The sequence below is a fragment of the Shewanella psychropiezotolerans genome (assembly GCF_007197555.1).
Classification (GTDB): Bacteria; Pseudomonadota; Gammaproteobacteria; order Enterobacterales; family Shewanellaceae; genus Shewanella; species Shewanella psychropiezotolerans.
Genome location: NZ_CP041614.1, coordinates 5,356,489 through 5,471,831, shown reverse-complemented (window position 1 = coordinate 5,471,831; position 115,343 = coordinate 5,356,489). Strand labels below are relative to the sequence as shown.

Annotated in this window: 83 protein-coding genes, 5 pseudogenes and 3 riboswitches (2 of these 91 only partly in view); of the genes and pseudogenes, 39 read left to right on the top strand and 49 right to left on the bottom strand. The window is 46.1% G+C overall.

Annotated features, from left to right (window positions below; all coding sequences use genetic code 11):
* The 6 genes from FM037_RS23935 to FM037_RS23920 form a co-directional block, all read right to left on the bottom strand.
* Positions 1-131 carry the beginning of a hypothetical protein gene (locus FM037_RS23935; protein ID WP_229381003.1) on the bottom strand. Its footprint begins 301 nt before the window's first position, so only the first 131 of its 432 coding nucleotides appear in the window; it begins with the start codon at positions 129-131; the stop codon falls past the left edge of the window.
* A gap of 235 nt (positions 132-366) precedes the next feature.
* Entirely contained in the window at positions 367-1,014 is a 648-nt protein-coding gene (locus tag FM037_RS29810; RefSeq protein ID WP_229381002.1) for an amidohydrolase, read from the bottom strand.
* Positions 1,015-1,045: 31 nt separating this feature from the next.
* Entirely contained in the window at positions 1,046-1,249 is a 204-nt protein-coding gene (locus FM037_RS29805; protein ID WP_227992767.1) for a hypothetical protein, read from the bottom strand.
* Positions 1,250-1,265: 16 nt separating this feature from the next.
* The gene (locus tag FM037_RS29800) at positions 1,266-2,069 is read right to left on the bottom strand and encodes an amidohydrolase family protein (RefSeq protein ID WP_229381001.1); all 804 of its coding nucleotides are present in this window, start codon (positions 2,067-2,069) and stop codon (positions 1,266-1,268) included.
* 247 nt (positions 2,070-2,316) lie between these two features.
* Positions 2,317-2,724 carry a GFA family protein gene (locus tag FM037_RS23925; RefSeq protein ID WP_144048071.1) on the bottom strand — a complete coding sequence of 136 codons (408 nt, stop codon included), beginning with the start codon at positions 2,722-2,724 and terminating at the stop codon, positions 2,317-2,319.
* A 183-nt stretch (positions 2,725-2,907) separates the two neighbouring features.
* Positions 2,908-4,362, bottom strand: a complete 1,455-nt coding sequence (locus FM037_RS23920; protein WP_407695615.1) for a DEAD/DEAH box helicase — start codon at positions 4,360-4,362, stop codon at positions 2,908-2,910.
* A gap of 221 nt (positions 4,363-4,583) precedes the next feature.
* Between FM037_RS23920 and FM037_RS23915 the strand changes: the two genes are divergently transcribed.
* The 4 genes from FM037_RS23915 to cydC all read left to right on the top strand — a co-directional run bounded on the left by FM037_RS23915 (position 4,584) and on the right by cydC (position 9,157).
* Complete coding sequence (locus FM037_RS23915) at positions 4,584-4,793, top strand: DUF3565 domain-containing protein (RefSeq protein WP_144048069.1); 210 nt, start codon at positions 4,584-4,586, stop codon at positions 4,791-4,793.
* 79 nt (positions 4,794-4,872) lie between these two features.
* Positions 4,873-5,226, top strand: coding sequence for a DUF3622 domain-containing protein (locus tag FM037_RS23910; protein WP_144048068.1), 354 nt, complete (start codon positions 4,873-4,875; stop codon positions 5,224-5,226).
* Between the two features lie 335 nt (positions 5,227-5,561).
* Positions 5,562-7,367 carry a heme ABC transporter permease/ATP-binding protein CydD gene (gene cydD / locus FM037_RS23905; RefSeq protein ID WP_144048067.1) on the top strand — a complete coding sequence of 602 codons (1,806 nt, stop codon included), beginning with the start codon at positions 5,562-5,564 and terminating at the stop codon, positions 7,365-7,367.
* On the top strand, positions 7,364-9,157 hold the full coding sequence (cydC, locus tag FM037_RS23900) for a heme ABC transporter ATP-binding protein/permease CydC (protein ID WP_144048066.1): 1,794 nt from the start codon (positions 7,364-7,366) through the stop codon (positions 9,155-9,157). Before cydD ends, cydC begins: the two co-directional genes overlap by 4 nt.
* 74 nt (positions 9,158-9,231) lie before the next feature.
* Here cydC and FM037_RS23895 read toward each other — a convergent pair whose 3' ends face one another.
* The 5 genes from FM037_RS23895 to FM037_RS23875 form a co-directional block, all read right to left on the bottom strand.
* Complete coding sequence (locus FM037_RS23895; protein ID WP_144048065.1) at positions 9,232-9,408, bottom strand: helix-turn-helix domain-containing protein; 177 nt, start codon at positions 9,406-9,408, stop codon at positions 9,232-9,234.
* A 209-nt stretch (positions 9,409-9,617) separates the two neighbouring features.
* Positions 9,618-12,812: a bifunctional proline dehydrogenase/L-glutamate gamma-semialdehyde dehydrogenase PutA gene (putA, locus tag FM037_RS23890; RefSeq protein WP_185976895.1), complete on the bottom strand. Its 3,195-nt coding sequence runs from the start codon at positions 12,810-12,812 to the stop codon at positions 9,618-9,620.
* Between the two features lie 305 nt (positions 12,813-13,117).
* Positions 13,118-13,693 carry a TIGR04211 family SH3 domain-containing protein gene (locus FM037_RS23885; RefSeq protein WP_144048063.1) on the bottom strand — a complete coding sequence of 192 codons (576 nt, stop codon included), beginning with the start codon at positions 13,691-13,693 and terminating at the stop codon, positions 13,118-13,120.
* A 257-nt stretch (positions 13,694-13,950) separates the two neighbouring features.
* Positions 13,951-15,219, bottom strand: a complete 1,269-nt coding sequence (locus FM037_RS23880; protein ID WP_144048062.1) for an inorganic phosphate transporter — start codon at positions 15,217-15,219, stop codon at positions 13,951-13,953.
* 24 nt (positions 15,220-15,243) lie between these two features.
* The gene (locus tag FM037_RS23875) at positions 15,244-15,924 is read right to left on the bottom strand and encodes a TIGR00153 family protein (protein WP_144048061.1); all 681 of its coding nucleotides are present in this window, start codon (positions 15,922-15,924) and stop codon (positions 15,244-15,246) included.
* Between the two features lie 285 nt (positions 15,925-16,209).
* Here FM037_RS23875 and FM037_RS23870 point away from each other — a divergent pair, with 285 nt between their 5' ends.
* Complete coding sequence (locus FM037_RS23870) at positions 16,210-17,724, top strand: CYTH domain-containing protein (protein ID WP_144049108.1); 1,515 nt, start codon at positions 16,210-16,212, stop codon at positions 17,722-17,724.
* Positions 17,725-18,327: 603 nt separating this feature from the next.
* Here the strand turns inward: FM037_RS23870 and FM037_RS23865 are convergent.
* From FM037_RS23865 to FM037_RS23830, 8 genes are all read right to left on the bottom strand, one after another.
* The gene (locus FM037_RS23865; protein ID WP_142871329.1) at positions 18,328-19,137 is read right to left on the bottom strand and encodes an ion transporter; all 810 of its coding nucleotides are present in this window, start codon (positions 19,135-19,137) and stop codon (positions 18,328-18,330) included.
* Between the two features lie 56 nt (positions 19,138-19,193).
* Complete coding sequence (locus FM037_RS23860) at positions 19,194-19,535, bottom strand: hypothetical protein (protein ID WP_144048060.1); 342 nt, start codon at positions 19,533-19,535, stop codon at positions 19,194-19,196.
* Between the two features lie 86 nt (positions 19,536-19,621).
* Positions 19,622-20,275 (bottom strand): DUF4178 domain-containing protein, encoded by a 654-nt coding sequence (locus FM037_RS23855; protein ID WP_144049107.1) that lies wholly within the window; start codon positions 20,273-20,275, stop codon positions 19,622-19,624.
* A gap of 202 nt (positions 20,276-20,477) precedes the next feature.
* On the bottom strand, positions 20,478-21,164 hold the full coding sequence (locus FM037_RS23850; protein ID WP_144048059.1) for a PspA/IM30 family protein: 687 nt from the start codon (positions 21,162-21,164) through the stop codon (positions 20,478-20,480).
* A gap of 39 nt (positions 21,165-21,203) precedes the next feature.
* Positions 21,204-21,617 carry a YjfI family protein gene (locus FM037_RS23845; RefSeq protein WP_144048058.1) on the bottom strand — a complete coding sequence of 138 codons (414 nt, stop codon included), beginning with the start codon at positions 21,615-21,617 and terminating at the stop codon, positions 21,204-21,206.
* 201 nt (positions 21,618-21,818) lie between these two features.
* On the bottom strand, positions 21,819-23,546 hold the full coding sequence (locus FM037_RS23840) for a polyamine aminopropyltransferase (protein WP_144048057.1): 1,728 nt from the start codon (positions 23,544-23,546) through the stop codon (positions 21,819-21,821).
* Between the two features lie 74 nt (positions 23,547-23,620).
* The gene (locus FM037_RS23835; protein WP_144048056.1) at positions 23,621-24,520 is read right to left on the bottom strand and encodes a DUF350 domain-containing protein; all 900 of its coding nucleotides are present in this window, start codon (positions 24,518-24,520) and stop codon (positions 23,621-23,623) included.
* 13 nt (positions 24,521-24,533) lie between these two features.
* Positions 24,534-25,493, bottom strand: coding sequence for a hypothetical protein (locus FM037_RS23830; protein ID WP_144048055.1), 960 nt, complete (start codon positions 25,491-25,493; stop codon positions 24,534-24,536).
* Positions 25,494-25,762: 269 nt separating this feature from the next.
* Between FM037_RS23830 and glnE the strand changes: the two genes are divergently transcribed.
* From glnE to FM037_RS23805, 5 genes are all read left to right on the top strand, one after another.
* Entirely contained in the window at positions 25,763-28,624 is a 2,862-nt protein-coding gene (glnE, locus tag FM037_RS23825) for a bifunctional [glutamate--ammonia ligase]-adenylyl-L-tyrosine phosphorylase/[glutamate--ammonia-ligase] adenylyltransferase (RefSeq protein WP_152829662.1), read from the top strand.
* Positions 28,625-28,953: 329 nt separating this feature from the next.
* On the top strand, positions 28,954-37,215 hold the full coding sequence (locus tag FM037_RS23820) for an Ig-like domain-containing protein (RefSeq protein ID WP_185976894.1): 8,262 nt from the start codon (positions 28,954-28,956) through the stop codon (positions 37,213-37,215).
* A 202-nt stretch (positions 37,216-37,417) separates the two neighbouring features.
* A complete protein-coding gene (locus FM037_RS23815; protein ID WP_144048053.1) occupies positions 37,418-38,173 on the top strand; it encodes a DUF4347 domain-containing protein in 756 nt (251 codons plus the stop codon).
* Positions 38,174-38,416: 243 nt separating this feature from the next.
* The gene (locus tag FM037_RS23810; RefSeq protein ID WP_144048052.1) at positions 38,417-39,232 is read left to right on the top strand and encodes a porin family protein; all 816 of its coding nucleotides are present in this window, start codon (positions 38,417-38,419) and stop codon (positions 39,230-39,232) included.
* 109 nt (positions 39,233-39,341) lie between these two features.
* Positions 39,342-39,710 (top strand): hypothetical protein, encoded by a 369-nt coding sequence (locus FM037_RS23805; protein WP_144048051.1) that lies wholly within the window; start codon positions 39,342-39,344, stop codon positions 39,708-39,710.
* A gap of 8 nt (positions 39,711-39,718) precedes the next feature.
* Here FM037_RS23805 and FM037_RS23800 read toward each other — a convergent pair whose 3' ends face one another.
* The gene (locus FM037_RS23800; protein ID WP_144048050.1) at positions 39,719-40,606 is read right to left on the bottom strand and encodes a LysR family transcriptional regulator; all 888 of its coding nucleotides are present in this window, start codon (positions 40,604-40,606) and stop codon (positions 39,719-39,721) included.
* A 153-nt stretch (positions 40,607-40,759) separates the two neighbouring features.
* Between FM037_RS23800 and FM037_RS23795 the strand changes: the two genes are divergently transcribed.
* Together FM037_RS23795 and FM037_RS23790 are read left to right on the top strand one after the other, a co-directional pair.
* A complete protein-coding gene (locus FM037_RS23795) occupies positions 40,760-41,434 on the top strand; it encodes a pirin family protein (RefSeq protein WP_144048049.1) in 675 nt (224 codons plus the stop codon).
* A gap of 93 nt (positions 41,435-41,527) precedes the next feature.
* Positions 41,528-42,145 carry an isochorismatase family protein gene (locus FM037_RS23790; RefSeq protein ID WP_144048048.1) on the top strand — a complete coding sequence of 206 codons (618 nt, stop codon included), beginning with the start codon at positions 41,528-41,530 and terminating at the stop codon, positions 42,143-42,145.
* Between the two features lie 67 nt (positions 42,146-42,212).
* Here FM037_RS23790 and FM037_RS23785 read toward each other — a convergent pair whose 3' ends face one another.
* Positions 42,213-43,004 (bottom strand): ABC transporter permease, encoded by a 792-nt coding sequence (locus FM037_RS23785; RefSeq protein WP_144048047.1) that lies wholly within the window; start codon positions 43,002-43,004, stop codon positions 42,213-42,215.
* A gap of 201 nt (positions 43,005-43,205) precedes the next feature.
* On the opposite strand from FM037_RS23785, the gene mpl reads away from it, so the two are divergent.
* The 5 genes and pseudogenes from mpl (at position 43,206) to FM037_RS23760 (ending at position 47,913) form a co-directional block, all read left to right on the top strand.
* Positions 43,206-44,621, top strand: a complete 1,416-nt coding sequence (gene mpl, locus FM037_RS23780) for a UDP-N-acetylmuramate:L-alanyl-gamma-D-glutamyl-meso-diaminopimelate ligase (RefSeq protein ID WP_144048046.1) — start codon at positions 43,206-43,208, stop codon at positions 44,619-44,621.
* 52 nt (positions 44,622-44,673) lie between these two features.
* On the top strand, positions 44,674-45,336 hold the full coding sequence (locus FM037_RS23775; RefSeq protein WP_144048045.1) for a flavin prenyltransferase UbiX: 663 nt from the start codon (positions 44,674-44,676) through the stop codon (positions 45,334-45,336).
* A 41-nt stretch (positions 45,337-45,377) separates the two neighbouring features.
* Positions 45,378-45,908: a hypoxanthine phosphoribosyltransferase gene (gene hpt / locus FM037_RS23770; protein ID WP_144048044.1), complete on the top strand. Its 531-nt coding sequence runs from the start codon at positions 45,378-45,380 to the stop codon at positions 45,906-45,908.
* A gap of 207 nt (positions 45,909-46,115) precedes the next feature.
* Positions 46,116-47,140: pseudogene (locus FM037_RS23765) on the top strand (ABC transporter ATP-binding protein).
* Positions 47,141-47,142: 2 nt separating this feature from the next.
* Positions 47,143-47,913, top strand: coding sequence for an ABC transporter permease (locus tag FM037_RS23760; protein ID WP_144049105.1), 771 nt, complete (start codon positions 47,143-47,145; stop codon positions 47,911-47,913).
* A 92-nt stretch (positions 47,914-48,005) separates the two neighbouring features.
* On the opposite strand, the gene FM037_RS23755 is transcribed toward FM037_RS23760, so the two are convergent.
* The 9 genes from FM037_RS23755 to sfsA all read right to left on the bottom strand — a co-directional run bounded on the left by FM037_RS23755 (position 48,006) and on the right by sfsA (position 55,787).
* Complete coding sequence (locus FM037_RS23755; protein ID WP_144048043.1) at positions 48,006-48,389, bottom strand: DUF4144 family protein; 384 nt, start codon at positions 48,387-48,389, stop codon at positions 48,006-48,008.
* An 85-nt stretch (positions 48,390-48,474) separates the two neighbouring features.
* Positions 48,475-48,978 carry a DUF4124 domain-containing protein gene (locus tag FM037_RS23750; protein WP_185976893.1) on the bottom strand — a complete coding sequence of 168 codons (504 nt, stop codon included), beginning with the start codon at positions 48,976-48,978 and terminating at the stop codon, positions 48,475-48,477.
* A 514-nt stretch (positions 48,979-49,492) separates the two neighbouring features.
* Complete coding sequence (panC, locus tag FM037_RS23745) at positions 49,493-50,338, bottom strand: pantoate--beta-alanine ligase (protein ID WP_144048042.1); 846 nt, start codon at positions 50,336-50,338, stop codon at positions 49,493-49,495.
* Positions 50,339-50,491: 153 nt separating this feature from the next.
* Complete coding sequence (gene panB / locus FM037_RS23740) at positions 50,492-51,286, bottom strand: 3-methyl-2-oxobutanoate hydroxymethyltransferase (protein ID WP_144048041.1); 795 nt, start codon at positions 51,284-51,286, stop codon at positions 50,492-50,494.
* Positions 51,287-51,371: 85 nt separating this feature from the next.
* Complete coding sequence (gene folK, locus FM037_RS23735) at positions 51,372-51,863, bottom strand: 2-amino-4-hydroxy-6-hydroxymethyldihydropteridine diphosphokinase (protein WP_144048040.1); 492 nt, start codon at positions 51,861-51,863, stop codon at positions 51,372-51,374.
* Positions 51,863-53,233 (bottom strand): polynucleotide adenylyltransferase PcnB, encoded by a 1,371-nt coding sequence (locus tag FM037_RS23730; RefSeq protein ID WP_144048039.1) that lies wholly within the window; start codon positions 53,231-53,233, stop codon positions 51,863-51,865. Before FM037_RS23730 ends, folK begins: the two co-directional genes overlap by 1 nt.
* A 224-nt stretch (positions 53,234-53,457) precedes the next feature.
* A complete protein-coding gene (gene gluQRS / locus FM037_RS23725; RefSeq protein WP_144048038.1) occupies positions 53,458-54,330 on the bottom strand; it encodes a tRNA glutamyl-Q(34) synthetase GluQRS in 873 nt (290 codons plus the stop codon).
* A 137-nt stretch (positions 54,331-54,467) separates the two neighbouring features.
* Complete coding sequence (dksA, locus tag FM037_RS23720) at positions 54,468-54,911, bottom strand: RNA polymerase-binding protein DksA (protein ID WP_144048037.1); 444 nt, start codon at positions 54,909-54,911, stop codon at positions 54,468-54,470.
* 159 nt (positions 54,912-55,070) lie between these two features.
* The gene (gene sfsA, locus FM037_RS23715; RefSeq protein WP_144048036.1) at positions 55,071-55,787 is read right to left on the bottom strand and encodes a DNA/RNA nuclease SfsA; all 717 of its coding nucleotides are present in this window, start codon (positions 55,785-55,787) and stop codon (positions 55,071-55,073) included.
* Between the two features lie 124 nt (positions 55,788-55,911).
* Between sfsA and pepB the strand changes: the two genes are divergently transcribed.
* The 5 genes from pepB (at position 55,912) to FM037_RS29795 (ending at position 59,902) form a co-directional block, all read left to right on the top strand.
* Positions 55,912-57,189 carry an aminopeptidase PepB gene (pepB, locus tag FM037_RS23710; RefSeq protein WP_144048035.1) on the top strand — a complete coding sequence of 426 codons (1,278 nt, stop codon included), beginning with the start codon at positions 55,912-55,914 and terminating at the stop codon, positions 57,187-57,189.
* Between the two features lie 193 nt (positions 57,190-57,382).
* Positions 57,383-57,958, top strand: coding sequence for a response regulator (locus FM037_RS23705; protein WP_144048034.1), 576 nt, complete (start codon positions 57,383-57,385; stop codon positions 57,956-57,958).
* A 605-nt stretch (positions 57,959-58,563) separates the two neighbouring features.
* On the top strand, positions 58,564-58,875 hold the full coding sequence (locus FM037_RS23700) for an Mg2+ and Co2+ transporter (RefSeq protein ID WP_144048033.1): 312 nt from the start codon (positions 58,564-58,566) through the stop codon (positions 58,873-58,875).
* On the top strand, positions 58,872-59,744 hold the full coding sequence (locus FM037_RS23695; protein ID WP_229381000.1) for an HlyD family secretion protein: 873 nt from the start codon (positions 58,872-58,874) through the stop codon (positions 59,742-59,744). Before FM037_RS23700 ends, FM037_RS23695 begins: the two co-directional genes overlap by 4 nt.
* Positions 59,717-59,902, top strand: a complete 186-nt coding sequence (locus tag FM037_RS29795) for a hypothetical protein (RefSeq protein WP_229380999.1) — start codon at positions 59,717-59,719, stop codon at positions 59,900-59,902. Before FM037_RS23695 ends, FM037_RS29795 begins: the two co-directional genes overlap by 28 nt.
* A gap of 45 nt (positions 59,903-59,947) precedes the next feature.
* On the opposite strand, the gene FM037_RS23690 is transcribed toward FM037_RS29795, so the two are convergent.
* Positions 59,948-60,556: a 2'-5' RNA ligase family protein gene (locus FM037_RS23690; RefSeq protein WP_144048032.1), complete on the bottom strand. Its 609-nt coding sequence runs from the start codon at positions 60,554-60,556 to the stop codon at positions 59,948-59,950.
* A gap of 175 nt (positions 60,557-60,731) precedes the next feature.
* Between FM037_RS23690 and hrpB the strand changes: the two genes are divergently transcribed.
* Both hrpB and mrcB read left to right on the top strand, forming a co-directional pair.
* On the top strand, positions 60,732-63,362 hold the full coding sequence (gene hrpB, locus FM037_RS23685; protein WP_144049104.1) for an ATP-dependent helicase HrpB: 2,631 nt from the start codon (positions 60,732-60,734) through the stop codon (positions 63,360-63,362).
* 48 nt (positions 63,363-63,410) lie between these two features.
* Complete coding sequence (gene mrcB / locus FM037_RS23680; RefSeq protein ID WP_144048031.1) at positions 63,411-65,753, top strand: penicillin-binding protein 1B; 2,343 nt, start codon at positions 63,411-63,413, stop codon at positions 65,751-65,753.
* 120 nt (positions 65,754-65,873) lie between these two features.
* On the opposite strand, the gene FM037_RS23675 is transcribed toward mrcB, so the two are convergent.
* The 6 genes from FM037_RS23675 to FM037_RS23650 all read right to left on the bottom strand — a co-directional run bounded on the left by FM037_RS23675 (position 65,874) and on the right by FM037_RS23650 (position 73,798).
* Positions 65,874-67,046: a DUF2931 family protein gene (locus tag FM037_RS23675; RefSeq protein WP_185976892.1), complete on the bottom strand. Its 1,173-nt coding sequence runs from the start codon at positions 67,044-67,046 to the stop codon at positions 65,874-65,876.
* On the bottom strand, positions 67,039-68,178 hold the full coding sequence (locus FM037_RS23670; protein ID WP_144048029.1) for a DUF2931 family protein: 1,140 nt from the start codon (positions 68,176-68,178) through the stop codon (positions 67,039-67,041). Before FM037_RS23670 ends, FM037_RS23675 begins: the two co-directional genes overlap by 8 nt.
* A 1-nt stretch (position 68,179) precedes the next feature.
* Complete coding sequence (locus tag FM037_RS23665; protein WP_185976891.1) at positions 68,180-70,234, bottom strand: T6SS phospholipase effector Tle1-like catalytic domain-containing protein; 2,055 nt, start codon at positions 70,232-70,234, stop codon at positions 68,180-68,182.
* A complete protein-coding gene (locus tag FM037_RS23660) occupies positions 70,231-71,031 on the bottom strand; it encodes a DUF4123 domain-containing protein (RefSeq protein ID WP_185976890.1) in 801 nt (266 codons plus the stop codon). The genes FM037_RS23665 and FM037_RS23660 overlap by 4 nt, the downstream gene beginning before the upstream one ends.
* Positions 71,031-73,073, bottom strand: a complete 2,043-nt coding sequence (locus FM037_RS23655; RefSeq protein ID WP_144048026.1) for a type VI secretion system Vgr family protein — start codon at positions 73,071-73,073, stop codon at positions 71,031-71,033. Before FM037_RS23655 ends, FM037_RS23660 begins: the two co-directional genes overlap by 1 nt.
* Before the next feature lie 206 nt (positions 73,074-73,279).
* Positions 73,280-73,798 (bottom strand): Hcp family type VI secretion system effector, encoded by a 519-nt coding sequence (locus FM037_RS23650; RefSeq protein ID WP_144048025.1) that lies wholly within the window; start codon positions 73,796-73,798, stop codon positions 73,280-73,282.
* A gap of 319 nt (positions 73,799-74,117) precedes the next feature.
* On the opposite strand from FM037_RS23650, the gene FM037_RS23645 reads away from it, so the two are divergent.
* Positions 74,118-75,326, top strand: a complete 1,209-nt coding sequence (locus FM037_RS23645; protein WP_144048024.1) for a porin — start codon at positions 74,118-74,120, stop codon at positions 75,324-75,326.
* Between the two features lie 124 nt (positions 75,327-75,450).
* Here FM037_RS23645 and FM037_RS23640 read toward each other — a convergent pair whose 3' ends face one another.
* From FM037_RS23640 to FM037_RS23625, 4 genes are all read right to left on the bottom strand, one after another.
* Complete coding sequence (locus FM037_RS23640) at positions 75,451-76,278, bottom strand: PepSY-associated TM helix domain-containing protein (RefSeq protein WP_144048023.1); 828 nt, start codon at positions 76,276-76,278, stop codon at positions 75,451-75,453.
* A gap of 61 nt (positions 76,279-76,339) precedes the next feature.
* Positions 76,340-76,870 (bottom strand): FMN-binding protein, encoded by a 531-nt coding sequence (locus tag FM037_RS23635; protein WP_144048022.1) that lies wholly within the window; start codon positions 76,868-76,870, stop codon positions 76,340-76,342.
* 121 nt (positions 76,871-76,991) lie between these two features.
* The gene (locus FM037_RS23630) at positions 76,992-78,161 is read right to left on the bottom strand and encodes a porin (RefSeq protein WP_185977090.1); all 1,170 of its coding nucleotides are present in this window, start codon (positions 78,159-78,161) and stop codon (positions 76,992-76,994) included.
* 358 nt (positions 78,162-78,519) lie between these two features.
* On the bottom strand, positions 78,520-80,718 hold the full coding sequence (locus tag FM037_RS23625; RefSeq protein WP_144048020.1) for a TonB-dependent receptor family protein: 2,199 nt from the start codon (positions 80,716-80,718) through the stop codon (positions 78,520-78,522).
* Positions 80,719-81,012: 294 nt separating this feature from the next.
* Here FM037_RS23625 and FM037_RS23620 point away from each other — a divergent pair, with 294 nt between their 5' ends.
* From FM037_RS23620 to FM037_RS23590, 7 genes and pseudogenes are all read left to right on the top strand, one after another.
* On the top strand, positions 81,013-81,723 hold the full coding sequence (locus FM037_RS23620) for a DUF3581 domain-containing protein (RefSeq protein WP_144048019.1): 711 nt from the start codon (positions 81,013-81,015) through the stop codon (positions 81,721-81,723).
* A gap of 243 nt (positions 81,724-81,966) precedes the next feature.
* Positions 81,967-82,075, top strand: a riboswitch (glycine riboswitch).
* 8 nt (positions 82,076-82,083) lie between these two features.
* Positions 82,084-82,215: riboswitch (glycine riboswitch) on the top strand.
* A gap of 147 nt (positions 82,216-82,362) precedes the next feature.
* A complete protein-coding gene (locus FM037_RS23615; RefSeq protein ID WP_144048018.1) occupies positions 82,363-83,712 on the top strand; it encodes an alanine/glycine:cation symporter family protein in 1,350 nt (449 codons plus the stop codon).
* A gap of 676 nt (positions 83,713-84,388) precedes the next feature.
* Positions 84,389-88,063 (top strand): ATP-binding protein, encoded by a 3,675-nt coding sequence (locus tag FM037_RS23610; RefSeq protein WP_144048017.1) that lies wholly within the window; start codon positions 84,389-84,391, stop codon positions 88,061-88,063.
* A complete protein-coding gene (locus FM037_RS23605; protein ID WP_144048016.1) occupies positions 88,063-88,716 on the top strand; it encodes a hypothetical protein in 654 nt (217 codons plus the stop codon). Before FM037_RS23610 ends, FM037_RS23605 begins: the two co-directional genes overlap by 1 nt.
* Position 88,717: 1 nt before the next feature.
* On the top strand, positions 88,718-89,938 hold the full coding sequence (locus FM037_RS23600) for a phosphoenolpyruvate carboxylase (protein ID WP_144048015.1): 1,221 nt from the start codon (positions 88,718-88,720) through the stop codon (positions 89,936-89,938).
* Entirely contained in the window at positions 89,926-90,801 is an 876-nt protein-coding gene (locus tag FM037_RS23595) for a DUF7281 domain-containing protein (RefSeq protein WP_144048014.1), read from the top strand. Before FM037_RS23600 ends, FM037_RS23595 begins: the two co-directional genes overlap by 13 nt.
* A 466-nt stretch (positions 90,802-91,267) precedes the next feature.
* Positions 91,268-92,550, top strand: a pseudogene (locus tag FM037_RS23590) (dicarboxylate/amino acid:cation symporter).
* Between the two features lie 89 nt (positions 92,551-92,639).
* Here FM037_RS23590 and FM037_RS23585 read toward each other — a convergent pair.
* Positions 92,640-93,407: a substrate-binding periplasmic protein gene (locus FM037_RS23585; RefSeq protein WP_227992762.1), complete on the bottom strand. Its 768-nt coding sequence runs from the start codon at positions 93,405-93,407 to the stop codon at positions 92,640-92,642.
* A 221-nt stretch (positions 93,408-93,628) separates the two neighbouring features.
* Between FM037_RS23585 and FM037_RS23580 the strand changes: the two genes are divergently transcribed.
* Positions 93,629-93,895, top strand: a complete 267-nt coding sequence (locus FM037_RS23580; RefSeq protein WP_144048013.1) for a hypothetical protein — start codon at positions 93,629-93,631, stop codon at positions 93,893-93,895.
* A gap of 50 nt (positions 93,896-93,945) precedes the next feature.
* Here FM037_RS23580 and FM037_RS23575 read toward each other — a convergent pair whose 3' ends face one another.
* Together FM037_RS23575 and FM037_RS23570 are read right to left on the bottom strand one after the other, a co-directional pair.
* Positions 93,946-95,328 (bottom strand): sigma-54-dependent transcriptional regulator, encoded by a 1,383-nt coding sequence (locus tag FM037_RS23575; RefSeq protein WP_144048012.1) that lies wholly within the window; start codon positions 95,326-95,328, stop codon positions 93,946-93,948.
* Positions 95,325-97,331, bottom strand: coding sequence for an ATP-binding protein (locus tag FM037_RS23570; RefSeq protein ID WP_144048011.1), 2,007 nt, complete (start codon positions 97,329-97,331; stop codon positions 95,325-95,327). Before FM037_RS23570 ends, FM037_RS23575 begins: the two co-directional genes overlap by 4 nt.
* Before the next feature lie 448 nt (positions 97,332-97,779).
* On the opposite strand from FM037_RS23570, the gene FM037_RS23565 reads away from it, so the two are divergent.
* On the top strand, positions 97,780-99,570 hold the full coding sequence (locus tag FM037_RS23565) for a flavocytochrome c (RefSeq protein ID WP_144048010.1): 1,791 nt from the start codon (positions 97,780-97,782) through the stop codon (positions 99,568-99,570).
* A gap of 204 nt (positions 99,571-99,774) precedes the next feature.
* Here FM037_RS23565 and FM037_RS23560 read toward each other — a convergent pair whose 3' ends face one another.
* On the bottom strand, positions 99,775-100,764 hold the full coding sequence (locus tag FM037_RS23560; protein ID WP_144048009.1) for a class 1 fructose-bisphosphatase: 990 nt from the start codon (positions 100,762-100,764) through the stop codon (positions 99,775-99,777).
* 267 nt (positions 100,765-101,031) lie between these two features.
* Between FM037_RS23560 and FM037_RS23555 the strand changes: the two are divergent.
* Positions 101,032-103,283: pseudogene (locus FM037_RS23555) on the top strand (DPP IV N-terminal domain-containing protein).
* A gap of 323 nt (positions 103,284-103,606) precedes the next feature.
* On the opposite strand, the gene arcA reads toward FM037_RS23555, so the two are convergent.
* A complete protein-coding gene (gene arcA / locus FM037_RS23550; protein ID WP_144048008.1) occupies positions 103,607-104,326 on the bottom strand; it encodes a two-component system response regulator ArcA in 720 nt (239 codons plus the stop codon).
* Positions 104,327-104,902: 576 nt separating this feature from the next.
* Here arcA and FM037_RS23545 point away from each other — a divergent pair.
* The 3 genes and pseudogenes from FM037_RS23545 to FM037_RS23535 all read left to right on the top strand — a co-directional run bounded on the left by FM037_RS23545 (position 104,903) and on the right by FM037_RS23535 (position 108,425).
* Positions 104,903-105,346, top strand: coding sequence for a DUF3293 domain-containing protein (locus FM037_RS23545; protein ID WP_144048007.1), 444 nt, complete (start codon positions 104,903-104,905; stop codon positions 105,344-105,346).
* A gap of 244 nt (positions 105,347-105,590) precedes the next feature.
* Positions 105,591-105,765, top strand: a riboswitch (Lysine riboswitch).
* Between the two features lie 147 nt (positions 105,766-105,912).
* Positions 105,913-107,261, top strand: a pseudogene (lysC, locus tag FM037_RS23540) (lysine-sensitive aspartokinase 3).
* Positions 107,262-107,318: 57 nt separating this feature from the next.
* Positions 107,319-108,425, top strand: coding sequence for a succinylglutamate desuccinylase/aspartoacylase family protein (locus FM037_RS23535; RefSeq protein WP_144048006.1), 1,107 nt, complete (start codon positions 107,319-107,321; stop codon positions 108,423-108,425).
* Between the two features lie 99 nt (positions 108,426-108,524).
* On the opposite strand, the pseudogene FM037_RS30215 reads toward FM037_RS23535, so the two are convergent.
* The 3 genes and pseudogenes from FM037_RS30215 to rluA all read right to left on the bottom strand — a co-directional run bounded on the left by FM037_RS30215 (position 108,525) and on the right by rluA (position 113,962).
* Positions 108,525-112,378: pseudogene (locus FM037_RS30215) on the bottom strand (S8 family serine peptidase).
* Between the two features lie 213 nt (positions 112,379-112,591).
* Positions 112,592-113,053 carry a transcriptional regulator AsnC gene (asnC, locus tag FM037_RS23525; RefSeq protein WP_077754866.1) on the bottom strand — a complete coding sequence of 154 codons (462 nt, stop codon included), beginning with the start codon at positions 113,051-113,053 and terminating at the stop codon, positions 112,592-112,594.
* A 231-nt stretch (positions 113,054-113,284) separates the two neighbouring features.
* Positions 113,285-113,962, bottom strand: a complete 678-nt coding sequence (rluA, locus tag FM037_RS23520) for a bifunctional tRNA pseudouridine(32) synthase/23S rRNA pseudouridine(746) synthase RluA (protein WP_144048005.1) — start codon at positions 113,960-113,962, stop codon at positions 113,285-113,287.
* A gap of 208 nt (positions 113,963-114,170) precedes the next feature.
* Here rluA and FM037_RS23515 point away from each other — a divergent pair, with 208 nt between their 5' ends.
* Positions 114,171-115,343: the 5' portion of a winged helix-turn-helix domain-containing protein gene (locus FM037_RS23515; protein WP_229380996.1), read on the top strand. 564 nt of this gene lie beyond the right edge of the window; 1,173 of the gene's 1,737 nt are visible here — the first part of the coding sequence; its start codon is at positions 114,171-114,173; its stop codon lies off the right edge, out of view.

Here is a 115,343-nt window from a genome sequence, read left to right as displayed (position 1 = left end):
TCATGTTCACCTTTTACTTGGGTCTCGGTCGCTTGGGCTGTGGAAGATATTAACATTGTCAGTAATACCAGAGCCGCTATCGCCATAGCGTTTAGTGCATGAGTTGACCTTAAATGGTGTACTTGAGCCATAAAATTATTCCTATTCTTTTCGTTCTGTTTCTATTTTTTTGCTTTGTTAGGCAGTCGCTGTAATAAGACCCGACAATTGACAATTTAATTCGAGGAATTGAGATTAATTATAGAGCAGGATAATAGCTATCGAGATGATGACTGAAATTGGGAGCTGGCGTGGTGTCAGAACGTATGTGGACTTATCATGACCCAAAGGAGAACATTGAGCTCCTTTGGGTCGATAAAAGCCTAGTTATAGATTGTTTGTTGGTTTTGATGCTATATCAAAGACCTTAATTCCATTAATCCAGGTCTCTAACACTTGGGTCTGCCATATCGTCTGTGGATTGCCTTTAACCAGGTCTTGGTCGATAAGTATAAAGTCGGCTTTCATTCCGGGATCCAGCTGGCCGATACTCTTTTCCTGATGCGCCGAATAAGCTGCTGCAACTGTGAAGCTATTGAGCGCTTGTGTCACGGTCATTTTCTCATTGGGGTACCAACCTTTAGCGGGCTGGTTGTTGTGATCTTGGCGAGTCACAGATGCATGTAAGCCAAAGAATGGGTTAGCAGATTCCACCGGGGAGTCGGAACCGGCGGCTATAACTGCATTGGCTTTTAGTAGCTTGTGCCAGGCATAAGCGCCCTCGATACGGTCGGGACCGACTCTATCTTCTGCCATATTTTTATCACTGGTGGCATGAGTGGCTTGCATAGATGCCACAACCCCTAGTTCGGCAAAACGAGGAATATCTGCAAGACGCAATATTTGAGCGTGCTCGACTCTATGTCTGAGGGCCTTAGTATTTGTCTGTTGTATCAAGTCTTCATAGGCGTCTAATACTAACTTGTTAGCATGATCGCCAATGACTTGAGTATTGACCTGAAATCCGGCTTGCATGGCCGTTAGCATGTAATTTTTAAGTTGCTTATCAGCTATGTAGCAGCAAGCCTTTGTGGCCGTGAAGATCCGAATAGTCCTCTATGAGTTCTGCGCCGCGACTGCCTAATGCGCCGTCAGATGATATTTTGACACTGCTGAAATCCAGCATACCCGAGGTGTGGTGGTAGGGGCCTTTGGCCATTATGGCGGAGAAATGTGGGTCACCCGCGGCAACCATAGCGTAGACTCGCACTGGCATTTCATTTTTATTAGCTAAGTTCTTGTAGGCGGTAATGGTATCGCTGCCCACACCGGCGTCGTGTACGCTGGTCAGGCCGAGCCAAATCTGTCATAGCCGTCTTGAGTACGGTTTCTTGAACAGTCACACTAAGATCTGGAATCGACTTACTAATCAATGACGTGGCGTTATCGATAAATACCCCGCTTGGCTCACCTGTTTTAGTACGAATTATTTCACCGCCCTTGGGTGCTTGAGTATCATTATTAATTCCTGCGAGTTTTATTGCCGCAGTATTGGCCCAGCCAGCATGCCCATCGACGCGTCTAAGCCATACGGGGGTATTAGGGAAATGCTTGTCTAATGCCGCAGCCGTCGGGAAGGCTTTACTTGGCCATAGTACTTGATTCCATCCACGGCCCTGTATCCAGCTAAGTTCCGGGTTGAGTTTGCGAAACTCAATAGTGCGGGTTATTGCTTCATCTTCAGATTGACCGCCATGAAGATTAGTCCGCATCAAGTTCAAGCCCCAACCTAAAACATGACCATGAGCATCGATGAGTCCAGGCAGCATAGTTTTGCCAGCTGCATCGATAACACGTATATCTTTCGCTAGCTGCTCTGGGACCTTGGTGGTGAAGAGTTTATCTATTTTGTTATCGGTAAATTGAATGGCACTAAACGTTACTAATTCACCTTGACTGAACGTATAGCCATTCAGGTTCTTAATCATTGTCGTATGCCTAACTTCTCCAGTCTCTGCAGCGCTTAAAGGAGCCGATAAGCTCAATAGAATAGTCGAGATAAACAGCCAATGATGTTTAGTAAGCTTCATATAATCAGTATCTTATTTTAACTTTTTACCGAGTTTCATACTAACAGCTAGCTAACAATAAGCAATGTTGGTAACAGGAGTGAGTTAGGGGCTATAAGATAGGATTAGAACAGGGGGAGAAAGCGCTATATCTGCTTTTCAGCCAAGCTCTTCAATCGAAGATGTTCTTTCATCCACCGCCAGTGATAGGTGAACATGAAAGCACAACTTTTAAATATCAATGAGCTAAATACAAAGTAAAATGACTCTAACTACGGGATCCACTATACCTTGGTATAGAGTCCTCAATAGTCAGCCACTTCACTTGACTGTCAGTATGGATGTGATATTTAACTGCTATTAGGTTAGGATTATCCAGTGACGCAATACTCAATGTATAGTATGTCGGATGTCCGGTATCACGAAAGCTGATACTGGTGCCACAAGTAGAGCAAAAGCCACGTCTGGTGGTGTCTGATGAGGCATATTCGCTTGGTTTACCACAAAGCCAGGTGACTTGCTCGATAAGAAAATCCATCCAACTGCCTATCACGGCTCCCGTGCTTTTCTGACACATGCGACAGTGACAATGGTCTGCATCGAAGGGCATTGCCGATACACTATATCTGAGTGCGCCGCACAAACAGCCACCTTGCATTTCTGTTTCCATGGTCATTTTTAGTCTCCTCAATTAGAGCAATGCTCACTATTACCAATATTAATTCAAGCAGGGAATTAACGGTATAACATGAAGGCAAAAAAAAGCAGAGCGGCTGCTCTGCTTATTGTTCGGGACGAGTATCTGTAGACTCTTTATCACAACCTTTAATTCAAGCTGTATCTAGGAAGCCAGTATAAATTACTTTCCCCAGATACCGGTATTTGAACTTGGTTTAGATGCTGCTGAACTTGCGCTATTGCTAGAGCTGGTTTGAGAGCCAGCTCTGCGGCGACTGTGACTGGCATTGCTATCATTTGGCTGATGACCGCGAGCGGCTTCACCACTGCGTTGGCCGTCTTTATGCTCGGCCTTGCCTTGGCTGCTGCGTGAGTCGCGAGAACCTGAGCCATTACTACGTGAACTCGAATTGCCGTTACGACCATTACCGCGGCCATTGGCATTGCGTGGACCACGGTTTTGACCGTGTTTTCTGTCATTGAGATCGGTTTCGGCTACAACTTGAGTCGGCACAAAACCTTCCACTTCTTTGCGTGGAATATTTTGCTTAATTAAACGTTCTATGTCCCTGAGAAGCTTGCTCTCGTCAGCACTGACTAGTGAGACAGCTTGACCACTGGCACCGGCGCGGCCAGTACGGCCGATACGATGAACATAATCCTCAGGCACATTCGGTAGGTCGAAGTTAACCACGTTAGGCAGTTGGTCGATATCTATACCACGAGCTGCGATGTCGGTTGCGACTAATACGCGAACCGCACCACTCTTGAAGTTCGCCAGCGCCTTTGTGCGTGCGCCTTGGCTCTTGTTACCATGGATAGCGGCAGCAGTAAGATCTTTAGCTTCGAGATTCTTGGCGATGCGGTTTGCGCCATGCTTAGTGCGGCTAAAAACTAATACCTGTTGCCAGTCATTTTGCTTGATCAGATGGATCAGTGCCGCAGTCTTCTGCTTCTGATCGACCTGATAGATATATTGCTCAACGGATTTCGCCGTGGCGTTACGTGGGGTAACAGATATCTCGACTGGATTGTTCACCAGGCCTTTAGCTAGCTTACGAATATCGTCGGAGAAGGTCGCCGAGAACATCAAGTTCTGACGTTTAGCCGGCAATACTCTAAGAATTTTTTTGATGTCATGAATGAAACCCATATCTAACATGCGATCGGCTTCATCGAGGATCAGAACTTCAAGTTGGTTGAAGTTCACCGCGCCTTGGTTATATAGGTCTAGTAAACGACCGGGTGTGGCGACTAAGATATCGACGCCTTTACCTAGCTTAGAAATTTGCGGACCTATGCCTACACCACCGAAGATTACTGCGGATTTAAGTGGCAGGTACTTACCATAAGTCTCGACACTCTCGGCTACTTGAGCTGCAAGCTCACGAGTCGGTGTTAATACCAGGGCGCGTACTTTCTTAGCTTGAGCACGATTGCCTCTGCTTAACAGCTCTAATAGAGGCAGAGTGAAGCCTGCGGTTTTACCTGTGCCTGTCTGGGCTGCTGCCATTACATCCTTGCCTTCGAGCACTGCGGGGATCGCTTGAGCTTGAATTGGCGAAGGTGTCTCATAGCCTTTATTGGCTACGGCTTTTAAAATCGGAGCGGATAAACCCAGGGAGGTAAAACTCATAGATTGGTCTCTTGACGCGGCTAAAACAGCGGCTTTCATGGAGCCAGATGGTCTGGCGGGCGTGCAGCTTACAGGATCCCCACTGAAAGCGCTAATTTATAACCGATATCAGTTCACAGCATAGTCGATTAAATGATGTTGTTTAAACTCTGTACGTGTTAGTCTCGCGCCCTAAACGCTCATCTTGGCTCAGCCACTTGGGCAATTGGTCTTTAGGCTCTATGAAACAGTCGATAGTCGGTTATCTTAAAGATGATAAAAATCATTGGGTTGCTAAGCTTGCATGCGGTCATAATCAGCATGTGAGACATATGCCACCTTGGGTTGTTCGTCCTTGGGTCATCACTGCCGAAGGCAGAGCGTCTATGCTTGGTCATAGGTTAGATTGCAAAAAATGTGATCTGGGTTTGCCTGAAGACGTGAATAAGTAAGTGAACCGAAAACAAATTTTGTACTTAACGCCCGAGCCATTGGCCGGCGATAAGATTTTATCTGTAGGAAATAAGTAATATGACACAAACCAAAAAGTTCGATTTTCGCATCGTTCAAGACAAGCAAGTTTGGGCGGCCGAGATCACTCGTCGTATGACTGCGCGAAAAACCATCGTCTCAAAACGTAAAACGGGTTTTGCGACCGAAGCCGAAGCAACTGTCTGGGGTGAGAAGGAGCTTAAATCTTTCCTCGATAAGCTGATGCTGCGTAACGAGCGTAAGGCTAAGCAACGTGAAGAGCGTACCGAAGCCGCTGCGTCTAAAGAGCAAGCGGCTGATGCGTGGCGTGATGCGCGTGATGTTGCCGACGGCGAGTCTTCTGGCTCTTTCGATGAAGACAGTGACGACTACGCGTCTGACGAGTCGAAGTAACGGGTTTTAAACTTGTTCATTATCATTATTGATTAAAGAAAGGTCGGTGAAGCAGATGCTCACCGACCTTTTTTGTGTATTCAAGTTTATCTCACTCATTTTAATAAATTCATCGCCATTCAAATTTTCCTATTGGGTTTGTCAGCTAAATTTGGGCCTTATCTTGAGACACATTAGCTAAGCACAGGTTCCATCTTTTTTTGATCTAGCGCAATTTTTGTGAAGCTCTTAACATTTCTAGGCCTGCCAGTTTATTCCGCGAGCGATGCCTGCGATACTGCGTGAACTCTCACTTCCCACTATTTCATCATGAAATACTAATTTGCAGGAGCGGCATGGACAAATCGTTAGAGAAACAACTGACTTCTTGGTTGAGACAGCAGAAAAAATCCTGTGGCTTCTATCTCAATTTGACTGTGTTGTTTGGCTTATTAACCGGATTTTCATTAATCGTTCAAGCATATCTTCTGTCGACGATATTGCATGGCATTATCATTCTCGAGCTAGACAAGTCTCACTATACCAATGAGTTTTTATTCTTACTGGCGCTCATTCCCGTGCGGGCCTTGCTGGCGTTTGCCCGTGAGCGTGCGAGCTTCGAGTCGGGAAAACGACTCAGGTTACAGATCCGCAGTGCGGTTCTGGATAAACTAATCGAACTTGGCCCGGCCTTTATCAAGGGAAAGCCTGTCGGAAGTTGGGCGAGTATCGTGCTGGAGCAAGTAGAAGATCTGCACGACTTTTACGCCCGTTATCTGCCGCAAATTATCTTGGCTGGTTTCATTCCTCTGACCATACTGATAGTGGTATTTCCGTTAAATTGGGCTGCCGGACTAATCCTGTTGACCACGGCCCCCCTTATTCCCATGTTTATGATCTTAGTCGGTATGGGCGCTGCTGATGCCAACCGCAAGAATTTCAGCGCCTTGGCCAAGTTGAGTGGTCATTTTATGGACCGATTAAAGGGCTTGCCGACCCTAAAGATTTTTAATCGAGGCGACGCCGAGGTCAAGGAGATAGAAACCGCATCGGAAGAGTTCCGTGAAAGAACCATGTCCGTGCTCAGGATGGCCTTCTTAAGCTCCGCCGTGTTGGAGTTTTTTGCCGCCGTGTCTATCGCGGTTCTGGCGGTCTATTTTGGTTTTAATTATTTGGGGCACCTTAACTTCGGTGATTACGGCGGGGGGATCAGCCTGTTTGTCGGTTTGTTTGTACTCATGCTGGCACCTGAGTTTTACCAGCCACTGCGCGACATGGGCACTCACTATCATGCTAAGGCCCAAGCCATAGGCGCGGCCGAAGAGTTGATGGCATTGTTAGAATATAAGCCTGAGGCAGATGCCATTGAAAGAAAGGCTGGTGGTATTGAATTAGACTGGCGTACTGGAGTCGAGATTATTGCCACAGATTTAGCCGTGATGAGTCACGATGGGGGCCAATTAGTGGGTCCATTGAGCTTTCACCTTAAACAGGGCCAGCATGTGGCCCTGGTAGGGCCAAGTGGCTCGGGTAAAACCAGCCTGCTCAACGCTTTACTTGGCTTTCTGCCTTATCATGGATCACTCAAGGTCAATGGATTTGAGTTAAGAGAGCTGGACAAAGCTCATTACCGCAGACACCTTGCCTGGCTTGGACAAGATCCTCAGCTATTTCATGGCACAGTGCGTGACAATGTGGCAATGGCCAATCCCGATATGAGGGACGCTGAGGTGGAAGCATTATTGGCTAAAGCCAAGGTATTGGATTTCGTCCAGGAGCAGGCCTTAGGCCTACAGCACCCTATCGGTGAGCAGATGACAGGCGTCTCTGTCGGTCAGGCCCAGCGCATCGCGCTAGCCAGAGCCTTAGGACAAGAGGCGAAGCTGTTTCTGTTAGATGAACCTACAGCAAGCTTAGACAGTCATAGCGAGCAGGCGGTATTAAGTGCACTGCGTGACGCTATGTCACAATCCTCATGCTTGATGGTGACCCATAGACTTGAGCAGCTCGATGGGATGGATACTATTCTAGTGCTGGATAAAGGTGAGATCGTTCAGCGAGGAAGTTTTGATGAACTGAATCGAGAAAAAGGGCTATTTAGACAGATGCAAGATGATGTGTGTGAAGTAGAGACTTGTATCGATAAGGAGTCAAACTCATGAGAGCCCTATTACCTTTTATCAAGTTGTTTAAGCATCAGTGGCTGATGATGTTCACAGGTCTAATATTGAGTATCACGACCTTGATGGCTGGTATCGGTTTACTCTCGCTATCAGGCTGGTTTCTATCGGCTGCAGCAGTAGCCGGATTAACTGCCGCAACGGCTATGATGTTCAACTACTTTACCCCAGCGGGCGGAGTGAGGTTTCTGTCGATTGTCAGGACTGCCAGCCGTTACGGTGAGCGCTTAGCCACCCATGAAGCGACCTTTAAACTACTGACTCAGTTGCGAACTTGGGCTTGGCGGAAGTTAATGCCCCTCAGTGCCAGTAACATGCAAGGGATAAGACAGGGGGATCTGCTTAACAGACTCGTCGCCGATATCGATACCTTAGATCATCTCTATCTCAGGCTTATCACTCCCATGGCCGCCTCATTCCTGATGTTAGGGGCACTCTATCTATTCCTCTCTTGGTTCGATGCCGAACTGGCGTTGATCTTATGCGGAAGTTTACTCTTGGTGTGGCTGGTATTGCCTTGGATCTTCTATCACCTGGGGCGGAAACCGGGTGTCGAATTATTAGAGAGCAAACGAATCTACCGGGTACAAGTGCTGGAGTTTGTACAGGGACTGGCAGAGATCTCCCTCTTCGGTGCCAATGAACGCTTTCGGGCCCAGCTTGCCGAGTCTGAAGCTAGACTATTAGCTAGCCAGAGGGCGATGGCGAATGTCACGGCCCTGAGCCAAGGCGCTCTTATTTTGTGTCATGGTCTAGTCGTTATGGCGATCCTTTATATGGCATCATCTGGGGTCGGTGAGCATCTGCCACCTGGGCCTATGCTTGCCATGGTCGTGTTTATGACTTTGGCCTGCATCGAGATGTTGATGCCAATAGCCGGCGCCTTTCAGCATCTATCTTCTTGTGTCACTGCAGCCGAGCGAGTCAATGAGCTGGTGGATCAGGAACCGAGTATAGTATTCAATAACGCCAGCGACATTAGCGTCCATCATGGTGAGCTGACACTCAAAGGGATCTGTTTCTCCTATGATCAAGACGCTCAAGTTGAGACTAAAAAAGTGGTGCTTAGAGACATTAACCTGAGTATTAAGCCTGGTGAAAAAGTGGCCTTACTGGGGCAGACTGGCTGCGGAAAGTCGAGCTTGCTGTCTTTGATCACCCGAGAGTGGCAAGCTAGCTCAGGGTGTATCAGGCTCGATGGTGTCGAGATTGATCAATATAGTCAGCAAGCTTTGACCGCTGGCATCACCCTTATGAGTCAACGTATCTACCTATTTAGCGGAACATTAAGAAGTAATTTGGCCTTAGCACAGAGGACTGTTGCTGATTTACCGACACGGGCCGAGCGCAGAGTCGTACAAGCCGCTAATGATGAGATTCTGATAGGGGTATTAAATAGAGTTGGATTATCCAACCTGACCCAAGGTGATAAGCCACTGGATATTTGGATTGGTGAGGGGGGCAGGCAGCTCTCTGGCGGCGAGCAGCGTCGTATCGGAGTAGCCAGAGCCTTGCTGCGCGATGCGCCTGTATTATTACTCGATGAGCCCACCGAAGGATTGGATAAGCGCACCGAGAGAGAGATATTGGCCCTGCTGTTTGAATTTGCTAAGGACAAGACCTTGCTGATGATCAGCCACAGGCTGACAGCTATGACCCAGATGGACACTATCCATTTGATGGAGAATGGGAAGTTAAGAGTCTCTGGCTGCCATGATGATTTATTAGTGGCTGATGAATACTACGCAAGTCTCAATCATAAACTGAATTAGTGAGGTATTAGTCTTTTGGGAATGAAGGGGAGGGAGGACTAGAATGTGTTCTCCCTAATTGCACTGGAACTTGTTTAACCTAAGCGTTTTGCAAATTCAAGATAACGGTTTACTTCATCTTCTTTGAATTTGAACTCATCATCTTCGCCAATGTTGGTAAGTAAGTTCTCTCTTGCGTAACGTTTTATGGTGGCCTCTGATTTTCCTAAGATCTTACTGACCTCATCGAGATCTAGCACTTTGTCACTCATCACTGTCTCCTTTAATTGAATGGGAATGACTCAAGTATAGTCAAATACCACATCAGTGTGCTCGATAAGGACAGCCAAATAATACTATCTCACATCAAAGTGGCGTTATAGCTCAACACTCAAAAACAAAGAGCCAGACACTAAGGTCTGGCTCTTTTATTCGTTAACCTTTAGCTTACGATTAGCTAAAGAGTCATTGAAGGATTCAATTAATCGTCACTATCACCCAAGGAGAGAAGCGTGGCATTACCCCCTATGGCGGTGATGTTATTGGTACGGGTTTTCTCTGTGATGAAGCGAGTCAGATAGAGTGGTCCACCGGCCTTTGGTCCTGTGCCCGATAGGCCTTGTCCACCGAAAGGTTGTACGCCGACAACTGCGCCAATCTGGTTACGATTGATATAGACGTTGCCTACCTTGACCTTGTTGGCGACTTCAAGGGCATGGCCCTCGTTACGACTATGGATACCTAAAGTCAGACCGAAGCCCGTGCTGTTGATCTCATCGATCACCTTGTTTAGTTCGTTAGCCTTGTAGCGAATCACATGCAAGATAGGACCGAAATGTTCCTTCTTGAGCACCTTGATAGAATCAATTTCTACAGCCGTCGGTGCGACGAAGTAACCCTTCTCCGTACCAGCCGGCAGATTGAGTTGCTTAAGCAGAGTTCCTACCTGCTTGATATGGTCGATATGGGCATTAAGGTTAGCCTGAGCCGTTGCATCTATCACAGGGCCTACATCAGTCTTGATTGAGCTAGGATCACCTATGGTTAGCTCATCCATGGCACCTTTCATCACCTCAAGCACTCTGTCTGCGATATCTTCCTGAAGGAAGAGTACCCGTAGCGCCGAACAACGTTGTCCTGCACTGGTAAAAGATGAATCAATAACATCATGGACGACTTGCTCAGGCTGTGATGTCGAGTCGACAACCATGGCATTCTGACCGCCGGTTTCGGCGATAAGTGGGATAATTGCACCTTCACGGTTTGCTAGGGTGCGGTTAATCAGTTTGGCTGTTCCCGTAGAACCTGTGAAACAAACACCACCAATACGCTCATCTGAGGTGATTGCCGCACCGACTGCTGCGCCAGTTCCTGGTAGGAATTGAAGTACATCTTTAGGAATACCAGCTTCATGTGCCAGCTGAACTGCACGGAAGCCAACGATAGACGTCTGCTCTGCAGGCTTAGCGATAACTGTATTCCCCGCAGCTAGGGCAGCGGCTACTTGACCAATAAAGATAGCCAGTGGGAAGTTCCATGGACTGATACAGACGAAGATACCGCGACCTTGAAGGAACAGCTCATTGAGCTCTCCCGTTGGGCCTGGAAGCAATTCAGGCTGAGCCATCATCTTCTTGGCCTGCACGGCGTAATAGCGACAGAAATCTACGGCTTCACGAACTTCGTCGATTCCATCCTGAATGCTCTTGCCTGCTTCACGGGTACAAAGGACGATGAGTTCTTCACGGTTTTCTTCGAGTAGATCGGCAAGCTTCTGTAGCGCATTAGCACGTATTTCGACAGGTGTATTACACCAGTCGTTAAAGGCCAAATCTGCGCCGGAAAGGGCCTGCTCTATGGCCTGGTCATTAGCGAAAGCTAACTTACCCACGACTTTAGTGGTGTCGAAGGGACTGACGACGTCATTCGTTTCGCCGCTTAATAGCTCGCCATTGACTAGAGGACCCGCGTTCCAGCTTGTGTCTTTAAATTTCTCGAGAGCCGCGAAAAATGGCTCAGATTCAGAGATGATGTTCATATTGAGTCCCTTGGAATTTTTACGCTCTGCGCCAAAAATATCGGCGGGTTTAACGATCTTATTATTAGACAGGGTTCTATATTTCTGCAGTGTCTTTATCGGGTGAACGACAAGTGACTCGATGGCGACATTAGGATCGACCAGCTTATGGACAAATGAGGTGTTGGCGCCATTTTCGAGTAAGCGACGTACCAGATAGGGTAGTAGCTCTTTATGTTCACCAATAGGTGCATAGATGCGAATACGCGTTGTTGGGCTTTCGGAAATTAACGTATCGTAGAGTTCCTGTCCCATGCCGTGAAGACGTTGGAATTCATACAGGCGGTCGCCTGCCATATCCATAATAACGGCAACAGATTGGGCGTTGTGTGTTGCAAACTGAGGATAGATGGTGCCTCTAGTCGCGTCTGAAAGAAGGTAACGTGCAGATGCAAGATAAGAAACATCTGTGCCTGCTTTACGAGTAAAGAGGGAGTATCCACCTTCGCCAGCTTGCTGAGCCCACTTTAATTCACTATCCCAGTATGCGCCTTTAACGAGACGTACAGGGATTTCATCTCCTTGATCTTTCGCCAGGCGAGTTAACCAGCAAAGTACTGGGAGGCCGCGTTTGGAGTAGCTCTGTACTACTATACCTAACAAGCCCCAGCCCTTAGCTGCATCTGAGTTATAGAGTTTCTGGAACAGTTTTAGGTGAAGCTCGAGTCTGTCCATCTCTTCAGCATCAATTGAGATGCCGACATTTAACTCACGACCTTGCTTAATTAGCTTGATGAGTGTGTCATAAAGCTCGGAGAGGACACGATCTTCATTGGCTACTTCATATCTTGGGTGAAGGGCTGATAACTTGATCGAGATAGTGGGTCGGGGCGCTTGGCTCTCATCATAGCTTTGCGCGCCAAGTGCAGAGATCGCGGATGAATATTCATCAAAATACTTATCGGCGTCAGTTTTAGTGAGAGCTGCTTCGCCGAGCATGTCGTAACTATGTGTATAGCCAATCTTGCGGTTAGCTTCACTGTTCTTGAGACCATCTTTGATACTGGTACCCAGAACGAACTGCTTGCCCATGATTTTCATTGCTGCAAGCATAGCTTGGCGGATTACGGGTTCACCGACTCGATTGATCAGACGGTTTAGCAGGCTGCTGGGTTTGCCGTCGATATTCTTATCGAGTGTGACAATTTTTCCCGTTATCATTAAGCCCCAGGTGGAAGCATTGACTAACGTAGAGTCGCTTTGACTCATATGCTTATCCCATTTCGCACCCGATAGCTTATCCTGGATTAGGGCATCGGCAGTCGCTCCATCAGGGATGCGCAGTAGCGCTTCGGCAAGACACATCAAGATAATACCTTCTTGTGTCTCTAGACTGTATTGTTGCAGAAATGCATCAATACCAACCATTAAACCTTTCTTGTCATATTGACGAACTTTGGCTACCAAATCGTGAGCTCTTTTAGTAACACGCTCAATCTCTTCGTCACTAGAGGGCACGAGTTTGATCAGTTCAGATAGATATTCATCTTCATCGACAATGTAGTTATTGGTGATGGCTGTAAACAGCTCATCGAGGTTGGCTGAGTCATAAAGACCAGTCAGAACTTCACTTGCTTTGAACATAGTAATCACTTCCATCTGGGCCGGTTAAGGACAGTTTGCTTGAACAAAATCTTCTCTAATTACAGCTTTGAAGAGCCTTTTAGATAAGAGTAGTAAGATGCATCTTATTTTTTGTATACAATCTGGCATCTTTCCGCGGGATAGTATCATCAAAATGTGACGAGGAACACTATAGCGGTCGTGAATGTGAGTTTTGTTTGATCTTGTCCGGCCAGATGGTGTGCAAGGTCACTGTCTATGCGGGTTGGTCAATGTAGAAATTAAAAAGCCAGCATTTGAATGCTGGCTTTTGGGGGACGATTTTGTGGGGAATGGACTGTTTACCAGCGATTCTTCTGCTTACGTCTGGGTCTCGGCAGATAGACTAAGATGACACCTATGAGTAAACCGATAGCTGCAATGATGCCGCCCTCTTGCCACATCTGGAAGCGTTCGTTCTTCTCGATATTAGCTAGCTTGCTAGTAGCGTGATCACGCTCACTGCTTGCCTTAGCCAGGTCTCGTTGTGCACGGCTGAGATCTGACTTGAGTTGACTGAGTTGCTCAGCATTGTTATCGCTGGAACTAAGGGCTTGCTCTAACTCAGACTTGGTCTTATCTAGCTCACTCTGCACTTCGGGTAACTGTTCACGGAAACTCTTTTTGCGAGTCACCATTTTCGTTTCTACCCAGCCTTCACGGCCCTTATGGTCGATGATCTTAGTGTAGTCACCTTGGGTCTCGCCCAACAGTGAGATTGCCTGGCCCGCCTCTACACTACCCAAGATACGAAATTGGGTACCTGGTCCACCATGAAGATAGAGATAAACTTTATCGGATATGTATCCAGGTTGACCTGCGGCCAAAAGGCTTGGAGAGAGTAATAACAGTCCCACTAAAGCAAAGAATCTTAACACTTTGAATTCTCATCAACGAAATATAGCCACATGCTAGGGATTTGCAGGACGTTTTGCAAGGGCTAGATGCAAGAGATATGTCTGTGAGTGGATGAAGCTTAATTAATGTCAAAACTTAGACGAGACTAGGGGTACTGTCATGAAAATGACGGGCAAAATGAAACGTCACTTCAGTTTGGTGGTTGAGAGCTGAGGTATAAAAAAGGGAAGCATTAGCTTCCCTTAATCATTTGTGTCTACAGGCTAAGTCTAATGGCTTAGCTGAAGATGCCTTTTATGGTGAAGAAGAACAGAATCGACAGTGCAGCACCAGCTGGCAAGGTGATGACCCAGGAAACAACAATGTTTCTGACCACACCCATGTTAATCGCTGCGATACCGCGGGCCATACCTACACCTAAAACCGCACCGACTAAGGTTTGTGTCGTAGATATTGGGAGGCCGGTACCCGATGCAATCACTACAGTTGAAGCTGCAGCAAGCTCTGCGGCAAAACCACGGCTCGGGGTTAGGTGAGTAATGTTCTTACCTATGGTCTGCATCACGCGCTTACCAAAGATGGCCAGACCCATAACAATACCTACGGCACCTAGTGGAAGGATCCACCATACGATAGCGGCCTCGCTACCGATCTCACCACCACTGTTGACCACTGAAACGACAGCCGCTAGTGGACCAATTGCGTTTGCTACATCGTTAGAGCCGTGAGCAAATGCCATGCAACAAGCTGTGACGACCATCAAGATGGCGAATACCTTCTCGACGTTGCCGAACTGAGTCTGGCGATCGGCCTGAGTGTCCATCTTCAGGCGTTTAATCGCTAACATACCGCCGATACCTACAATAACGGCAATACCCAAGGCTAATGCATAGGCCTCGGCAGTGCTGAAGTGTAGGCCGATATGCTTGAGGCCTTTCTGAATGGTCACCAGAGACATCATAAAGCCTGCCAGCGCCATATAGAAAGGTACGTAACGCTTAGCATTATCCAGTGGATTATCTGTATCGAAGATAAGTTTCTGCACGCTCTGGAATATCATGAAGGCGATAAAGCCGGATATTGCCGGAGTGACTACCCAGGAGCCCACGATACCAGCAACCTTGGCCCATTCTACAGCTTCTGTGCCCACACCTACCGCGGCAAAGCCAACGATGGCACCTATGATAGAGTGAGTGGTAGAGACAGGCCAACCGAGAGCGGATGCTGCTATTAACCAGATACCAGCGGCTAACAGCGCCGAGATCATACCGTAGACCAGTAGCTCTGGTGAGTCGACGAAGTAGGCCGAATCGATGATCCCTTTACGGATCGTACTCGTTACTTCACCACCCGCTAGATAAGCACCGGCAAATTCAAAAATCATCGCTATGATGATCGCTTGTTTAATCGTAATAGCGTTAGAACCAACCGAGGTTCCCATCGCATTGGCTACATCATTTGCGCCAATACCCCATGCCATTAAAAAACCAAAAGTAGCCGCAATTGCAATCAGCAATGGGCCATTGGTGACTAATACATCAACCATGTTGTTACCTTGATAACTTTGTTGTTAGACGCGAGCTAGCATAAGCTCTAAGCGGGAACCGACACGTTCGGCAAGATCTGCCAGGTCGCCGACCCATTCAATTATCTTATAGAGGAACATCACATCGATAGGGTTCATATCATTTTCGATAGCGAACAACTGACGACGGATCTTGATTTGAAGATCATCGGTATCCTCCTCGATTTTATCGAGTTTGGCGATCATCTTTGCGACTAAGTCAACTTCACGACCACGGAAACCGGTTTCTAACAGGTCGTCGAGTTCGTTGATTGCTTGTTTGGCCAGAACGACTGCATCGAGGCAGCGGGACAAATAAGCTTTGAAGGGGACTTGAATCTCTTGAGGGACAACTAACTGACGGCCTATGATACGACCTGAGATATCTTTTGCTTTGTTGGCGATCTTATCTTGCTGGGTCAGAAGTTCCAGAAGATCGGTTCGCTCAACGGGCATAAATAGACCACCGGGAAGTGTTAGGCGGATCTCACGTTTAAGAGAATCAGCTTCACGCTCCGTAGCACTGATCTGCTTACGTAGTACTATTGCCTCATCCCAATCTCCTGCAGCTGTTGCGTCGAAAAATGGGATAAGTATCGATGCACATTGGTGCACTTTGTCTATATGCTCTTGTAGAGGCTTAATTGGCGATTTTGCAAACACGCCCAAAATAGAGTTTACTGGCATTGCCGTGTACCTATTTAGGTTATTCCACTGTTGGAAAAAGCGGGCGCATGTTAACCCAAGCGACCGCGTATTGAAACTGTGATTTACATTAAAACTATCAGTTTTTATTCTAACGAGTTATATCTGAACTGGAAAGCGCAATCCTACGGATTGTTTGTGACAGTAATATTACATTTCACCTAGCAGATGAAATATTGATTAAATATTAATGAAATTTTGATGACAGCTTTTCCAGCGTCAAAAAAATACAGATCTAAACCTGACTACAGAGCGAGCAATTGGCGAATGAATGCCGAGATAGAACTAAAATTATTTTTCCAGTTAGAACAACAACAAACCCTGATTGTTCTGCTAGATAGTCTACCAGATAGTGAGCAGAAAGCCTGCCGATTTCTGTCTAATGGCTATTTCGATACCCCAGATCTACAGCTGCGACGTTGGGACATGGGTCTCAGGATTCGTGGCTGCGATGGTAAGCGTGAACAGACGATAAAAACAGCAGGAACAGTGGTAGGCGGGATTCATTCTCGACCGGAATACAATATTGATATAGATCAAGCCGAGCCCGATTTAAATTTATTTCCTGAAAATATATGGCCAGATGCGGCGAATATTACAGCAGTGCAATCTCAACTGACCTGTTTGTTCGATACGAATTTTGAGAGGCGAACTTGGCATATCTATGTGGATGAGAGCCTGGTGGAAGTCGCCTTAGATATTGGCGAAGTGAGCGTCACAAGAGAGGGTGAAACAAAATCTGAGCCGATTTGTGAGTTAGAATTCGAGTTAATGACAGGCAAGACCGGGGCGTTAATTGACTTAGGTATTAAGGTCGCCGAAACCATTCCCGTACGTTTAGGCAAGGCGAGTAAGGCTCAACGAGGTTACCGGTTAGCGGCTCAATCGAGTCCTTTGAGTCTGGAGGTGCTGGAGTTTATCGCCTTAGAACCAAACCAAGACCTCAAGCAGACACTTATTTCTCTTTTAAGCACTGGCCTGGAACGCTGGCAGCAACTAGAAGCCATGATATTAGAAACAGATGCCTATAGCCTGAAGCAAGTACCTATGCTTTGCTATCGTCTGCGCGCTTGTGTACGACTGCTTAGATGTACCTTAGAGCAGTTTAACTTGCTTAGCGATAGTCTTATCGCTAAGTTTGAATGTATAGAGGCTCACTTGGGCTTCGTCGAGACCGGACTAAGCCTGGCCGAAATATTGAGTCAGAATTGTCAGCTTATTGCCAGACAGCCAAAGAAGGCTAAATTAGCCGAGCAGGCCTTAAGATCACTGCAGCAGTTATCTATTTCGGGTCTTATACAGACGATGCTAACCGATACTTGTTATGGCAGCTTGCAACTTAGCTTAGTCGATCTCTTGTTCGCAATACGAGCAGGAGAGAGTCGTGTCAATTTTAACATTAATGTTAAAACGGGTCTTAAGACCTTTGCCGATCAGATGCAGGAAGCCTCCTGGCAGAAGATTTTAGCCTTGATGCCATCGGAAGCCGACTTGACCAGTCGAGAGTACCAGTCCTTCGCTCGTGCCTTGGATGACAGTATTTTCGTCGGCGTGGCTTATGGTGAGCTTTATACTAAGCAGAGCCGAGATGCATTCAGAGCCCCTTGGCAAGATTTGGTTTTAGGGATCAGAACCTTGGCCGCCTATCGACAGCTGGCTCAGATTAGTGAATCGCTGGATTTAGATATCTCGGATTGGCTGCAGAATAAAGAGGAGAGTCTGGTGTTTGCCATGGAGCACTCGAGGCGATCGGCACTGAGCAATCAGCCGTATTGGAGGTAAAAAGCTAAGATGACGCTGCGCTGGTGGAGCTGAGATGTCGCTGCGCTGGTGGAGCTGAGATGTCGCTGCGCTGGTGGAGCTGAGATGTCGCTGCGCTGGTGGAGCTGAGATGTCGCTGCGCTGGTGGAGCTGAGATGTCGCTGCGCTGGTGGAGCTGAGATGTCGCTGCGCTGGTGGAGCTGAGATGTCGCTGCGCTGGTGGAGCTGAGATGTCGCTGCGCTGGTGGAGCTGAGATGTCGCTGCGCTGGTGGAGCTAAGATGGTGCTTCGCTGGTGGAGCTGAGATGGTGCTTCGCTGGTGGAGCTGAGATGGTGCTGCGCTGGTGGGGCTAAGATGGCGCTGCGCTGGTGGATCTACGTCGGTTATTGTTCCCTACATAACCGACATTCCCACCATCCATGGCGGTCAGATTACGCTTCGCTGTAGTGTAGGACCGGCTTTAGCCGGGAACGGAATAATCGTAAACCTCGGGCTAAACCCCCATCCAGCAACAAGATCTGCTGCTTCACCTTTTCAAACAGGGCCTAGCCCGTCGAATAGGCGTAGCGATAGGCCAAAGGTCGTCATCTCAGCTTTTCAACCTAGCTCCTAGTTTCTAGCGCCTAGGGTCTATCCTTATCTTCCTTAATATCTTTTATCTCCTTATGCAGCAGAGTGATCTCTTGCATGAGTTGATCCTGGTTTTTTTCCATTCTATCTAAAGCCATCTTGAGCTCACACTTTATCTCTTCACTTTGAGTTTCAAGCTTCTCGGTTTCATCGGGAGCAATAAATATTGATGCCATATAACCGGAGATCACACCAAAAAAACTGACTCCACAGATAATGACAATGGCGCCAATAACATGTCCTACAGTCGTTACGGGGTAGAAGTCACCATAACCAACGGTTGAAATAGTCACTAATGCCCACCAAATTGCATTCTCAGCGGTGTGAATATTGGCATCGGGTGCGCCACTTTCTACAATCAGCATTAATACCGAAGAGATGGTTAAGATAGTGACCATAGCCACGAGTAAGCTGGCTAACGTTGCTTGCCTTCGTTGTTTTACTAAAGGAGCGATTAACGAGTGGGTCATTCGAATAAGTCGGATTACTCTTAGGATCTGAAATAAACGCGCTAGTCTTAGTGGTTCTATGGCAGGAATACTGGCGACTAAGTCTATCCAGTTGTGTTGCAGGTAAAGAAGTTTGTTGTCGGATTTGAAAAGGTTAACAAAGAAGTAACTCAGAAAAATCATGCAGATACTAAAGTCGATCATCAAGAGTAAGCGACGAGTTTCAGGTTCGGTCTTGGCGAAAGTGAGTACGAGTACTACGATGACCGATAAAAAAGACAGTACCATCATGGCTAGCTGAAAGGGGGTCGGGTGGGTTTCTGTCTCTGGAAACCAGCGGCTTATGTTAACCATAGAAGATTGTATCCATTCATCAGCCTACTTAAATGATAGACTTTTCTATTTGTATCTCACTGAGTGTACAAGTTTTTATCGCTAAAGTGGATGAGATCGTCGAGTACCCGTTTTTTTATTTCCAACTGGGACTCTGGAGAGAGGTTATATTTCTCGGCTAGCAGCACATAATCTTCAGGACTGAGAGACACGGTCAGGCGTGGACGTTTAGGTCGCTTAGTGACTGAGAGTCCTAAGATGGTGCGGATCTGATCCGAGGGGCTGAAGCCCGAGTCTAGTGCGGCTTTACGTATGGAGTACTGAAATTTTTCATCTAAGTCGAACGCCACCTGAGTCGCTTTCGCGGCTTTCTGGTTTTGTAACCATTGATCCGGGAGCGAGCTCTTTTTCTTAGTCATTCAGTATTACCTTAAAAATTAACCTTAACAATAAAATTGTTCTTAAAACTCAGTTCCTAGGTTCTAGAACCTAGGAACTGTAGAGCTTATTTCCCGGGCCAATAATCTCGAATATCGGCAAGCGGACGGTACAAGGTTAACATGACATCGGTATCGCCATCTGCATAGACTTCCACATTGACGGCATATTTCTCATCTTCGTCAAGTAGATGATAGGACTCGAATTCATCGCCTGTGGCACCATCGGCATCCTGTGGCGGCTTCTTACCTCGGTAATCTTCTCGGTGGAAGTAACCAAATTGAGCGAAATTGACCTGGTGGTATTCTTTGCCTAGCCACTGAGAAAACTCTGAAACTAACTCACTCGGTAACTTTAATGTGCTTAATTGTGCCTGCTCATCTTCTTCGAATATGGTCCCAAACTGGTCGAGATCGAAAATATGCTCAACTATAGAACGGTTGATCTTAATGGAAAAGGCCAGATAAGTTTCATCGTCTTCATCGAGAGACAAGAAAATTGTGTCATTTCCATGACCCTTGAGTGCCCATTCAGTCAGTTGTTTACGTTGGTATTCATAGGTACTGATGGATTCGACTCTTAGCTGCTGACCTCTGAGTTGTGGCGGCAGTGCGAAGCTATCATCCAGAGAGATCATATCTCCCTTGAGGAGCTTAGAGGGATGATCTAGCTGACGCTGGGGTGTCTCTTTTTTACCAAAAAGACCTTTTAAAAAACTCATCATCACTCCTGATTTTTAATATATTTTAAGCGGCTATTTCCCTAGTAAAATTCACTGGAAAAACTGCTTTGATAGTTAGCCTGCTAAATACTATTTGCGGCTTAAGACAAAAGAGCGCCTTTCTTTATGAAAAGAAAAGCGCTGTACTTTTAGTCAAGGCATGAGAGGCTAGTATCTAGCTTCATGTGAAATCTAATCGCGATTACTTACGAGCCTTGAGGCGGTCCAATACGGCATTCGCGTTGGACTTCTGCTCACCGATACCGGCTTCAGCTAACTTGGCATGCAGTGACTTATCGCTGTTTTCATCTTCTAAAGCTTCGGATGCTTTCAGGCGATCATCGAACTGCAGTTGACGAGCCTTGATACGCTCCAGCGAATCTTTAGCATTTAACAGCTTAGAGTTGCTGCCGGCGAAAGAGTTAGTTATCGACGCCGTGGCTTTCTGTACGCTCTCAGTGGTCTTTACCATAGTGAGTTGACGCTGGTAGTCGGTTAACTGACGTTCAGTCTTACGCACCAGGTCTTTAAGACGCGCGGCGTGAGAACTGAAGCTGTCGTTAGCAGACTGTTGCTCGGCTAGCTCTTGATCGAGTTGAGCTATCTTCTCGGCAACTTCTAATGCAAGTGTTTCATTTTCCTGCTGTAGAGCTTGAGTCGCAAAACCTTCATGCTCTGTGACTGAACGCTTTAAGCGGTCGATTTCACGGCTGGCTTGCATCTCTTTTGCCATAACATCAGTCAATTCACGCTTAGCTTTGGTTAGGTGCTTCTCTGCATCACGGATCTCCTGTTCGAAGATACGGGTTGAGTTTGCGTCGACTATGGTCTGACCAACTTCGGTGGCGCCGCCACGGAAAGCGGTTAAAATCTTGTTTAGTATGCCCATGATGTGGCTCCTTTAAATTTAGTTGTAAATATATAAAAATTACTTGAGGAAATCGCTCATCTCATCGATGACTTCCAGGCAGTTATCTGACAGAACTGAAAGTTCCTGTTCGATCTCCTGCATATCCGAGTGCACCGATAGCGCACCATAAACTACATACTTATCATCCACTTTTGCGAAAGATGATAATGGCATCGGGATGTTAAGTTCCAACATGGTCTCAAACATCGCCATGCGACTTTCCTGCTTGACTTCGTCTTCACCCCAAAGGTAACTAATACAGAGAACTTGGTTTTCTGTTACCGATACGAATACGGGTATCTCTTCACGACCAACGACATTGACCTGTAATACTTCGACTTCACCATCGATTGGGTAACAATCGAACTGGAGGCCAGTGTGACTCTTGTCACCAAGATCATTGAGGTGGTTAGCAATATTGTGGATATTCATATTTGTCCTCTTTGACATATTATGTCTGGGTTAAAGATAGCATTACGACATAATATGTCAAGTGCTATTTTTTAGAAAAATTATAAGTAAAAACTGAGCTGTCTTATTTATCATTCCATAATATTGAGACAGCTCGATGTTGATCTAGATTCTTGTTTCTGTAGCTGCTTGCCTGTGATAGCTATAGCGAGTCACTGGTCATCAGAATAGTGTCACTCCCTGATTTTCTCTCCAGGCCTGCTGATGGTACTGGTATAACTGCATCGAGCCAATTCTGTTGGCTTGAATCTTGTCTATATCTTGATAGAAGTTCCCTGGAAACTCGAAAGCGCCCTTGATAAGCCCAGGCGTCAGCCAGTCATCTGTTATCGACAGCTGTTCGATGTCACTCAGTCTTGCCTTGGCATTCTTGCCCGATGCAGTGGCTATACTCCAGCCCCATTCACCGAAACTCGGCACATTGTGGTGGTACTGGCTAACATCGAAGCCTGCAAGTGCTAAGGTTTTTCCGACAGAAATAAAGGCCTTAGGCGCATGGTAGGGGGATGTTGATTGTACTGTTAGAGCACCATCTGCACTCAAGAGTTCCTTTAGTTTCTTATAAAAAAGATCTGAGTATAGCTTATTGAGATCTGGATGGCTGGGGTCTGGTAGGTCGACTATGATGACATCATATTTCTCACCTTTCCTCAGTAGTTTATCTACGCCATTAAAGGCATCGTCTACCAAGACTTCGACCCTAGGATCGTTGAGGGCATCACCATTGAGCTTAAGCAAAGTTTGGCTTAATCGCTTTGGCATATCGGCGTCGTGAGAGGTGAACAGGGCCAGCAGATCTTTATCGAGATCCATCAGGGTGACGTGTTTAGGTTGCCACTTTAATACTTGTTTTAATCCTAACCCATCGCCGCCGCCTATGATCAAGACTCTATCGTGGCGAGCCGCCGCTTCCATGGTCGGATGGACCAGAAATGCATGATAAATATGCTCATCGATACTGGAGAACTGCAATCGTCCATTGATATACAAAGAATAAACAGGAGCTATGCCACTGCCTCTCAATCTCTCGGTAAAGGTGAGCTGCTGAAAACGGGTCGACTTAGCATAGATAACATTATCTTTATAGAGCAAGTTATTGAAGTTTTGCTCCCAGCCGGGACCGTGCCAAGCCAACAAGAGTAAGATACCCGATGCGATAAAATGGCCAACCAACAAAATCTTTACGAACTTGATTCGATCCCAGAAGCGCCAGATAAAGATAAAACCTGCCAATAAATTAAAGCTGGCTGTCAATGCCGCCGCAAGCTGAATATCTATGGCTAGCATAAAGGTCACCCAGATGGCGGCTCCTATACCCGCACCTACGTAGTCGGCGCCATAGATGGTGCCGGCATTGTGCATCAGGTGCTCATCACACAGAGATTGGCGCACGCGAGCGATGAGGGGGATCTCCATGCCGATCATCAAGCCGAGCACTACGCCCCAGAAGTAGGGGAGGTATTCACTCAGGTGCTGTAACAGGCCGATGAAGCCGCCTTCGGGGAGTTGATCCGGCGGTAAGCCTAATGTGCTGGCTATGATCAGGGGCAGTTGTTGTCCGAAGCCGATAACGGCGGCAGTGACCAATATGGCTAGTGAGCCACACAGGGCTACGCTGAGTTCGAGTACGGCAAAACCTGTGTAGGCACAGCGTATCTTTCTGGCGGCGAATGCACCTATGCCCATGGAGACGATCATCAGGCCAATCATGGTATAGATGGCGGCTTCTAATGCTCCAAGGATGCGACCTGCATAATGGGAGAGTAGATATTCGTAGATTAAACCACAGCCGGCGAGTACGGCCATGATGCCTAGCAGTAAGGTATCGTCAAACCAGCTGAGTTTTCTTTCTTGGTTTGACGAGCCGGTATTAAGCGCTTTTTCAGTCACTTGTATCTCTTGGATTAAGGAAAATAAAACGGCTAATCAGATGATTAACCGTATTTGTGGAGCAGATAACTAATTTAATACATCAAGCTGGTGAGAATGAGGGCCACGGCGACACTGATGGCCAACTCTACGGTAGCGATACCGACATTGTGTTGCTGTTCCACTTCTTGGGCTAAGTTGATGTTAGAAAGTACTAACTTCTTCACTATCTTAATCAAGACAGTGAGTGCCACTAACATGATCACCGAGAAGACTAGCCAACCTATGAGATTGGCTATGTAAGCCTGCGGGTTATAGATAATGAAGTGACTCGCGGCGTTGAAGCTCAGTGCCATGGCCAGCATATAACCGCTATGACGAATCGCCACGGCTTTATGGCCTTGAACTAAGGCATCTTGCATGGAAGAGTCTTGATTACGCTTGGCATATCTGTACTCACGAAAACGGGTCAGTAGCACCAGCATTAGCTGAGAGATAGCGAAGGCACTGAATATGGCGATAAAGGTATCGACAGTCAGATCTTCGGCCCAGATGAGTACCGAGCGGATGATAATCGCCGTGGCGATCGCGGCGCTGGCATCGACAATGGCAACTGAAATATTGCCTTTAAGGATTTGCTCACCCTTGTTGAACTCATTGAGTGCAATCTTATCGTGCAGATATCGACCTAGCTTAATCAGTACCAGACCAAATAGGCCGTAGGCACTCATGCCAATAGCTTCGGCAGCATAAGAGCTGGCAGCCTCTCCCGAGATGGCTCCTGTGAGTACGATACCCAAGCCCGCTATAGCGCCAGCAGTGCTGATACCGAAGGCAAAGTTATCTCTCTCTGCCAGTTCGACACGGCTATCGACCTTAGCAGTCCAGCCTTGTAGGTAACGCATCAAGGTGAGCAGAATAATGGCGATAGTCAGATCGATTACTAAGATGATCGCGAGATCTGTAGTTATGCCGAAGTTTTGAAATAATGTCATGTGAATTCCTTACCTATTTGCCTCGGCGTACACCGCGAGTCGTGCGACTGTTAGAATTGCGGAAGTTACTGTTCTTGGAGTAATTAGAACGAAACTTACTGCTACTTTTACTGCGAGTGCCTGTGGTGCTCGCCTTAGGTGTACTTGTGCTTTGCCTCGACAGGCTGGTTGAGCCTGAGCGTGACTTGGCATAGGGGCTATCGAACTTCTTCCCTTGTGAGTTGAATTGTTTCTTGGTGCGCTCGAAGGTCTTATTTTGTGCGCTGGCCTGTTTAGGTGAGGTGTATCGATATCGACCAACATCATTGTAATAGCTGTAGTTTCTTCTGCCAGACCAACGATCGAAACCGATAGGTCCACGCATCACATTGGAGAACATGGAATACATACCGTACCAAGCCCAGAAGGACGTGCCACTAGAACCTGTCTGCCAGCTGCCATAACCTGGGTTACCCACAAGTTGACTTCCGGCACCGAAATCATCGGCTCCGTTGGCCAAGGCTGAGGCCTCGCGGCTGATGGAGTTCACTCTGGCGAGTGCGCCATTAGACATGTCGGCGACCACATTGAGTGGGTCCGAGATCATATCGTTATATAGGCTAGAGTCGGCGGCATAATAGATATTCTCGGCTTCGGCTAACTGCTGATCGAGATCAACATAGTTACTGGCACTGCTGAGATCTTGATATCGACTCACCAGAGAGGTGTACATGGGGCCCTTGGTGGTCGCATCTTTGGCGAGCTCACCAAATAGTGGTGCCATGTCCGGATTCTGCCTTCCCATAATACTCGTGTACTGCTTGAGTAACATTGCATTACGGATCTGGCCGTCATTGAGCATCTGGCCCAAGGTATCGATTCTCTTGCCGGCTAATTGCTGAAATTGAGCAATCTTGTCGGGCCTGTCATCACCACAACCGACTAAGGTTAATAGCAATGTCAGGGTGAGAATACGCATAAGCATCGCTGCCATGTTCTCTCCATTATTATGTGGTGGTACTGAATTATATATTCTCAGAGCAAGATTTCACTACCCAAGATAGTGCTTGCTTAGGTTATAGTAACCTCTCAACTGAGATAATAAATAGTCGTTTTATCTAAGATATCAGTTAGCTGTTCATCTTAATGCAAGATGATGACTAATATATATCATTCGGGACATAAGCAGATCATTTAAGACATATCTATATCACCAAAGACATAATATGTCGACAGCCAAAATTGTTAAGGATTATTATTGCAATGGAAAATATCAGTAACAAGCCCTTGTCTGCCATTATTGTTAAAGTCGCAGATCGTTACTGGCAAAGGCTGAATGAAGTCTGGCCTCAGCTCCCTAGCGAACTTAACCAGCAGCAGAGCGACGAGCTTTATCGCATCATGGGGCTCAGTGATTTTATTGCAGAGCAATTATGTCGTCATCCGGATTGGATCTCTCCTCTTTTTAATGGGCAGCTCGACAGCCTGGAGCGTCAGGTCTTCGATAGAGAATTGCATGAACTGTTAGAGACCTGCGTCAATGAAGATGGAGTTAAAACTCATCTGCGACGTTATCGTAATCGACAGATGGTGCGTTTAGCTTGGCGTGATTTCTTCGGTTATGTCAGCCTCGAAGACTCATTATTAGATCTGTCGGCCTTGTCTGAAGCCTTGGTCATTGCCGGTCGAGACTGGCTATATAAAGATATGTGCAAGCAACTCGGCACCCCCTGTGATAGTGAAGGAAATCCTCAGCCTTTAATCGTGTTAGGCATGGGTAAGTTGGGGGGGCGTGAACTTAATTTCTCTTCCGATATCGATCTTATTTTTACCTTTCCTGAGCATGGTGAGACTCAGGGAGGACGTAGAAGCTTAGCTAATCAGCAGTTCTTCATTCGCATGGGCCAACGCCTGGTCAATCTGCTACACCAGGTTACCGTCGATGGTTTCGTCTATCGCGTCGATATGCGCCTGCGCCCCTATGGCGAGAGCGGTCCGCTAGTGGTGAGTTTCAGTGGTCTTGAGGATTATTACCAGGAGCAGGGGCGGGATTGGGAAAGATATGCCATGGTCAAGGCTAGGGCACTTGGTCCCTGGACGGCATATTCAGATGAGCTCCACTCCATGTTAAGGCCTTTCGTCTACCGTCGTTATATCGATTTCTCAGCTATCGAATCCCTGCGTAAGATGAAGCAACTTATTACTCAGGAAGTGAGACGCAGACAGCTCACCGACAATATCAAGTTAGGCGCAGGTGGCATTCGAGAGGTTGAGTTTGTTATTCAGAGTTTTCAACTGATCCGTGGAGGTCGTGAGCCTTCATTGCGTCAGCAGAGTTTGTTTGCGGCGATAGATACCCTATACAGCTTAGGTCAACTCGAGTATTTGGTGGTGGATGAGCTCAAGCAGAGTTATCTGTTGTTAAGGCGTGTCGAGAACCTGCTCCAGGCTATAGGGGATAAGCAGACTCAAACCTTGCCGGATAATGGCTTGGATTGGTATCGGTTATGTCATGCTATGGGTATGGCTTCGGAAGCCGAGCTCAGGACTCATATCGAGTCGGCCATGAGTAAGATCCATCGTCATTTTAATGATACCGTTGGCGGGAATGAGCAAGATGAGATCACCGATCTTTGGACTCAAGATCTTTGGAATGTCCAGGAAGACGATCATGCTCAAAGTTTGATCAGTGAACAAGCCATAGATGATCCCGACCTCTGGCCATTGCTTAAGCAATGGCGTGAAACCATAGCAAAGCGTAGCATAGGACCCCGTGGACGAGATACCTTAGACAAGCTTATGCCTTGGCTATTGCGTGAATTTACTCATTTAGCCTCTCCATCCAAGGCCTTTGAGTCAGTGTCTAAGGTGCTGGATCAGATTTTAACTCGCACAACCTATCTCGAACTCCTCTATGAGAATCCTGGGGCCAGACAACAATTGGTGAGTCTCTGTCAGGCGAGTCCCTGGATTGCTCAGCAGTTGTCTAAGTTTCCCATGTTGCTCGATGAGCTTATCGATCCGACTCAGCTATATGACACCACTTCTCTCGATGATTATGGCAGTGAATTGAGGCAATATTTACTGCGTGTCCCTGAGGAGGATATGGAGCAGCAGATGGAGGTTCTGAGGCAATTTAAGCTATCACAGCAGTTAAAAATAGCTGCGGCTGATGTCACTGGAGTCTTACCTGTGAGCGAGGTGAGCGATCATTTGACCTTACTTGCCGAGGCTGTTATCGATCAGGTCGTTACTCAAGCCTGGCTGCAAGTAACGAGCCGTCACGGCGTTCCTAGTCACCTGGAAGGCGGCGATATGGGGTTTGCCGTCATTGGTTATGGAAAAGCGGGTGGGCTAGAGCTTGGGTATGGATCGGATCTCGATCTGGTGTTTCTACATAACTACTCCCGTGAGCGATATCCAGAGCATAGCGAGACTGATGGCGATAGACCCATAGACATTGGACATTTCTATCTCAAGCTCGCTCAGCGGATCTTGCACCTGTTCTCCACCCGCACTACATCCGGCGAACTCTATGAAGTGGACATGCGTCTACGTCCATCTGGTGCTTCTGGTTTGCTAGTAAGTGAAATTGAGAACTTTGGTCAGTATCAGAAAGAGGAAGCCTGGACCTGGGAGCATCAAGCCTTGGTTAGAGCGAGGTTTATGTTCGGTGAAAATGAGTTGTCGAGTCGTTTTAGTCAGATAAGATCTCAGGTTATCGAACAGAATCGAGATAAACATGCCTTAGCCACAGATGTGAGGGAGATGCGACTCAAGATGCGTGAACACCTTTTAAAAGTCGATACCGGGATGTTCGATCTTAAGCAGAGTGAAGGGGGGATCGCCGATATAGAATTTCTCGCTCAATACCTGGTGCTTGCCTATGCACATGAACACGATGAGCTGTCTACCTGGTCTGATAATGTGAGGATTTTTGAAACCTTAGGTGAGCTCGAACTCTTGCCTCTCATCGATGTTCAGTTACTCATTCAAGCCTACTTCTTTCTTCGTGATGAGAGTCATAGGCTGGCCTTACAGCATCTTCCTGCGCAGATACTCGACACTAAAGCTGATGAACATGCCCAAAGGGTGATGGATATCTATCGAAGGGTATTGCAATAATGCTCATTCATTTAAATTGGCTGAAATTTATCATGTTTCGACTTCGCATTTTGCCATGCAGCTTGTCTAAATTAACGTGAATTTTAATAGTCACGTGTGCTAATAGTCTGAAAAATAGGTAGTAAATAACTGGCCTGCTCTATGCATCCAAGTTGAATTGTATACTCTTCAACTTGAGGTGAACGATGAAACTTGATCTCATATATCCATGGATTCTCCTGCTAACTCGATGGGTTAGCAGATTCTTCTCACCGTTATTCTCTGACAGACATCATTTCTCTAAACTCATTTCGAAACTCTTTTTCCGAGAAGGTGACAAGGTCACTCATTTGAGTGGTTTTCTGGTGCTTATTACTTGTCTGCTGGTAGTGCAGCAGGCGAAAGCGGCGCAGCAAGAGACTGAGGATTTGTTCGCAGGTTTCCCTGAAACTGAGTTGATCATCATAGATTCAGCGGTTCATGAGCCTTACATGCTTTATCAAGCGCTAAACGCCAAATTTAAGCAGCATCTAGGTCAGAACAATAAAACTAAAATTGTCTTCCTCAAGCCAGAACTGGAGCCATTGCAACAGATAAGAAACGCGATTAAAGACACCTCTGATTTATCTCAGCTGTCTATTATCTCCCATGCATCTAATGGTGCGATTTTCCTTGCGGGTAAATGGATAGATAAGGGTTATATTAATCAGCATGAAGCTATGATGAGTGAGATAGGATCTAGCCTGAAAAAGGGAGCGGATCTTAAGTTATATGGTTGTAATCTAGCGTCGGGTGTATCGGGTAAAAGTTTCGTTAACAGGGTGGCCGAGTTAACTCAATTGGATGTGGCCGCCTCTACCGATACCACTGGTGGAGTTAAACAGGGCCATAACTGGGAGCTTGAGTATCGGGTGGGAGACATAGATTCTCGGTCGGTTTTTTTTGAAGCGCTGCCAACTTCTTACTCATCCACACTGAATCACTTTCGTTACGGCACCATGGCGGTCGAGCCTATAGCGGGGGAGAGTGGCAAGGTTCGCCTCAAGGTGCAGATTGGCTACACTTTAGATCACTACATTATGACTAAGTTGGTTAACTCCTCAGTGGGTACGGTAAATTGTCAGATGAATTATCTGGCTGGTTTTTCATGGGGAGACGGTCAAGGTCAAGCTAACATTTGTGTGCAACTGCTTTCGAAAGACAGTGCAACCAATGACGCGCTTGTCGAGGTGGTGAGTATAGGCTCGAATGGCTATGAGCCGGGTTTAGTACATAAATATCAAGCCGATGGTGATTATATTCTCTCTTGGAATTCCTACGCCAGAAGCCCTGCCATGAGCCAGAACAATTCATACTGGCGCGCAGAAGCGACGACCTCTGTCGTAAATGGTGAAATTACCAATGCCTCACCGGTAACCGCCGTATCGGCTCTGGTGTATGTCAGAGACGATCACCCATTTACCATGCAAATATCTGGGGTGGATCAAAATGGCGATAAAATTCGATATCGTTGGGGTAAGAAAAAAGAGTTTTACTCGGGTAATAGTAATGTAGAGGTTGAAAAACCTACTGGGATGCAGCTTTCTCCCGAAGGACTCATTACCTGGGATCTGGCTGGGGATCTAGCTAATGGGGATTTGATTACCTATACCGACAATGCTAATCCCAGCACTGTAACGAGTAATCGTTGGCAAGCTGCCATTGTCCTGGAAGATCTGGATATTAATGGCGTGGTAAAGTCTAAGGCGCCTCTGGATTTCGTGTTTATCATCAGTGATCCAGATAATGCTTCTCCAGGTTTCAATCCCGGCCCAGAGATCACCGCAACCCAATATATCCAGTTACATCAAACAACCACTTTTACTATCACGGCTACTGATGTCGACGAGAATGGCGATCCCGATGTCCCCACTATAAGTGTGTTAAACCCGCCCTCGACAGATCCTGCGATATGGAGCACCAGCATCATAAGCCAAGACTCTGTGACCGGGACTAGCGTGATTGAAGTGACATTCATTCCTTCCGATGACATGTTAGGTAAGGCATATGTGGTGATCTTTAGTGCCAAAGATAGCAATGGCATCACCTCCGAGGCTTCAGTTAACTTAGTTATCGTCAATGAGGCACCGATTGCACAGGATGACTCGGCCTTAACCCAACAAGGCCAGATGGTGATAGTCGATGTGTTGGCGAATGATTCAGACCCCGATGGGGATCCCTTAACCATTACCCAATTCAATGCTCCGAATGGCACAGTAGTGCTCAATGGTGATAACACCATCTCATATACGCCGGACGCGAGTTTTAGTGGTTTGGAAATCATCTCCTATGTCATTTCTGACGGTATAGGCTCTGTGGCGAGTGCCAATATCTTAGTCACGGTTAATGGCAACCCCATTGCGCAAGATGACCTTTTCACTATAAATGAAGATACAAGCTCAGTGTTCGATGTGCTGGCGAACGATAGTGAGCCTGATGGTGACGCGTTAAATATGACACTCACAACTCCAAGCCATGGACAGCTAAGCCTGGTTAATAACATAGTGACCTATACACCAAATGCGCAGTTTTATGGCACAGATTCATTCAGCTATACCATTAGTGATGGGATCGGTGGCAGCGATACAGCAAACGTGACCGTGACTGTGGTGAGCGTTAATGATCTGCCTGTCGCGAGTAATGACTCTGCTGAACTAGATGAAGATCAGAGCATTTCAATTTCAGTTCTGACAAATGATAGCGATCCTGAAAATGATCCACTTTCCGTGACGACTCATCAGTCACTACATGGGACGACGTCGGTCAATTCTAACCAGAGCCTAACCTACGCCCCAGCATTAAATTACTTTGGCCAAGATCAGATCACTTACAGTATTAGTGATGGCAATGGCGGCGAGTCAACGGCTACTGTGGCTATCACGGTCAGACCCGTCAATGATGCGCCTACTGCTAATGATGATTCTGCAGCACTTGCAGAGGATACAAGTGTGCTCTTGACGCCTCTTAGCAATGATGTGGACGTAGAGGGGGATCTTCTCTCTTATATTTCCGTTGTGGCATCGAGTGGCCAGGTGACGGTGAATCCGGATATGAGTGTACTTTACACTCCGACAGAGAATTACCAGGGCAGTGTGCAGATAAATTACCTTATTTCTGACCCTTCAGGCCTTCAATCTGCCGCTGTGATTTCGATTAGTGTTACTGAGGTTAACGATGCACCTAAGGCTAATGCAGATACGGCAACAGTAGATGAAGACGCTACGCTCACATATGCAGTGCTAGATAACGATATAGATATAGAAAATCATCCTCTAACGGTTTCAGTTGCTCAGCCTAGCCATGGTCAAGCCAGTGTCGAGGCGAATGGCAGTATCACCTATGTACCCGATCCCGATTTCAATGGCAGTGATAGCTTAATCTACACCATAGACGATGGTCATGGCGGGCAAGACTCGGCCTTGTTTAACGTGATGGTGAATGGTGTCAATGATGCGCCGATTGCGGTCGATGACAGTGCGACTCTCAATGAAGATGCGAATGTTACTGTCCCTGTGCTAGCCAATGACAGTGATATTGATGGCGATAGCCTGACGGTAACCGTGCAACCAGCGGCCAATGGTGTGGCATCCGTAACTGCGCTAGGTCTGGTGCAGTATACGCCGAACGCGCATTTCAATGGGGCCGACAGTCTCACTTACACCATTAGCGATGGTAATGGCGCCAGCGCCAGCGCCGTACTCTCTATTTTGGTGAGCAGTGTTAATGATCACCCCATTGCGATCAATGATGCGGTGAGTCTCGATGAAGACACCAGTGTGACGATCCAGGTGCTGGAAAATGACAGCGATCTGGACAAGGACCTGCTGGTGGTCACGGCTCAATCTCCTAGCCATGGTGATGTCACTGTAGGGCTAGATGGCAATATTAGTTACACGCCAGTGCAGGACTTCAATGGCATCGACAGTCTGACTTATTCAATCGATGATGGTCATGGAGGCACGGCTCAAGCTCAGTTAACCATCACCATTAATGCCATCAACGATCAACCTGTGGCGGTGGATGATTATGCCTATGTCACCGAGGATGGCTCAGTGACTTTCTCAGTGCTGAGTAATGACAGCGATGTGGATAACGATGGGTTAACAGTGACCCTAGACACCGCCAGTCACGGCAGCACAGTCAATCATAATGATGGCAGCGTCAGCTACACGCCGGATGCCAATTTCAATGGCAGCGACAGCGTGCAATATAGCGTGAGTGATGGCCAAGGCGGTGCAGCGCAGGCGGTTATTTACCTCAATGTCACAGCGGTCAACGATGCTCCCGTGGCCGAGGCCGACCTTATCAGCATGGAGGAAGATACGTCGTTTAAGTTTGACTTGCTGCTCAATGACACAGATGTCGAGTTTGCCCTCAATCCGGCGAGTACTGTGTTGGTTGACCAGCCACAGCACATGAGTGCCAGTGTGGAAAATGGTGTGGTGACCTTAACCCCTAATGCCGACTTTAACGGCAGCGATAGCCTGACTTATCGAGTATCCGATGGTGACGGTGCAGTGTCTAACACAGTTGCAGTGACTATAGTGGTGGCTGCGGTGAACGATGCACCCAGGCCTGAACCCGATTTTGCCAGTGTCGATGAAGACATCATCTTAGACATTGAAGTGTTGGCCAATGACTTAGATATCGATGATAGCGGTGATTCATCTCTGGATATTCATTCGGTGGTGATAGTACAGGCGCCGCTTCATGGTCAGCTGACCCATGTTGACGGTGTGCTAAGTTACCTGCCTGATGGTAACTATGTCGGTCCAGATAGTTTCAGCTATACCGTGGCGGATTTGATGGGGGCAGTTAGTGAAGCCACTCTGGTTACCTTAAACGTGCAAGGCATCAATGATGCACCAATTGCCGAAATGGATAGCCTGACAGCCGATGAAGACCAGAGCATAAGCTTCAATGTGACGGCGAATGACACCGACATAGACTCACAGATAGTGCCCGAGTCGGTGAGTGTATTTAGCGGCCCAACTCATGGCGTGGTGAGTATTTCAGTAACGGGAGAGGTCACTTACACGCCAAATGCCGATTATTTTGGCGATGACAGCTTCAGCTACACAGTCAAGGACAGTGAAGGTGCCGTGTCCTTGCCTGGTACTGTGAGTGTGAGCATAGCTTCTATCAACGATGCCCCCAGGTTGCAGGATGATATCGCTCAACTCATGGAAGATGGCGTCAATGACATCAATGTGATGGGTAACGACACAGATATCGACGGTGGGTTAGTTTTAGCTAGCTTGATGGTGACGGTTATGCCAGAGCACGGCGCAGTCACAATATTGCCGGGGGGATTGTTAAGATACACTCCTGACGATAACTATTATGGACCGGACAGCTTTAGTTACTCGATTAACGATAATGATGGCGTGACGAGTGAAGCTAATGTTCAGATCAGCATAGATAGCATCAACGATCATCCCTTGGCCCAAGATTATGAGGCTGTGCTGGATGAAGATAGCCAGATAACACTTTATATCTTGACCAATGACACCGACTTAGATGGAGTCTTGGATGTAAACAGTGTGGTCATCATGAGTTCGCCTGCTTCAGGAATATTGGAAGTCAATTCTGATGGCAGCGTGCTCTATATACCAGATGCTAACTTCAACGGCAGTGATAGTTTTAGCTACCAAGTCAGCGATGATGCGGGTGATAGCTCTGAAACTGCATTGGTCAGTTTAGACGTAACCCCAGTCAATGATGCACCGCAAATTTCGGGTAGTGCACCTGAAACTCTCCTCGAGGGTGACCCTTACCAATTCACTCCCACTAGCTTAGATATAGACAATGATACTTTGGCCTTCACTATCACAGGCTTACCCTCATGGGCTAGTTTCGATCCTCTCACCGGCACCTTGAGTGGCGTTCCTGCTTATGAAGATGTCGGTAGCTATGGTCCTATGGTTATTTCAGTGTCGGATGGGGTCATAGAGGTTGAGTTGGAGGCATTTTATATCCAAGTTGAAGTGCTTGATTCAGATGGTGATGGTATCCCGGATGTCATCGAAATTGAATTAGGTTTAGATCCATTCGATGCCACCGATGCCGGGCAAGATGCCGATGGCGATGGCCTAAGTAATTTGGATGAATGGCTAGCCGGAAGTAATCTCTATGTTGACGATGTCGCGCCTGAGCTTATTATTCCTGATGATATCTGGATCGATGCCACTGGCTTATTTACTGGTGTGAGCATAGGGCAAGCCCAAGCTTATGATTATGTCGATGGCGTAAGGCAGACTTGCTGTGAAGACTTAAGTCACACCATGGTAAGTGACCTGCCTCAGCTAAAGCCCGGAACTCACCAGGTGACATGGACCGCAGTCGATGCTGCCGGTAATGTCAGTGAGTTGGTTCAAAATATCTTTGTGCGTCCACTTATCTCTCTACCTCAAGATCAAATCGTTGCCCAGGGTAACCTAGTCTCAGTTTCTGTTTATCTTAACGGACTCTCTCCTGAGTATCCTCTATCGGTAGCTTACAGTGTGGCAGGCAGTGCGGTTGAGGGACTGCACCATGATCTCACTAGCACTATGGTGACATTCGAATCAGGCCAAGTCGTGGCGACGATTGAGTTTACCGCCCTGGATATGGAACAGGAGACGCTGCAGGACGAGGTGGTGTCCATTCATCTGGATGATCAATTAAATCTTGGCAGTAAGAAAGAGCACTATGTCACGATTACCTTAGATAACTTGGCACCAGAAATACAACTCTCCTCTTATCAATATGAAGAGCAGCGTACCTGGGTGGCAAAAGTTGATGGTGCCGTTGAAATTCAGGCCAATTATACCGATCCCAATAGCCTCAATAGTCATACGTTGGATTGGAGTTTGACAGACAGTGAACTTCAGGATGTTCAACTCTTTGAAGAGAAAGGTGTTATACAAAAAATATCCCCATCAGGAGTTAGTGGGATGAAGTTAGAAACTTGGTTGTTTGATCCCAGTGGCTTAGCTGAGGGGGTCTATACGGTGAGAGTCACAGTAACCGATGATGGCAAGCCTAATTTAAGTCACTTCAATGAGTTAAGGATTCGAGTGTCGGAGCTCTTACCTTTGTTGACTCAGGCTGATTCCGATGGAGATGGCATTGCTGATATTGAGGAGGGCTTAGGTGACTCAGACGGTGATGGTATCCCAGATTACTTAGATCCTATCGCGGCCGCAAACGTGCTACCCGAGAGAATCGTCAACACTGAATCTTATCTGGTGGAGTGTGAGTCAGGGGTAGGCTGCCGTTTAGGTCAATATGCTATGTCTGGTGTGTATATGGGAGCCCAAGTAGCAGGCTCAGATATTCACGCTAACCTGCAAGGCATCATGCCAGGTGATTTTGTCGATGTTGGCGGCGTATTTAACATAGAGGCACTCGATTTATCCGAGCAGAACCAGGCCGTCAATATCGTTATTCCACAGCGTAACTCAATTCCTGAACATGCAGGCTATCGTCATTTTATTCATGATAAAGGTTGGTTTACTTTTGAAACAAATGCCGATAACCAACTCATGTCGGCGCCAGGGGCCGCAGGTTATTGTCCACCGCCGGGGTCGGATGAGTATTCTGAGGGGCTTAATCAAGGGGATTGGTGTTTACAGCTGGTCATTCAGGATGGCGGTATCAATGACGCCGATGAAGTTGTGAATGGGGCGGTAAACATTACCGGCTGCTTAATTCAAGAGGAGCTAGATCAGCCAGGCAGCGAAACTGTCGAGGTGGAAATTTTAACTGAGGGAGGTGGTTCCTCATCTGGAGCGAGTATGCAAATCTTTATCTTGTCCCTATTGGCCGTTATTGCCTTCTTCAGAAATGGACCGTTGAGAAGCCGCTGGTTTAGAAACGGACTATTGAAAAATAGGCAGCTTAGGAATATAAGCCATAGACGCCAAGTTCATCGTTTATCTGTACTCCTGACTATAATTTTGCTTTCACTGACGGCCCAGGTCAAAGCCGACGTTGCTCCACAAGTGATGTCTGAAGATGTAAGCCTGACGGGCTTCTTTATTTCTGGACTCTTCGCGCGGGCTCAGAGCTCGGACAACACGGGGGACATCAATCAATCTCTGGTGGATGCAGGATTAAATGCTCAAGTGATTGAGCTTGATGAATCGACTTCTGGCTGGAAGCTCGGTGCCGGCTATGCCTTTACACCAAGTTGGTCTGTGGCTTTGGAATATATCGACTTAGGAGAGGTGAGCGTGAGGATAAAAGGAGTGACGGATGATCCAGAGACTTTTTATGCCACGGCTAGCCAGTTTTATCCGGACTCTGTCAAGGGACTAGGATTGAACCTAGGGTACCGCTATCAATTTATCGCTGATGTGAGCGCCTTACTTCATCTGGGTTTGTTTCATTGGCAAGCAGATTACACCTCTTATGATATCGATTCTCTGCAGGTAGTGACCAGCGAAGATGATGGCTACTCAGTCTATGGGGGGCTAGGTGTTGAGTATGCATTAACGAAAAATATCCGTTTCTCAGTACAGTGGAGTCATTTTAGCTTAGATGAGCAGAGTCGTGACTTGATTGGTGTCGGAGTACAGTATCTGTTTTAATTTGTGTTGAGTATTTTGAAGTCAATGACCTTCAAATTGAGATTCTGGCTGGTTCATCGCGTTTTGCGCTGCACATTGCGGAGGATTCGCAGATTAGAAAAACGTGAATAATATTAAGCTGTTGAAATTACATCACTTAATACTTGGTATGTTCTATGCAGAACTTAAGCAGTTAAATAACAACATTTAATTGGAGTTGGCTATGAAACCTTTGTTCTGTCATTTTGGCAGAGGGTGGGTTCCCTCAGATGTGCAAACTGTCATGAGTTTGTTAGGTCAATTGATTACCCAAGTTCGTAGAGGAGTGTTAGCTCCGTGCTTTCAAACTTTAAATGGTATTGGACTCTTCAATTGTGCGGTGATCTTACTAGCCTGCTCGTTAGTGAGCCAGCCTGCTAATGCTGAGCTGACAATACAATCTCAATTTAGTAGAGAGCTGATCATCATGGACCTGTCGGTGCATGACCCCAAAATGCTGGTGGAAGCGCTCAATACCAAGTTTAAACAACATGCCGGGCATGCCAATAACACTAAAATATTTTTCCTAAAACCTTATAAGGAGCCCCTGTTACAGATAAAAAACATCATACAGACGACAACCAATATTGCACATATCTCCATCATATCCCATGCATCCAATGGGGCTCTATTTCTGTCTGAAAGGTGGGTCGATAAGCAATATATTTCGGCTCGAAAAACCTTGATGCTGGAGATCGGCGACTTGCTACAACCAGGCACAGTTCTTAACTTATATGGTTGTAACCAAGGTTCTGAACGGCTTAGCAGAAGTTTTGTCGATACCTTAGCTAAATTAACTTCCTTAGATGTTGCCACTTCCATAGATATAACGGGTGAGCTGAGTGAGGGGCGTAATTGGGAGCTGGAGTATCGAGTGGGGGATATGGAACTTGCATCTAAAGTTAATGCTGGGGCGTCGAAAGCAATCCATCAGCCATAGTCAGATATAGTTTCTCTTGATGAGCCATTTTGAGTATGAATATTGAGTTAATGCTGCGGCGAGAAGCGTATCCGACTTCTTGCTCTTGCCTTTACTTGGTCTTAGGGTCGAGCATAAGCCGCGACAAGATTTTGCCTTTGTTATTTAATTCCCAAATAAGATGTTGAAAAACTTAGCTCATGAAATGAGCTGGCTCGTCTATTGCTTGGTATTTATTACTGCATATGATTTTTGAGGTGCATTATGAAATCGGCAATTTTGAGAGTTAATAGTAATTATAAGGTGGCTCGTGGCCTAGCTGTATTGAGCCTGATCAGTACCGGTGAGAAACTCAACTCTCGCGGTTTTTCTCAAAGAAAAAACACTCAGAATAAGAGAAGAAAGCCTAGAGTCAGACTTCCTTATGCCTGGTTTGGGATCCTGTGTTGTCTTTTCATCGTACAGGCGAGTGCCGCCGTAGAATCTGATTATCCTACTTTAGGAAACAATTTCTTTGATGCTTATGACTATCAATATATGGCGGAGCCAAATCGTTCAGACAAAACATTAGGAAAGAACAAAGAGAGTAAATCGAGGCTTAATCTCAACTTCAATTCCAGTGAGAATTTGTTAGTGGTGGAGTACCACTTCAGTCCGCAGTGGCAAGTGTCTTTCGAATCACTACGGATCGGTGGGAGTATGTTTTTCGCCGATAGCTTATATCAACCTACTTGGCGTTATCTGGATTCTGATCGCTATAGTGATCCGGTTAGTTCTTATGCTAGCAGTTCGTATAGCAATGGCTTATATGAAGGTTGGGGAGCGAGTGTGGTTCGTACTTTTAAGTTAACTGGTAGGCTCTCCAGTCAGATCTATTTTGGTGCCTATCATTGGCAGGAAGAGAGGCTCAATTTTTCAGGAGCAGATAAAGATGCTTCAAGGGGCATATCTCCCTACGGAGGGGGTGGGATCAAGTATCGTTTATCAGATGAAGTGAGCATTATGCTGGATTGGAATCACTTTGAGATACAGGGAGAGAATCATGATCAGCTAGGACTCAAGTTTCAATATCGGTTTTAAAATAGCGATCATCATCGCAGTGATACAAGTTGTATCTCTTAAGTGTTTTACTGTTCAACATGTTAAATAGTATTGTTGTGCTTGTACTATGATTGTCTTGGCGGTAATTATGACCATAACCAGTGTTGGAGCCCCTGTTAACGGGCTAAGTAACAATTCAGTGAACTCACCACCAAGCAACCAAGGGGGAGTTACAGCCGCTACTCAAGTAACTGAATTTTCACAAGTGCATCTATCATCTGAAGCTAGGCAGCTGAGTGCTCAGTCTACTCAAGCCAGTCAATCTATGAATGCAGATGTAGCCTCTTTGAACTCGAACCCACCTCCAGAAAAAGAGGACTCATCTTGGTTTGAGGATGCGCTAGACTCAATCTTGCCCGATGACTCAGTAACCAAAGAAGATGATTGTACCTGCACTGTGGGCAAATACTTAAAAGCAGCGGCATCCATAGGCAGTGTTATTGCCCTTTTCATCTGATATTTACGCTAATCATTTTCAAATACCTCTGCTAGAAAACTCAACATAGAACGCACTTTAGGTGTGATGCTCTTATGACTTGGATAGAGCGCATAAACTTTTGAAGGGGCACATTGCCAATCTGATAATAGCTGTATGAGTTTTCCTTCGTTAATCGCATCATCACACAGGTAAGCGGGTAGCAAAGTCACCCCGCAACCGGATATACAGAGGTGACTAAGAGAGAGAAAATCGTTTACTTCTACTTTAGGCTTTATCTGCACTTGCTCTATGACCTCGGCTTGACGTAACTGCCACTGATATTTTGGCATACTACTGGTCATAAACAGACTTGGTAGTTGTGCTAACTCACTAGGATGTGCGGGCAATATATGTCTATCTATGAGTGATGGACTTGCGCATAGTTTCCTATCTAATTGACCTAAGTATTTAGCAATAAGGCTAGAGTCCTCTAACTCTCCTATTCTAATCGCCAGATCGAATCCTTCCTCAACGAGATCGATACGCCTATTTGTCAGTTCGAGACTCACGTTCACATCTGGATACAGCTCAGTATACTCATCTAGATACTTACTGATTATCTGCTGTCCAATGGTGACAGAGGCGCAGATTTTTAGTTGGCCTCTCGGGCTTTCAACTAAATGGTCGACGCATAACTCCGCCGACTCCACTTCTTCCTGAATACGTTGGCAGTGTTGTAGGTATATTTGGCCTACTTCGGTAAGGTGAATACTGCGAGTCGTGCGTTCGATCAGCCGTACGCCCAGATGTGTTTCTAATCGGGTGAGCTTGCGACTGATGTTAGATTTTGGCAGATTCAGCACCTCGGCGGCCTTGGTAAAGCTACCCGCTTTGATCACCTCGGAAAATACCAACATATCATTGATGTTTTGCACTGCTATCACTCTCCTTTGTAAGTCAAATTCAATTGTAACCTTAAATGGAACAGTTGTTTCTATTTTGTCATGTTTATCCCATTTATTTAGATGGCTATGATTAATACATCGCCAGCCACTTAGGGCTGTATTGACAAGGTTAAGGAGTCACAAATGGAAGTTTTAACAAAATCAGAGCTACGAGAAGGTGGTTTTGCCGGATTAAAAGAACATCAGTTTGTGATGGGCAAGAAAGCCTTCGGTTCAAATCGTAATCCACAGACATGGGACGGCTTAGGAAATTTCGTTTATTTAGCCGACGCTAGGTTTATGCCCAAAGGCGAGACCTTGATGCATGGTCATAGAGAGGTGGACGTGATCTCTGTGATGGTAAAGGGCCGCATCAATCATGAAGGCTCGCTAGAACACGGCCAGATGATGAATGCTAAGCAAGCTCAAGTGCAGAGGGCTGGCGGGGAAGGTTTTTCACATAATGAGGTCAATCCAGATAGTGAAGAGAACCAGATGATCCAGCTTTGGGTTCTTCCAGAGCGTAGCGGAGAAAAAGCCGGCTACAAGTTATATAGCCCAAAAACCGGAGAGCTAACGCGGATCTACGGAGGTGAGGTTGGGCAAGATAAAACCTTCGATAGCCGTACACAGATAAGCGTCGCCAATCTGCAAGAGGGTCATCGCTTTGAACAGAATACAGCAAGTTTAGTGTATGTCAGTGAAGGTAAGGTTGAGATTGATGGATCGCTTATTGAGGCCGGCACGCTGGTGCGCAGCGATGCTTTTAAGCTGGTGGCGTTAACCAGTGCTCAAGTCATAGTGATCGATAAAGTCTAGCCAATAAGAGCCGAGCTAATATTCGGCTCAGAAACATATTCAAATGAATAAATAGCATCTATTTATAATATTTCAGATGAAAGGAAAATAAAAATGAGTAAGTTTTCAGAAGTTCTAACACCGGATAATGCCGTACTTGCCATGATAGATCATCAGACCGGCTTATTGGTTAGCTGCGCCGATGAACATCCACTTGTGGTTAAAAATAACATCCAAGGCTTGTGTAATATGGCCAAAACCTTAGGCTTACCTTCGGTGGTGACTGCGAGTCTAGCCGACGGGCCTAATGGTCCTATTATGCCAGAAATCACCGAGATCTTAGGTGATAAGGTGATCAATCGTGAGGGAGAGATTAACGCCTGGCACAGCTCAGCGTTTAAATCTGCTATCGAAGCCACGGATCGTAAGAAGATCATCATGGCGGGGATTGTGACCGATGTCTGCCTGATGTTTCCAGCCTTGAGTGCAGTTGAGGAAGGCTATGATGTCTATGCGGTTATCGATGCATCGGCTACCTGGAATAAGACGGTGCAGCAAGCTTCTATTCATAGATTGACACAGGCGGGCGTAAAAGTGACAACCTGGGCATCGGTTTTAGCGGAGATAATGTCTGATTGGCGCAGTGACAAAGGCATGGAGCTGGGGCAGGTATTAGCAGACCATACGACCTCATATAATTATGTGATGAATAGTTACTTTGCAAGAAGCTAGTCTTAGCTTAAGTCACTCAATATGTCCTGAGCCCTTGCATAAATCTGTAGGGCTCTAGTTTTATGGGTCATTTTTTCCTTATAACGACTCTAATTAATCCACTGGGTTCGATGCAAGATCTGATGGATAAGATCAATGACAATGTGACCGAGACTGTCAGCATTACAAATATGGCGACTAATATCACTAACTGATACTTAATTGCCACCATAGGATCGCTGCCACCTAAAATTTGACCTGTCATCATGCCTGGCAGCGTGACTAAGCCCGTGGTGGTCATAGAGGCGAGGATAGGAGCTAATGACTGCTTCAATGCCGACTGCATAAAGGGAAAGGCGGCCTGATAGGGGGTAACCCCCAATGCCAGCGCTCCTTCATATTGATCTTTTTGCTCCTCGAAGGCGGAAAACAGTCTCTGTAATGCGACAATATTACCACTCAAGCAATTTCCCAGTAACATGCCAGCCATAGGGATCATATATTGGGCGTTATATAGGGGTGTTGGCTTTAATAGCGCAAGCAGTAAAATAGCGATTAAAGGCGTTACTCCTACTATTAGTCCGGTAATGACGGGGAGATAGAGGCGTCGCTTAGGCAGCTTGGCACTACCGATTATGGCGCTGGCACCGATAAGTAACATTAAGCTAAGCCAAATTAAGTTGAGCGATAAACTGTTAAGTTCAAACAGGAACTGCAGATAAAGTCCGACTAGGAACAGCTGAATCGTCATGCGTAAAACGGCTGAGGTTATTTCCTTTGCGAGCGCTAACTTTAGATATCGATTGATGAAGAAGGGAATGAGCAAGATCAGCATAAACAGGGCGAGTTGAACCCAGGAGATATCAATAGTCGACTGCATATGTAAAGTTAGGCGCTTATTGGTGGTTAAGAAGATCAATATCTTCTATGTTGACCTCCCTAGCAAGGTGTTTCTTAGATTAGATCAGTTTATCTGGCGATATATTTTGACGCTATCATCCCCTTAAATCATAGTTAACTGACAATGGTCTCCCATCCCGTTAGAATATGCCTCAAATTATTCATCACCAGAGCCAACTCCATGCATGTACACATCTTAGGCATCTGCGGCACCTTCATGGGTGGCCTTGCACTCCTTGCCAGAGCCGAAGGTCACAGGGTGACCGGTAGCGATGCCAATGTTTATCCGCCCATGAGCACTCAGCTCGAAGAGCAAGGCATCGAACTCATTCAAGGTTTCGATCCTAGTCAACTTGGTAGTAACGAAGATGATGCTCCGGACTTGGTGGTGATAGGCAACGCCATGAGCCGTGGGAACCCCTGCGTGGAGGCTGTGCTTAATCGCGGAATCCCTTATACCTCAGGGCCACAATTTCTGGCCGAACATGTTCTTAAGGAACGTTGGGTGCTGGCGATATCGGGGACTCATGGCAAGACCTCTACTTCGAGTATGTTGGCATGGATCTTAGAAGATTGTGGTTATGAGCCAGGTTTCCTGATTGGAGGCGTACCGCAAAATTTCGGCGTGTCTGCGCGTCTGGGTGGTTCACCGTTTTTCGTGGTGGAAGCCGACGAGTATGACAGTGCCTTTTTCGATAAACGCTCCAAGTTCGTCCATTATCTGCCGCGCACTTTAGTGATCAATAATCTCGAGTTTGATCACGCCGATATTTTTGATGACTTAAAAGCCATTCAGCGTCAGTTTCATCATGTGATACGCACCGTACCTGGAGAGGGCAAGATCATCTGGCCTAAAGACAGCGAGGCGGTGCAGCAAGTGATCGACATGGGCTGTTGGAGTGAGCAAGAGGTTTATACTAGGAACTGCTCGGATGTTATAGCGGATAATAAAGGCTCGTCTGCTGCGGACAACCAAGGAATTTGGTCTAGTAAGCTTATTGCCGCTGACGGCCACAAGTTCGAGCTGTTCTTCGATGGCGAGTCTCAAGGCATCTTAGATTGGAGCTTGATCGGTCAGCACAATGTGGAGAATGCTACTATGGCTATCGCTGCGGCTCGACATGTGGGCGTTAAGCCTGAATCAGCTATCCAAGCCTTGACTCAATTCGAGCCCCCTAAACGTCGCATGGAGCTTATTGGTGAAGTTAATGGCGTTGAGGTTTATGATGATTTTGCTCATCATCCTACCGCTATCGCTACCACGTTGCAGGGCTGCCGTGCCAAGGTGGGAGAGGCCAAGATAACCATTATCCTGGAGCCACGCTCCAACACCATGAAGAGCGGCGTTCACAAGGATACCTTGGCAGGCTCCATGTCTCTTGCCGACCAGGCTTATCTCTACCAGGCCGACAGCATCGATTGGGATATCGAAGCTGCGATGGAAAAAGCCGAGCTACCCGTATCTGTGCTATATGACATAGATGAGATAGTGGATACTGTCGCTAGCAAGGCGAAAAGTGGCGACACCATCATTATCATGAGCAATGGCGGTTTCGGTGGCTTGCATAAGAAGCTGCTAGAGAAGTTGAAAGGTTAGCACTAAGTCCTAGAACCTAGGCTCTAGTTCCTAGGAACTTAAAGAGAGAAATATGAGTTACCCAAAAAAACAAAAGTCGATCAGTTTGGCCTGGACGGGGGCCTCGGGGGCACCTTATGGGCTCAAGTTACTCGAGTGCTTGTTAGTTGCCGATTATCAGGTTTTCTTGATGATCTCCAGCGCCGCGCGTGTGGTGCTGGCCACCGAGGAAGCTGTTCAGTTGAGTGCCAATGGCAAAAAATCCGAGCAACAGTTACTCGACTTGTTTGCCGAGAGGGCTGAGTCTTCGCTTAAAGGTTCGCTACATGTGCTGGGTAAGGATGAGTGGTTCTCACCGCCTGCATCGGGCTCGGCAGCGCCGAAACAGATGGTGATCTGCCCCTGCAGTACAGGCACTCTAGCGGCAGTAGCCACAGGAATGAGCAACAGTTTGCTCGAACGCGCCGCCGATGTAGTCATTAAAGAACGTGGTCAGCTTATCTTAGTACCCAGGGAAACTCCCTTTAGTTCCATACATTTAGAGCATATGTTGTCCCTGTCTAAGCTTGGGGTGACCATAATGCCGGCGGCACCCGGATTTTATCATGATCCCAAATCGGTGCAAGATCTGGTAAACTTCATGGTCGCCCGAATTCTTGACCATCTGGGCGTCGAGCATGATTTAACAAATCGTTGGGGTTATGATAAAAATAACGCCGAAGATAGTGATAAATAAGACACTTTATAGAGTCAGTTGAAAGCAAAGTTGAGAGAGTTATGAAACACACGATTGAAGAGATGATTTCCGCCGAGGAGATTGATCTAATACTGAATCAGTTAGCCGAGAAGATTAATACTCATTATGCTGACAGCGAGCGCCTGTTGATGGTGGGCCTGCTGAAAGGTTCTGTGGTCTTTATGGCTGATCTATGTCGTCTCATCAAGGGCCATGTGGAGATCGATTTTATGTCGGTTTCTAGTTATGGCAATGCCATGACCAGCACACGTGAAGTGAAGATCCTCAAGGATGTGCAGTCTGACATCAAGGGGCGTGATGTGCTGATCGTAGAAGATCTTATCGATTCGGGTCATACACTCAATAAGATCCGTGAAATGTTATTACTGCGTGAGCCAAAGAGCCTGGCGCTCTGTACTTTGCTCGATAAGCCCGAGGGGCGCGAGGTCGATGTACCGATAGACTTTATCGGTCTTACCATTCCTAATGAGTTCATTGTTGGCTATGGTATCGATTATGCGGAGCAGTACCGTAACTTGCCCTACATAGCTAAAGTGATCCCTTCAGAATAAGTACTCCAATCGGTTATCGAAGAGAGTTTTATTTGAAAAACCCGCACTTTGCGGGTTTTTTTTTGTACAAATGTCCCAATATAAGTTCATTCAGTCTCTGAGTATCGATGCAGCTATAATGACTAGCTTCATTTACTGATAACAATAAGTTATTCAATGGGACACATTCAGATTTTTTGCCAGTGACATACTGGAATTAGGATATACATGGTGAATACAAAGAAGTCCCCGGTTTACGCCCTCGAAATCAAAGATCTAAAGAAAACCTATAAAGGTGGTGTCGAGGCAGTAAAAGGGATCAGTTTAACGGTGGAGAAGGGAGATTTCTTCGCGCTGCTTGGCCCCAATGGGGCAGGCAAGTCCACCACCATAGGTGTGATTAGCTCACTGGTACAGAAGTCTTCGGGTAAGGTATCTGTGTTTGAACACGATATCGACAAGGAGCTGGAACTGGCCAAGTTGCGTATTGGCCTGGTACCCCAGGAATTCAACTTTAACCAGTTTGAAAAAGTGCTACAGATTGTGGTCAATCAGGCTGGCTATTATGGGGTGAAGAAAGATGTCGCCTTGGAGCGCGCCGAGAAGTACCTGACTCAGCTGGATCTTTGGGAGAAGCGTGATAGCCCGGCTAGAGCCTTGTCTGGTGGCATGAAGCGCCGATTGATGATAGCACGTGCCTTGATGCATGAACCTCAACTGTTGATCTTAGATGAACCGACTGCGGGGTGGATATTGAGTTGAGACGCTCCATGTGGACCTTCCTCACCGAGCTTAATGAGCAAGGTGTAACCATTATCTTGACCACTCATTACCTCGAAGAGGCCGAAATGTTGTGCCGTAATATCGGTATCATAGATAAGGGGATCTTGGTCGAATGCACCAGCATGAAATCTTTGCTGAGCCGATTAAATATGGAGACCTTCGTGTTGGATCTTGGGACAGACTTGAGTGTCGAGCCGAGTCTCGATGGTATCAAGTGCCGCCTGAGTGACAGCCATACTTTGGAAGTGGACGTGGCCAAGGAGCAGAGCCTCAATGCTGTGTTTTCCCAGCTCACTAAGCTGGGAATAGAGGTGTTGTCTATGCGTAACAAGGCTAACCGATTGGAGGAGCTGTTTGTGGAGCTGGTGGAGAAGGGATCCATTGAACCACAGAGGAGCTGTGAGCAGCAGGCGAGTAATGGAGCCTCAGCCAATAAAGAAGCTTCAGCCAGCAAAGGAACGTCATCATGAACATGAAAGCCCTGTATGCTACGGCATTTAAGAGTATTTTGACCAAAGAGATCAATCGTTTTACTCGTATCTGGGTACAAACCTTAGTACCGCCAGCGATCAGTATGACCTTGTACTTCCTCATCTTCGGTAACTTGGTGGGTAAGCGGATAGGAGAGATGGGCGGCGTTACTTATATGGAGTTTATCGCTCCTGGTCTGATTATGATGTCGGTGATCACCGCCTCATATTCCAACGTGGCTTCGTCATTTTTCAGCGCTAAGTTTCAGCGAAACCTGGAGGAGCTGATCGTGGCACCCGTGCCGCACTACGTGATGATTGCCGGTTATGTGGGGGGCGGCGTAGTCCGCGGTCTGTGCGTGGGCACCATCGTGACCTTAGTGGCCATGTTCTTCGTCGATATTAGCCTGCATCATGTGGGTTTAGTGGTATTGACTGTGTTGCTGACTTCTATTCTGTTCTCCCTGGGTGGTCTTATCAATGCCATATTCGCTAACAGCTACGATGATATCAGCATAGTGCCTACTTTCGTGCTGACGCCATTGACCTATCTCGGTGGCGTGTTCTATTCACTGTCGTTGTTACCCGATTTTTGGCAAGGGGTGTCTAAGCTGAATCCTGTGGTGTACATGATCAATGTATTTCGTTACGGTTTCTTGGGGTATGCGGACATGAGCGTGCCTTTCTCCATCGCTGTGATGGTGGGTTTCTGTGTTGGCTTATGGACCTTAGCTTATTATCTAATAAGCCGTGGAATAGGCTTACGTAGTTAAAGTCAGTGAGTCATAAGGTATGAGATCCTAGGTTTAAGCCTCTAGGATCTCGTTTCCTAGCGCCTAACTTCCTGTTACCTACTAGCCTTCTTCTAGCTTTCTTCTAAAAACTTCATCATATCGAATACCTGTTTGACCGTGTTTGCGCCTAGCTTAGCGGTACAACAGTGGCCTAAGGTGCTAGCGTGCAATCTGACACGGGTTAATACTTGCTTCTGTTCAAGTGACTCGGTGGCGACTAACCAGTTTAGATGTTTGTTCGGCTTCCCATTGTCTATGTGTTTTAATTTGAGACGATAGGTTATCCCCGATGAGTCGAACAACTGGCTCATTTCGTCAATGTGCCCTTGGGCTTCTATCTCCCAGTCTTGTTCATTATCAAGATAAATTAATTCATCATGATCGGCATGGATTAATATTGCGGGCCACAGGATCTTGCTATGAATTGCTGAGGTAAGCTGAGTCGTATCTTTCATTTTATCAATATCACTTATCTTGCGGCATTAGTGTTTGCTATGAATTGCTGAGGTAATCTGGGCGGTATCTTTCATTCTATCAATCTCACTTATCTTCTGGTGTCGGCTCGGCCTCTATCTGCATTTTTTGGGTTTTGAGAAGGTTTATAGTGGCTTGATTATTGTCGATAAGGTCATCGAAATAAGTATTCAGCTCTTCGATCTCGGTAAGGTATTCAGAGTCACTCTTATTTTTCTTTTCCCAATAGCGCTTACGTTCAATTTTTTGCAACTCGCTGGATTTGAGGATATCAAAATAACTGAGTTCCTGATTTAATCGGTATAGTTCGCCATTGAGTAGCTGCAGTAATTTTTCCTTTGAGATTGTTTGCTTACTCAGTAGTGCCGTTTGCATAGGGTCGAGTTTTTTCTCACGTTTATCTGAATCTGTTTCTGTGGTGATCCCAAGTTCATACTCTATCTTATGCTGACTAAACTCTTTCGGGCATATCGTCTGGCTAAAGACGACTTTATTGTCTTTGACACATTTATAAATACTATTGGCCTGAGCCGAGTTAACCAGAGTACCTGATAATAGACAAGCCGCCAAAAGGTAACCGAATCTAAATTGATAGGGGGGAATTGAGTTCTTTTAGTTTGGATCTCTCTCGCCATTGGGCTTAACTTCCTTTGTTATACCATTCCATATAAGTATCTGGTCAGTTCAGATACTTACTCGGAATGGTATTACCTGTCATTCCATGTCCCGATAAATAATGTATGGGCCAAGGTTTAGCCGACTGTTTATTGGGTAATTTCCCAAACATCCTTTAGTCGTGATCATCTTATGTCGCTATTCTAACATTTTTATTTTTATTTTTATTTCTATTGATAATATGAGTAATACTATGGCGTAAGTTTTTCGATAAAACCAGTTTTTACACTTTCAACTTGCCCGGGAAAGCTTGTGTCCATGTGTGAAGCTTGGGTTGATTTTAAGATAAATATTTCAGACTGATCAGAAGGGCTTGAGTATAGATATTGAGAAAGGGAATTAAAGGGCACCCATAGGTGCCCTGAATTGATTCTAATGGGGGAAGTTCTCTTGTGAGACTTGTGTGGGGCTAGCGCTCGAAGCAGAGGTTATCGATCAAGCGGGTTGCGCCCATATAGGCTGCGGCGACAATCACTAAAGCTTCTTGTTCATCCCTGGCTGGCGAGAGATCGGTGGAACTGCGAACCTCTAGATAGTCAGGCTTGAAACCTGCCTCTATGAGCTTAGCTTGGGCCTTGTCAATAACGCCTATAATAGCCTGACCAGATTGAATCTCTTCAGACATGGTATCCAACACCTGTTTTAGTGTCGCGGCCTGCACTTTCTGTGGCTGACTCAGGTAACCATTTCGAGAACTCATGGCCAGACCCGACTCTTCACGTATAGTTTCTACTCCTATTATTTCGATAGGCATAGAGAGATCTTCGACCATGGTCTTGATCACTAAAAGTTGTTGGAAGTCTTTTTTACCAAATAGGGCAACATCGGGTTGGACGATATTAAATAGCTTGCACACTATGGTAGCGACGCCACGAAAATGACCTGGACGGCTTGCTCCACACAGTTCATCACCGATCTTGGGGACTTCGACATAAGTCTGTTGTTCCATGCCCTTGGGATAGATAATTTTTGGAGTAGGAGTAAACAGTAGTTCAGCCCCGGCATCTGCCAGCGCCAGTTGATCGGCGGCTAACGTTCTGGGGTAAGCGTCGAGATCTTCATTCTGGCCAAACTGCATAGGGTTGACGAAAATAGAGGCGACTACATGGTCGGCTCGTTTTACCGCTTCTTTGATAAGAGTGATATGGCCTAAGTGCAAGTTACCCATAGTGGGGACGAAGGCGACGGTTTCGCCCTTGGCGTGCCAGGCACGAACTTGCTCACGTATCTGTGTAATCTCTTGGGTGGTGATCATCTTGATTGGGCCTATCACTGCTCTAAGTTAAGGGCTGCCTTATGGCAATCCTTAGCAATTTTCTTATTTTTAGTTATCAGTATCGCCGGCTAAAACCTGTGTCAGGCCGGCAACGTTTATTCATCGTTCTAGCTAAAGGGACAAGATTATTGTCTAGCTAAATGTATGGTCACTGCCCGGGAATATTCCTTTCTCGACTTCATCGATATAAGCGCGAATGGCCTCACGAATTTCACCGGTCTGCTTCAGGTAATTCTTAGAGAAGCGAGGAATATAGCCACTGGAGATCCCGAGTACGTCATGCATGACCAAGATTTGTCCATCTGTGCCAGCGCCTGCACCTATGCCTATCACAGGGATCGTCAGGGCTTCACTGATGGCCTTTGCTAATGGCGCCGGAATACACTCGACGACCAAAAGCTGAGCGCCGGCGGCTTCTATCGCTTTGGCTTCATCTAAGATGCGCTGAGCATTGTCCGCATCACGCCCCTGGATCTTAAAGCCACCGAATACATGTACCGACTGAGGGGTAAGACCCAGGTGAGCACATACTGGAATGCCACGTTCGGTGAGCTTAGTCACAGTCTCTAACAGCCAGTGGCCGCCTTCAACCTTGACCATGTTGGCACCAGCTTGCATCAGAATAGCAGCATTGGCCATTGCCTGCTCAGGGGTGGCATAGCTCATAAAGGGCATGTCGGCGATAAGTAGAGCACGCTTTACTCCGCGACGAACGCAGCGAGTGTGATAGGCGATATCTTCGACCGAGACCGGCAGAGTATCATCATGTCCTTGAAGCACCATACCCATAGAGTCGCCTACGAGTAATACATCAACTCCTTCACTGTCGAAGGCGCTGGCAAAACTTGCATCATAGGCCGTGAGTGAAGTGAACTTTTTACCTTCCTGCTTAAACTTGAGCAGGGTAGAGCTAGTTATCTTAGACATAGTGACTTTCTTAAATCTGATTAAAAAACGGTTATGAATCCTTGATAGAGAGCTGTTATAAGCTAACTCCCATCAGAGTTCAATACTATCTGACTATTTGTTCTAATTCTGCTGCCAAATCTACATCGATAAGACTATTGAGTGCTGTGCCACATGGCAGTGTCAGCTCAGGTGCTATTTCGGCAAGGGGAATAAGCACGAAGCTGCGTTGTTTCATACCATAGTGGGGAACAGTGAGTCTGGGAGTATCTATGGTCTGATTATCATAGAGTAAGAGATCGAGATCTAAGGTGCGCGGCCCCCAACGTTCTAATCTTACCCGGCCCTGTTCATTCTCTATCTGCTGTAATACATCTAATAGCTCGATGGGATCTAGGCTAGTATGGAAGCAGGCAACGGCATTAACATAATCAGGCTGCACTACATCGCCCATGGGAGCCGAGCGATAGTAAGAGGATATTGTGAGTGCGGGCTTAATATTCGAGTCAGCCAGCTCGAGCAGTGCCTTACAGGCGCTGTCGAGCTGAGATTCGGGCTCTGTCAGGTTTGCCCCGAGAGCAAGATAAACCTTGGCCATTAGCCGACTGGCTTATCCGTTGATGGGGACGCAGCTTGATTGCCTGAATTAGCGCTTTTGTTGTTTTCCGATGGCTTCTCGGTCGGTTGGCTACTTGACTGCTCGCCTGAATTAGGTGATGTCCTCTTGGCCGATGGTTTACGACGACGGCGCTGATTCGAGTTACGATTACGGCTGCCCTTGTTAACTGAGCGAGCGATGACGCTACGTTGCTCTTCGCCGCCTTCGACAAAGCTCTTCCACCAAGCGGCAGATTTAGCCACAGCGCCACCTTCTGCGCTTGCTCTAAGCAATAGCAGGTCATAGGCTGCGCGGAATTTAGGATGTTCGATAAACTTGAAGGCGCGTGTCCCTTGATTACGATCGAATCTTAGCTGCAGCTGCCAGATATCTTTCGCTGGCGTACTAAAGCGGCGTGGAATACTGATGGTACTGCACTGTTGCTCCATCACGTCGCCCATGGCGGCATAATAGGCATCATAGAGACTTAAACCACCCTCTAAAGCGATATCATCGGCGCGTTGGCTCAGAGGGTACCAGAGAATCGCGGCGTAGAAGAACGCAGGTGTGACAGTTTTTTCGGCTTTTACCCGAGAATCTGTGCTCTCCATTATGCTCTGCATCATCTTAGACGCCGGGCCTTCAGGCTCATCGACAAGCAGACTATTGACCAGAGGGAATAGCGGTTCAAACAGGCCAAAGTCACGCATCATGTTGAAGTTGTTCTGTGCTTGGCCATTGAAGAAGAGTTTAAGGATCTCTTCATACATGCGGGCCGCAGGAATATCTTTCAGCAGAGGTGCCAATTCATAGATAGGTGAAGCTGTGTCTTTCTCTATGGTCATACCAAGCTTAGTGGCGAAGCGCACGGCTCTGAGCATACGCACAGGGTCTTCACGGTAGCGGGTATTGGGATCGCCTATCATTCTGATTGTACGAGACTGAAGATCCTGAAGGCCACCGCCATAGCTGTGAATGGAGAAGTCACTGATGTCGTAATAGAGGGCATTGACGGTGAAGTCACGGCGTTCGGCATCTTCATCTATGGTGCCGTAGACGTTATCACGCAGCAGTCGACCTTCGGCATTGGTCTTGGAGATCTTCTCACCCGAGTCTACGTGATGGCCACGTAGAGTGGCGACTTCGATCACATCACGGCCGAAGACGATATGGGCCAGACGAAAACGTCGGCCAATGAGTCGACAATTACGGAACAGACCTTTGATCTCTTCCGGGGTGGCATTGGTGACCACATCAAAATCTTTAGGTTGAAACCCCAGGAGAATATCGCGCACGCCGCCACCGACCAGATACGCCTTAAAGCCAGACTTATGTAAGCGATAGAGTACCTTTATGGCATTTTCGCTCATTTGTCTCCGAGAAATATCGTGATCTTGTCTCGGGACAACCTCCAGACTTAAGCCTGAATTTATCGTTTCTTCAGTCGTCTGTTGGTTATCAAATAACTGTTTACAGAATTTGCTAATACGGCGAAAAATGGGACACCTCGGAATTGCATCAGTGCTGTGCAAAAGTACTATGGGTTACAACAAGGCGGCTATGATACCCCAAATGTAACCTAATGAGTATATTCTTACGCTTGGATGATTTCTGTTTGATTGGGGACTAAGGAAAGATCGAATTGTGCGACGGCTTGAGTGACCATCTTTTCCATTTGCTGCTCAGGTGTTATCTGGACTTGGCCTAAAAAAGCTAAAGCTGAATTGAAGCTTGCCTGGGGCTGTGCCTTATCTATGGCGGCGGCATGGTTCTGTTTCGAGAGTTTCATGCCAGGCTCTGTGCAGATCAGAGGTAAGTGGAGCCATGTTGGCGGCGTTTGCTCAAACATCTGAAACAGACTTATCTGCCTGCAAGTGGGGATGAGCAAGTCACTGCCTCTTGTCACCTCGGTAATGTTCTGCAAGCCATCGTCCATCACTACTGCCAACTGATAGGCATATAAACCGTCGCTGCGCTTGATGATGAAGTCTTCGGTGGCAAAGTCTTTATCTACCTTAATCTCTCCCATCTGTAGATCGTTAAATCTGTCAATGCCAGCACGATTGCGGATGCGAATGGCGCCGCTGTGGTATGGCTGAGTGAGCCGGCCACAACGTCCATCATAAGTACCGCCCATGGCTTTGATCTGTTTACGGCTGCATTGACAGAAATACGCCTTGTCCTGTGCAATTAATTTGTCTATCTGGCTCTGATAAGCATCGAGACGGTCACTTTGATATAAGACGTCGCCATCCCAATGCAGTCCATAAGCCTCTAAGGTACGTAAGATATCATCTGTCGCTCCCGCGATTTCTCGCGGAGGATCGATATCTTCGACGCGAACCAGCCATTGGCCGTGTTGTGAGCGGGCACGCAAGTAACTGCCCAGAGCGGCAACGAGGGAACCAAGATGTAAGGGGCCTGAAGGAGAGGGGGCAAATCGGCCAATATATTGCTGGTGACTCAAATTATTTCACCTAAGACAAGATTAACCCAGGGCTGAATTTTTAGCGGGGAAGGAATTAGAGCGGGGCTAGGCCCCGCTTTATTTACTCTTGCCTATTCTTACTTAAATATTTAAGCAAGAAAACAAGATAAGTCAGATTAACCTGCCATCTGCTTTTCTTTAATCTCGGCAAGTGTCTTACAGTCGATACATTGATCGGCTGTTGGACGGGCTTCTAAACGACGAATGCCGATTTCGATGCCACAAGAATCACAGAAACCGAAGTCATCTTCTTCTATCTTCTGAAGTGTCTTCTCGATCTTCTTGATCAATTTACGTTCTCTATCACGAGCTCTAAGTTCGAGACTGAACTCCTCTTCCTGTGCTGCACGATCTACAGGGTCTGGAAAGTTAGCTGCTTCGTCTTGCATGTGGCTTAGAGTACGGTCGACCTCTTCACGCAATTGATTACGCCAAGCATCCAGAATCTTTCTGAAGTGGCCCAACTGATCTGCGTTCATGTACTCCTCACCAGGTTTTTCCTGATAAGGTTCTACACCTGCGATAGCGAGCACGCCGAGTTTTTTAGTGCCTTCTGGCATAACGCATCTCCTGTTAATCATTTGCGTTGTAGGGCGCTTGTATTTTAAGGCCGATATCTATATCAGAAACTGATAGAGCAAGCAAACTTTTTGTGTTGCGATAATGATATTCCTTGACTATGTTCCCTATTCTTAATTAATTCAACTTTTACCGCCTATTTAGAGTTTGACAGGACAGGATTTAATCAAGGATGAGCAATTTGGCGACATTTCAGCACAATATGCCAATACTTCGACGCCGGATTGATGTGCCTTGGTGAGGAGTCGGGCATATTCCGGGTCGATATGAGCGGCCGCTTGTACCGAGTCGATTCCTGTGTGCTGCACCACAAAAAGCAGCACGCCTCTATGGCCTAAAGTGACCATCTCCATTAACTCGCGAAGATGCTTCTGTCCGCGGGTGGTGACAGCGTCGGGAAAGTAGCCTTGGCCCTCTTCTAATAAGGTGCAACTTTTTACCTCTATATAACAGTCTTGCTTAGGACTCGTTGTCGATTCGTCCCGCAATAAAATATCGATACGGCTATTTTCACTGCCGTATTTTACTTCACGCTTAAGATAACTATACCCCTGAAGCTCTGTGATGACACCGGTTCTAATGGCATCCTCTGCCAGCTGGTTGGCTCTGCCGGTATTGATGCCGATAAGGTGGCCTTGGTCGGACTCGGCCAGCTCCCAGGTTCGTGAGTATTTACGTTTAGGGTTATCCGAGATGGAAAACCAGACTCTTTTCCCCTCAAACAAGCAGTTTCTCATGGAGCCGGTATTAGGGCAGTGTATGGTGACCTGGCTGCCATCTTCGAGTTCGATATCAGTAAGGAAGCGCTTGTATCTTTTTATTAATTTCCCCTGTTGGAAAGAGGGACTGAATTCCATGACTTGAGATCCGCTATTATTGGAATAATGGCACAAGGTTATCAGCTTTTAACTGTCGGTATCTGACTCTATGAAGTAAACTGCGTGCAAAACGAAATAAGCAATAGTTCAGGAAGGAACACCCATGACAGATTTAATGAAAGTTACCCTTACCAAAGATGCACCGGCCGCTCATTGGGGCAAGGCTGATGTTACTTTTAGTAATGATCTGGCGACGATCCATCTTCAAGGTGACGATGAGTTGCGTCAGATCCAACAAGCGGCACGTAAACTTCGTAGCCAAGGTTTATCGACCATAGCCCTTGAAGGTGAATTGTGGAATGTGGACTCTCAGTGGGCCTTCTCCCTGGGTTTCACCACGGCTAAATCTGAACCTGAGATTCGTTGGACTGGTGATGATTCGGCTCAAATTGAACTCCAAAACCGCCTCGAGAGTGCTGGTTTTGCGCGTCATTTGATCAATGAAACCCCTGAAAATTTAGCGCCTGTTAAGTTAGCTATTCTGGCGGCCCATTGGTTATCTGAGATCGGCGGCGATAAGGTGACTTACCGTATCATCGAAGGCCAAGAGCTTTTAGAGCAGAAATGGGTAGGTATTCATGCTGTGGGTCGTGGCAGTGAACGTCCACCTGCCATGCTTGAACTCGATTACAACCCGCTAGGAGAAGATGCGCCTGTATCTGTGGCCTTAGTGGGTAAAGGCATTACATTCGACTCTGGCGGTTACAGCATCAAGGCCTCGGAAGGCATGCTGGGAATGAAGTGTGATATGGGCGGCGCATCTACCGTAACAGCGGCGCTCGGTCTTGCCATGAAGCAAGGCTTGAACAAGCGTGTAAAACTCTTCCTTTGCTGCGCCGAGAATCTGATCAGTGGCCATGCCTATAAGCTTGGTGATATCTTGACCTATAAGAATGGTGTTACGGTCGAAGTGGTCAATACCGATGCCGAAGGTCGCTTGGTGTTGGCCGATGGCTTACAAGCGGCATCAGCCACAGGTGCTGAGTTGATCATAGATGCAGCGACCTTAACAGGCGCGGCAGTTATGGCGGTCGGGACGAATTACAATGCTATCTTCTCTCCGTCGAGTGACGTACTCGCTATGGCACAAGCAAAAGCTGCCGAAGTGGGTGAGCGAGTTTGGCCTCTGCCGTTAGATCCTTGGCATCGTGAGATGTGTCCATCAGCCTATGCCGATACGGCGAACAGTCGCCCAATGAAAGGTGGTGGCGCCGGCGGTGCATCCAACGCTGCAGGCTTCCTTTGGCATTTTGTGTCACCGGATGTGAAATGGCTGCATATGGATCTGGCTTCTGCTTTTGCCGACTCTCCAAATGCTCTTTGGGCCGCAGGTGGTACCACACACGGTATGCTAACCATAGCGGGCTTGCTTCAGGACTAATCTTAAGCCTGATGCAGTAAAGCTTCTGAAGCCAGAGTTATAGTGACTCTGGCTTTTTTATGGGCTTTGACTGTCTAGCTGTAACCTTGTTCTTTACGTATTACCCTTACCTGATAATATCTTCCCCAAGCGATGCTATTGCTCCACCAGGTCGTTTGTTGCATTATTGTTACTCTTAAGCGCTACTCTGTAAGTGTCTAAGTTTGCGAGAACTCGGCAGAAGCTAGACAAGCTTGCCCATGATTGGCCCAGAGTGTCGATAATTTTATTTTCTATCGTTGTGAGTTTCGTCGTTTTATATGCTCTGCTTTCTACGCATTCCTTCGATCGATACTTAACTGCGAGTCATGAAGGGCATAGTGTTATCGATGAAAAGACAATTGTTTACAGTGAGGCTGCCGATGCCATTGGGCGGGTATTATGGATAGATGACCATCCGGAGAATAACTCGAGGGAGAGGGAGTATCTTAGGAGGGAAAACATAGGGGTATACAGCACTACTTCATCCCGGGAAGCCCTGCTACTTATCTCCTTATATCAATACGATGTGATTATCTCAGACATGGGCCGCGAAGAGGATGCCATCGCCGGTTTGAAATTACTCGAGAAGATGCGTAACCAAGGTACCGTGATCCCTTTTTATATCTATACCCTGAATGCGACAGATGAGTTGATCGCTAAAGTTACCTCCAGCGGCGGTCAGGGAGTCGCAGTAGATTCAAGGGACCTTTTTCGACAAGTCATGACTCATTTCGATACAGAATTATAGATCTTAGAGCTAAATGAGAGTCCTTGCCAAAAGGACTAACCTGCAACTGATAATCATTAACTGTATCTATTTATTATCTTTTTATGCCTATTAAACCCCTTAAATCTCTATTGTTGGCCAATTCAAAGGTTTTCACATCTTTTCAAATAATATCGGTCTGTTTTAAGTTTCGACTGTGATATTAATCTTAGCTCTACTGATTTTAAGCTCAGGGTAGAGCGTGAACATGGTGATTACTTTCTAATCGGAAATAGGATCTAGCTAAGGCCTGTTAGCTAGTGATTTTATAAAGTAGCTTTAACAATTAAAACTAAAATTTGTCAGCAACTACATTCTTCAATTGCTTCCTTGGAAAGGGGGCATTTTTTTATCTACGTTTTTAAAAATTCTTCTTATTTTACCTGATATAAGTCTATCACCTCTGCTATCTAGGCATGCTTCCTCACCTCGATTCAACTGTCATTCAGCCAGGTAAAGTTAGACTCTCGGCTGCTAAATTATTTTGTGCTTACTTATCTCAACGAGATGGGTTTATCCGTCCTCAGTGTTATTCCTCTTAGTGAAGATTATTGAGTGTTGACTCCAGAGTTCAGCTGAGAGAATGAATGAAAATACATGATACAAGTTTAGAATTTGAATCCCTGCCTAGTTTGATGGTCTTGCTCGATTCCGTCGCGTTTATGTGGTTTATCGCCTTAGTGACGCTATCGGTATTCTCTTGGGTTGCCCTAAAGCTATGGCACCTGCATTCATTGCCAAAATACATGGCGAAAGAGAAGGGAATGCATCAAGCAAAACTGATTTTTTGGTTATGTATGTTAGGTCTAATTTGGAAACCCTTGTGGGTCATCGCTGTAATTGCGATTGTGACGGATTGGGATAAGGCACAGTTATGGTTTAAGGGGACACGTTCATGAAAGAGATAATGCTTCCCTATATATTTATTGTTTGGTTATTGTTTAAGTTTAAAGTCATTAATCCCAGACCCAGAAATTACTTTATCAGCGTGTTGATTGGTTGTCTGCTTGCCTTTAGCCTGTTTATGGCGCATCGATTCTATTCCCCTGCCGATCTGACTAACTCGACGACAGTTAGAGCCCCTCACTCGGTGCTATCACCGGCTTTAGGCCAGCAGATTGATAAGATCTATGTCGATCATAACCAGCACGTAAACGAGGGAGAACTGCTTTATACCTTGAGGGACGATACCGTTGTTAGCGCCATTGATGAGGTGATGGCGAAGAAGATGGAAATTCAACGCACGGTGGAAGCAAAACAGGTGGAGTTTACTCAGGCCAATCGTGATTATGTTCGAAATCAAAGGATCCAGGCTCATGTGAGTGAGCGTGATCTGGAAAATTCCGGGGATCGAGTCGAGATTGTTCAGGCCGAGCTCAAGGTTCTTGAGGCACAACTGGATGTTCAGCAGGCTAAGATCCGCAGCCTAAATTATGAACTCAGCCAACTCAATGTGACCGCCCCCTTCGACGGTATGGTGACCCATGTCTACATTGCCGGTGGCTCACGTGTCGGCGCCATGCATTTTTGGCAGACAGATAAGAAGTTTGTCGAGATGCGGATCCCGGATCAGTCCTTTGCCTATATCAATAAGGGGCAATTTGCCGAGTTTTATATCGATGCTTACCCGGGGCAGATATTCAGGGCGAGAGTACACAGTAAAGTAGAGGCAACCGGAGAGGCACAGGGGATATATTTCCAAGAGAACAGTCCGTTGGCAGGCATATTTCCCTGGGTTCTATGCCGATCGGGCGTACGGTTATCTTAGAAGTCGATGAAGCGACTATGGCCATGTTGCCCATAGGTGCGACGGGATCGGCATGGATCAGCGCCGACAAGCCTCATAGCATACTCGGTTTCTTAGACATCATAGGGGCGGCGACGGTACGTTTAGTGGCGACTAAGTCTTATTTGAATGCAATTTAGTTCAGCTTTTGTTGTGATGTTTTAGAGGTTGAAAGCTTAGCGTGTTCAGACTAATGGCCAGGAATGTAAAATATGGTATTCGACACCACGTTCGCCACTGACTGATTGATATAAATGCATCTGACTTGGGGTTAGCGTGATCGAAGCTAAACCCATCTGCATCAGAGTTTGTTTGGGCAACAACTTGGCTTTCCTGAGCAAGGTGATGTGGGGAGTGAAATGCAGATGGGGTTTAGTTAGCTGCTTGGCGCCATTTTCTGTCGAACTGGTGGGTGGCGATTTTGACTGTATCGCATCAATAATCTGCTGACAACGCTCAACGGCACAGTACAACTCAGGATTGAGTGATACCTGAGTCAAGGAAGGCGCGGATAAGCACAGCACCTGAGGCTTACGCCACAAGGTTAATTTGTCTAAGGTGATGCTAAATTTAGTCCAGCCACCGGTGCAAGCCATGACATCGATAGCCTTAATTAACCGGGCAAGAGAGTCATTATCGGTTTGACCGAGAAAGGCGAGGGTCATATGAAAATTGTTTCGATTGACCGGGCGACCATAACCTTTGTGACCTGCTGCACTCAGTTGAGACTGAATATCGCTGAGTTGATTAACTTGCTGCTTTGTTGGCGAGATGCCTAAAAATAGTCGCTGCATATTACTTCCTTTAACTATGGCTAAGGGAAATAGCTCTTCTTTATATTATGGCGTGGAAATAACTGTACAGGCTAAGTTTTTATTTATACATGTATTTTTAAAGTATTTAATCATGGGTCGAGTCATAGTTCAGAGCCTGAAAGAGGCTAGGGCATATGCCATCCCACCAGCAATCATGTACACTGGGTCGCCATCAGCCATAGAGACCTCACTTCCCTTGAATCAGTTACCCATACACCAGCTGCTCTCGCCCTTAAGAGAGGCTTTTCGTGCCACAAATCAAGTTATTCTGGAAGCGCCCACCGGTGCCGGTAAATCGACGGCATTACCGCTAGCTATGCTAGATTGGAGTGAGCTGAAAGGCAAAATATTGATGCTTGAACCTAGGCGCGTGGCGGCAAGGAGTGTGGCGCATTATATTGCCAGTCAGCGAGGCACTCAGATAGGTGGGGAGGTTGGTTATAGAGTGAGGGGCGAGTCTCGTTGCGGTGATTCGACCCGGTTAGAGATCGTCACCGAAGGTATTTTGACTCGCATGATCCAGCAAGATCCCGAGTTAACTGGAATTGATCTCATTATCTTCGATGAAATTCATGAACGTCATCTCACGACCGACCTTGGCTTGGCATTGGCGCTGGAGATCCAGGGATCATTTCGAGAAGACCTTAAAATCTTGGCCATGTCAGCTACGCTTGCAGGCCTTCCACTGTCGACTCTGATGCCAGATGCTTGTTCGTTACAGAGTGAGGGCCGCAGTTTTCCCGTCGAGCTAGGTTATCGAAGCCTGGCAGAATCTAAGGGGCGGACTCAAGGGGCCAACCCTTACCAAAATCGCACCCAAATTTGGTTAGAACACATGGGGAAATGCATCGTCGACTTGCTCAATGGCGATGATAAGCATCTTGCTAGCTTAGATGCCAGTGTAGCGAGAGATATCGATTCTTCTGGTTCACTGCTCGCCTTTCTTCCCGGTCAGGGGGAGATCATGCGCTTACATGATTATTTATCTCAGCGTTTGGATCTTAATTTATTTTCTCTCTGCCCACTCTATGGCAGTCTGCCGGCTAAAGCCCAAGACAGGGCAATCGCTCCAGCCACAGATGGTAAGCGTAAAATCGTCTTGTCTACCAATGTCGCCGAGTCGAGTCTGACCATTGACGGCATCACTATGGTGGTTGATTCCGGTTATAAGCGTCATGCCAGCTTTAACCCTAAAACCGGGGTGACGCGCCTGACACTCAAACGCATCAGTCAGGCATCTGCGGCCCAGCGTGCTGGGCGCGCGGGGCGTCTTTCTGCCGGTTATTGTCTGCGGCTCTGGAGTCAAGAGGAGCAAGGGCGACTGATTAAGGCGGATGAGCCGGAAATTTTACACAGCGATCTGATTCCCATGTCACTGGATGCCGCTTGTTGGGGAGTGAAGGCGCTTAATGAATTGCCTCTGCTGACTCAGCCTTCGAAAGCCAATGAGACAGTGGCCTGGCAGTTACTGGCCTTATTAGAGCTGGTCGATGCACAGAGAAAGCTAACTCGCCATGGTAGTCAAGCTTATCAGCTGGGCTGTCATCCAAGGCTGGCGCATATGTTACTTAAGGCAAAGACGCTCTCACAGAGCCAAGGGGATGATCATCTGGTGGGCTTGGCTTGTTTACTCGCCGGGATTTTAGAGTCCCGCTCTCTGGGTCGACATGGCGTCGATATCAGTCACTACCTCAGAGAGGCAATCCAGGGGGAAGCCGGTAAACAGGTACGTACCTGGATGAAAAAACTCAAGGTTAATATCGACCTGTCTCGGCTCGTCTCATCTGTGGGTTCTGGTGATATCGCCCTGTTATTAGCGTTGGCTTTTCCGGATCGTATAGCCAAGAGCCGAGGTGTGTCTGGCTATCAGTTGGCGAATGGTACCGGGGTCACTCTTCCGGAGCATGATCCTTTAGCCCGGGCCAATTGGTTGGTGGTGGCAGATTTTCAGGAGAGTGAGGGACGCACCAGTGGCAGAGTCTATTTGGCGGCCGAGATAGATGAAGATTTGTTTAAGAAGCGATTATCTTTTCTGGTCAAGAGCCAAGATTATTGTGGTTGGGATGAGGCGAAAGGACGATTCTTTGCCGAGAGTCGACAGAGGATCGGTCAAATCGTCTTGAGTAAGGCGGCATCGAACAAGCCTGCACCTGAGCAGATAAAAGCAGCCATATTTGAACAGATACGAAGTAAGGGGTTGGAATTACTTGATTTTAACCCAAAGGCATTACAGCTTCAATGTAGAGCTAAGCTAGCGTCTGAGCTAGATACGGATACTGGCTGGCCGGATATCGGTGAACAACATCTCTTAGATACCTTGGAGGATTGGCTGGGGCCTTACATTAATGATGTAAGAAGCTTGTCACAACTGCGGGCACTTGGCTGTTATACTCAGCTGCTTAATCTGTTTGAGTGGGACAAGCAGCAGCGCCTCGACAAGCTTTTTCCCTGCCATTGGCCCATGGCAACTGGGACCCGAGCGGCCATCACCTATGATGATGCGGGCAGGGCCAGGCTCAGTGTCAGATTGCAAGAAGCATTAGGCATGGCTCAGAGTCCTATTTTAGCTAATGGCAAGCTAACGGTGACCATGGAGCTACTCTCTCCAGCGCGCAGACCTTTAGCCTTAACTGCCGATCTTGCCAGCTTCTGGCAGGGTCCATATGTTGAAGTAAAGAAAGAGATGAAAGGCAGGTATCCCAAGCATCTATGGCCAGATGATCCAGCCAATACCTTACCGACCCGTTTTACCAAGAAAAAGACATTAAGTAGAAATGATAGCTAGTTCCCAGGGCTTAGTTCCCGGGAGCCGAAACCTTTTTTCGGAATAAAGATGACAAAGAAAGCTGTATCTAAACAAGGTGCCAAGAAAGCACCGTCTAAAGCTAAGCCGCGTAAAAAATCTTCGGCTAGAAAAGTATCCTCTGGCTGGAGCCGCAAAGTCTGGTCTATTGGCTGGAAGCTTGGCGTTATTGTCATCGCAGCTGTGTCTATTTACAGCATCTATCTGGATCAAATCATAGCGCGAAAATTTGAAGGGCAGAAATGGCACCTTCCCGCTCAGGTATTCAGTCGTTCCATGGCCCTTTATCCCGGCGCCGCAGTCAGTCATGGCCAATTAATTTCAGAGCTTAAGTTACTCGGTTATCGTAAGGTCGCCAACCCCAGACAGGTCGGTGAGTTTTCTGCATCCAGAACCAGAGTCGATCTTTGGCGTAGGCCTTTTCTGCATCCTCAAGGGGATCAGGCGGAACAGAGGGTGATGATCACCTTCGATTCTCAAGGTGTGAGTGCTGTTTCCCGCTCCCAAGATCATCGTCAATTGGCTGTTTTCCATCTCGAGCCGGTATTACTGGATCGAATCATCACAGGTGATGGCGAAGATAGGGTGTTTGTGAAAGCCGATAAGATGCCGTCATCGATTATAGAGGCCCTCATTCTGGTCGAAGATAGAAGCTTCTATGAACACTATGGCGTGAATCCTTTCGCTATCGTTCGCGCCTTGATGGTCAACATCAGCGCGGGAAGAACGGTACAGGGGGGCTCGACACTGACTCAGCAGCTGGCCAAAAACTTCTTCCTGTCGAGCGAACGTTCACTGGTGCGTAAGGCCCGTGAAGCCTTGATGGCCTTGATCATTGATTTTCGTTACGGCAAAGATGAAATCCTAGAAGCGTATCTCAATGAAGTGTATATGGGTCAAGATAAGGCTCGTGGCGTACACGGTATGGGGCTGGCGTCGCAGTTCTATTTTGGTCGACCTATCGCCGAATTGACTCTGTCTCAACAAGCCTTTTTAGTCGCCGTGATTAAGGGGCCTTCTTACTACAATCCCTGGCGTTATCCCGAGCGTGCTCAGGAGCGACGTGATCTAGTGCTTAGACTCTTGATGGAAGGGGAAAAGATCTCAGTAGCCCAATACAAGGCCGCCGCCGAGTCTCCTCTGGGCTTGAGAAAGTCAGATAGACCTGTACATCAAAAGTTACCCGCCTTCTTTGCCGTGGTGAAACATGAACTGGCGAGACGCTTCGGAGATACCTTACTCAAGCAGTCGGGGATTAAGGTTTACACCACACTCGATCCTATGGCCCAGGAAGCGGCCGAAAAGTCGGTTAAGAAGGTGATGGCTCGACTGGGTAAGAATGATAAGCAGCTCCAAGTAGGCATGGTGCTGACAGATAAGGCCACTGCAGGTATTGCTGCCATGGTGGGAGATAAATCTCCGGGCTACAAGGGCTATAACCGCGCCGTTGAAATACGTCGTCCCATAGGCTCCCTGATAAAACCTTTTGTCTATGCGACTGCGCTCAAGCAAGCCGATAAGTATAATTTAGCGACGCCACTGAAAGACCAGCCCATCACCTTGAAAAATGGTCATGGTAAGACCTGGTCTCCACAGAATGTGACCAGGAAGTTTAGTGGTAAGGTGCCCCTGCTCACAGGCTTCAAGAAGTCGATGAATGTGCCCACGGTGAACTTGGGCATGGCTATCGGAGTCAGTAGTGTGGCCACGACTTTAGACAAGGCGGGCTGGAGGGAGAAAATCTCTGAGTATCCTTCTATGCTGCTGGGAGCGGTTAGTGGCTCACCCTTGATGGTGGCTCAGGTCTATCAAACCATTGCCGATAACGGACGCTATCGTCGACTATCGTCTATCACGGCCGTGTTAGACAAGGACAATAATCCACTGCCTGTATCACGTATTCCTCAGAGTCAGGCGATAGACCCTGCAACAGATTTCTTGGTGCAATATGCCATGACTCAAGTGGTTCAATCTGGCACTGCGACTCGTTTAGGTAAGGCGTTCCCTGGCATTAGCCTTGCGGGTAAGACTGGCACCAGTAACGACTCCCGTGACTCTTGGTTTGCCGGTTTCGATGAACGTAACGTCGCCGCAATCTGGGTTGGCCGCGACGATAATGGTAAGACCGGGCTCTACGGCAGTAGCGGCGCCATGGCCGTCTACCAAGACTTCCTCAACAATCGTCCTCCTATCAGCCTAAGGCGCACCCCCATCAATGGCGTGGTTAATGGCCACTTCGATCGTTTAACCGGTAAAGCGATGGAAGCGGGTTGTGAAAACACCATAGCGTTGCCAGCCTTGAGTGGTAGTTATCATCCGGCGAAAAACTGTGGCGAGCCATTATCCTGGTGGCAGAAATTCACAGGTGGTTAGTGCCGTTAGTGAAGAGTCGCTAGTGGGCTAGTGAATCCTAGCTAGTTGCTAGCGAATAGTCATGAGAAGGGCTTGTTGAATCACAAGCCCTTTAAGTATCTTCTTTGATTGGAGTTGGCTTCATTCGAGGTTAGTTTCATTCTGACTCGAACTCAATAATTTACTATCTGCGCGACAAAAATCATCGGCCCAAGTCTGTACTTGCTTCACTTCAACCGAATTGAGTTCGAGCCCCTTTGCAATCTGAGTCGCAGGCACTTGTCCTTGAGCACTCAATCTGGCAAGAACCCATAATTCTCTTTGCTGGTCATTGAATCCTTTCTCTTCGGCTTCTTGCCAGGCTAGATGAATACCCGTATCTAGGTAACGGACTTTTACCGCGAAGTCATAGGCATTATTCCAAATACGCCTTGATAACTGATGTTGCGGCGATCCTATTTCAAGTTTCACTTTGAGGTTATAGGGTTTTTCAGCCCAGCAATGTGTGAGTTTGGGAAGGGACTTTTTAGTTAATAACACTGGGGAACCGGGCGCAGTATTACTATTACGCATATGCTCTAAGCGCTCAGGAGGAATAGGAAACAGGGTGATGCCATCGGCCTCAGCGCTTTCTTTTTGGCGACGGATTAATCCTGGATATAAACGGCTTTGATATCCTTTACCAAAGTAACTCTCATTAGAAGGGCCCATCTGTGCTTTAACTCGTTCAATAAAAGTGTATTTTCCACAAGCGCCCAGCCAAACATTTGCTTCACCCCCTGGAATGAAGCCAAATAACAAAATACTGCCGCAGCCGAGGCCATCTTTGTCTTTATATAACAGATTATGCAGCATTGTTTGCCGCAACTCCGGACTTAAAAAATAGTCCAGCTGATAATATTTCCCCTCAGCTAACGACAGCCAAGCAATAAATACCTGCTCAGGCGCATTCACTTTTGGGGAAATAGTTTGTGCGCTATTCACATAATTGCCGTATAGCTCCAAACTAAAAGGGTCAAATGTCCAGTGTGAGAATTTAGCTTCCTTAATTCTCTCTGCCCGAGCATTATAAGAGCGATTGAGCCTAGTATGAGATGTTGCCCAACCTAAATTGTCGTTATATGTATTCACTTGCTCTACATAAACATCATAATAAAATGGGGCGGTGGCATAAATGCTCCAAGTATGTCCGTCTTTTAAATCAATATAAGCTTTTTCTCCAGCACAAGCCTGACAAAATACTAGCGATAGTAGAGCCATGATGACTTGCTTTAGCTTCTGCTGCCTATCCCTAAGAAAAGATGCTTTATTCAAGATTAGTTTCATTCTGACTCGAACTAGATAATTTACTATCTGCGCGACAAAAATCATCGGCCCAGCTTTGTACTTGCTTCACTTCAGCCGAATTGAGTTCTAGCCCCTTTGCAATCTGAGTCGCTGCTACTTGGCCTTGAGCACTCAATCTGGCAAGCACCCATAACTCTCTTTGCTGGGCATTGAATCCTTTCTCTTCGGCTTCTTGCCAGGCTAGATGAATACCCGTATCTAGGTAACGTACTTTTACCGCAAAGTCATAGGCATTATTCCAAATACGCCTTGATAGCTGATGTTGCGGCGAGCCTATTTCAAGCTTCACTTTGAGGTTATAGGGTTTTTCAGCCCAGCAATGTGTGAGTTTTGGAGCTGGTGTCGGCTTGGGAGGCAATTTTTTTTGTTTGGCATTGGAGTTACGCATCAAGGCCAGCTTATCTTCTGGGATAGGAAATAGCTGTACGTTTTGAGCAGCCATTTTTTCGTCATAACGCTGAACCGCCCCTTTAAAGAACTCTTCATATGCAAGATCAAAGGGAACACCGAACGGACCCGAAGTCTTAACACGATCTATGAAACGGTATTCAGATTCACAGTAACTGGATAACCAAACGCTGACTTCACCACCAGGAATCAGTCCGAATATCAACTTACTTCCACAGAAACTAGTCTGTTCGGGTATGGTCTTAGTGTTAAGGATCAACATTTGTTGTTGTAATTCATCACTCAGGCGGTAATTTAACCGATAAAACTTCCCCTCCGCCAGTGACAACCAGGCAATAAATATCTCCTCTGGGGGAGTTATTTTTCGTGCTGGTTGCTGTGCATTTGCATAAAAAACAGTTGGAGAAAGCATGTAGGGGTCCCATTCATAGCCAGCAGCTTGTGTGGACTTTCTATCTTGGTCCAAGTCACTGATATGAGTATTGGGAGGAAGAAGAATACTGGTCCAATCCTGACTGTCATTGATCCCCCAGATTCGTTCAATATCTACTTCATAATAAAGGGGAGCGGTGATCCCGATACTCCAAACAGTGCCTTCATCACGAGTAAGTTCCTTAGGGATGCTCTTGCAGGCGCTCAGCAAAAAGATAACAGTCAGAGTAACCAGCAAGCATACCTTTCTAACAGACATATCAAGTTCCTTGTTTGCAGGGGTGTTTTACACGTGTAAAATTCTCATTGGCTTTATTTGGGATAATAGGTGTTCCACTGATAAAATCACAGTCTGAGCTATAATGAACAAAATGTCGTCTCAAGCCTAAATGAAACTCTTGATTTAGCAGTTCTGGTAGTATTTTCCCTTGCTTTGCCTGAACTAAAGTGTCTTTACAAACCTGGCTAAAAGAGAGGCCATTAACATCGAAGGCAGAATTAAAATCAACAACTTTGTAATTTGGCTCTTCCCAGGTGGCTCCAGCTTCATCATCCCAAAGCACTCCCTTAAACTCGGCAAGCCCGGCCATCAAGCGTAAAGACAAACGAGATAAATCCCCCTCTATCACTCGTGACATAAATAGCTCTACGCTTATCCTGTCCCGACTCGTCCCAGCTCGTTTGCTACTGTGATGACCGCTTCTAATAACATATTTAATCGTCAACTGACTAGACGAGCACCAATTACCCTTTATGAGTCTTTGGGACTCATCAATAATCTTTTTAAACGCATTACTGTTACGTGCTGCCTCGTCGTCACTCTGGTCTCGTCTAGTACGTAAAAAACTACTGTATGCAGCCACGCGCTTAGTGTCTAGATACTGTTTATCATATTTTTGTAACGCACCACTGAAAAATTGTCGAGAAAAATAACCACCACCGATATCAGAATGAACCCCGGGCAGCGTTATTTCCACAAACTGGCTACTAGGGCTTTGACTCGCATTATTCAATTGATTAAGTGAGAAATTATAACGAAATTCATCTTTGTGATGAGCTATCAGGTGTACCGCCTGCTTCACTCGTTTGGGGTCTAACCACAACTTGACCTCACCGTTATCATCATCATGAGGATCCATGCCATCCCAGAGTGAAGCTATGGCTGCAACAGTATCAAACAAACCGGCAAAGTGAATCTCATAGTATTCACTATCTTGCCAATCAAAGAATGGATGGAGTTCAATTGAGTATTTTTCTTTTAAAAAGTTCTCGACGAAGAGGCCTTTTTGTTCCAATAATATTTCATTGATACAGTGTCGCGCGGCCGCCGCACCACGACTGAAGCCGAACACATCGAACTCAATTTTATCAATTCCATCAAAGGTAGATAAGTTTTGATCTTGTAGCTCTTTTGCGACTTGTTTGCATATTGTTTCCAATCCCTCTTCTACACGAGCTACCACCCCGCGCTCACCACGTCCGAATCCACTACCGAGAATATCATCTTCTGCTGGGCCATCTGAGCCTGGCTCCTCATTGGCTGTGCCTATGCCATTTATATAGAGACTGGTTAGGTATATAGCTTTTTCAATTCCCTTTTTGTTTGCTTTAGTAACTGCATACAACTGCTGAAGTTTATAGACATTGGTAAGCTCATTAGCGGCGCTGCCTTCTATTTCCGGGTCTACGGGTTTAGAGCAGAGCGCTTGTAAGGCCTCTGCTTCTTCCACGGTATCAGCACCACAGCTAACCAACCATTCGGCAGTATTTTTCTCGAGCACTTCCCTTGCCCACAGGGCATTGGCAGTATTATTACCCGTGCCATCAAAGAACAGTCCCATGCGCACGGTAAGCCAATTAAACGCTTTGACTTCTAATACATAAGATTTATTGGTAAAGAGTTCATATTCACCGCTGTCACCTTTACCTGTTTGGTGACGCTCGGGAAGTGGTGTTTTGGGTGGCTCGGTAACAAGATCGCCGCTGGTTAAATGTAAGTAGTTTTTTGGCGTATCACTGAAGCCATTTTTTTGATCTGAATAGCTCACAACCTGATTATCTTCGCTTTCGAGTCGTGGCTTCCTAGTCATGGATTCAGTCAGCCAAGGTTCTGTGTCTAGTGTAATGGTGACAATACCTGGAGCGAGATTGTTCAGCAGCTGTGGTCGACCTGTGAGGGTTACCTCTTGGCTATTGCCGCCACTGTCCGTGATGAATGCCTTAATGCCTTGAAAAGGATGATTATTCTCATCGCGAATATCAATTTCAATCCAGTGGTCTGACTGTTCACAAGCGATACAATGTTGATTACTCATACACTTTCCATCCATCTTGCTAGAGTCAGACTCTCTTGCTGATTTAATTTCATACCCAGTACTATCCCTTCGGGTGAGTAATTCACACTTTTCCCTAGCTGGGCAGCAGCCCACATAGGGATATCGAACTCATCCATGTTCTCTTGTTTTGCCGAGATGATTGCAGATTCAATGATCTCTTTTCTCATAGGTTGCATGCACATTAACGGATGCAACTGCTGCCATAATTGACGTTCGATGGTATATACATGCCTAGGTAGATTACTTTGGGAAGCTAATTGCTCGGGGCTGAGATACCACCAAGGGACATCGCGGGATGCATCATATGCCCTGATTTGATTATTGCTAAAGTTCAGCCAATGCTGGTCATGCTCCATGGCAAGGTGATGAATTGGCCCCATAAACTCCTCTTGTTTAACAGATGTCAACGAGGAGAGAAAAGGCGCCAATACATTGATATCGTAATAGCGGAAAAGTACCGCCTCGCCTTCATAAACAGCCAGTAATAAACTTTGTAAATGTTTGGATATTGCTTCGGGGCTATGTGAGCTGCTTAACCAAGCACCTCTTAATGAAGGATATTCTGTCAGAATATCCGGATCTTTTTTTATCAATTGTGACAAGGGTAATAACCAGGGACCTTTCTCTTTATGCTCTTCAAACTCCGCCTGTTGAAATAAAGGCTGCGCGTCCTCACCACCTAGTCGACAAAATAGCGGCAGTAATTCAGGTTGTGATAACAGGTCAACCAAAAGATAAACCGCTTGTTGCTGATTTTCAATCCACTGTTTTAACACTATTTGTCAGCCCCTAATAGAGGGCACACTTTTACCATGGGAGCAGAAAAAGTATCGGCAACAAGTAATGCGCTTAAATCAACTTTCCCCATGGGAGGGGGCAAGACTGCCGCTTCGACATTACCAGGCAGGGCAGCCAACTGGCCGCTATAATCACTTCCTGCGCTCGCGCCGCCACCTGAATTGAGATTAATGGCTGCGCCGACCAAGTGGACGCCTGCAGGGTCGATTTTGAGGAAACTGCCACCGGCTTTAAGCGTCAACTCGGCACCGGCCTCGATAACGATTTTCGTGCCGGCTTTCAGATGAACTTCGGTGCCGACTTCCAATATCGATTTTTTACCGACTTTGCTGTTTTGCTTACCTTCAACATTCACACAGGCATCTTGTTTCACTAAAGTGAGACTGTCTGCCGAGACGGTTAGGTGGTCATTATTCTTGATACGGGTAAAGCGCTCGTTCTCTATATCCAGATGGAAATCGTGTTTGATATGTTGGCTTAGGTCATTTTCAACCAGAGTGTTCATGTCCTTCTGGGCATGGAGGTATATTTCTTGCCTGTCAGCTTCATCTTCGAAGCGCAACTCGTTACTGCCTTCTCCCTTATGGGTTTGGGTTTTGAGTACGGTGCGGGTTTTGTTTGCAGGCAGGGGGTAAGGCACCTGATTGATACTATGAAAGGTACGGCCTGTGATAATAGGCTGATCGGGGTCGCCCTCTAAGAAACTGATGATGACTTCATGACCTATTCTGGGGATGGCCACCATGCCATATTGTCCACCGCACCAACCTTGGCTGACACGTACCCAACAGCTGGACTTGTCATCGCTAAAACCGTATCTGTCCCAGGGAAACTGCACTTTTACCCGGCCAAATTCATCACAGAAGATTTCTTCATCTTTGGGGCCAACCACAGTCGCACTCTGGGGACCTGTGACCAGAGGTTTAGACTTAGGTGTCGCCTGCCATGGTGCGTTGCCTGGAATGACGGTAAATTCGTTGTTATATGTGGTGACGCTCTGGGTGTTTGCCTCTTCCGCCGCAGCACCTTGCTCGCCTCTATGTTGAACCGTGACGAAAAGCCAGTCGCAATTGAGTGCGGTATCGTTATGACCCATTAAGTCAAATTTGCAGCCACTGATGCTCTGCATTATGTTACTGCGCCCTGTAGCTAACTGCGCATCACGGCGCAGGTATTCTTGGCGCACTCTCGTAATGGGAATACCTGTTTCATCGTCCTTATAACGACCGGGATAGTCGAAGTGTTCATAATCGGGCCGCTGGTACTCCAGTGATTTTCCTGTGCTGGTCTGTAGAAAGCTGTATTGAGGTTTCTTGAAGCTGTTGTCTTTGAGCGTGACACTTGCGGGTCTTATTTGGTGGCGATAGCTAAATGAGCCGATAAAGGGAGCATCCGTTGCGCCGCCACTGGTGGCGTTGTAGGGAAATGGTGTATCTAATTTTGACTGTTTATCTGTATTGTCGCTGAAGACTAAGGTATGCGCTTTTTCACTGTGCTGAAAATAATAGAATAGGCCCACTTCAGCAGCTAAACGTGAGATAAAGTTGAAATCGTTTTCTCGGTATTGGACGCAATATTCTCGCACTTCAGACTCAAATCTGGCCTCACAACTGAACGCGTAATCCTTGATACCCATCTCGGTGAGCACAGTGGCAATAATTTCAAGCACGCTTTTCTGTTGGAAGATACGGCTGTTTTGTCGCAGCGTTAATCTGGATAGGGCTGGCACTAGAGTAATGTGATATTGGGTATGATGATGGCCAGTGTTGGCTTTACTGAACTGACTGACGATGCCGTGAACCTGACGTTTCAGTTCGCCATCTTGATACCAGCTTAATAAGCCATTCTGGTCGACAATCGACACTGGGCTAAGGTTATCCAGTCGACTCAGTAGGGTTAACTTAACCTCGAATGGTGAGGATAAGCCCTCAATAAAGTCAAATGCCAATACATTAAAACTGTCATCACTCACACCTTCGGCGCTAAACCGATAACATAATCCATTTTCCACTGGTGACATCGCAATATCCTATATGCAATTTGATGGGTGCTCCCCTCCCAAAAGGACCAGTTCTGGGAGGGAAGCGTATTTACCTGTGGGTTAAACTGATTAGCAGGTAAATCTTTGCCTTGCGCCATTAAAAAGGAGTAAAAAAGCACAGGACATATCTGCCTACAGGCATAGGGTGAAGGTCTGTAGGCAAATTCTTAGTATTAAGCTAAGGCTTAAGCCTCGATCGGTTTGCGCCAATCATCGGCACCGGATGTTCCGGCGGTAACATGGTCCCAATCAATCTTGCGATAGGCCATAGAAACGGTTAGCAGCTGAGTGAAATCAGACTTCGCATTGTCTTGGCAATGGGGCATATGGCATTGGATGTCTATGATGGTGGCACCTTCAAGCTTAGTGCTGAAGAAGTGCTCTTGCTTGCCTTCCACTGAGGTGCGGTACCATTTAAGCTCAACTTCTGAGATCTTTTCACCCGAAGCCAGAGAGTTATACATCAGAGGCACCGCTTTATTCAGGGCGACGGTAAACTTGAACGGTTTGTGAATGCGTTGACCCGAAGGCTGGCCCGACTGTGGATCTGTCGGGACTGTGACTATGTGGTCGAATTCCTGAACCAGCATCTCATCTTCGTGGCCTTCAACGAAAATGTCACCGACTGAATCGGCAGTGAAAGCTCCTGCAGTAATGTGCCCTTGGGTCTGACCCTTGATGGAGATATAACATGGAGTTGGCATGGTTATTCCTTAAGTTAAAAATTATTTTTAAGTTCATTTGTTGTGGCCACGGCCTGATAAAGAGCAAACACTATGCCAATAAAGTAACCTATTGAATTAAAAAGCATAGATAGGAAATGATATTTTATCTGGGCAATATATGGCCCAGCGCTGAGCAAGATCTTGCCCAGCGGGCAATAAGTGGCCCAGCTTTTATGTTAAGTCTTATCTGGTAAACGAAGGAGGCATGTATTTAGCTGGTAAACACCTTTGAGTGATTGGTGATCTTTTGTTAATCTCTGTAACCATAGAGGAATAAACCACTAAGGTTAGGCGTTACATGAGAAAAACTTTACTAGCAACGGCGTTATCGGCCGCTATTTTTGCCCCGTCAGTAGCGGCAATCGAAATTTATAAAGATGACAAGAACGCAGTGGAGATTGGTGGATTCATTGACGCACGTGTCATCAATACTCAAGGCGCTACAGAAGTCGTTAACGGCGCGTCACGGATTAACTTTGGTTTCACTCGTGAAATGAGTGATGGTTGGAAAGCGTTTACTAAGCTGGAGTGGGGTGTTAACCCATTTGGTAACAGTGAGATTGTTTATAGCAGTGAAAGTAACTTCGAGTCTAAGAGCGGAGACTTTTTAAATAACCGTCTTGGTTATGTCGGTATTGGCCATGATACGTACGGTACTTTAAGCATAGGTAAACAGTGGGGCGCCTGGTACGACGTTGTTTATAACACTAACTATGGTTTCGTATGGGACGGTAACGCGGCGGGTGTCTATACCTATAATAAGGCCGATGGTGCGATAAATGGTACAGGCCGCGGTGATAAGGTGGTTCAATACCGTAATAGTTTCGGTGATGTGAGTTTCGCACTTCAAGCTCAGTTAAAACACGATATTTTTTATACCTGTGAGGCAACACAAGGCCTTAGCACTGATTGTGAAGAACGTTGGAAGGCTAATGAAGAGTCACAAGAGGTTCATTATGATTACACTTACGGTGGTGCTATCACATATCTGGCTACAGATAAGCTCACGTTAACCGCTGGTGTTAACCGTGGTGAGTTTGAAGTGGCTTTTAATACCGGTGAAATGATCACTGCAACCGATCTTATTTATGGTGTCGGCGCCACCTGGGGAGGCTTCGATAACCAGGGCTTCTATGCAGCCGCAAACTTCAACAAGAATGAAAATCACGATACCGATAACCTAGGCCGTCTAATTAAAGACTCTTATGGTATCGAATCTCTGTTCTCATATAAGTTTGATAATGGCCTACGCCCATTTATCTCCTATAACATCTTAGATGCGGGTAGCGATTACGTTATTCAGCCAAATAGTGCAGATCCTAAAGATGTGTTTAAGCGTCAGTTCGTCGTTGCTGGCTTGCACTACGTTTGGGATGTGAACACAGTGCTGTATGTAGAAGCCCGTAAAGATTTTAGTGATTTTACCAGTGCAGACAAGGAGCAAGAGGCGAAAATGTCTATCTCGGAAGATGATGGCGTAGCCGTAGGTATCAGATACACGCTTTAAACACTGACCTTGTGAATCGACAAGCTAGTAAGCGATTGTAAGCATATAAATATGCCGAAAATGTTGGGAACATTTTCGGCATTTTTTATGTGGAAAATGTCTCAGAAGTGCGAGTAATTAGGCGCTAGTACCTAGAAACTCGAGCCTTCTTTTTTGGCCTTCCTTGTACCCATAAATATATTCCCGATATCGCCATGACGATCAACGAGAGTGCCACCAGGTCCATAAACCAGGGGCCGAATGAGCCGAAGAAGCGTCCGCTATGAATGTCTAATATCACACGTTCCCAGGTGAGGTGACTCGAGCGGGCCAGTAAAGAGATAGTATCCGATTCAGCTTGAGCGGCTGGCGTATCCAGGGCCTGTGACCAGAGGATTGGTGCAAATGGCATGGCCTTGGTCCATTCGATAAGGTCATCATCTGCCATAAAGTAGCCACCTTGCGTCTTTAGCCAAATTTGGCCATCGAAACCTATGGCTTCTATGCCTCTGGGTAAGCCCATGGAGGCATCTTGTTTTTCCATAAGCTCGCCATCCTGTGACACCATGTAGAGATTATTCGAATCGACGGCGAGTATCATCTTGCCTACAGTTATCATGCCTTTAATGGGTGAGTCGGCTTCGACGGCTAGCCGATGTTGTATCCAGACTAAGTTGTCAGAGCTGGCAAGACTGAGGGGCAGGGCCTGATAGATAACAAGCTTGTTTGGTGGGGTGATACCATAATAGTCCAATAGCCAGGCTTGTTGCACGGGAGCTGAATCTATGGATAGATGATTGCTATGGTTGATAACAACGCCGGTAATGGCCATTAGCATGATGAACAGGGCACAGAAAATGCCTAATCGTCTATGCCAGGGGCGAAGTTGTTTGGCTAACTTTTTTCCTAGCCTTTTGGTGTGGCTTTTCTGTTTTTGACTATTGTTTCGATTACTGTGATGCTTTTGAGTCATTCTTATTGTCTTAATCGTTTGTCGTTGGCCCAGCCTCCTGCATCACAGCCAAACTTTTAGCTTAACTTTTGGTGACGTGGGCATCTAACCATAATGCGATGCGAGACAGTTTAGTCAAGGCTCTGACTGACAGAGTCGCACCAGTGATGCCATCTATGTGCTGATTTAATTTTAGATCGTCCTTTAGTTTGGCGGATTTAAATTGATCAGTAAAGAAATCATGCCTGACTTCATCGCCTCGGCTCTCTCTGTAAACCAGTACCTTAGTTTGGGCGATTGCCTGATCTTTAATATGAATACCCACGGTGATGGGGGATTCTTTACCTATCTCTTCTAAAATCCAAACAGTTTCAGACTCTTGTTGCCAATACCTTAAGCGCATCTTCTTGAATCTATGTGACAGGATCTCTTCGATAACATCCTGTGCCTCATCGTCTATCCAGAAGACTTTTGCCTTGGGGGTAGGGGCGTTGAAGGCCTGGCTGATGAAGTCATCTGGTTCCTGATAAACGCCGCGAGCTTGAGCCGATTGACTGAAGGATAAGCTAACAATGAATGAGAAAGCTAAGAGGCAAAGAGAGGTTAACTTCATATTAGACTCGGATGCGAGAGAAGGAAATGACTAAAACTAGTTAAAATATAGATGAGTGCCCGATAAAGGGCACTCATAATTGCGCTCATTGACTAATGAGTGCTTGTCTTGGTTCTACTATTTAGAACTGGTAACCTACACCTAGGTTGAAGCCGTCAGAATCTTTAGCGCCGCCAACTTTCTCGTAGTCAGCCTTGAACACGACGTTTTCGTGTAACCAGTAGTTCACGCCGACATTAGTCTGAGTGATCTTAGTGTCGTCGTTGTTACCGGCATTGTTGTCATACTCGTTGTAACGCGCGAAGATACCGAAGCTTTCGTTGAAGCGGTAAGCTGGTTCAATGTACCAACCATTCTGATCGTCACGACCTAAGGCTTCAGCTTCTTTGCCATCGATATCCCACTGAGCATAAAGGGCTTTAACTGTAAAATCTTGAATGCTGTAGATAGCGTGTGCAGTAAGCATGACTGCAGAAGCAGTATCAACACCGCCAGCGCCCTGAGTTAAATCTGACTGGTACTGAGCGGTAGCTGCAAGCTCTAGACCTGGAACCGCAGTGTATTTTACGCGTGCAGTGTAAGCCAGATCATCAGCTTTTGCCTTAGATACTTTTTGACGTCCGCCGCGAATGCTATATGTCTCATCAACATATAGACCTGAAGTGATAGCACCGTCGAATGCAAGACCTGGAGCTGCTTTAACATTAAGGGCAGCACCGGCTTCCCACCAAGTTGCAGGAAGAATATTTTTTTCAACTGGGTTACGCTCAACACCGTAGAATGCTGGTGGCTCGTGAGTCTCGTTGATGATACCCACTGGCATCAGGAACAAACCCGCTTTACCGGTTAGCATTTGGTTGAAATCATGCTCGATGTAAGCCTGCTCCAGCTCAACTTCACCTTTCTTGCCCTCACCCGAAATTGAGTGCTCAACTTCTAATTCAGAGAAGAAACGTGTGCTTTCGCTGAACTCATGGCCGACGAATAGCACGAAACGGTGGAAGTCTATCGCTTTCTTATCTTTGCCTGACTGGTTATCTGTGATGTTGTTGTAGTGAAGTTCACCATAACCACCAAGTGTTGTGGCACTCTTTGACTCTGCTGTCGCTTCTACTACGTCGGCTGTCTTCTCGACGCGCTGCTCGGTTGCATCTAGGCGTCTTTCAAGATCTTTCAGTACTTTCTGTTGTTGCTCAATGACTTTACGTAGCTCTTGAGTCTCATCAGATGCAAATGCAGTCTGAGAGGCTAAAATGCCAAACAAAGCGCTAGCAATTATGGTCTTCTTCATCATTCTCTTCCCTGTTGTTATTAAAGGGTTATTAAATTTGGGGCGATTCTATGTAACTGATTTCAATAATGCAAACTATTATCATTTGGTTTTTGATAAAGATCAACAAACGTAAAGAAATAGTAAATAGTGTAGATGAGGGGTTAAAACTTACTGGAGGGTATATTTTCTTTTAAATTAGTATGATGGCAAGAAAAAGAAATAAAAAAGGTGAGCCAATGGCTCACCTTTTTTAAAGTGTAAATTTTATTCGTCTTTAGTGGTAAATCGGTGTTATTGACACTCTAAATTCACATATAAGAATAATATCTAAGGTATAACCATATAAACCAGCTGGATATGGCCTTATCTATCTAGATTAAAATTTGTAAGAGTAACCCACTGTGACAGTCATCGGCTTACCCGCAAAGTTTGAACCGTGGATCTTGGTGGTCACATACTCAGTGTCAAATAGGTTTTCTGCGGTTAGGTACACCTCTTGTGCGTCAGAGATGAAATAACGTCCCGATAGGTCGACTATGGTTTTGGCTTCGATAAGATTTTCTTGAGCTATCTCGCCTTGACCCGCCACGGTTCTTACCTCATCGGTATAACGTGCCGCCAATGTTAGCTCCCAGCTGTCGGCTTTGACGCCTGCCGATGCAAATAACATATTTTCGGGTAGGTAAGGCAGTTTGTAGCCTTCCTCGACTCTGCCCCATGGATCGAAATCCGATTCGAAGCTGTTAGCAAATTCGGCACTGGTGTAAGTGTAGGCGAGTTTCACCGGGAAATTAATGTCACCTTCGTTGTTGAAGTTATAGGCCAAGCTAAACTCGAGCCCTTTAACATCGACTTCACCGCCGTTGTATTGATTGCCAATACTGTCATCATCACAGCCTTTCGAAGCTGAGCAGTCTCCGTGCATGTTGCTGTAATCACTGTAGAAGAAGATGGCTTCAGAAGTTAATGCACCGGCGTTATAACGTGCACCAGCCTCATAATTCCAGCTTTCCTCTTCCTGGCGTTCGGCGTTACCCGGAGCGGCAGGTGCAAAGCCTTTCTGCACGCCGGCTAAGACTAGCCATTCGCTGTTGATCTGGTAAGTAGCAGAAAGTGACGGCAACCAGGCCGAAAAGCTGTTACTGATATCTGTATCTGGCTCGCCATCACGGCCTGGATTTGTCTTGCCCCAGTCGATGCGTCTGGTTGTGACATCTTCGTAGCGAACGCCGGCTGTGATGTTGAAGTCTCCGAGTTGGATCTTGTCTTGAACATATAGGGCTAAGGCTTCGGCGCTATCTACGCGGTTGGAATCTGTACCTGGTACGCCAGCTTCAGTCATAACCATGACCTGATCGGAACCCATAAAATAGGTATCCACCCACTGGTATCTATCCATCTCGTCTTCGTGGTAACGGGCGCCGAAAGACAGATCGTGATTGCCTAAGTACCAGTTAAGCTCAGTTTGAATCCCCTGGGAGATGTAGGCTCGGTTATTGGCTTTGACGTCGACATCAAGACCGTCGGATGTTGGGTTTTTATCGAAATCTGCCGCAATTTGAGTGCCGTCACCGCTGATGCTCTTTCCATCGATCTTACTGGTCTTATACCAGTTACGCTTAAAGTCGTTATGGTAAACCGTAGTGCCTAAGGTCAGGTTATCGCTAAAGTCTATGATGTGGTTAATCTGGATCTGTGTGTGTTCTGTCTCCATCACATCTTTTTGTGATGCCGAGTAGCGGCTATATGGATTAGCCGCAAAATCTTCATCTGTGAGCCCCATATAGGTCTCATTTGAGGTTTCATCTGAATACTTAAGCTTTACTTCCAACACCTGGTCAAATTTTGCATCTTCAGCCGAGTGAATGCTTATCTTAGCCATGGCATCATTTTTCTTAAATCCGGTATCGCCACCGACACCATTGATATCTCTGAAGCCATCGGCCTGATAGCGATAGATGTCTATCACACCGCCGACACGTTCACCTTGGCCGCCTGCATAGGCATGAAGCTTACCGAAACCATCCTGGCCAGCCGCCACATCCAGCTTGCCGGCTAGCTCTTCTTCGGGGATCTGACGTGAAATAAGGTTGATCACTCCACCTGTGGTACGCGGTCCGTATTTAACTGTCGAGCTGCCTTTAAGGATCTCGATAGATTCCATTCTGCCAGAAGTTGGGAAGTAGTAAGCGGCGGGTGATGCGTATGGCGCTGGAGCTGCTAGGACCCCATCTTCCATTATGGTGATCTTCTCGGTGCGGTTCTGCCCCGTGCCGCGCATACCTATATTGGGTCTCAGACCGTAGCCGTCTTCCTCCTGTATATACACGCCCGGTATGCTGGCGAGTGTACGCATGATGTCTGAATACTTGAAGGCATCTAATTCGGCCTCATCGATGAGATGAGCGCTACCCGGTACGGTATTGAGTGGGTTCTTCTTACCGAAGATACTGATCTGCTCGATAGGCGCGATTGTTGCAATTTCTTTGGCTTCTTGTGCAAAAGCCGGAGCGGATAGGGCGGTAAGTAGAGCGGTCGAAATTAGGCTCAAAGACAAGGTTTTAGGCTGCGGCATAAATACTCCATTGCGCAATACAGAAAAAAAACCACCGATTAACTGATATTAGTAATCTTAGTGGGAGTTATTCTCATTTCTTCGCGCATTTTAATGCCTGCGTATTAAAATTAACTTAAGTTGGGTTGTGTTTACACTTGTTAACTAAAGATAAACAAGGGTTAAACAGAGACTAAACTTGGGGAGAGTGTTTGAGTTGGTTTTGAGTTAATTTAAGTCATCGGGTGAGTGTTTTATCGGATCTGATATAATATGTGCTGCTATTTTGTATCTCAACAGATTTATAGAGTGAATATGTTCTTAACACCTTATTTTAAAAAAGAAAATCAAACCATTACAGTGCTTGCCGAGCAGGCCAGTGATTTCGCAAAAGGCGTGGCTCAGGACTTTAACCCTATCCACAGCGTAGGGGCCAAGCGTTTCTGTGTGCCGGGGGATCTTCTTTTTTCATTGGTGTTAGGTGAGTATGGCTTGAGTCAGAAAATGACGTTTAACTTTGCCGGCATGGTCGGAGCAGGCGTTGAGCTGCAATTTCCCGAAACTGCCGAGCAGCAACTTGAGATCCGTGATGACAAGGACAAGTTGTATCTGAAAGTCGAACGCCTGGGAGATGTGAGACATTGTCAGACTCAGATAGAGTCATTTATTCGCAGTTATGTTGCTTTCTCTGGTCACAACTTCACCCATGTTTTAGTGCCCATGATGGAACAGCATCAGGTGATGATTAATCCGGCCCGCCCTTTAGTGATCTATGAGAGCATGTCTTTCGATTTGACTACCTTGGATTTCGAACAAGTGACTCTGTCATTGGTTGAACAAGCGCTTAAGATTGACGGTAAACGAGGAGATGTGACCCTTAAGTTTGAGCTGCATAGTGGTGATAAACTTGTAGGAACCGGCATTAAGACATTAGTGATGAGCGGTTTACGTCCCTATGATGCCGAGTTAGTCAAAGGCATGGTCGGCAATTACGAAAGCTATCGTACTGAGTTCGAGCAAGCTTAATTTTTAGTTATAGCTAATCTAAGTATAACTTTGCTAGTCATTATTTTAGAGTGCGGGTATCCAGTATTCGCACCTTATATTCAATAAATCATCACATCTTCTCGGTTGGTCAAGAAATCTACGTTCAACTTGTGGATGATAAAAGTGTGATCTGGCTACTTGTCTGCTTTATCTCATTAATGCATGCTGTGCCACCGCTAAAATAGCAGATAATATCAATCTCTATTTTGGCAATCCGTTCGGATGAAGGTAGCAGGAGAGTGGGGAATAGCCCCCACACCGACGAGGCAAGTTTAGTTTATTGAAAAATGACTGAACCACTCTTTCAGGTGCCAATTACGATTGGCGTGGACTGTTACTGGACGAGCCTCTGGAGAGATCGCAAATAGCTTTTATTTTATAAGGTTATCATGCGGCGCCGAAGGCGAAAGTGCCTAAGTTATCTACCCACTTAGACGCGAAACGCTCAGGCAAAAGGACAGAGGAGAGGATGACTGCATAGCCCTGTCGTTTGTCTCTATGAGAGTTAATTAGCACATGCTAATCTATTATCAGTGTTGCGTCCGGCTGCGGCGCGTTACAGCCATTTCTTGTTCACTTCCGTTTATTAATTTAGTTGTTTAATAATCGAGAATAGCAATGAATTTTGAATCACTTCTAGTTGAAATTAATGCCCTGGTTTGGGGGCCTATTACTTTGTGTTTATTAGTCGGTACAGGTTTATACCTCACCATCAGACTGAGACTTATCCAGGTGCTCTATCTGCCTCTTGCCTTGAAGCTTCTGTTTAAACCTGCCAGCGGAAAAGGAGATCTCTCCTCCTTCGCAGCGCTCTGTACCGCGTTATCAGCCACTATTGGTACTGGGAATATTGTTGGTGTCGCCACCGCGATTAAAATTGGTGGTCCGGGAGCTCTGTTTTGGATGTGGTTAGCGGCATTTTTCGGAATGGCAACCAAGTATGCCGAATGTATGCTCGCTGTTAAATACCGCACTACAGATGCAAGAGGTCGGATTGCTGGCGGCCCTATGTACTACATTGAGCGCGGTTTAGGACTTAGCTGGATGGCAAAAGTTTTCGCCATCTTCGGTGTAGCAGTAGCTTTTTTTGGCATAGGTACATTCGCCCAAGTTAACGCCATTAGTGATGCCATGACCATCGCCTTCGATGTACCTACTTGGGTGACAGCCCTTGTATTAACCTTGTTGGTGGCTGCTGTGACATTCGGTGGCGTGACTCGTATTGCCAATGTGGCTAAAAGGTTAGTTCCTAGCATGGCGCTAGCTTATATCATTGCTTGTTTGGGGATTTTGTTTAGTTTTAGTGATCAGATCCTACCGGCATTTGATCTGGTGATTACCTCGGCCTTTACTCCTATCTCTGCCGCAGGCGGCTTTCTGGGGGCTACTGTAGCGCAAGCGCTGCAAATTGGTATTGCCCGTGGGGTATTCTCTAATGAAGCCGGACTCGGTAGCGCGCCTATCGCCGCAGCAGCGGCTAAAACAGATGAACCTGTGGAGCAGGGGCTAGTGAGTATGACCGGCACCTTCTTCGATACCATTATCATCTGTACTATGACGGGTTTAGTGTTGATAATCACAGGCGTCTGGAGCGGTGATGCGGCGGGGGCGGCTATGACCAGCGCGGCCTTTATGGCGGGAAACTCTCCCATTGCCGGTCAATATGTCGTTACCATTGCCTTGGTTTGTTTTGCATTTACCACCATCTTGGGTTGGCACTACTATGGCGAGCGTTGCTGGTATTACCTCGTGGGCGACAGAGGACTTAGACTCTATCAGGGGTTATTTCTATTTCTGATTGCCGTTGGTGCCTTTATCAAGCTGGATCTTATCTGGCTTCTTGCCGATACCGTCAACGGATTAATGGCGCTACCTAATTTGATAGCCATCATTGGGCTTAGGCATGTCGTCTATGGTGAGACCATGAGTTATTTTGCTAAGCGAGATACTAGGGCGCTAGTAGTCTAGTTGAGGCTGATTTGGCCGTGTGGCTAAGACGACGCTACGCTGGTAGGGCTGAGATGATGCTGCGCTGGTAGGGCCGAGATGATGCTGCGCTGGTAGGGTGAGATGATGCTTCGCTGGTGGGGTGAGATGACGCTGCGCTGGTAGGGCTGAGATGACGCAGCGCTAGTTGAGGCTGAGGTGATGCTTCTTTGTAGAACCGGCTTTAGCCTGGAGTATAGTCGATGGATTGAACCTCGGGGCTAAAGCCCCTCCTACGGTGAAGCCCGTCGTCTTTGCTATTCATCCTGAACTCGTTTCAGGATCTCGCTTTTAATCGCCAACTTGTTGGCATCGTCTTTGATTTTCAGACGGAGTCGACATCATAGCTTCAATATCGTCTTGGTACTTATGGCGTAGCAACATCATAGCTTTATCTGGGCGTAGCCCTATCCGTTATTCAAAATTAATTGCGCTTTACTTAAGCATTTTTTTGATACAAATTAGCGTATGATCCCGCTTCTAAATACTGCAGCTGTTTGCGGGGGACTCCCCGATTGCCAAGCATGTCAGTTTGCTTTATTTTAGACTCTCAAAATTGAAACTGAATAGATTAGATTAGCCTGTTTATATCCCATATAAATCGGCTTTGTGGTGATCTGTTGCCGTCAATAGCGGCAATGTTTGGATAAGGAAAAAGATGTCAAGCTTGAATCGAATTGTGCTGATTAATACACACCTACCTGGCGTAGTTGAACTCGCCCTCGATGGACACACCAATATTTGTGGTACCAACGCCTCTGGCAAGACCACATTACAGCGTTTAGTGCCCGTATTTTATGGTGAGTATCCGAGTCGCGTCGTGCCTTCTACACGAGACAGTTTTGAGCGTTGGTATCTGCCCCATGACTCTAGCTTTATCATCTATGAATATAAGCGTGCCGATGGTCAGCTTAACCAAGCTGTATTGGCATCGGCTGGCGATGGTAAAGGGGTTAATTATCGATTTATCGGTAAAGGTTTTGAGCTTGATGATTATATTAAGACAAAGCATGGCGATAATATTCAATGCTTCACCATGGCTGAACTTGGCCGTGAGATGAAGCGGGCAGGCGTTGCTGTGACCAACTTACTCAACACGCGTGAGTTTAGGGCTATTATCCAAAACGATAGAGCCTTGTTGAGCACGGGGAGTAATCGCACTGAGCTACGCAATTATGCGCGTCAGTTCTCCTTGTGTGAATCAGAGTATTCCCTGCGTCATATTGAGAAACTCGCCAAAGCAGTACATTCGAAAGAGGGCAAGATGGAGACGATCAAATCGATGATCGCCGCTATTTTGGAAGAAGATGGTGTTAACCCGCCTAGTTCGCGCATTAATCCACAGCAAGTTGAATCTTGGATCAAAGAGAGCCAACTTATTCAGGGCTTTGAGCTTATTCGACCAGAATTTGAAAAATTAGAGCAAGAGTTCGACCAACTGCTCAGTACTGAGCAGCGGCTCGCCAGTTTACGTCGTGGTTACAGCAAAGATGAAACCGATGAAATTGAAAGGCAAGAGCATCACCAAGACTTGTCTAAAGCGCTAAATGCAAAGTTAAGAGAGCTAGATGACCATTGGAAAGAGCAGCGTGATGAGCTCAACTTAGACTTGTCGGCTGCAAAGGGTGATGTTGCTAAGTGCGAATATGAACTGGACTCGATAGAAGATCAACATGCCTCTTTTCAAGATGCTGAAATCGAACGAGCTAAGTTGGATCTCGAGCAGCTACCAAGCTGGCGTGGCACACTAGAAAATTTATCTGAACGACATAAATTACAAACCGAAAAGCACCAAGATATTGAGGCGGCTTATAACGCTCGCCGTAGCAAGATTGGTGAAGGGCTTAACCGAGAGTTGGAAAACTTGCATCAAGAGCAGGACAGTTTAAGGGAGTCTCGTGATAAACAGCGTGAACAAGGCCGAGCTGAGTTAGCTTCGTTAGAGAGTCAATGGCGTGAGGCCACTGACAAAGGGCAGTCTACATTCAGTGAGCAAGGGTATCAACTTAAGCTGTCAGCTGCAGAGCTAAAAGTGCGGGTGGATAGCGTAACTTACTTGGAAGAGGAAAAGCTGGCGCTAGCTATTTTCGATGAGCGAATTACCCGTGCAGATGAAGAGCAAGAAGCGTGTAATGCCAAGGTGGATCGTTTTACTACTGAAGATCGCAAGCTTCGCGCCAAACGCGATCAAGCCAATGAAAGCCTACGAGTAACTGGTATTCGTGTCACTGAACGTCAAAGTGAGCTCGAAGAGCTGCATCATATACTGTTCCCTCAGTCACACACCTTGTTGGAGTTTTTACGCAAAGAAGCTAATGGTTGGGAAAATACCCTCGGCAAGGTGATCAATTCAGAATTGCTGCATCGCAGTGATCTGCACCCCGTTATTTCAGGGGAAAACCTCGAAGCACTTTACGGTATAGCGTTAGATCTCAAAGCGATCGATTCACCAGAGTATGCAGCGTCTGAGCAAGAGCTACGGATCAAGCATGCCAACGCCGAAGAGTTGCTCGTCAGTGCTAAAGAGCTACAAACTGAAGCCGAAGGGCACCTGGTTGCGGTCAATGCTGAACTAGATATTATGGCCAGAGAGCTTACTTTCTCTCGTACAGCCTATAAAAATAGCCGCGATGATCTGCGTCGTTTATTTGATGATAAACGTGCAGAGCAGGAGAAGATTCAGCTTGCCTTGAACGAGCGGAAGTCGGTTTCACAAAAGCAGTTAGCACGACTTGATAATGAGTTAAAACAGTTAAAGCAACAACAGCAAGAGTGGCTGGAAGCACAAAAAGAGCAAGCGTTGGAAGCGCGCATGGAGAAAAATGCCTACTGGCAAGAGGTCGTTGGTGCGCTTGATAACCAATTAGGCCAGATTAAAGCCAATATTCAAAATAGGCGAGACCATGCTAAGAGTGAACAAAAAGCGTGTGAGCTGTGGTATAAAAATGAACTCAAATCTCGTGGGATTGATGAAGCTACAATCGTTGCACTTAAAACCGAAATTCGCACACTTGAAGCTAATATCAGTAAATCAGAGCAGCGTCGTAGCGAAGTGTTGCGTTATGATGATTGGTATCAACATACTTGGCTAAAGCGCAAGCCTAAGCTGCAAACAGAGCTGAGTACGGTTAAGCAAGCCACATTAGCATTGGAGCAGCAACTTAAATCTAAATCAAATGAGGTTAAGGCACAGCGTAGCGAGCTCGATGCTAAGCGTAAATCCTCTGATGCCGTGCAAGTTGAAGCCTCTGAGAATTTAACTAAGCTGCGAAGTGTGATGCGCAAACTCACAGAGCTAAAGCTTCCTGCCAATAATGAAGATGCCCAAGGGGGATTGAGTGAGCGCTTACGTCAAGGCGAAGATCAGCTGTTAAAGCGTGACTCATTACTAGGATCTGTGAAGCAATATGTGGAGCATTTTGATTCTGTTATTGCCAGTAAGTCTGGATCGAGTCTGTCAGAGACCTGGGAGCGTGCACGGGAAGAGTCGAGCTTTGTTAATGACAAAGGTATTAAGATCCTCGACTACCGCAAACTGGTCCCGCAACTGGAACAATTGCTCAATGTGATGGTGCCGCAATCTATGATGGCACTGAGAGAGCAAGGCCGTATCTTCGGCGTTGACTTGACTGCTTACTATGATGTGCTTGCCGACATAGATCGCCGTATTGCCACCCAAAGTGCACGCATCACCCGAGAGGTTGGCGAGGAGTTGTTCCTCGATGGTGTTTCTGAGTCTGCCGTTAAGATCCGCTCGCGTATTAGTGAACTTGAATTTTGGCCTGAGCTAGAAGCATTTGTCAAAGCGTTCCGTCAGTGGAAGGCTGATGGCTTTAGTGAGCTTCCGGGTGAGGATTACACTAACAGTATGCGTCGTGCTATCGACATCATAGGTCGCGCCGCGTTATCTGGTGGTATATCAAAACTGCTTGAAATTGAACTGCGCTTAAAAGAGGGTAATAGTGACCTTATTATCCGTACCGATAGACAGTTAAATGAATCCTCAAGCCACGGTATGGCTTACCTTATTCTGTGTAAGTTCCTGTTGGCCTTCACACGCCTATTACGCGGACGTGCTGATGTCACTATACATTGGCCCATAGATGAACTTGGGACCTTACACCACAGTAATGTGAAGAAGATATTCGATGCCTGCGAAAACAACAATATTTCTGTGTTGGGCGCCTTCCCTAATCCCGAGTCTGAGGTACTTAGCTTGTTTGCCAATCGCTATATCATTAATAAGCAGACTAAAAAATTGCAGGTTGTTAAACCACAAATTAATCCTATCGCCGAAAAACTTAGCAAGCGACTTACTCAGGAGGCGGTGTAATGAGTCAAGTAACCGAAACCACGTTAGTGGGTACGAGTGCGCTAATTGAGCGTTTATTAAAAGGTCAGTTTATCTGCCACACCACAGATGAAGATGGTTGGCGAGCTTTGAAAAATCCCGATACCCGTGAGCGAGTCGAGACTTATTTGAATCAGATTAATCGCACTATCGGATCGGCGGGTGAGGGCGAAGTCTTCTTCTGTGGTTATCAGCAGTTGGGTGACAACGAACGTAAGGTGATCTCGTCTCAGTTTAAAGATATTTGTAATGCGCTTATTCCGCTGGTGGAGTGGCTGGTTTTAGTGCAAGAGGGCAGCGGCCAAGACGCCCCTTTGTCTGAAGGTATCGCAGTGCGACTCACTGAGTTGCAGACCCGTATTGAAGACACTCCAGCTTTTCGTGAGCAACTGGCCAAAATAAGTCATTACCGACTCTTTGGATCAAGCAGTAGTAATGTTGATGCACAGATTAAACTGGTCTTTAAGCGTTTAGTGGAGCTGGGTTACTTAATTAAACCTAATGTTGAAAAGCAGATCTTTATCGCCACCGGTAAGCTCGATTATCTCTACGAAGTTATTCGTTTTATCGATGAAACCGAAGGTTTGAGCTTAGAGGCACAAGCCGAAACCGCAACCCAGAGGGATCTGGTTTAATATGAGTAATAACTTACATCAGGCTGGGGTTAAATTACTCAAACAGCTTGGCAGGCATGCAGAGCTGGTGATGGATGTTTATTTATCAGGCTCTGTATCGGAAGATGAGACCAATGCTGCAGCCATAGAGAAACTGCGTAAAAGTGATATTTTATGGCGTCCGGAAGCTGAGCAAGAGTTAAGGCTAAAGCGTTCGGTACGTGCACTGCTTGAAGAGGCATTGAGCGATGAGCGTAATCGCCAAATCGACTCGAATGTGGGTAGCTCATTGGCCAGTATTAAAACCTTAGCCGCGCATTATAAAGAGGCGCGTCATAATATTGATTATGCAGCCTCCGAGGCTTATCTCGCTGATTTAAGCGAGCATGTGTATAGTTTTGCAGACGGACTACGATATTCGATTCGTGTGCTCTGGAGTCGTATTAACAACGAATTTGGTTATGTCGGAACGATTAATGCCAAAATTCGCGAGAATGAATTAGCACAGAGTCAGGTGACTGAGTTACTCAATGGATTGGAGATGTTCCAATTTAGTGAGTTGGGTGAGATTGCCGGTGATATTCGTGAGCTAAGAAAACTCTTGGTTACAACACTACAGGAAACCTTGAGCGATTGTACTCAGGAATTAAGCGTGGTGCAGGGGCGCTTGCTTGAGCTGTTAGGCCGGTTCCGTCAAATTCGTGGCCGCACACGCCTGCTTAAAGGCTGGTTGCTCTATACCGACCTTCATCCTGACTATAGCCCAGCCGATCATGTTAGCCATAAGCAATTACCCGTGTTGTTTAATTGTGCCGAGGCCCTGCTTGCTCCCGCATCTGTCGACGTACATAGCACCTTATATGAACCTGAGCTGTTTGACATCGTATCGAGCATTAAGCGTATCGACAGGCTTCATGCTGGGCTAACCCACGTTGAACAAGATATAACACTGTCGCTAAGCCAAGCCGAAGACTTCGATATTCCCGATAACCCACTCAAGCTCGCCGTTGATGAGTATTTTTGTGCTGTGATTGATTCTGGCAAGAGCCAATCAGCACTCGAGTATTTAGATGAGCAAGCACTGGAATGGGATCGGGAAAGTTGGCTGTATCAGGTCATTTGCGGTTATGAAGGACTACCAGAAGAGCATAGACAATATTTCGAACTCGAAGCGATAGGTGAGCCTGATCCTGTGTACAGCGGTAACTTTGTTATTCGAGATGTTGAGCTGTGGCTCGCTTAACTAAAATTCATGTTAATTTAATTAGCAATGCGCTGAGAAAGCGCAGCGCTAAGGTGCCTTATAACCCAAATTGGCAAAAGATTTTTTCTGAGCTTGAAGTCGGCAGCCTGGATGAATCAGCACGGAGTTTACTGTTTAGCAAAGCGCAACTGCATCAGCTTAATGAGATGTCAGCAGCTTACTTTGGTGGGGAACTGCTGACGACCTCTTTTGAAGGGACTCGCGCAGAAGTCGCACAACATAGTCGCTTTGAAAAGTTGGCGACGATCACTCCAGATGAACAGTATGTGCTGATCAAGCCTCAACCTTTCTACACTGGAATAAGTGCTGAGTGTTCGCTTAGAGTCCCGTTGGGTGAAATAACCAAGTTACTAGAGTCACAAGCTCAAACTATGACTCATATCGTCATAGTGGAGAACCTTGATGTATTTGACTGTTGGGATGGCTTCTCAGTTGAAGCCGCACTAAAACACGCTCTAGTGGTGTACCGTGGCCATAACTCCTTAGCCAAAGGCGTTAAAGGCTTGCTGCAGCGATTACCCAATAGGATTGAGGTCGTTGCGTTTGTCGATGTCGATCCCGCAGGGATCCAAATTGCGCTAACAACACCTAATGTCACCCAGATTTTAGCCCCTGATATTCAAGAACTTTCATTGATCATAAAGTCATCTAGCTCAAGCGAAGATTTTGATATGCAGCATCAGCAAGTCAAATATATGCAACAGCATCAGGATGGTTGGCAAGTGATTCAGCAGTTTATCATCCAACAAAAAATAAGCATTAAACAGCAACATCTACTTGCTTTTAAACTTCCTTTGATAATGCACAACAGGACCTCTAAGTACAAGCCTTCTACTAGCTAACTTAAAATATAACTATCGAATATTAGTCGTCACTGCAGTAGCTTTAACTGCTTTTATTTTGACCGATACTTATAATAATCATCTTTAACTTTACACCTGTTTAGTTTAACTGTTTGCTTTATGCTCATTTACAGGTCAAGTATTCTATCTTTACACTTGTATGCGGTCCAATGAACTGCCCTTGTCGCTGTAGCGTTTTGTTTTGTGTTAACTGTTTGGTGGTAATGTAAGTTTTTGGATTCGCGTATGTGGTTTGTTTTTCTTTATGTGTAAGTCATCATGGTAACTATATCTAGAGTTGCTTTTTTGTAACTTTATTACCTTGCTCGAATATGGTTGAAATTGTATCCAGCATGATTCACTATCTGTCCCCACAAGTGGGATAGAACCCCAAAATATAAGCATCGACATAGGTGCAAATTAATAAAAGCATACATAAAAGATATGCTGAATCGAAGGCAGGTATATGACTAAATCACTTTCATCACGGATCTTTATTGGTCTGTTTTCCGGATTAATTTTCGGTTCAATAATTCAATATCTTCTTGGGGATGTGAGTTTCTTCTCCGGCACTGTGGTCGAGATATCTTCTGGCGTGGGAACTATGTTCGTCAGCATGATCATGATGCTGGTCGTTCCTTTGGTGTTCGTCAGCATAGTATGTGGCGTTCTCGAACTAAACGACCTGAAAAGCTTCGGTCGTCTGGGTGGTAAGACATTCGGCTTCTATATTATCAACACCTTAGTGGCTATTTTTGCGGCTTTAGCCGTGGCACTATTGATTCAGCCAGGTTTAGGTGTCGACATGTCCGGCGGCACTGGCGCGACAATCACAGCCACCGAATTGCCAAATCTGGTTGAGCTAATCGTTAATATTGTGCCTAGTAACCCGGTTGCTGCGTTTAGTTCGGGTAACATGTTACAAGTGATATTCATGGCCTTACTTGTGGGCGGCGTACTCAAGTCTTTAGGCAATGCAGCTCCCTTATTGGTTCAAGGGTTCCAGGAAGGTAATAAGCTGATGATGAAGCTGATCACTGTCGTGATGCAGCTGGCTCCAATCGGTGTTTTCGCCCTGATGCTGAAGCTAGGTGCAACCTTAGAGGCGGAGATTTTTCTCAGTGTCGTCGAGTATCTGGTTGTCATCTTAGGCTTGTTATTGTTGTGGATTTTCGTGGTTTACCCTATGGCCGTTGGTGCATTCACTTCGGTCTCGGCTAAAGAGTTTCGCACTAAGACGCGTGAGCAGATCTTGTTTTCACTCTCTACGGCGAGTTCAAATGCAACGATACCTGTGACCATGCGCACCTTGACTGAGAAGCTAGGTGTTAAATCTTCCATCGCAGGGTTTGGTGTGCCGCTCGGAGCCACCATGAACATGGGGGCGTGTCTATTTATATAACCATAGCAATCTTCTTCGTGGCGAATGCTTTTGGTGCACCAATTGCGATGGAGCAGCTACCTGCGCTGTTATTCAGTATCTTTCTTCTCTCTGTTGGTGCTGGCGGCGTCCCTGGCGGCGGTATGGTGATGATAGGTGTGCTAATTCATCAGATGGGCTTACCAGTCGAGGCTTTTGCCATCGTTGCCGCGTTAGACCGTTTAATCGATATGGTGCTGACTTCGTGTAACGTCGTCGGTGATGCTGCAGTATTAACCATAGTCGATGCGACCGAGCAGGGTTATGAAACCGTCAAGCAAGCCGCCTCGGCTTCTGAGTCTCAGTTACAAGAGACTAAGCAGGTTTAATCGATATAACTTAAATAATTTAAGAAAGCCCATAGACCTAGCTAGTAAAGCAGGTCTATGGGCTTTTTTATTGGGCTGATTTTCGTGCTTCATTGGTATTGAGACAAGATCTTGTCATAGCGACTCTGACTACCTTCAACCTGAGGGCGTTTAAGCTTGTCGATTGCATCTTGGAAGCTTGCGACGAGTTTAGGATCTGTGTCTTTGCTAAAAGCATAGAAGAGCTCGCTTTCCTTAAGGGTAAAAACAGATGTAAACCGATTATTGGGTAAGCTTGAATTTGCGATATACCAACGAGCGACGTTTTCTTCGTAGGCCCAAAGTTGTATTCGGCCCTTACTCAGCATTCTAACTAAAGACTCTGCACTATGAGCTTGTCTGATCTGACTGAGTGGAAAGCCACTGGAAAGTAGTAACTGCTCACCAATATCATCTTTTATCGTGCCAATGGAATATTGTGCAAGCTGCTCTATGGATTGAATGTTTATCTGCTCTTCAGTTAACGCGATTAAGACTATTTTTGTGCTTGTTATTGGCCCTGCCCATTGAAAAAGTGGCTCCCGTTCTTGGGTTCTTGTAGTTGAAAACAGTACACGGTTCGAGCCTTTGAGTATCATCTTATAGGCTCTTGGCCAAGGAAAAAGACGGATGTTGAGATCTTGAGGCTTGTGACTTGCCTGCAATAGAGCTGCATTGAGAAGGTCGATTGCAATGCCCTTGAATTCACCGTCTTCTATATAGTTATAGGGAGGGTATGACTCGGTGAGATACTCAAGCTTTGCTAGATCTACGGTATGCTCGGCAAAAGCCATTTGAGAAAAAAAACAATATAGGCAGGCTGACATCCAAAATTTCATAACTGCGTCAGTTAATAAAGTTCTTCGTTAAGTGTAGCAAGTCTATCGCTATTAGATTTACAGCTTTTTTAGAGATGGGTTATTATCTTGTATTAATCTAAGTTCGATTTTGTTATCTAGCTCGTATCAATTTGTCACACCCTGTGGATGAGCTGTAATTTTTGGCGCACTCCCTGTTACCTTAATTACTACTGAGTTAATAAATAAGGTTAGGATGACCGATGAAACTTACTGTTTTTATTCTCTGTGTATTGTTAATTTCCGCATGCTCTTCCAATGATTTATCTCATGCCAGCTGCGATTTTGTTTCTGGGGCTGCGGAAAACGAGCGACAGCGTGAACAGGGCCTAAGTAGTCCTGGGGCGCGTGATATACAGGCTGATAGTAATAAACGAACTCAAGATACCAGTGTCGGCTTTTTCAGCATACTTGCCGGGGCACTTAGCAGGGCATTATCGAGTGACGACGCCGATACACCTTGTTTATAGGCCTGTATATTCGATCTGAGGACCAGTATTTGATGATTGTGCATTAAAAATCATCTTTCTTTCGTCATTCGCCTGCTCAATGCGCTTTGGCTAATACCCAACATTCGGGCCGCGGCAGTCTGGTTGTTGGCGGTGCGGCTCATGGCTTCGTCTATTAAGGCTTGACTCATTTCTGCTAATGTCGGTAACTCTTTTGGGAAACTGATTGAATCTTGCGGTTTAATGACACCGTTATTTCGCTCGTTCATCGCCTCCATAAAGGAGGTAATATTAAGCTGTATACCGTCACTGCGGCTGACTCCGTCAAATACCATGCCCTTAAGTTCATGCAGGTTTCCGGGGAATTCATAATCTGCTAATTGGCTGGCTAAATTTCTCGGCTGCTGTGGCGCCTCTAATCCCATTTCATTTGCTGCTAAGTTGATGAAGTGGTTGATCAGCATAGACAGGTCGAGTTTACGTTCCCTCAATGGTGGCAGTTTTATCTTATGAGTTGTTAGCCTGTAAAGCAGGTCACTGCGAAATTTCCCTTCTCGATTGAGGGCGAGCAGATCATGTTGAGTCGAGGCGATTATCTTACAATTGACCGGGTAGGGGCGGTCACTTCCCACCGGATAGTATTGTTTGTGTTCGATGACATCGACCAGCTTTGCCTGAGCCTCTAAGGGGAGGTCGCCAATCTCATTGAGATAGAGTAAGCCTGTGTGGACATGGTGCAGGGCTCCAGCCTGAGCACTGACCTGACCATCTGCATAGCTGGTGATTTTTCCAAATAATTGCAGCTCAAAGGCATCATAGTTTACTCCTGCAAGTGTGATATTAATAAAGGGTTCATCGGGGCAGGTGAGCTGATGGCAGGATTTAGCAAATTCATCTTTGCCTGTGCCGCTTTCACCACAAATAAGAATGGGCTCAGGGCTCATGGCAACGGCTTCGAGATAACTGAATTGATCCAGCAGTGCAGGTTCGCAGGTGAGAATGTTATTGAATGCTTGGGGCTGAGCTAAGGTACGGCTGAGAAAGCGCTCTTTTATCATCAGATAGTTACGTTCGAGCCCGACGACTTCTAATGCCCTACGTACGGTGCGGGCAAGGTCGTCGACATTATCTGTTTTGATAAAATAGTCATAGGCTCCATTTTTAATACAACGAACGGCAGTATCGACCTCATTGACCCCTGTGACTATGATCACCCGAGTCTTAGGGGACTTACAGCGGATCATTTCCAATAGTTTTTCACCCGAGTGAAAGGGCATGGTTAAATCGAGGAGCACCAGGGCATAATCATTGAGCGACAGCCTGTTATCCACTTGTCGACTGTCGACGCAGGTATCTATTTGGGCTTCGGGAACAAGGCGATTGAGTGTGATGGCTAAGCTTCTGAGCCAGGAAGGTTCATCATCGACCAAGAGGATATTTCTTGCTAACTTCACGTGTCTTGCTCCAATGAGAGTAATTTGAGTGTCTTGATTGAATCAGATACGGATAAAAATTGAATTTTGATACAGGTTCCCTGGCCGAGGCGAGAACTGAACTGCATCTCCGCCATATGCTCCTTGATAATGCGGCTACAAACAGACAGGCCCAATCCGCTGCCGCCACAGGATCGTCGAGTGGTAAAAAATGGCTCTGTGATGCGCTGCAGCGTGGTGCTGTCCATGCCTGTCCCCGTATCCCTGATGGTTAAGCTGACCCCATCTTCCGATGTGCTGGTTTCAATGGAGATGGTGTCACTGTCGGAGTCATCTCCAGTGGCTGGTTTACATGCGTGACAGGCATTTTGGATCAAGTTGATTAATACCTGATGTAGCTGCTGAGCATCACCCATGATCATAGGTGCGGGCTCATTTAACTGAGTGCTGAGCCTGAATATCTTGGTCTGATTAGCCGTTAATCTCAGGGAAACCTTGACCACTTGGTTTAGGTCTAATAACTGATGCTCTGTGGTGATTGTCGGTAAGGCATAGCGTTTGAGATCGTTAACGATACGACTTATTCGCTTAGCCCCTTCCTCTATGCTCAAGCTACTGAGTTGTAGTTCCGTCATGGCGCGATTTGGCTCTAGGCCTGCAATTAACCAGAATGGATTCTGTTTTTGATAAGCATCCGTGGCTTGTTGTAGATCTTTGAGGGCATGATTAAAAAAGGCAATGGAGTGGATGATGATCCCCGTTGGGTTGTTGATCTCGTGTGCGATCCCGGCAGATAACTCTCCCAATGAGGCGAGTCGGCTGGCCTCATCATTGGCTTGTCTGAGGTTATGCTGCTCGGTAGCCTCCTCCAAGAGGATGACGGCTTGATCATTTCCTATGGGGTGGATCTGTATCTGCCAAAATTGAGTGCGATAGGCCATATCGGCTATCAATGATGTTTGGTTATCCAACACTTGGACTAAGGTGCTGTTGAGCTGGAAAGTGTCGCCATGAGTAAAGTGGAGCTCTGAACTGGTCAACAATTCGTTGTTATTATCGTTACTCCAAAGGCGCTTACCTTCACGATTAAATAAGGTGACGCCGTGTGGGATGCCATCGAGTACCGATTGAAACTGTTTAGAAAGGCTGGATATCTGATGTTCAGCGCGCTTTCGTTGAGCCAGCTCAAGGTTGAGGGCTAGGGTCCTTTTATGTAGGCTGCGACTGATGTAGCCGGTAAGCAACATGCCTAATGCCGAGATGACGCTGACTAAGATGGCGAGCCAGAACATTCTTTGCTGAGTATTGGACAAGTCGACCTTCTCGCGGCCTGTGCCAAACCACTTATTCACTAAACGATCGTATTCCCCGGACAGTTTAAGCTGCCTCAATGCATCGTTTATCTCGGCCATGAGCCGGGCATTTTTATGGTTGCTGACAAAATTAAATGCGCCATAGATCAAGGGATCACTCGAACTTCTTATGGATGGGTAGAGAGGTTGCAAGCGTCTGGCAACGAAGTTCTCCGCCAGCACCACATCGACATCTCCTGAGATTAACTGCTGAAAACCGGTTTCGTAGAGATCGACATCGACTCGCTGAAACTCCTGCGCTTGCCCTGAGAGGTACACATCGACGAATGCCCCCTTCTTTATCGCCACACGTTTGCCTATAAGATCGTGCCAGCCGTGGACAAAGGCTTTTCCCTGTAGTGTGTAAGCCTTGGCATGAGTGGCGTAGATGGGATCGGATTGACTGAGTTGCCTGTCTATGGTGATAGGGCTCACGACCGCAATCACATCGATGGGACTGGTGTCGTCATGAACATCTGCTAGCAGTTGTTGAAATGTCTTGCGCCTGACAACAATGCGTTTACCTGTCATCTGGCCGATGCGACTCATTAATTCTAAATGAAATCCCTGATCGACGCCGTTGTTGCGCCACTCCAATGGCGCCGTCTTAGAGTGGACACCAAAAATGATATTCTCATCTGTCTGCCAAGCCTCAACGGTAGTGCTAAACATGGAGCATAGTAGGTAAAGTAGGCCTGTTATAGGGCATAGGTATTTCATGGGCTGAGATTAGCATGAGAAGCTTTGTTGGAACTGTGTCATTAGCCTCGATTCCAGACATTTGTTGCTAACTTTGGTCACTTGTTCGGGGTCTGATTTAGCCTATTACCGCCTTCATCAATAATGTGTGATCTCTGCCTCTATCTCTCATGCAAAATTGCATAACAGGCTGTGAATTTATGCATCCTTGCATGGCGTCAATATGACCCTGTGAAGCGGATTATATTTCTGTTTACTCAGTAAGAGTTTTGCTTGATAGCCAGTAGTCAAAGGCAGAAAATTGACATGAATTAGTGAGTTAATGATATCTGAATTCAATACTTGTTGATTTCAGAAACTATAGATATGAGCTGTTAGCCAGGGCAACGAAGATTGCTAGGTTTAACAGTGAGGAGATATGATGAAAAAGCTGAAAAGTGCAATTTGCCTGGCCACCTTACTGGGCACTGCGGGTTTTGCCGCTAATACTATGGCTGCGGATACGCTTGCCGATTTTCATGGTGAAAACCAAGAGTGTGAAAGCTGCCATACTCCGGATGGCGAGCTATCTAACGATAACCTGAGCTACGAGAACGCCCAGTGCGTATCTTGTCATGGTGCCATGGACGAAGTTGCTCAAGAGACTAAGCATGAGCACTATAATGCACATGACTCTCACTTTCCTGGTGAAACATCCTGTACGACCTGTCACAGTGCTCATGAACAATCAATGGTCTATTGTGACTCTTGTCACAGCTTCGATTTCGATATGCCATATGCGGGTAAGTGGGAGCGTCACGAGCCAAGCATTGCCGAGCTTGCTAAAGATAAGTCTGAGCGTGAAACGGCATTAGCCATGGCGCCACAGGACACAGTCAATGTGGTCGTAGTTGGCTCTGGTGGTGCGGGCTTCTCAGCTTCTGTATCGGCCCATGACAAGGGGGCATCGGTTATCCTCATTGAGAAAGAACCTGTGATTGGTGGTAACGCTAAGCTGGCTGCTGGTGGTATGAATGCCGCATGGACGGATCAACAAAAAGCCAAAGGTATCGAAGATAGCCTTGAGTTAATGACTAAAGACACCATGAAAGGGGGGCGAAATCTTAACGACCCGGCTCTGGTCGATGTGTTGGTTTCTCACTCTAAAGGCTCAGTAGATTGGATGACGGCTATGGGTGCCGACTTGAGCGATGTGGGTCGCATGGGAGGCGCATCGGTTAACCGTACTCACCGGCCTACTGGCGGCGCGGGCGTGGGAGCACATGTGATCCAAGTGCTCTATGATAATGCGGTTAAGCGTGATATTGACATGCGCATGAACACCCGTGGTATCGAAATTCTTAAAGATAATTCCGGTAAGGTGAAAGGCCTGCTGGTTAAAGGTATGTACAAGGGCTACTACTGGATTAAAGCCGACGCAGTTATCCTGGCAACGGGTGGATTTGCTAAGAATAACGAGCGCGTGTCTAAGCTAGATCCTAAGTTAAAAGGATTCGTATCGACTAATCAACCTGGTGCTACAGGTGATGGTATCGATGTCGCGGCTAATGCAGGCGCTGCAATGCAAGATCTACAATACATCCAGGCTCACCCAACCTTGTCCGTTAAAGGTGGTGTGATGGTCACCGAAGCGGTGCGTGGTAACGGTGCTATCTTAGTTAACCGTGAAGGTAAGCGCTTCGTCAATGAGATCACTACCCGTGATAAAGCGGCTGCAGCAATCTTAGAGCAGACAGGCAAGACAGCCTTCTTGATTTTCGATGACTCAGTGCGTAAGTCTCTGAAGAAGATCGATAAGTATATCGGTCTTGGTGTTGTACCGTCTGCTGACTCGCTGGTGAAGCTAGGCAAGTTGGAGAATATTGATGGTAAAGCATTAACCGAAACCGTCGCGCGTTACAACAGTTTAGTGACGAGTGGTAAGGACACTGATTTTGAGCGCCCTAACTTACCTCGCGCACTGAACGAAGGTAACTATTATGCTATCGAAGTGACTCCTGGCGTTCACCACACTATGGGCGGCGTGAAGATAGATACTAAGGCGGAGATCTTAGATGCCAAGAAGCAAGTCATTCCTGGGTTATATGGTGCTGGTGAAGTGACTGGTGGCGTACATGGTGCTAACCGCTTAGGGGGCAATGCTATCTCAGATATAATCACCTTCGGTAGACTCGCCGGCGAAGAGGCGGCTAGCTATTCTAAAAAGAAATAGCTCTAAGACTCTTTATATGAGCTTGTATTTTAGCAAGGGGCAAACTGATTAGACCCCACAGTTTTCCCGTCACCCAAATACCGCTACCCGATAAGGTAGTGGTATTTTTTTATCTCACCTTTAGCGAAATAAACCCAATCTTATATAAAAAGCTCATAAAAAAAGCCGCTAAAGCGACTTTTAATATGTTGCTAGAACCTTTTCTTAAACCTCTGGCTCTTCACTGTAATCGACTTCATGATACTCAAGGCAAGTATCGACTTCGTTAGCTGAGCCTAAGATAACGGCTACGCGCTGGTGAATTTCACCTGGCTCGATATCCATGATGGTTTCATAGCCGGTAGAGGCCTTGCCGCCCGCTTGCTCGACTAAGAATGCCATAGGGTTTGCTTCATACATCAATCTAAGCTTGTATGGCTTCTCAGGGTTCTTGTTGTCGGTAGGGTAAGTGAAGATGCCACCGCGTGACAGTACACGATGCACATCGCCGACCATGGCAGCTATCCAGCGCATGTTGAAGGCTTTCTCTCTCGGACCTATGGTGCCAAGCAAGAGATCGGCAATATAGGTTTGCATTGGAGCTTCCCAGAAACGCTGGTTAGACATGTTGATGGCAAACTCAGCCGTGTCTTTACTGATAGACATGGCTTCTGTCGTTAACAGGTATTCGTTAGTTTCCGGGTTTAAGGTAAATAACTGCACACCTTTACCTGTGGTGAGAGCCAACATAGTCGAAGGACCATATAAGACATAACCCGCAGCGACTTGCTTGCGACCCGCTTGCAAGAAGCTTTTTTCTGTTAGTTCGCCTTTAGGGGCGGGTAGAATCGAGAAGATAGTACCCACTAATGAGTTAATGTCGATATTCGATGAGCCATCCAATGGATCGAAACAGACCAGGTAGTCACCCTTAGCGCCTACCTCGACGATAAAGTCTTCCTCTTCTGATGCCAGGCCACGGACTGTATCGTCTTTATCCAGCGCATCTTTGAGCATATCGTTAGTAATCACATCTAGCTTCTTTTGGGTTTCACCCTGAACATTTTCCTGCTCTGTGGTGCCGAGTACGCCGGCAAGAGCTCCGTGACGGACGGCATGACTGATCTCTTTAGAGGTGTTCGCTAAGGTGTGAATAAGCTGAGTCAAAGAGGCATTGATGCCTTGTGATGTCAGGTTTTGGGCCAAAGTCTGCATGTTATTTCCTATACAAGTCGAGCTGAGCTCGAGTTTGAGATCGGGTCTAATGTGAGTGTTCTTATTTGGCGCGATCATACCTGAGATTGAACTTTTTTTCAGCGTAGGATAGCGGCAAATTATAACTTGGGCAGTGTGTTTCAGTTTTTGCTGACTTTAGTGCACAATGTCAGCGATATTTATGTCGTTTGTTAATGATACCAATCTCATTAGTCGGCATGCGGTAATTACATTTAGATCCAGGACATAATAATGACAATAAAATGGATGACCTCAGTGCTATTGGCGGTGCCTATGATTTTATCAAATACAGCTTGCTCGACAGTCACTAGTACGACTAATGCAGAAAAAGAGCACTCACTCGAGGGAGGCGCTACGCTTCTGAGTATCGAAAGATTATACGCTTCCCCCGCATTGGCAGGCACTAGTCCCAGGGGGCTTAAGCTTTCACCCGACGGTAAAAGAGTGACCTATCTTGCGGGACGTAAAGACGATCAGTATTTTTATGACTTGTGGCAGATGGATGTAGCCAGTGGTAAGCAGTCGATACTACTCGATGCGGATAAGCTCACCATAGGTGAGCTTTCTGATGAAGAGAAGGCAAGGCGAGAGCGCCAACGCATATATGGTCAGGGGATCATGGAGTATTTCTGGTCTGATGATAGCCAGGCCATGCTCATTCCAGCCTCTGGCGTGCTTTACTATTTCTCGGTTGATGATGCCGAAGTAAACTTGCTACCTACGGGTGAAGGCTTTGTCACCGATGCTCGTTTATCTCCTAAGGGAAATTATGTCTCTTTTGTACGAGATCAAAATCTGTTCGTGTTAGAGCTGAAAACCAGCAAGCTAACCGCCATGACTACTGATGGTGGCGGGGCGATAAAAAATGCCATGGCCGAGTTCGTCGCGCAAGAAGAGATGGACCGCATGACTGGCTATTGGTGGTCACCGGATGAGTCGGCCATTGCCTATACCCGTATCGATGAGTCTGGCGTTGAGTTGGTGACTCGTAATGAGATCTATGCTGATGGTATCAAGTTAACCGAGCAAAGATATCCCTATGCGGGTAAGAATAATGTCACGATTAAATTAGTCGTGGTGACACTCGCCGACCAGAAGAAAAGCTGGGTCGATCTTGGTAAAGAGCAAGATATTTATTTGCCCAGAGTTAACTGGTTGCCGGATAGTAAGCGATTATCCTATCAATGGCAGAGCCGAGATCAGCAAACCTTAGATCTCAGAGTGGTATCCCTTGCTCAGATCGATAAATCTAGGGTTTTAGTCGAAGAGCGCAGTGATGCCTGGGTGAATCTAAATAATGATCTGCATTTCTTAAAGCAGCAAGAGAGCTTCATTTGGGCCTCGGAGCGTGATGGTTTCAATCACCTGTATCTGATAGGACTGGATGGCAAGGTGAAAAAGCAGCTGACATCGGGAGACTGGACCGTCGATGAAGTCGAGCTGGTGGATGAGAAAACGGGATGGATCTACTTTACCGGCCGTAAAACTCTGGTTACCGAAAAACATCTTTATCGCGTGCCTTTAAACGGTGGCGACGTCGAGAATATCAGTCAGCGAAGCGGTATGCACTCTCCAGTGTTTGCCGAGAATGAAGCCGTTTATCTGGACTATTTTAGCAGCTTGTCACAACCGCCGCAGATTAGCCTACATGGTGATAAGGGTCAGCAACTCGCTTGGGTAGAAGAGAACGAGGTGAATAAGAGTCACCCTCTCTATCCCTTCTTCGGATTGTGGCAGTTACCTGAGTTTGGTCAGGCTAAAGCAGAAGATGGCCAAGCGCTGCAATATCGTCTGTTTAAACCGACTAATTTTAGCGCCGACAAGCAGTATCCTGTGGTTGTTCGAGTTTACGGTGGCCCCATGCCCAGTTAGTTGTCAACAGTTGGAGCGAGCACGATTACTTCACTCAGTATTTACTCCAGCAAGGTTATATCGTGTTCCAACTCGATAACCGAGGTTCGGCGCACCGAGGGACTCAATTTGAGCATGTGATTTATCAGCACTTAGGCGAAGCGGAAGTTAACGACCAGAAAGCTGGCGTCGATTACCTGCGTACACTTCCCTTTGTTGATGGTGATAACATAGCCTTGTACGGCCATAGCTACGGCGGCTATATGGCCTTGATGGGTTTGTTTAAGGCGCCGGATTACTTTAAGGCTGCCATCTCAGGTGCACCAGTGACTGACTGGGCCCTATATGACACCCATTACACCGAGCGTTATCTGGGCCATCCGCAACAGAATGCCGAAGGCTATGAGGCCAGCAGTGTACTGCCATATGTGAAAGGCTATCAATCTGGCTTGCTGATGTATCACGGCATGGCCGATGACAATGTACTTTTTGAGAACAGTACCAAAGTGTATAAGGCGTTACAGGATGAGGGTAAGCTATTTCAGATGATAGACTATCCGGGGTCAAAGCACTCGATGCGCGGCGAAAAAGTGAGAACGCATTTGTATCGCTCACTGGCCGATTTTCTTGAGAGAGAATTAAAATAAAGCGTTGAAATACAGAGTCGAAATAAGGCTCGAGCTAGAATCTAAGAGCGGTAAGTGGTAAGTAAGAGCTGAGGCTTGAAGGATTCCAGCGCTGTATCGAGGCTTACAGCTTTCTTAGCTCTGTCTTGGGCCTTATAGCTTAAAACTCGAAGCTTTCTTAGCCCTGTCTTGGAACTTACAGCTTACCGCTCTGTTCCAGACATAAACCCCCCCTCTTTGGTCGTCCGTGGCCAGCGGGGATAACTTTTCAGTTATAGGAAGTCCATATATAAAAAAACCAGCCCTTGGGCTGGTTTTTATTGAACAAGTATAAAGCGTTAGCTTTATGCTTCTTCTAAGTTACCGCAGAAACGATAACCTTCACCGTGAATCGTGGCGATGATTTCTGGCGTATCTGGCAAGCTTTCGAAATGCTTACGGATACGACGAATCGTTACGTCAACGGTACGGTCATGTGGCTTAAGCTCGCGGCCTGTCATCTTCATTAGAAGGTCGGCACGGCTAAGGATCTTACCTGGGTTCTCAACAAAGTGCAGCATAGCGCGGAATTCACTACGTGGCAGCTTGTATGGTTCACCTTGTGGGCTAACCAAAGAACGGCTGTTGATTTCAAGGCTCCAACCGTTGAAACGGTAGAACTCAACACTGTTCTTATCTTCGGCTTCTGCACCTGTGCTATTGACGCGAGTCAATAGGTTGCGAGCACGAATAGTCAGTTCACGTGGGTTGAATGGCTTAGTGATGTAATCATCTGCACCAATTTCAAGCCCTAATATTTTGTCAACTTCATTATCTCGGCCCGTTAGGAAGATTAGACCGATATTGTTTATTTCACGAAGTTCACGTGCTAACAGAAGACCGTTTTTGCCAGGAAGGTTGATATCCATAACAACCAAGTTGATCTTATTTTCCTGCATGGCTTTATGCATCTCTGCGCCATCATTGGCTTCAGTTACCACATATCCTTCAGCTTCAAAAATACTTCTTAGCGTGTTACGGGTAACGGCTTCATCTTCAACAATCAGAATGTGCGGGTTTTGCATATTAATTTACCTAATGTGTTCAAATCTATTCTAACCATGAGCGTGTGTTATCAGTGCTAAATACGCTCGATCTTGTCATGCTGACGCTTACTGATCTACGATAGGTGCTTTCAAATTGGCTGAAACAGCAACACACTTCTTTGATTAGTAAAGTATGCGTATCTCAATAAATGGGAACGCGAACTGTATTCACTTCGATAAACAATAGTAGGGTTAGTTCCCTACATTAATAAATATTTATGAAGTTTAAATGCGAAACTAAGCACTGGTCGCATTTTATACAGAAATCTGGTTGGCTTTAAGTTCTATGCCAGTTCCACTTTTAACCAAATGCATCATACTAATAAATGATGCAGAACCAACCGACTGGATCTATTGTACTCGTTTTAGGCAATTGTTAACAAATGAAATGTTAACAAATTTCCTTGTGGATTTGATCTGTGTCACACTTTTATTGTTAACCTATTGATATTTAAGTGTCTTGAAAAATTACTTTTAGTGATCTACATCACGCCTCTATGAAGATATACTAAATTTGCTATAATAATTTCAATCAAATTGAGGGATATGGTCAAGATGATAGAGTCAAATAAGCGATTGTGGCAGTACTATCAAGAAACTGAATTTCTGTTTACCCAAACGTTATCTTCTCAGTTATCTTTTGCAATTATCACGGCCCATAACCCTAAGGGTCAGATCCTCACCTCTTGTCAAAATCGACTCTTAGATAGGCAACTACTGCTCGCGATAGAGAAATTTAACAGACCCTATCGTGCCGTTGTGGGGGCTTCTCGTGATCGCACTCATATGGAAAAAAGCTGGGCAGTCGCTATCGATAAGCTCAGCGCGGCGCATCTGGGATTGAAATTTAAGCAAAATGCTATCTATTTCGTTGATAATAACCAGTTAGCCTTAGTTCCCTGTCTGTTCTCTCAAACTGAGCATCAAAAAGAGCTCATCATCGGCGACTTCTCTAAGCGGGTTAGCTTAGTGAGTGAGCTGCCAGATTTGGATTATTAGCTTAAATCGAGAACTAACTTCCCTGTGATTGTCGAATAAATTGAGTTGTTAAAGTCATATTGTCTGTTCGATCTCGTTCGAGATGACTTAGCTTTCTACTCTCAAATTTCATACATCTCTATTCTATAAGCATAGATTTGCTAATTTTTTCAGCAATAGTTGAGGTTTTCCATTGCTTGGTCAGCCAAAATTTGATAATTTTCTCTTTCCTTGTTCTCTTTTTGATTAATGTCGACTGAGCGTGAGGTACAGAAGAGGAGCGTTAACTAGGTAGTAAGTCTAAAGAGTCCAAACTCTGCAGATGACTTATGAGGGAGATTAGCGCCGAGATATCGAGTATTTGGAATTACTCTATGTCGGTCGAAAGGGTTGAATCCCTTAGATTGTCACCTGTTTATTGGTGGAGAGCTTCTGGTGGTGATCGCTGTTTCCCGTCTCTGGGGTGCGTAATCTTTGCACCAGGCTCTTCGAACGAAGTCAGTTCGGAGTGTAATCATGTTTGTTTTATATCCTTATCTATTTTCAAATGAATCTTATCTGTGTCTGCATTCTGCGGAGGCTGTGTAATGTCACTTATTGTCGCAAAATTTGGCGGTACCTCTGTGGCCGATTATGCCGCCATGAGTCGCTGTGCCGATATAATTCTCGCTAATCCTAATACCCGTGTTGTGGTGGTAAGTGCTTCGAGTGGTGTCACCAACTTGCTGGTGGAGCTGACCCAAGAGCAGATAGGTGAAGAGCGAAGAATGCAGCTCATTAAACAGATAGCCCACATTCAATATCAAATCTTAGATTCCCTTGGTAGCCCACAAGAGGTTGCCGCAAGACTAGATACCGTGTTGAGTCGTATCTCTGTTTTGAGTGAAGAGTTGAGTAAAAATAGAAATAAGGCAAGGATAGATGAGCTGCTTGCTCAAGGTGAGCAATGTTCATCGGCTTTGTTTGCCGCAGTGCTAAGGGAGAAAGGGGAGGCGGCCAGTGCATTCGATGTGCGTCAGGTGATGCGCACTGATAGTCATTTTGGTAGAGCCGAACCACAAATAGAGACAATATCTCTGTTAGCAGCAGAGTATTTAGCTCCACTGTTATCATCGCAGCGCATAGTGACTCAGGGCTTTATTGGCGCCGATGATGCTGGAGCTACGACGACTCTGGGCCGTGGGGGAGTGATTACTCTGCCGCCTTGTTAGCCGAGGCCTTGAAAGCGACCGCCGTTGAGATCTGGACCGATGTGGCCGGCATTTATACCACTGACCCTCGCATCGCACCTAAAGCCAGCCCTATTGCGGAGATTAGCTTCAATGAAGCCGCCGAGATGGCAACATTTGGTGCTAAGGTGCTTCATCCTGCCACCATTCTTCCTGCTGTCAGACAAAAAATTCAAGTCTTTGTCGGTTCTAGCCGAGAGCCAGAGCGAGGTGGCACCTGGATCCGTCACCAAGTTGAAGATGCTCCGGTTTATCGAGCGGTTACTGTTCGCCGGGATCAAACATTACTCAATCTGCATAGCCTGCAGATGCTCCACGCCCAAGGTTTTCTGGCCGAAACTTTTGCAACTTTAGCCAGACATAAGATCAGTGTCGACTTGATCACAACCTCTGAGGTAAATGTATCACTGACCTTAGATAAGACGGGATCCGACTCTGCTGGAAATGGCCTACTCAGTGAGTCTCTGTTGCAAGAGTTATCGCAACATTGCCGAGTTCGAGTCGAAGAAGGCCTGGCGCTGGTAGCCATAGTTGGCAATAAGATCGCTTCCACTCCGGGTGTATGCCGCCGTGTTTTTGAAGTGCTGGAACCCCATAACGTGCGTATGATTTGCCAGGGTGCTAGCCCGCACAACTTGTGTGTTTTAGTCGCCGAGTCGGAAGCTGCGCAGGTGGTCAGGGCGCTGCACCAGAATTTGTTTGAGTGATAAAAGTCTTAAGCTCTCGGTTTTAGAATCGAGAGGCTAGGATGTGAAGGATTGAATATGAGTTTTACCCAATCATCATTGAAGATAGGTGAATTGGCCACAGGCCAAGATCTCACCATACCCATATTTAGCTATGAGTGCGAAAGCGCTACGGGGCCTAGCGTCTATATTCAGGCGAATGTACATGGCGCCGAGGTGCAGGGCAATGCGGTTATCTATCAGCTGATGAAATTGCTGGAGCAATACAGCATATGTGGCGACATCACACTCGTGCCTCTGGCCAACCCGCTGGGGATTAATCAAAAAAGTGGCGAGTTCACCCTGGGCCGTTTCGATCCTATCACAGGTGTGAATTGGAATAGAGAATACCTAGATCATAAAGTGGATGTGGCAGCTTGGTATAAGGCTCATGATGCTCTTAGTGATGCTGACTTGATCGCTCAATACAGGGCCATGTTGATTGAAGCCTGTTATCAACGCTTAAACAGCGAATGGGGCATCACTACCGGACACCAGCAGGCGGTCAATTTGCAAGTGATGGCGCATCAAGCTGATATTGTGTTAGATCTCCATACTGGGCCTAAGTCTTGTAAACATCTCTATTGTCCTGAATACGATGCTAAGGCGGCATCTTTCTTCTCCATCCCTTATACCTTGTTCATTCCCAATGATTTTGGTGGCGCCATGGATGAATCTATCTTCTGCCCCTGGTGGCAGCTCACCGAGCATATGAAATTAGCGGGGAGGGATTTGAAGGTACCAGTCTCAGCCTTTACCTTAGAGCTTGGTTCTCAAGAGAAGATAAATCTCGAAGATGCCCTAGTCGATGCTAAAGGTATCTTGGCTTATCTGAGTGAGCGTGGCGTCATCGAACAGAAGATTGTTCCTGCTAGGATGAAAAGATATGCCTGTCATCTGCAAGACTATAAGAAGTATCATTCGCCTCTCGGCGGCATGGTCGAGTATCTGGCTGAAATCGGTGAGCCTTTGAAACAGGGAGAACCATTAGCGAATATTCTGAGACTCGACCTTTATGGAACCGATAAGACCATAACCCCACTCAGTATAAATAAAGATTGTGTACCTATCCTGCACTTTGCCTCGGCATCGGTTTATCAAGGCACTGAGCTTTATAAGGTGATGACCAAGGTGTTTGAAATATAGCTGATTGAGACAGTCGTTCTTTTTTAAACATGGAATAACGGATAAAAAGAAGGGAGCCTATTTGGCTCCCTTCTCATTTATAGCTTGTTAAACCATTGCTTAGCGCTTACGACGACGTAGGCCTGCAAATGGAAGAAGAAGCATAGTTAACCAACCTAGAGAACCACCTGAAGAGTTATCTGGTGCATTCACTATGATAGTTGCCGAACCTGCTACACTGTCAAGCTCGCCGTCAGATGCTACTACAGAGAAGACGAATTCATGATCGCCTGTTGGAGCACTAAAGGTGATGCTTTCACCGCCATTGCTAAACTCGACGGAGGTTCCTGCTGTCTGAGTCCAGGTATAGGTAAGAGCATCGCCATCAACATCATTGCCGTTGGCAGATGCTTTAACTGCGAAACCTTCAGTACTTGTCATACCTGTTGGAGATACAGTCGGTGCATCATTGATGTTGTTGACTGTCACAACCACATCCGTAGCTTTACCAGTATTCCCGTCTGCATCTTCAGCAGTGTAGCTGAATTTGTCAGTACCGAAGAAATCATCTTCTGGTGTATATTCGACGCTTCCATCTTCTTTTATTGATACTTCACCGTTGGAAGGTTCGTCAACAAGCATCACTTTTCCTAGAGAGCCTGATGGCGCAATATCAATAATGCGCTGTGCATCAGCGGTCATCCCATCTCCAGAAATGGAAACGCGAGCTACTTTTTGATCTTTTGTGTCATTATCTAGCACATTAAACTTAAGAGTCTCCTCTTCATCTACAGAAACATTGTCAGTTTGACCTGAGTTAAATTCGGTCGCCTTCACCATGTAGTCAATTTCTACACTACCGGAAGCTGTACTTTGTAGTTGAACAAAGTCATTGGTTACAACTGATCCGCCCTCACCATTGTAATGATAAGTCGTACCGACTGAACCACCTATGTTCTCGGCACCGATGGTTACTTTTTCAGGCATGTTTGGAATATCATGGTAGTTGAACCAGATATCTTCTTCTTCACCTGCTTTAATCCACACGCTGAAGGTGTACGCATCACCCGATGTATCGGCATAAACCTGAGCTTTATTCCATTCCACCACAATCCAGGTATCGTCTCCAGCTTCTGCAAACTGAATACCTAGTTGACCACCACCAGTATCGCCGGGTGTACCATCTGTTAGATCATAGTCAGTCCAAAATGGCGCTAAGATATTATTGGGGTTAGCCGAATCTGGAAGCTCTTTATTGTTCCAACTTCCTGAAGTTGTTCCGCCGCCAACAATGACAATACCATTATCTGAAATGGTGATGCTGTCATAAGTCGCACCATTATATTTATATTCAGGAGTACTAAAGGTGAAAGCTTTTTCATCACACCCTTCGTCACATGCTGGAACGTATTCGATACCTAAGTCGAAAATACTTGGGCTCGCACCAGTTCCTTTTACCGAACTAATTTGTGGAAGGTCTAGTTTACCGACCCAAGTGATGCGGCCATTTTTTTCGTCAACTTCGAAGCCATTTTGTGTTGCTCCGTTCATTGAAACGACAACATCATCTTTAGATGTTAACTTTGTGCCTTCTGGTGCCTGTGCTGTCACTGTTACAGTATTTTTAAACAAGGTGTTATTCACAATCGCTTTGATCGGGAATTCATCACTTGCTTTGATGTCTGTTTTGGTTGTGATTGCGGAGATGAGTGAAGAATCACTAGATTCCTTAGCCATGATGGCTAATGGAAGATGTGCATCTTGCTTACCTTCATCGCTCTTGATCATGACATTACCGAAGATCCAAGAGCCATATTCGGTAAAAGTAGAGTCTACTGTTACGGTGAACTCTGCAGATGCGCCTGCTTCTAATTCAAGGCTAGTGGGTGACACGCTGATACCTGCACTGTCAGCAGATGCAGACAGAGACCAAGAAGTTGTTTCTTCACTTTTGTTGTAGACAGTACGTGTGAAAGTACATGGGCCTACACAAGAGTCTGAAGCAACTGATGGCTTATCAAACGTTAATATTGCTTTAGCTGCAGCATCAAGATCCATACGGCCTGCGCCCATAGCAAATGGGTTGGCATCCGTTTCAGCATCATCATCGAGTATCCCCCCATATGAGAAGTAGATGTTAATGCTGTCTTGATATCATTAGCACTCCACTCAGGATGCAACTGGCTCATCAGAGCTGCCGCACCAGCGACATGAGGGCTGGCCATACTGGTACCCGTCATAGTGGTAAAGTCAGTGCCATCTTCATCGGGAGAGGTGGCGGAAAGTATCGAAGTTCCAGGCGCCGCTAGATCTGGCTTAAGGATATTTTGATTTCCGTTTGGACCACGCGAGCTGGAGACATTGATAAGGTCGGCTAAAGTCGAGTTGGCGATACGCTTAACTGTTGAACCAATAGTACAAGAAACTCCCTCTTCTAACCCTTCGATAACGGCTGCGCCATCGGCATCAGAGATCATCACACCAGGAAGTGTAGCATCAGGCATATACATGCTGATGGGGGCCCCTGGCTTACTGTTGTAGACTACGATCGCTTTAGCACCGGCAGCTTCAGCATTCGCAGCTTTATCACTAAAGGCACATGCACCACGTGAAATGAGTGCAATACCATCTTTAAAGGAATCTGCCGGGAATGCAGTACAGCCTTCAAAGTTTTCAGCATCGATGTTCACTGCTGCAATAACAGGTAAGGTGATGTCCTCAGTTAGCAACTCGTTGTTGGCTTCGATGGCGAGCAATTCATCACCACCCATTGTAAAGCTGTTTGCGAAGAAGCGACCTGTGGTACTGTTAGCGACAGTAATTCCTGACTCGATACATGCTGGACATCCGATAGTTTGTGCGCCATTACCGTCATTACCAGCGGCGGTAACGACTACAACGCCAGCGGCTTCGGCAGCTTCATACATGGTTTTGTACGGGCTGTTAGCTGGATCGCCGCCTGCACCCCCACCCCATGAGTTGTTGATTACATCAGCGCCGTCATTTACGGCGTGCTCCAATGCTTCCATCAACATGATGTTAGAACCACTGCCACCAGAACAATCTGCCTTGGTGAAAAGTGCCTTATAGACCATAAGGTAGGCTGCTGGTGCTACGCCTGATAATTCAACTTCAATATCTTTATAAGTCGTACTGATCTTGTTACCAACAGAGGTACCTGCTACGTGTGAACCATGGCCACCGTATCCAAGTGGACTCATGTGCTCATCGGCGCAAACTTCAAATGTAGGCTGAGACCAACGAGCGACAATCAGCTTGTCATTACAGAAACTAGTATCGACACTTGAGCAGTAATCGTCTGTAGGCATATTAGCTGTAGGTTTAGCAAACCCTTCACCGGAGAACATAGGGTTTTCAGGGCGAATACCAGTATCAATAACAGCTACACGAATATCTTTACCCGCATTATCCATGCCTGATACTGCTTCCCACATAGCTGCGCTATTGATGATTTCATGTGATGCATCCATGTTGGTTTCATACATGGTTTCTGGGTAAACAGATTTTACACCAGGCATTGCTGCAAGTTTATCGAGTGATAATCCTTGTCCGACAAGGGTTACACCGTTAAATAGAGTTTTAAAGTTACGTTCAACTTTAGCGTTAGGGGCTATTTGGGATAGAGAAGATCTAAAGGCTTGTTGCTGACTTTGTAGATGACTCGCATAATTTATAGCTGGTGCAGATTGAGTATCAACACGTTGACCTTTTTTAGCTGGTGCTGTTGCAGCAAAACTTTGTATACCACCTTGGTATTTAGCTATCGCCGGTGATTCTAGCTCAACGATAAACCGTTGTGGCGATGAAACCACCGAATTAGAGACCTGAGATTTTTTATAATTATCTACAGAAGTTAATTCTGGAGAAAACTGATTTGCAGTATATGAATCGCTTGCCACAGCAGCACTCGATACGAGTGCTGCTGTTATTGCTATCGATAGTTTTGTTTTCACAACTTCTTCCTTGTCAACTGAAGGCACAACACTTGGGTACTGTGCAAAATTTTATAATTATGCTTTTGTTATTTTGTTATTTTGTTGCTCTTTTGTTAGAGCTGTGTACTTTGTAACACAAAAGTTTCATATAATTAACAGGTGCAGAGGTAAAAGTTGTAATTTACATTTTTTAGTCTACTTAATAGACGAAATAACTTATTTATATTTAATCTATGGTTTAACAGCCCTTGTGATGGGGTTTTGTAAGCTAATTAATGTTTCGGTTGATTGAATTTCATCTATGGATTGAATGCGATTAATGAGCACATGCTGTAATCCGTCGATGGATTGGCACATAACCTTTACAAAAACGCTGTAATTTCCTGTGGTGTAATAGGCTTCTACCACCTCTTCTAGTTCGTTTAACTTAGATATCGCAGCGGGGTAATCACCAGCACTCTTTAAGTTGATACCAATAAAGCAGCAGACATCGTAGCCAAGAGCTTTAGGATTTACAGTTATCTGGGCGCCTGTGATGATCCCTGCTTGTTTCATCTTTTCGACGCGAACGTGAATGGTACCTGCGCTGACGTTGAAACGTTTAGCCAGCTCTGCAAATGGCGTTCTAGCTTCTTTCATCAATGCAGATAAAATTTGATTATCGAGTTGGTCTCGTTGAAATGATGTTTCCATAATGAAATTCTTAAAGTAATAACTAATGATGAATAACTTACCTTTAATTATGATGAAATTCTATTAATAAGGTGTGATTGATATCAAATCAGTAAATATAGAGATTGGTAACGAGTGACAATGGATAAAAAGTAAGTCTGGTTGTCATATGCCACTGTAAGAGAAGTATGTGATGTGAAACTCATAAGATAGGGGGGAGGCCCCCGTATTCGCTGCTTAAACCTTAAACCTCTACTGGTTATTTTCAGCAGTCATAAAAGGTACTTCGCAGTTAAAAGTAAGCTCTTTACTTGAATATGGCTGTTTGATAGTGAGCTCTTGTGCGTGCAGTAGTAAGCGACTTGCTAAGCGCTTAGCTAAAGGATCAGCATAGAAGTTATCACCGAGTATAGGGTGGCCTATGGCCATCATATGTACTCTCAATTGATGAGAACGACCCGTTATTGGGGTTAATTTGACTAAAGTTGAGTGTCTAGCGTAGCTGATTACTTCAAAATGAGTTAAAGATGGCTTGCCAATTTCATGATCTACTTTTTGTTTAGGTCGGTTGGGCCAGTCACAGATTAAGGGCAGACCTACACTGCCTTTCTGTTCCTTTATATACCCCGCAACTCGTGCATAATATGTCTTCTTGGTTTCTCGTTCTCTGAACTGCCTCTTTAACTCTTTTTCAGCATTTCTCCTAAGTGCGACAACGATCACACCCGATGTCGCCATGTCTAATCTGTGAACTATTTGGGCATTGGGGTGCTCGTCTAAGACACGACTATAGACGCTATCTCTATGTTCAGGCGCTCGACCTGGTACAGAAAGGAGTCCTGAAGGTTTATTTACGACCAAAATATCTTTATCTTGATAGATGATGTCGAGCCAGGGATCAGTAGGTGGGCAGTAAATAAAATCGGACATTTAAACAGCCAAAACATGAATTCGAGGCAAAGATACCTTCTACATGATAGCAGAAGCAAGGTAAATGTTATCTTAGTCAAACTTTCCTTCAGTTTAACAACCGTAATTATATTTGAGCACTATTGATTTCATCAGTGTATATTGCTCTAATTTCAATGTTTTCTAATATAAACCTCTTCCAAATCATTGATTAATTAACTGGTACTTAATGATAACTCAACCTAGATATCGCTTGGCTGACAGGTTAATAGACCCTAGCCAATGTACGATTTTAAAAGATGGAATTTTACTCAAAGTAGAGCTTAGAGCGATGCAGGTATTGCTGTGTCTCATTAAGCATGCTGATGAGCCTGTTAGTAGGGAGATGTTATTAGAAGAGGTGTGGTCAGGGGGAGAGGTTTCAGATAATGCTATAAATCGCATTATAGGTTTGTTGCGCAATCAACTTGGTGATAATGCAAAGTCTCCTAGCTTTATTAAGACATTGCCCAAAGTGGGTTATGTGCTGATTTCTGAAGTTACTTTAGTTAAAGCTATTTCTAGAAAAGAGAAGTTTACTGAAGAGGTTGTAGCTGGAAGTCTCATTGGTGTAAGGGAAGGTGCCGATGCTAACTCACTAAAGAAAAACGTTTTTTCTTTCTTGTATACGCATTCAGGAAAATTTGTACTCTTGTTATCAGGCTTGATAGTTGTCTCTACTTGGCTTGCCTTTAAGTATCTATCATTGCCTCAGCAAACTAGATCTATTTTTCATGATGTAAAGCTGAAACGGTTAACCTATTTCGATGGTCAAGAATTTAATCCGGACTTGTCTGATGATGGAAAGTTATTGGCTTTTTCTCAAAGAGAGTATGGGGAAAAGTACTGGCGGTTGGGGCTAATGAGAATTGACAATGGTGAAGTCAACTATCTTAACGACCCTTTTGATAGCCAAGGTTACTCATCATTTAGCCCTGATGGCTCCCAACTTGCGTATTTATCGTTTAATAAGTCAGGTGAGTGTCAAATCAACAGAGTTGATATTATTGATGGGATGTTTGGCAATAGGGAAAAAATTATTGATTGTAAAAATCAAATGCAATCAACAAGTATCGAATGGAAAATAAATGGTAATGGTATATTTTATATTGATGAGAGCCATCAGTTAGATTACCTGAGTCAAAAAATGGTTTTCTCAGTGAGTTTATCTGGGCTTAATAAAAAACAATTGAGCCTGCCCTACCCCATAGGACGAGGGGATTACTCTATAAGTTTGTCTCCAAATGGGAATGATTTGGCGGTAATAAGGAATGTAAGATGGTATCAAAGTCAGATTATGTTGCTCTCTTTGAATACTGGTAGCTGGATAGATCTATTTAAAGTCGATTCTCTTTTACACTCA

Coding starts and splice junctions, on each gene's coding strand:
- FM037_RS23775 (WP_144048045.1), top strand. CDS start 44,674: ATGAGTTACCCAAAAAAACAAAAGTCGATCAGTTTGGCCTGGACGGGG.
- arcA (WP_144048008.1), bottom strand. CDS start 104,326: ATGCAAAACCCGCACATTCTGATTGTTGAAGATGAAGCCGTTACCCGT.
- FM037_RS23870 (WP_144049108.1), top strand. CDS start 16,210: ATGAATGCCGAGATAGAACTAAAATTATTTTTCCAGTTAGAACAACAA.
- FM037_RS23925 (WP_144048071.1), bottom strand. CDS start 2,724: ATGACCATGGAAACAGAAATGCAAGGTGGCTGTTTGTGCGGCGCACTC.
- FM037_RS23855 (WP_144049107.1), bottom strand. CDS start 20,275: ATGAGTTTTTTAAAAGGTCTTTTTGGTAAAAAAGAGACACCCCAGCGT.
- FM037_RS23755 (WP_144048043.1), bottom strand. CDS start 48,389: ATGAAAGATACGACTCAGCTTACCTCAGCAATTCATAGCAAGATCCTG.
- FM037_RS23695 (WP_229381000.1), top strand. CDS start 58,872: ATGAAAGAGATAATGCTTCCCTATATATTTATTGTTTGGTTATTGTTT.
- mpl (WP_144048046.1), top strand. CDS start 43,206: ATGCATGTACACATCTTAGGCATCTGCGGCACCTTCATGGGTGGCCTT.
- glnE (WP_152829662.1), top strand. CDS start 25,763: ATGGAAAATATCAGTAACAAGCCCTTGTCTGCCATTATTGTTAAAGTC.
- cydC (WP_144048066.1), top strand. CDS start 7,364: ATGAGAGCCCTATTACCTTTTATCAAGTTGTTTAAGCATCAGTGGCTG.
- FM037_RS23860 (WP_144048060.1), bottom strand. CDS start 19,535: ATGACTAAGAAAAAGAGCTCGCTCCCGGATCAATGGTTACAAAACCAG.
- FM037_RS29810 (WP_229381002.1), bottom strand. CDS start 1,014: ATGCAAGCCGGATTTCAGGTCAATACTCAAGTCATTGGCGATCATGCT.
- FM037_RS23600 (WP_144048015.1), top strand. CDS start 88,718: ATGAGTAATAACTTACATCAGGCTGGGGTTAAATTACTCAAACAGCTT.
- FM037_RS29800 (WP_229381001.1), bottom strand. CDS start 2,069: ATGAAGCTTACTAAACATCATTGGCTGTTTATCTCGACTATTCTATTG.
- dksA (WP_144048037.1), bottom strand. CDS start 54,911: ATGCCAGAAGGCACTAAAAAACTCGGCGTGCTCGCTATCGCAGGTGTA.
- FM037_RS23535 (WP_144048006.1), top strand. CDS start 107,319: ATGAGTTTTACCCAATCATCATTGAAGATAGGTGAATTGGCCACAGGC.
- FM037_RS23760 (WP_144049105.1), top strand. CDS start 47,143: ATGAAAGCCCTGTATGCTACGGCATTTAAGAGTATTTTGACCAAAGAG.
- FM037_RS23700 (WP_144048033.1), top strand. CDS start 58,564: ATGAAAATACATGATACAAGTTTAGAATTTGAATCCCTGCCTAGTTTG.
- FM037_RS23545 (WP_144048007.1), top strand. CDS start 104,903: ATGATAGAGTCAAATAAGCGATTGTGGCAGTACTATCAAGAAACTGAA.
- sfsA (WP_144048036.1), bottom strand. CDS start 55,787: ATGGAATTCAGTCCCTCTTTCCAACAGGGGAAATTAATAAAAAGATAC.
- rluA (WP_144048005.1), bottom strand. CDS start 113,962: ATGTCCGATTTTATTTACTGCCCACCTACTGATCCCTGGCTCGACATC.
- FM037_RS23560 (WP_144048009.1), bottom strand. CDS start 100,764: ATGCAGACTTTGGCCCAAAACCTGACATCACAAGGCATCAATGCCTCT.
- FM037_RS23605 (WP_144048016.1), top strand. CDS start 88,063: ATGAGTCAAGTAACCGAAACCACGTTAGTGGGTACGAGTGCGCTAATT.
- panC (WP_144048042.1), bottom strand. CDS start 50,338: ATGATCACCACCCAAGAGATTACACAGATACGTGAGCAAGTTCGTGCC.
- FM037_RS23615 (WP_144048018.1), top strand. CDS start 82,363: ATGAATTTTGAATCACTTCTAGTTGAAATTAATGCCCTGGTTTGGGGG.
- FM037_RS23830 (WP_144048055.1), bottom strand. CDS start 25,493: ATGGCAGCGATGCTTATGCGTATTCTCACCCTGACATTGCTATTAACC.
- FM037_RS23610 (WP_144048017.1), top strand. CDS start 84,389: ATGTCAAGCTTGAATCGAATTGTGCTGATTAATACACACCTACCTGGC.
- FM037_RS23910 (WP_144048068.1), top strand. CDS start 4,873: ATGACACAAACCAAAAAGTTCGATTTTCGCATCGTTCAAGACAAGCAA.
- FM037_RS29795 (WP_229380999.1), top strand. CDS start 59,717: ATGCCGATCGGGCGTACGGTTATCTTAGAAGTCGATGAAGCGACTATG.
- FM037_RS23790 (WP_144048048.1), top strand. CDS start 41,528: ATGAGTAAGTTTTCAGAAGTTCTAACACCGGATAATGCCGTACTTGCC.
- FM037_RS23810 (WP_144048052.1), top strand. CDS start 38,417: ATGAAATCGGCAATTTTGAGAGTTAATAGTAATTATAAGGTGGCTCGT.
- FM037_RS23880 (WP_144048062.1), bottom strand. CDS start 15,219: ATGGTTGATGTATTAGTCACCAATGGCCCATTGCTGATTGCAATTGCG.
- FM037_RS23645 (WP_144048024.1), top strand. CDS start 74,118: ATGAGAAAAACTTTACTAGCAACGGCGTTATCGGCCGCTATTTTTGCC.
- pepB (WP_144048035.1), top strand. CDS start 55,912: ATGACAGATTTAATGAAAGTTACCCTTACCAAAGATGCACCGGCCGCT.
- FM037_RS23850 (WP_144048059.1), bottom strand. CDS start 21,164: ATGGGCATACTAAACAAGATTTTAACCGCTTTCCGTGGCGGCGCCACC.
- FM037_RS23845 (WP_144048058.1), bottom strand. CDS start 21,617: ATGAATATCCACAATATTGCTAACCACCTCAATGATCTTGGTGACAAG.
- FM037_RS23620 (WP_144048019.1), top strand. CDS start 81,013: ATGTTCTTAACACCTTATTTTAAAAAAGAAAATCAAACCATTACAGTG.
- folK (WP_144048040.1), bottom strand. CDS start 51,863: ATGGCCAAGGTTTATCTTGCTCTCGGGGCAAACCTGACAGAGCCCGAA.
- mrcB (WP_144048031.1), top strand. CDS start 63,411: ATGACAAAGAAAGCTGTATCTAAACAAGGTGCCAAGAAAGCACCGTCT.
- panB (WP_144048041.1), bottom strand. CDS start 51,286: ATGTCTAAGATAACTAGCTCTACCCTGCTCAAGTTTAAGCAGGAAGGT.
- FM037_RS23635 (WP_144048022.1), bottom strand. CDS start 76,870: ATGAAGTTAACCTCTCTTTGCCTCTTAGCTTTCTCATTCATTGTTAGC.
- cydD (WP_144048067.1), top strand. CDS start 5,562: ATGGACAAATCGTTAGAGAAACAACTGACTTCTTGGTTGAGACAGCAG.
- FM037_RS23565 (WP_144048010.1), top strand. CDS start 97,780: ATGAAAAAGCTGAAAAGTGCAATTTGCCTGGCCACCTTACTGGGCACT.
- FM037_RS23630 (WP_185977090.1), bottom strand. CDS start 78,161: ATGAAGAAGACCATAATTGCTAGCGCTTTGTTTGGCATTTTAGCCTCT.
- FM037_RS23875 (WP_144048061.1), bottom strand. CDS start 15,924: ATGCCAGTAAACTCTATTTTGGGCGTGTTTGCAAAATCGCCAATTAAG.
- FM037_RS23670 (WP_144048029.1), bottom strand. CDS start 68,178: ATGTCTGTTAGAAAGGTATGCTTGCTGGTTACTCTGACTGTTATCTTT.
- FM037_RS23865 (WP_142871329.1), bottom strand. CDS start 19,137: ATGGTTAACATAAGCCGCTGGTTTCCAGAGACAGAAACCCACCCGACC.
- hrpB (WP_144049104.1), top strand. CDS start 60,732: ATGTACACTGGGTCGCCATCAGCCATAGAGACCTCACTTCCCTTGAAT.
- FM037_RS23625 (WP_144048020.1), bottom strand. CDS start 80,718: ATGCCGCAGCCTAAAACCTTGTCTTTGAGCCTAATTTCGACCGCTCTA.
- FM037_RS23690 (WP_144048032.1), bottom strand. CDS start 60,556: ATGCAGCGACTATTTTTAGGCATCTCGCCAACAAAGCAGCAAGTTAAT.
- FM037_RS23815 (WP_144048053.1), top strand. CDS start 37,418: ATGAAACCTTTGTTCTGTCATTTTGGCAGAGGGTGGGTTCCCTCAGAT.
- FM037_RS23785 (WP_144048047.1), bottom strand. CDS start 43,004: ATGCAGTCGACTATTGATATCTCCTGGGTTCAACTCGCCCTGTTTATG.
- FM037_RS23920 (WP_407695615.1), bottom strand. CDS start 4,362: ATGAGTTTTACCTCCCTGGGTTTATCCGCTCCGATTTTAAAAGCCGTA.
- FM037_RS23650 (WP_144048025.1), bottom strand. CDS start 73,798: ATGCCAACTCCATGTTATATCTCCATCAAGGGTCAGACCCAAGGGCAC.
- FM037_RS23665 (WP_185976891.1), bottom strand. CDS start 70,234: ATGAGTAATCAACATTGTATCGCTTGTGAACAGTCAGACCACTGGATT.
- FM037_RS23835 (WP_144048056.1), bottom strand. CDS start 24,520: ATGACATTATTTCAAAACTTCGGCATAACTACAGATCTCGCGATCATC.
- FM037_RS23640 (WP_144048023.1), bottom strand. CDS start 76,278: ATGACTCAAAAGCATCACAGTAATCGAAACAATAGTCAAAAACAGAAA.
- asnC (WP_077754866.1), bottom strand. CDS start 113,053: ATGGAAACATCATTTCAACGAGACCAACTCGATAATCAAATTTTATCT.
- FM037_RS23795 (WP_144048049.1), top strand. CDS start 40,760: ATGGAAGTTTTAACAAAATCAGAGCTACGAGAAGGTGGTTTTGCCGGA.
- FM037_RS23580 (WP_144048013.1), top strand. CDS start 93,629: ATGAAACTTACTGTTTTTATTCTCTGTGTATTGTTAATTTCCGCATGC.
- FM037_RS23655 (WP_144048026.1), bottom strand. CDS start 73,073: ATGTCACCAGTGGAAAATGGATTATGTTATCGGTTTAGCGCCGAAGGT.
- FM037_RS23585 (WP_227992762.1), bottom strand. CDS start 93,407: ATGAAATTTTGGATGTCAGCCTGCCTATATTGTTTTTTTTCTCAAATG.
- FM037_RS23915 (WP_144048069.1), top strand. CDS start 4,584: ATGAAACAGTCGATAGTCGGTTATCTTAAAGATGATAAAAATCATTGG.
- putA (WP_185976895.1), bottom strand. CDS start 12,812: ATGGAAGTGATTACTATGTTCAAAGCAAGTGAAGTTCTGACTGGTCTT.
- FM037_RS23730 (WP_144048039.1), bottom strand. CDS start 53,233: ATGAGCGAAAATGCCATAAAGGTACTCTATCGCTTACATAAGTCTGGC.
- FM037_RS23805 (WP_144048051.1), top strand. CDS start 39,342: ATGACCATAACCAGTGTTGGAGCCCCTGTTAACGGGCTAAGTAACAAT.
- FM037_RS23895 (WP_144048065.1), bottom strand. CDS start 9,408: ATGAGTGACAAAGTGCTAGATCTCGATGAGGTCAGTAAGATCTTAGGA.
- FM037_RS23570 (WP_144048011.1), bottom strand. CDS start 97,331: ATGTTTAGCACTACCGTTGAGGCTTGGCAGACAGATGAGAATATCATT.
- hpt (WP_144048044.1), top strand. CDS start 45,378: ATGAAACACACGATTGAAGAGATGATTTCCGCCGAGGAGATTGATCTA.